97 protein-coding genes, 1 pseudogene and 2 riboswitches (1 of these 100 running past the window's edge) are annotated in these 115,343 nt (G+C 72.3%); of the genes and pseudogenes, 62 read left to right on the plus strand and 36 right to left on the minus strand.

Annotation, left to right across the window (positions count from 1 at the left end; genetic code table 11):
• Window positions 1–279, plus strand: a 279-nt coding sequence (locus tag AB4039_RS07320) for a hypothetical protein (protein ID WP_442270316.1), incomplete at its 5' end; no start/stop codon positions are given.
• Window positions 280–388: 109 nt separating this feature from the next.
• Window positions 389–3,025, plus strand: a complete 2,637-nt coding sequence (gene glgP / locus AB4039_RS07325) for an alpha-glucan family phosphorylase (protein ID WP_266842378.1) — start codon at window positions 389–391, stop codon at window positions 3,023–3,025.
• Between the two features lie 26 nt (window positions 3,026–3,051).
• On the opposite strand, the gene AB4039_RS07330 is transcribed toward glgP, so the two are convergent.
• On the minus strand, window positions 3,052–4,056 hold the full coding sequence (locus AB4039_RS07330) for an Lrp/AsnC family transcriptional regulator (protein ID WP_266842379.1): 1,005 nt from the start codon (window positions 4,054–4,056) through the stop codon (window positions 3,052–3,054).
• 142 nt (window positions 4,057–4,198) lie between these two features.
• Between AB4039_RS07330 and AB4039_RS07335 the strand changes: the two genes are divergently transcribed.
• Window positions 4,199–5,716, plus strand: coding sequence for an MFS transporter (locus tag AB4039_RS07335; RefSeq protein ID WP_442270317.1), 1,518 nt, complete (start codon window positions 4,199–4,201; stop codon window positions 5,714–5,716).
• A gap of 165 nt (window positions 5,717–5,881) precedes the next feature.
• On the plus strand, window positions 5,882–6,376 hold the full coding sequence (locus AB4039_RS07340; RefSeq protein WP_266842381.1) for a hypothetical protein: 495 nt from the start codon (window positions 5,882–5,884) through the stop codon (window positions 6,374–6,376).
• Window positions 6,377–6,636: 260 nt separating this feature from the next.
• Here the strand turns inward: AB4039_RS07340 and AB4039_RS07345 are convergent, their stop codons facing one another.
• Window positions 6,637–8,910, minus strand: a complete 2,274-nt coding sequence (locus tag AB4039_RS07345; protein ID WP_442270318.1) for a M4 family metallopeptidase — start codon at window positions 8,908–8,910, stop codon at window positions 6,637–6,639.
• A 381-nt stretch (window positions 8,911–9,291) separates the two neighbouring features.
• On the opposite strand from AB4039_RS07345, the gene AB4039_RS07350 reads away from it, so the two are divergent.
• Window positions 9,292–10,779: a sugar transferase gene (locus AB4039_RS07350; protein ID WP_442270319.1), complete on the plus strand. Its 1,488-nt coding sequence runs from the start codon at window positions 9,292–9,294 to the stop codon at window positions 10,777–10,779.
• Between the two features lie 13 nt (window positions 10,780–10,792).
• On the opposite strand, the gene AB4039_RS07355 is transcribed toward AB4039_RS07350, so the two are convergent.
• Entirely contained in the window at window positions 10,793–11,743 is a 951-nt protein-coding gene (locus tag AB4039_RS07355) for a GDP-L-fucose synthase family protein (protein ID WP_442270320.1), read from the minus strand.
• A 331-nt stretch (window positions 11,744–12,074) separates the two neighbouring features.
• Here AB4039_RS07355 and gmd point away from each other — a divergent pair, with 331 nt between their 5' ends.
• The 4 genes from gmd (at window position 12,075) to AB4039_RS07375 (ending at window position 17,206) form a co-directional block, all read left to right on the plus strand.
• Window positions 12,075–13,088 carry a GDP-mannose 4,6-dehydratase gene (gene gmd / locus AB4039_RS07360; protein ID WP_442270345.1) on the plus strand — a complete coding sequence of 338 codons (1,014 nt, stop codon included), beginning with the start codon at window positions 12,075–12,077 and terminating at the stop codon, window positions 13,086–13,088.
• Between the two features lie 246 nt (window positions 13,089–13,334).
• On the plus strand, window positions 13,335–16,109 hold the full coding sequence (locus AB4039_RS07365; protein ID WP_442270321.1) for a CBM96 family carbohydrate-binding protein: 2,775 nt from the start codon (window positions 13,335–13,337) through the stop codon (window positions 16,107–16,109).
• Window positions 16,110–16,187: 78 nt separating this feature from the next.
• Window positions 16,188–16,877: a hypothetical protein gene (locus AB4039_RS07370; protein ID WP_266842387.1), complete on the plus strand. Its 690-nt coding sequence runs from the start codon at window positions 16,188–16,190 to the stop codon at window positions 16,875–16,877.
• Between the two features lie 113 nt (window positions 16,878–16,990).
• Entirely contained in the window at window positions 16,991–17,206 is a 216-nt protein-coding gene (locus AB4039_RS07375) for a hypothetical protein (RefSeq protein ID WP_266842388.1), read from the plus strand.
• A 22-nt stretch (window positions 17,207–17,228) separates the two neighbouring features.
• Here AB4039_RS07375 and AB4039_RS07380 read toward each other — a convergent pair whose 3' ends face one another.
• Together AB4039_RS07380 and AB4039_RS07385 are read right to left on the minus strand one after the other, a co-directional pair.
• A complete protein-coding gene (locus AB4039_RS07380; RefSeq protein WP_266842389.1) occupies window positions 17,229–18,353 on the minus strand; it encodes a glycosyltransferase in 1,125 nt (374 codons plus the stop codon).
• On the minus strand, window positions 18,350–18,889 hold the full coding sequence (locus tag AB4039_RS07385; RefSeq protein ID WP_266842390.1) for a WcaF family extracellular polysaccharide biosynthesis acetyltransferase: 540 nt from the start codon (window positions 18,887–18,889) through the stop codon (window positions 18,350–18,352). Before AB4039_RS07385 ends, AB4039_RS07380 begins: the two co-directional genes overlap by 4 nt.
• A 95-nt stretch (window positions 18,890–18,984) precedes the next feature.
• Between AB4039_RS07385 and AB4039_RS07390 the strand changes: the two genes are divergently transcribed.
• The gene (locus tag AB4039_RS07390; protein WP_442270322.1) at window positions 18,985–20,499 is read left to right on the plus strand and encodes a hypothetical protein; all 1,515 of its coding nucleotides are present in this window, start codon (window positions 18,985–18,987) and stop codon (window positions 20,497–20,499) included.
• A gap of 118 nt (window positions 20,500–20,617) precedes the next feature.
• Here AB4039_RS07390 and AB4039_RS07395 read toward each other — a convergent pair whose 3' ends face one another.
• From AB4039_RS07395 to AB4039_RS07405, 3 genes are read right to left on the minus strand one after another with little or no spacing between them, the layout of a single operon-like run.
• A complete protein-coding gene (locus AB4039_RS07395; protein ID WP_442270323.1) occupies window positions 20,618–21,856 on the minus strand; it encodes a hypothetical protein in 1,239 nt (412 codons plus the stop codon).
• Window positions 21,853–23,589, minus strand: coding sequence for a lipopolysaccharide biosynthesis protein (locus AB4039_RS07400; protein WP_442270324.1), 1,737 nt, complete (start codon window positions 23,587–23,589; stop codon window positions 21,853–21,855). Before AB4039_RS07400 ends, AB4039_RS07395 begins: the two co-directional genes overlap by 4 nt.
• Entirely contained in the window at window positions 23,586–24,791 is a 1,206-nt protein-coding gene (locus AB4039_RS07405; RefSeq protein WP_266844046.1) for a glycosyltransferase family 4 protein, read from the minus strand. Before AB4039_RS07405 ends, AB4039_RS07400 begins: the two co-directional genes overlap by 4 nt.
• Before the next feature lie 157 nt (window positions 24,792–24,948).
• On the opposite strand from AB4039_RS07405, the gene AB4039_RS07410 reads away from it, so the two are divergent.
• Window positions 24,949–25,446, plus strand: coding sequence for an adenylyltransferase/cytidyltransferase family protein (locus tag AB4039_RS07410; RefSeq protein ID WP_266842394.1), 498 nt, complete (start codon window positions 24,949–24,951; stop codon window positions 25,444–25,446).
• On the opposite strand, the gene AB4039_RS07415 is transcribed toward AB4039_RS07410, so the two are convergent.
• Together AB4039_RS07415 and glgX are read right to left on the minus strand one after the other, a co-directional pair.
• Window positions 25,427–26,149: a CDP-alcohol phosphatidyltransferase family protein gene (locus AB4039_RS07415; protein ID WP_266842395.1), complete on the minus strand. Its 723-nt coding sequence runs from the start codon at window positions 26,147–26,149 to the stop codon at window positions 25,427–25,429. The two genes, AB4039_RS07410 and AB4039_RS07415, sit on opposite strands and share 20 nt — an antisense overlap.
• Before the next feature lie 97 nt (window positions 26,150–26,246).
• A complete protein-coding gene (gene glgX / locus AB4039_RS07420) occupies window positions 26,247–28,529 on the minus strand; it encodes a glycogen debranching protein GlgX (protein ID WP_442270325.1) in 2,283 nt (760 codons plus the stop codon).
• Between the two features lie 196 nt (window positions 28,530–28,725).
• Between glgX and AB4039_RS07425 the strand changes: the two genes are divergently transcribed.
• From AB4039_RS07425 to AB4039_RS07460, 8 genes are all read left to right on the plus strand, one after another.
• The gene (locus AB4039_RS07425; protein WP_266842396.1) at window positions 28,726–29,922 is read left to right on the plus strand and encodes a L,D-transpeptidase family protein; all 1,197 of its coding nucleotides are present in this window, start codon (window positions 28,726–28,728) and stop codon (window positions 29,920–29,922) included.
• Window positions 29,923–30,075: 153 nt separating this feature from the next.
• Entirely contained in the window at window positions 30,076–32,268 is a 2,193-nt protein-coding gene (locus tag AB4039_RS07430; RefSeq protein ID WP_442270326.1) for a choice-of-anchor A family protein, read from the plus strand.
• A gap of 142 nt (window positions 32,269–32,410) precedes the next feature.
• On the plus strand, window positions 32,411–33,109 hold the full coding sequence (locus AB4039_RS07435) for a L,D-transpeptidase family protein (protein ID WP_266842398.1): 699 nt from the start codon (window positions 32,411–32,413) through the stop codon (window positions 33,107–33,109).
• A gap of 112 nt (window positions 33,110–33,221) precedes the next feature.
• Window positions 33,222–34,472 (plus strand): L,D-transpeptidase, encoded by a 1,251-nt coding sequence (locus AB4039_RS07440; RefSeq protein WP_442270327.1) that lies wholly within the window; start codon window positions 33,222–33,224, stop codon window positions 34,470–34,472.
• Between the two features lie 87 nt (window positions 34,473–34,559).
• The gene (locus AB4039_RS07445) at window positions 34,560–35,327 is read left to right on the plus strand and encodes an enoyl-CoA hydratase-related protein (RefSeq protein ID WP_266842399.1); all 768 of its coding nucleotides are present in this window, start codon (window positions 34,560–34,562) and stop codon (window positions 35,325–35,327) included.
• A 150-nt stretch (window positions 35,328–35,477) separates the two neighbouring features.
• On the plus strand, window positions 35,478–36,086 hold the full coding sequence (locus tag AB4039_RS07450; RefSeq protein ID WP_442270346.1) for an ATP-binding protein: 609 nt from the start codon (window positions 35,478–35,480) through the stop codon (window positions 36,084–36,086).
• A 382-nt stretch (window positions 36,087–36,468) separates the two neighbouring features.
• Window positions 36,469–37,248 (plus strand): polysaccharide deacetylase family protein, encoded by a 780-nt coding sequence (locus tag AB4039_RS07455; protein WP_266842401.1) that lies wholly within the window; start codon window positions 36,469–36,471, stop codon window positions 37,246–37,248.
• Window positions 37,245–38,432, plus strand: coding sequence for a YncE family protein (locus AB4039_RS07460; protein ID WP_266842402.1), 1,188 nt, complete (start codon window positions 37,245–37,247; stop codon window positions 38,430–38,432). Before AB4039_RS07455 ends, AB4039_RS07460 begins: the two co-directional genes overlap by 4 nt.
• A 62-nt stretch (window positions 38,433–38,494) precedes the next feature.
• On the opposite strand, the gene AB4039_RS07465 is transcribed toward AB4039_RS07460, so the two are convergent.
• Window positions 38,495–39,733: a cytochrome P450 gene (locus AB4039_RS07465; RefSeq protein ID WP_266842403.1), complete on the minus strand. Its 1,239-nt coding sequence runs from the start codon at window positions 39,731–39,733 to the stop codon at window positions 38,495–38,497.
• The gene (locus tag AB4039_RS07470) at window positions 39,714–40,526 is read right to left on the minus strand and encodes a tRNA-dependent cyclodipeptide synthase (RefSeq protein WP_266842404.1); all 813 of its coding nucleotides are present in this window, start codon (window positions 40,524–40,526) and stop codon (window positions 39,714–39,716) included. Before AB4039_RS07470 ends, AB4039_RS07465 begins: the two co-directional genes overlap by 20 nt.
• A gap of 254 nt (window positions 40,527–40,780) precedes the next feature.
• Between AB4039_RS07470 and AB4039_RS07475 the strand changes: the two genes are divergently transcribed.
• Window positions 40,781–40,993 carry an EF-hand domain-containing protein gene (locus AB4039_RS07475; RefSeq protein WP_266844050.1) on the plus strand — a complete coding sequence of 71 codons (213 nt, stop codon included), beginning with the start codon at window positions 40,781–40,783 and terminating at the stop codon, window positions 40,991–40,993.
• Between the two features lie 68 nt (window positions 40,994–41,061).
• On the opposite strand, the gene AB4039_RS07480 is transcribed toward AB4039_RS07475, so the two are convergent.
• The 5 genes from AB4039_RS07480 to AB4039_RS07500 are packed head-to-tail and all read right to left on the minus strand — an operon-like array spanning window position 41,062 to window position 44,299.
• Entirely contained in the window at window positions 41,062–41,613 is a 552-nt protein-coding gene (locus AB4039_RS07480) for a PadR family transcriptional regulator (RefSeq protein ID WP_266842405.1), read from the minus strand.
• A 30-nt stretch (window positions 41,614–41,643) separates the two neighbouring features.
• Window positions 41,644–42,468: an ATP-binding cassette domain-containing protein gene (locus AB4039_RS07485; protein ID WP_266842406.1), complete on the minus strand. Its 825-nt coding sequence runs from the start codon at window positions 42,466–42,468 to the stop codon at window positions 41,644–41,646.
• The gene (gene cbiQ / locus AB4039_RS07490) at window positions 42,465–43,214 is read right to left on the minus strand and encodes a cobalt ECF transporter T component CbiQ (RefSeq protein ID WP_266842407.1); all 750 of its coding nucleotides are present in this window, start codon (window positions 43,212–43,214) and stop codon (window positions 42,465–42,467) included. Before cbiQ ends, AB4039_RS07485 begins: the two co-directional genes overlap by 4 nt.
• A gap of 3 nt (window positions 43,215–43,217) precedes the next feature.
• Window positions 43,218–43,601 carry an energy-coupling factor ABC transporter substrate-binding protein gene (locus AB4039_RS07495; RefSeq protein WP_442270328.1) on the minus strand — a complete coding sequence of 128 codons (384 nt, stop codon included), beginning with the start codon at window positions 43,599–43,601 and terminating at the stop codon, window positions 43,218–43,220.
• Window positions 43,598–44,299 carry an energy-coupling factor ABC transporter permease gene (locus tag AB4039_RS07500; RefSeq protein ID WP_266842409.1) on the minus strand — a complete coding sequence of 234 codons (702 nt, stop codon included), beginning with the start codon at window positions 44,297–44,299 and terminating at the stop codon, window positions 43,598–43,600. Before AB4039_RS07500 ends, AB4039_RS07495 begins: the two co-directional genes overlap by 4 nt.
• Window positions 44,300–44,328: 29 nt before the next feature.
• A riboswitch (cobalamin riboswitch) is annotated at window positions 44,329–44,546 on the minus strand.
• 114 nt (window positions 44,547–44,660) lie between these two features.
• On the opposite strand from AB4039_RS07500, the gene AB4039_RS07505 reads away from it, so the two are divergent.
• Window positions 44,661–45,383: a flavodoxin family protein gene (locus AB4039_RS07505; protein WP_266842411.1), complete on the plus strand. Its 723-nt coding sequence runs from the start codon at window positions 44,661–44,663 to the stop codon at window positions 45,381–45,383.
• A 31-nt stretch (window positions 45,384–45,414) separates the two neighbouring features.
• Here AB4039_RS07505 and AB4039_RS07510 read toward each other — a convergent pair whose 3' ends face one another.
• From AB4039_RS07510 to gcvT, 7 genes are all read right to left on the minus strand, one after another.
• Window positions 45,415–45,948, minus strand: coding sequence for an AMIN-like domain-containing (lipo)protein (locus AB4039_RS07510; protein WP_442270329.1), 534 nt, complete (start codon window positions 45,946–45,948; stop codon window positions 45,415–45,417).
• Window positions 45,949–46,023: 75 nt separating this feature from the next.
• Window positions 46,024–46,431, minus strand: a complete 408-nt coding sequence (locus AB4039_RS07515) for an SsgA family sporulation/cell division regulator (protein WP_266842414.1) — start codon at window positions 46,429–46,431, stop codon at window positions 46,024–46,026.
• A gap of 428 nt (window positions 46,432–46,859) precedes the next feature.
• Complete coding sequence (locus tag AB4039_RS07520; protein ID WP_266842415.1) at window positions 46,860–48,242, minus strand: L-serine ammonia-lyase; 1,383 nt, start codon at window positions 48,240–48,242, stop codon at window positions 46,860–46,862.
• Between the two features lie 148 nt (window positions 48,243–48,390).
• Window positions 48,391–50,046 carry an APC family permease gene (locus tag AB4039_RS07525; protein ID WP_442270330.1) on the minus strand — a complete coding sequence of 552 codons (1,656 nt, stop codon included), beginning with the start codon at window positions 50,044–50,046 and terminating at the stop codon, window positions 48,391–48,393.
• 152 nt (window positions 50,047–50,198) lie between these two features.
• Window positions 50,199–51,455, minus strand: coding sequence for a serine hydroxymethyltransferase (gene glyA / locus AB4039_RS07530; RefSeq protein ID WP_266842418.1), 1,257 nt, complete (start codon window positions 51,453–51,455; stop codon window positions 50,199–50,201).
• A gap of 17 nt (window positions 51,456–51,472) precedes the next feature.
• A complete protein-coding gene (gcvH, locus tag AB4039_RS07535) occupies window positions 51,473–51,856 on the minus strand; it encodes a glycine cleavage system protein GcvH (RefSeq protein WP_030236063.1) in 384 nt (127 codons plus the stop codon).
• A 112-nt stretch (window positions 51,857–51,968) separates the two neighbouring features.
• A complete protein-coding gene (gene gcvT / locus AB4039_RS07540) occupies window positions 51,969–53,084 on the minus strand; it encodes a glycine cleavage system aminomethyltransferase GcvT (protein WP_266842420.1) in 1,116 nt (371 codons plus the stop codon).
• A gap of 181 nt (window positions 53,085–53,265) precedes the next feature.
• Window positions 53,266–53,369, minus strand: a riboswitch (glycine riboswitch).
• Window positions 53,370–53,540: 171 nt separating this feature from the next.
• Here gcvT and AB4039_RS07545 point away from each other — a divergent pair.
• The 11 genes from AB4039_RS07545 (at window position 53,541) to AB4039_RS07595 (ending at window position 66,259) form a co-directional block, all read left to right on the plus strand.
• The gene (locus AB4039_RS07545) at window positions 53,541–54,197 is read left to right on the plus strand and encodes an AAA family ATPase (protein ID WP_442270347.1); all 657 of its coding nucleotides are present in this window, start codon (window positions 53,541–53,543) and stop codon (window positions 54,195–54,197) included.
• A 276-nt stretch (window positions 54,198–54,473) separates the two neighbouring features.
• Window positions 54,474–55,208, plus strand: coding sequence for an enhanced serine sensitivity protein SseB (locus AB4039_RS07550; protein WP_266842422.1), 735 nt, complete (start codon window positions 54,474–54,476; stop codon window positions 55,206–55,208).
• Between the two features lie 56 nt (window positions 55,209–55,264).
• A complete protein-coding gene (locus AB4039_RS07555; RefSeq protein WP_266842423.1) occupies window positions 55,265–56,005 on the plus strand; it encodes an enhanced serine sensitivity protein SseB C-terminal domain-containing protein in 741 nt (246 codons plus the stop codon).
• 658 nt (window positions 56,006–56,663) lie between these two features.
• Entirely contained in the window at window positions 56,664–57,656 is a 993-nt protein-coding gene (locus tag AB4039_RS07560; RefSeq protein WP_266842425.1) for an ABC transporter permease, read from the plus strand.
• Between the two features lie 41 nt (window positions 57,657–57,697).
• Window positions 57,698–59,455, plus strand: a complete 1,758-nt coding sequence (locus AB4039_RS07565; RefSeq protein WP_266842427.1) for an ABC transporter substrate-binding protein — start codon at window positions 57,698–57,700, stop codon at window positions 59,453–59,455.
• A gap of 185 nt (window positions 59,456–59,640) precedes the next feature.
• Window positions 59,641–60,642: an ABC transporter permease gene (locus tag AB4039_RS07570; protein ID WP_266842429.1), complete on the plus strand. Its 1,002-nt coding sequence runs from the start codon at window positions 59,641–59,643 to the stop codon at window positions 60,640–60,642.
• Between the two features lie 83 nt (window positions 60,643–60,725).
• Entirely contained in the window at window positions 60,726–61,733 is a 1,008-nt protein-coding gene (locus AB4039_RS07575) for an ABC transporter ATP-binding protein (protein ID WP_266844052.1), read from the plus strand.
• Complete coding sequence (locus AB4039_RS07580; protein WP_266842431.1) at window positions 61,730–62,830, plus strand: dipeptide ABC transporter ATP-binding protein; 1,101 nt, start codon at window positions 61,730–61,732, stop codon at window positions 62,828–62,830. Before AB4039_RS07575 ends, AB4039_RS07580 begins: the two co-directional genes overlap by 4 nt.
• Window positions 62,831–63,381: 551 nt before the next feature.
• The gene (locus AB4039_RS07585) at window positions 63,382–64,038 is read left to right on the plus strand and encodes a trimeric intracellular cation channel family protein (protein WP_266842433.1); all 657 of its coding nucleotides are present in this window, start codon (window positions 63,382–63,384) and stop codon (window positions 64,036–64,038) included.
• A 56-nt stretch (window positions 64,039–64,094) separates the two neighbouring features.
• Window positions 64,095–64,949, plus strand: a complete 855-nt coding sequence (locus AB4039_RS07590; protein WP_266842435.1) for a thioesterase family protein — start codon at window positions 64,095–64,097, stop codon at window positions 64,947–64,949.
• 146 nt (window positions 64,950–65,095) lie between these two features.
• Window positions 65,096–66,259 carry a cysteine desulfurase family protein gene (locus tag AB4039_RS07595; protein ID WP_266842437.1) on the plus strand — a complete coding sequence of 388 codons (1,164 nt, stop codon included), beginning with the start codon at window positions 65,096–65,098 and terminating at the stop codon, window positions 66,257–66,259.
• Here AB4039_RS07595 and AB4039_RS07600 read toward each other — a convergent pair.
• The gene (locus tag AB4039_RS07600) at window positions 66,256–66,960 is read right to left on the minus strand and encodes a peptidoglycan recognition protein family protein (RefSeq protein WP_266842439.1); all 705 of its coding nucleotides are present in this window, start codon (window positions 66,958–66,960) and stop codon (window positions 66,256–66,258) included. The genes AB4039_RS07595 and AB4039_RS07600 overlap by 4 nt on opposite strands.
• Before the next feature lie 68 nt (window positions 66,961–67,028).
• Here AB4039_RS07600 and mnmA point away from each other — a divergent pair, with 68 nt between their 5' ends.
• On the plus strand, window positions 67,029–68,162 hold the full coding sequence (gene mnmA / locus AB4039_RS07605; protein WP_266842441.1) for a tRNA 2-thiouridine(34) synthase MnmA: 1,134 nt from the start codon (window positions 67,029–67,031) through the stop codon (window positions 68,160–68,162).
• Between the two features lie 109 nt (window positions 68,163–68,271).
• On the opposite strand, the gene AB4039_RS07610 is transcribed toward mnmA, so the two are convergent.
• Complete coding sequence (locus AB4039_RS07610; RefSeq protein ID WP_266842443.1) at window positions 68,272–69,195, minus strand: NADP-dependent oxidoreductase; 924 nt, start codon at window positions 69,193–69,195, stop codon at window positions 68,272–68,274.
• Between the two features lie 115 nt (window positions 69,196–69,310).
• Here AB4039_RS07610 and AB4039_RS07615 point away from each other — a divergent pair, with 115 nt between their 5' ends.
• From AB4039_RS07615 to AB4039_RS07665, 11 genes are all read left to right on the plus strand, one after another.
• Window positions 69,311–70,276: a GlxA family transcriptional regulator gene (locus tag AB4039_RS07615; protein ID WP_442270331.1), complete on the plus strand. Its 966-nt coding sequence runs from the start codon at window positions 69,311–69,313 to the stop codon at window positions 70,274–70,276.
• Window positions 70,277–70,365: 89 nt separating this feature from the next.
• Entirely contained in the window at window positions 70,366–70,710 is a 345-nt protein-coding gene (locus AB4039_RS07620; protein ID WP_442270332.1) for a DUF1330 domain-containing protein, read from the plus strand.
• Window positions 70,711–70,789: 79 nt separating this feature from the next.
• Window positions 70,790–71,479 (plus strand): SDR family oxidoreductase, encoded by a 690-nt coding sequence (locus AB4039_RS07625; RefSeq protein ID WP_266842449.1) that lies wholly within the window; start codon window positions 70,790–70,792, stop codon window positions 71,477–71,479.
• The gene (locus tag AB4039_RS07630; RefSeq protein WP_266842451.1) at window positions 71,476–72,459 is read left to right on the plus strand and encodes a methionine synthase; all 984 of its coding nucleotides are present in this window, start codon (window positions 71,476–71,478) and stop codon (window positions 72,457–72,459) included. Before AB4039_RS07625 ends, AB4039_RS07630 begins: the two co-directional genes overlap by 4 nt.
• 30 nt (window positions 72,460–72,489) lie before the next feature.
• Window positions 72,490–74,694 carry an NAD-dependent DNA ligase LigA gene (ligA, locus tag AB4039_RS07635; RefSeq protein ID WP_442270333.1) on the plus strand — a complete coding sequence of 735 codons (2,205 nt, stop codon included), beginning with the start codon at window positions 72,490–72,492 and terminating at the stop codon, window positions 74,692–74,694.
• Between the two features lie 385 nt (window positions 74,695–75,079).
• A complete protein-coding gene (locus tag AB4039_RS07640; protein ID WP_442270334.1) occupies window positions 75,080–77,287 on the plus strand; it encodes a putative bifunctional diguanylate cyclase/phosphodiesterase in 2,208 nt (735 codons plus the stop codon).
• A gap of 137 nt (window positions 77,288–77,424) precedes the next feature.
• A complete protein-coding gene (gatC, locus tag AB4039_RS07645) occupies window positions 77,425–77,721 on the plus strand; it encodes an Asp-tRNA(Asn)/Glu-tRNA(Gln) amidotransferase subunit GatC (RefSeq protein WP_266842456.1) in 297 nt (98 codons plus the stop codon).
• Window positions 77,722–77,726: 5 nt separating this feature from the next.
• Complete coding sequence (gatA, locus tag AB4039_RS07650) at window positions 77,727–79,220, plus strand: Asp-tRNA(Asn)/Glu-tRNA(Gln) amidotransferase subunit GatA (RefSeq protein ID WP_266842458.1); 1,494 nt, start codon at window positions 77,727–77,729, stop codon at window positions 79,218–79,220.
• Window positions 79,217–79,462, plus strand: a complete 246-nt coding sequence (locus tag AB4039_RS07655) for a hypothetical protein (RefSeq protein ID WP_266842460.1) — start codon at window positions 79,217–79,219, stop codon at window positions 79,460–79,462. The genes gatA and AB4039_RS07655 overlap by 4 nt, the downstream gene beginning before the upstream one ends.
• Window positions 79,463–79,477: 15 nt before the next feature.
• Window positions 79,478–80,992 carry an Asp-tRNA(Asn)/Glu-tRNA(Gln) amidotransferase subunit GatB gene (gene gatB, locus AB4039_RS07660; RefSeq protein ID WP_266842461.1) on the plus strand — a complete coding sequence of 505 codons (1,515 nt, stop codon included), beginning with the start codon at window positions 79,478–79,480 and terminating at the stop codon, window positions 80,990–80,992.
• Window positions 80,993–81,091: 99 nt separating this feature from the next.
• On the plus strand, window positions 81,092–81,766 hold the full coding sequence (locus AB4039_RS07665) for a hypothetical protein (RefSeq protein WP_442270335.1): 675 nt from the start codon (window positions 81,092–81,094) through the stop codon (window positions 81,764–81,766).
• A gap of 163 nt (window positions 81,767–81,929) precedes the next feature.
• On the opposite strand, the gene AB4039_RS07670 is transcribed toward AB4039_RS07665, so the two are convergent.
• Together AB4039_RS07670 and AB4039_RS07675 are read right to left on the minus strand one after the other, a co-directional pair.
• Window positions 81,930–82,526, minus strand: a complete 597-nt coding sequence (locus AB4039_RS07670) for a GNAT family N-acetyltransferase (protein ID WP_266842465.1) — start codon at window positions 82,524–82,526, stop codon at window positions 81,930–81,932.
• Window positions 82,523–84,655: a penicillin acylase family protein gene (locus AB4039_RS07675; RefSeq protein WP_442270336.1), complete on the minus strand. Its 2,133-nt coding sequence runs from the start codon at window positions 84,653–84,655 to the stop codon at window positions 82,523–82,525. The genes AB4039_RS07670 and AB4039_RS07675 overlap by 4 nt, the downstream gene beginning before the upstream one ends.
• A gap of 344 nt (window positions 84,656–84,999) precedes the next feature.
• Between AB4039_RS07675 and AB4039_RS07680 the strand changes: the two genes are divergently transcribed.
• On the plus strand, window positions 85,000–85,440 hold the full coding sequence (locus AB4039_RS07680) for an SIP domain-containing protein (RefSeq protein WP_442270337.1): 441 nt from the start codon (window positions 85,000–85,002) through the stop codon (window positions 85,438–85,440).
• 34 nt (window positions 85,441–85,474) lie between these two features.
• On the opposite strand, the gene AB4039_RS07685 is transcribed toward AB4039_RS07680, so the two are convergent.
• Together AB4039_RS07685 and AB4039_RS07690 are read right to left on the minus strand one after the other, a co-directional pair.
• Entirely contained in the window at window positions 85,475–85,975 is a 501-nt protein-coding gene (locus tag AB4039_RS07685) for a DinB family protein (RefSeq protein WP_266842466.1), read from the minus strand.
• 127 nt (window positions 85,976–86,102) lie between these two features.
• Window positions 86,103–86,906 (minus strand): GNAT family N-acetyltransferase, encoded by an 804-nt coding sequence (locus AB4039_RS07690; protein WP_442270348.1) that lies wholly within the window; start codon window positions 86,904–86,906, stop codon window positions 86,103–86,105.
• 60 nt (window positions 86,907–86,966) lie between these two features.
• Between AB4039_RS07690 and AB4039_RS07695 the strand changes: the two genes are divergently transcribed.
• The 6 genes from AB4039_RS07695 to AB4039_RS07720 all read left to right on the plus strand — a co-directional run bounded on the left by AB4039_RS07695 (window position 86,967) and on the right by AB4039_RS07720 (window position 94,617).
• Window positions 86,967–87,359: a signal peptidase I gene (locus AB4039_RS07695; protein WP_442270338.1), complete on the plus strand. Its 393-nt coding sequence runs from the start codon at window positions 86,967–86,969 to the stop codon at window positions 87,357–87,359.
• A 196-nt stretch (window positions 87,360–87,555) separates the two neighbouring features.
• Window positions 87,556–89,787 (plus strand): MMPL family transporter, encoded by a 2,232-nt coding sequence (locus AB4039_RS07700; RefSeq protein ID WP_442270339.1) that lies wholly within the window; start codon window positions 87,556–87,558, stop codon window positions 89,785–89,787.
• Between the two features lie 27 nt (window positions 89,788–89,814).
• Entirely contained in the window at window positions 89,815–90,369 is a 555-nt protein-coding gene (locus AB4039_RS07705) for a GNAT family N-acetyltransferase (RefSeq protein WP_266842472.1), read from the plus strand.
• Between the two features lie 103 nt (window positions 90,370–90,472).
• Complete coding sequence (locus tag AB4039_RS07710) at window positions 90,473–91,120, plus strand: hypothetical protein (RefSeq protein ID WP_266842474.1); 648 nt, start codon at window positions 90,473–90,475, stop codon at window positions 91,118–91,120.
• A gap of 189 nt (window positions 91,121–91,309) precedes the next feature.
• A complete protein-coding gene (locus AB4039_RS07715) occupies window positions 91,310–91,474 on the plus strand; it encodes a hypothetical protein (RefSeq protein ID WP_266842475.1) in 165 nt (54 codons plus the stop codon).
• Window positions 91,475–91,506: 32 nt separating this feature from the next.
• Window positions 91,507–94,617, plus strand: a complete 3,111-nt coding sequence (locus AB4039_RS07720; RefSeq protein WP_442270340.1) for a helix-turn-helix transcriptional regulator — start codon at window positions 91,507–91,509, stop codon at window positions 94,615–94,617.
• On the opposite strand, the gene AB4039_RS07725 is transcribed toward AB4039_RS07720, so the two are convergent.
• The 3 genes from AB4039_RS07725 to AB4039_RS07735 all read right to left on the minus strand — a co-directional run bounded on the left by AB4039_RS07725 (window position 94,614) and on the right by AB4039_RS07735 (window position 97,328).
• Entirely contained in the window at window positions 94,614–94,805 is a 192-nt protein-coding gene (locus tag AB4039_RS07725) for a DUF6191 domain-containing protein (protein ID WP_266844059.1), read from the minus strand. The genes AB4039_RS07720 and AB4039_RS07725 overlap by 4 nt on opposite strands.
• A gap of 42 nt (window positions 94,806–94,847) precedes the next feature.
• Entirely contained in the window at window positions 94,848–96,176 is a 1,329-nt protein-coding gene (locus AB4039_RS07730) for a PQQ-dependent sugar dehydrogenase (RefSeq protein WP_442270341.1), read from the minus strand.
• A gap of 144 nt (window positions 96,177–96,320) precedes the next feature.
• Window positions 96,321–97,328, minus strand: a complete 1,008-nt coding sequence (locus tag AB4039_RS07735) for an aldo/keto reductase (protein ID WP_266842477.1) — start codon at window positions 97,326–97,328, stop codon at window positions 96,321–96,323.
• A 73-nt stretch (window positions 97,329–97,401) separates the two neighbouring features.
• On the opposite strand from AB4039_RS07735, the gene AB4039_RS07740 reads away from it, so the two are divergent.
• The 6 genes from AB4039_RS07740 to serA all read left to right on the plus strand — a co-directional run bounded on the left by AB4039_RS07740 (window position 97,402) and on the right by serA (window position 107,197).
• On the plus strand, window positions 97,402–98,349 hold the full coding sequence (locus AB4039_RS07740; protein ID WP_266842478.1) for a 2-hydroxyacid dehydrogenase: 948 nt from the start codon (window positions 97,402–97,404) through the stop codon (window positions 98,347–98,349).
• A 237-nt stretch (window positions 98,350–98,586) separates the two neighbouring features.
• The gene (locus AB4039_RS07745; RefSeq protein ID WP_442270342.1) at window positions 98,587–101,493 is read left to right on the plus strand and encodes a putative bifunctional diguanylate cyclase/phosphodiesterase; all 2,907 of its coding nucleotides are present in this window, start codon (window positions 98,587–98,589) and stop codon (window positions 101,491–101,493) included.
• 227 nt (window positions 101,494–101,720) lie between these two features.
• Window positions 101,721–103,607 (plus strand): acetolactate synthase large subunit, encoded by a 1,887-nt coding sequence (locus tag AB4039_RS07750; protein WP_266842482.1) that lies wholly within the window; start codon window positions 101,721–101,723, stop codon window positions 103,605–103,607.
• Between the two features lie 32 nt (window positions 103,608–103,639).
• Entirely contained in the window at window positions 103,640–104,164 is a 525-nt protein-coding gene (gene ilvN / locus AB4039_RS07755; protein WP_266842484.1) for an acetolactate synthase small subunit, read from the plus strand.
• A 156-nt stretch (window positions 104,165–104,320) separates the two neighbouring features.
• Window positions 104,321–105,322: a ketol-acid reductoisomerase gene (gene ilvC, locus AB4039_RS07760; RefSeq protein WP_266842486.1), complete on the plus strand. Its 1,002-nt coding sequence runs from the start codon at window positions 104,321–104,323 to the stop codon at window positions 105,320–105,322.
• 285 nt (window positions 105,323–105,607) lie between these two features.
• Complete coding sequence (gene serA / locus AB4039_RS07765; protein WP_266842488.1) at window positions 105,608–107,197, plus strand: phosphoglycerate dehydrogenase; 1,590 nt, start codon at window positions 105,608–105,610, stop codon at window positions 107,195–107,197.
• A 74-nt stretch (window positions 107,198–107,271) separates the two neighbouring features.
• Here the strand turns inward: serA and AB4039_RS07770 are convergent, their stop codons facing one another.
• Window positions 107,272–108,813, minus strand: a complete 1,542-nt coding sequence (locus AB4039_RS07770) for an MFS transporter (RefSeq protein ID WP_266842490.1) — start codon at window positions 108,811–108,813, stop codon at window positions 107,272–107,274.
• Window positions 108,814–108,902: 89 nt separating this feature from the next.
• On the opposite strand from AB4039_RS07770, the gene AB4039_RS07775 reads away from it, so the two are divergent.
• Window positions 108,903–109,493: a TetR/AcrR family transcriptional regulator gene (locus AB4039_RS07775; RefSeq protein WP_266842491.1), complete on the plus strand. Its 591-nt coding sequence runs from the start codon at window positions 108,903–108,905 to the stop codon at window positions 109,491–109,493.
• Between the two features lie 121 nt (window positions 109,494–109,614).
• On the opposite strand, the gene AB4039_RS07780 is transcribed toward AB4039_RS07775, so the two are convergent.
• Window positions 109,615–110,835, minus strand: a complete 1,221-nt coding sequence (locus AB4039_RS07780) for a PucR family transcriptional regulator (RefSeq protein WP_442270343.1) — start codon at window positions 110,833–110,835, stop codon at window positions 109,615–109,617.
• A gap of 199 nt (window positions 110,836–111,034) precedes the next feature.
• Here AB4039_RS07780 and AB4039_RS07785 point away from each other — a divergent pair, with 199 nt between their 5' ends.
• Together AB4039_RS07785 and pruA are read left to right on the plus strand one after the other, a co-directional pair.
• Window positions 111,035–111,961, plus strand: a complete 927-nt coding sequence (locus AB4039_RS07785) for a proline dehydrogenase family protein (protein ID WP_266842495.1) — start codon at window positions 111,035–111,037, stop codon at window positions 111,959–111,961.
• Between the two features lie 32 nt (window positions 111,962–111,993).
• On the plus strand, window positions 111,994–113,625 hold the full coding sequence (pruA, locus tag AB4039_RS07790; RefSeq protein WP_266842497.1) for an L-glutamate gamma-semialdehyde dehydrogenase: 1,632 nt from the start codon (window positions 111,994–111,996) through the stop codon (window positions 113,623–113,625).
• 98 nt (window positions 113,626–113,723) lie between these two features.
• On the opposite strand, the gene AB4039_RS07795 is transcribed toward pruA, so the two are convergent.
• A complete protein-coding gene (locus tag AB4039_RS07795; protein WP_266842499.1) occupies window positions 113,724–114,425 on the minus strand; it encodes a nitroreductase family protein in 702 nt (233 codons plus the stop codon).
• 81 nt (window positions 114,426–114,506) lie between these two features.
• Here AB4039_RS07795 and AB4039_RS07800 point away from each other — a divergent pair, with 81 nt between their 5' ends.
• Window positions 114,507–115,223 carry a tyrosine-protein phosphatase gene (locus AB4039_RS07800; RefSeq protein ID WP_442270344.1) on the plus strand — a complete coding sequence of 239 codons (717 nt, stop codon included), beginning with the start codon at window positions 114,507–114,509 and terminating at the stop codon, window positions 115,221–115,223.
• 12 nt (window positions 115,224–115,235) lie between these two features.
• Window positions 115,236–115,343 (plus strand): annotated as a pseudogene (locus AB4039_RS07805) (SMI1/KNR4 family protein) (its annotated part continues 225 nt past the right edge of the window); the annotation flags it as partial.

Below are 115,343 nucleotides of genomic sequence, written 5' to 3' on the forward strand. Positions count from 1 at the left end.
GCCGCGGGCCCGGGAGGAGCCGCGGGAACCRGCGGGGCGGGCGCCCCGGCCGCCGCGGACCCGGAGACGGGCCGGATGCTCTGCGCCGCCCTCGCCCGCGCCGCCGCCACCGAGCCCGACCCGGCCGCCCTGGAGGCCGAGCTCGCGGCCCTCCTGGGCCTGTCCCCCTTCCTCGGCCCCCCGGCCCTCGCGCTCCTCCACGCCCTGGACACCGTCACCCTCCCCGCCGGGCCCCGCACTTGCCTGGACGCGCTGCTGGGTCCGCACCGCACGGGCTGAGGCGGGATGGCCCGCGGCCGGAGCCGACGCTAGCCTTCCGGGGGCGTTGCGCGGGTGCACAGCGTGGTGCGGCCGCTCCTATCCGTCATCCCCTGCGAAGGTGGTACACGTGAAGGCCATCCGTCGATTCACCGTGCGCCCCGTCCTCCCGGAACCCCTGATGCCGCTCGCCGAACTCGCGCGCAACCTGCGCTGGTCGTGGCATACGGAAACCCGCGAACTCTTTCAATCCGTCGATCCCGAGGGCTGGCAGGCCGCCGGCGGTGACCCCGTCCGGCTGCTCGGGTCCGTGCCCGCCGCCCGGCTGGAGGAACTCGCCGCCGACCGGCGGTTCCTGCGGCGGCTCGCCGTCGCCGCGGCCGACCTCGACGACTACGTCCACGGCGGGAGGTGGTACCAGAGCCAGGAGAACACCGCCGAGCTCCCCGCCGCCATCGCCTACTTCTCCCCCGAGTTCGGGATCACCGCCGCGCTGCCGCAGTACTCGGGCGGCCTCGGGATCCTGGCCGGCGACCACCTGAAGGCCGCCAGCGACCTCGGCGTCCCCGTCATCGGTGTCGGGCTGCTGTACCGGCACGGCTACTTCCGCCAGTCCCTCTCGCGCGACGGCTGGCAGCAGGAGCACTACCCCGTCCTCGACCCCCACGAGCTGCCCCTGACCCTGTTGCGCCAGGAGGACACGACCCCCGCCCGGGTGTCGCTCACCCTCCCGGGCGGGCGGTCGTTGCACGCGCACATCTGGCAGGCCCGCGTCGGGCGGGTGCCGCTGCTGTTGCTCGACTCCGACGTCGAGGACAACGACGCCGCCGCCCGCGAGGTGACCGACCGGCTCTACGGCGGCGGCAGCGACCACCGCCTGCTCCAGGAGATGCTGCTCGGCATCGGCGGCGTCCGCGCCGTGCGCGCCTACTGCGGGATCACCGGGCACGCCGCCCCGGAGGTCTTCCACACCAACGAGGGCCACGCCGGCTTCCTGGGCCTGGAGCGCATAAGGGAACTGGAAGGGGAGCAGGGGCTCGGCTTCGACGCCGCCGTCGAGGCGGTGCGCGCCGGGACCGTGTTCACCACGCACACCCCCGTGCCCGCGGGCATCGACCGCTTCGAGCGCTCCCTGCTCGCCCGGCACTTCGGCGAGGGCGGCGAGCTGCCCTCCGTACCGGTCGACCGGATCCTGGAGCTCGGGGCCGAGACCTTCCCGGGCGGTGACCCCGGGGTGTTCAACATGGCCGTCATGGGGCTGCGCCTGGCCCAGCGCGCCAACGGGGTCTCCACCCTTCACGGGGCGGTCAGCCGCGGCATGTTCGCCGGGCTCTGGCCGGGCTTCGACGCGGCCGACGTGCCCATCGCGTCCGTCACGAACGGGGTCCACGCCCCGACCTGGGTCGCCCCCGAGGTGATGCGGCTCGGTGCCCGCCAGATCGGGCCCGGGCGCACCGAGGACGCCCTCGCGGTCGGCGGTTCGCCGCGCTGGGACGCGGTCGCGCAGATCGCGGACCAGGACGTGTGGGACGTACGCCGGGCCCTGCGCGAGCAACTGGTGCAGGAGGTGCGGGACCGGCTGCGGGCCTCGTGGAAACAGCGCGGGGCCGCCGACGCCGAACTGGGCTGGGTGGACTCCGTCCTCGACCCGGACGTGCTGACCATCGGGTTCGCCCGCCGGGTGCCCTCGTACAAACGGCTCACGCTGATGCTCCGCGACCCCGAGCGGCTGCGCCGGCTGCTCCTGGACCCCGACCGGCCCGTGCAGATCGTCGTCGCGGGCAAGGCGCACCCGGCCGACGACGGCGGGAAGCGGCTGGTGCAGGAGCTGGTGCGCTTCTCCGACGACCCGCGGGTGCGCCACCGGATCGTGTTCCTGCCCGACTACGGCATGGCCATGGCCCAGAAGCTCTACCCGGGCTGCGACGTCTGGCTGAACAACCCGCTGCGGCCGCTGGAGGCCTGTGGCACCAGCGGGATGAAGGCGGCCCTCAACGGGTGCCTCAACCTCTCCGTCCTCGACGGCTGGTGGGACGAGTGGTTCGAGCCCGACTTCGGCTGGGCGATCCCCACCGCCGACGGCCTCGGCACCGACGAGGACCGGCGCGACGACCTGGAGGCGGGTGCCCTCTACGAGTTGATCGAGAGCCGCGTCGCACCCCGGTTCTACGACCGGACCGGGCGGACCGGCCTGCCCGTGCGGTGGATCGAGATGGTCCGGCGCACCCTGGTGTCCCTGGGGCCGAAGGTGCTCGCGGGGCGGATGGTGCGGGAGTACGTGGAGCGGCTCTACGCCCCCGCCGCCCTCTCCCACCGGGCCCTGGACCCCGCCGCCGCGCGGGACCTCGCCTGGTGGAAGGGGCGCGTCCGGGCGGCCTGGCCGCGGGTGGCGGTCGAGCACGTGGAGGCCGTCGCGGCGGCGCCCGTCGGGGGCACCGCCGAGCTGGGCGCCACCCTCACCCTGCGGGTCCGGGTGGCGCTGGACTCGCTGGCACCCGATGACGTGGAGGTGCAGGCCGTGGCGGGCCGGGTCGACGCGCAGGACGTGATCCGGGACGCGCGGACCTTCCCGCTCAAGCCCGCCGCCGGCCCGGACCTGGAGGGCCGTTGGGTCTACGAGGGCCCGCTCGCCCTCGACCGCACGGGGCCCTTCGGCTACACCGTGCGGGTCCTGCCGAGCCACCCGCTGCTGGCGACGGCGGCCGAACTGGGACTGGTCGCCGCCCCGGTGGACGCCGAACCGATGGGCGGTGTGGTGCTGCGCTGACGCGCTGCCGCGCCGGCGCGGTGACGTCAGGGGGCGGGCGGCGGGTCCACCAGCCGCTGCCCGTCCTCCACCAGCATCCCGGCCCGCTTCACGCTGCGCAGGGTCGGGATCACCTCCACCTGGCCGACGCCGTCCACGGCGCCGATCCGCTCGGTCAGGTACGTGTAGAGCGCGTCCGTGTCCCGGCACACCACCACGGCCATCAGGGAAGCCGCCCCCGTCACGGCCGCCGCGAACGCCACCTCCCGGTGGCTCGCCAGCGCGTCGCCCACCTCCGCCAGCCGGGCCGGGGGGACGGTCAGCACCAAGGTGGCCTCCGCCTCGTAGCCGAAGAGCGACGGGACGAACTCCACGTCGAAGAAGAGCGCCCCCAGATCGCGCAGCCGCTCCACCCGCCGCCGGGCGGTCGATTCCGACAGGCCGGTGGCGCGGGCCAGGTCCGGATAGCCGGCGCGGCCGTCCCGGCCCAGTACCGACAGCAGCGCCAGCTCCGTCTCGTCCAGGACGTACCGCTGCGGACCGGGCTCGACGGGGGGCCGTTCCAGCGCGGCGGTCTGGTCGGGCCGCAGCACGTCCGCCCCCGGCCACCCGTCGGGCCCGCCGAAGAACTTCCGCAGGATGGTGTGGGCGCTGATGCCGGTCACCCGGCGGGTGCGCGGCAGCTTCTCCAGCAGCAGGGCGTCCCGGTCCTTGCGGGTCCGGGCCCGGGTCATGCAGTGGATCTCCGTACCGCCCGAGTTCAGGGTCACCCACGCGATGTCCGGGCGGCGGGCGAGCGCCTCCGCCACCGGGAGCGCGGCGTCGGGGGCGCACTGCACCCGCAGCCAGGACTCGAACAGGCCGACACGGCTGCCCTGCGGCAGCCCGACGACCCGGACCAGGCCGTCGGTCCGCAGGCGCCGGTAGCGGCGTACGACCGTCTGGTCGGAGACCTCCAGCACCTCGGCGATCCGGCTGAAGGCGGCCCGGCCGTCGATCACGAGGGCCTGCACCAGGGACCGGTCGAGGGCGTCCAGCTCCACGTCTTTCATGGTTTCCATCATCACAGGCGCTCCCATGGGAGAAATCCGCCAGGGAGGGCGGACTGGGTGGGGGCGGGCGCGCGCCGCTGCGACCGTGGGGGCACCGGGATCCACACCTTTCCCGGGATCAGCGACCGAGGAGACCCCCCCCATGCGCAAATGGCTCCCCCTGACGGCCGTGTGCCTCGGGGCCTTCATGCTGCTGGTCGACGTCACGATCGTGACCGTCGCCCTGCCGGACATGGCCGAGGACATGAACACGGGCTTCGCCGGACTCCAGTGGGTGATGGACGTCTACGCCCTCGCCCTGGCCGCCCTGCTGCTCGGCGCGGGCTCGCTCGCCGACCGGATGGGACGCCGCCGCGTCTACCTCGGCGGGCTCGCGGTGTTCGCGGCCGCCTCCCTCGCCTGCGGCCTGGCGACCGGTCCGGGAGCCCTGATCGCCTTCCGCGCCGTCCAGGGACTCGGGGGCGCGGCGATGTTCGCCACCACCATGGCCCTGCTCAGCTCCGCCTACCAGGGCCGCGACCGCGGGATCGCCTTCGGTGTCTGGGGAGCCGTCAACGGCGCGGCCGCCGCTGCCGGGCCGATCGTCGGCGGGCTGCTGACCGAGCACTTCGGCTGGCGCTGGATCTTCTTCATCAACCTGCCCTTCTGCGCCCTGGCCGTCTACGTGACCGTCAAGGCGGTGGCCGAGTCCCGCAACCCGCGGGCCACGGGCCTGGACCTGCCGGGCATGGCCGCCTTCACGGCGGGCGCCGGGGCCCTGACCTACGCGCTGATCCGGGTCGGCGAGAACGGCTGGACCTCCGCCGCCACCCTCGGCCTGCTGGGGCTGGCCGCCGTCGCGTTCACCGCGTTCGTCCTCGTCGAACTGCGCAGCGCCAAGCCGATGCTGGACCTCTCGCTCTTCCGCAGCCCGAACTTCGTCGCCGTCATGACGGGCGGCATGCTGCTGTCCGGCGCCGCCTTCTCGTACCTGATGTACGTCTCCCTGTGGCTCCAGTCGGCCGAGGGCATGGGGCCGGTCCAGGCGGGTCTGGTGCTGGTGCCGATGAGCCTGGCCGCCTTCGTCGTCTCGGCGGTGGCCGGGCGGCTGCTGCACGCGGCGCCGCCGCGGCTGACCATCGCCGGAGGACTGCTGCTGATCGGTGCGGGGGCGCTGCTCCAGGCCTGGATGACGGACGCCGGCGATGGCTGGACGGCGCTGGTGCCGGGGCTGGCCCTGACCGGCATCGGCGTCGGGATGGCCACCCCGCAGCTGGCGGCCGTCGCGATGGCCTCGGTGGCGCCGGCCCGTGCCGGCATGGCGGGCGGCGCCCTGAACACGTCGCGGCAGCTGGGCAACGCCCTCGGGATCGCGGTGCTGGGCGCGGTGTTCCACGCCGGGCTGGTCTCCGGGCTCGGCGACCGGCCGCGCGCGACGGCCGACGTACTGGCCTCCGGCGGGGCGGGACGGCTGCTCGCCGAGGCCCCGGACGCTGCGCATTGGGTGGAGGCCGCCTTCGCGAGCGGGCTGCGGGAGACGTTCCTGGCCTCGGGGGTGATGGGTCTGGCGGGCGCCCTGGCGGTGGCGCTGCTGATCCGCCGCCCGGCCGCCGGGGCCCCGGTCCCGGCCCAGGCCTCCGCCCCGGCGGCGGCCGGCTCCGCCGACCGGGCCTCCGCCTGAGGGTGCGCCGTACGGGCGGCGGATGGCCCCAGGGACGCTCCGTGAGGGTGAACCTTCGAACGCGCTGCGCATGCCGAATCGTTTCGGCAACCCGGCCCGCTCCTACGCTGCCCGCGGATGCCCACTGGACCGGGCACCCGTGGAACCCGAGAAACGGACTCTTTCATGCGCCTTCGCACCACCGCCGCCGCCCTCCTCACCTCCCTCGCGCTGGTCGTCCCCACCGCCGGCCAGGCCCTGGCGACCGGTCACGACCGCGACCACGACAGCCTCGGCACCCTCCACTACCGGTTCACCGACGGGGACGACGAGGTCCGCAACGCCCAGATCCATCCCGCGGACAACGACACCTGCTACCGGCTGACCCACGCGCAGCGCCACCCGGCCTTCGCCGTGAAGAACGAGACGGAGTCGACGGCTCTGCTCTTCGAGGACGGCAGCTGCGGCGGTGAGCCCCAGGAGGTCCTGGAGCCGGGCGAGCGGGCGCACGACCTGCGGGTCCGCTCGGTCCTCTTCAAGCCGTCCGACGAGCACCACGGCCGCCACGAGGGCCGCGGCGACTCGGAGGAGCGCGAGGACGAGGACCGCAACGGCGGCCCGCGCCACGCCCAGCAGCGGGCCGGCGACCTCATGAACCGGGTCTTCCGCCCCGTCGGCTGATCCGCACACCGGAAGACCGGGCCCGGCACCCCGCGAAGGGTGCCGGGCCCGGTCGCTTCGTAGGGCCGACCGGTCTCCGCCATCCCTCCGCGACCGCCCGCCGCCGGGCGCCGAAGGTCCCGGTCCCGCGGCGAAGGTCCCGCGGCGAAGGTCCCGCGAGGGAGGGGCACATGGAACAGGGCCGCCCGGGGAGGTCTCTCTCCCGGGCGGCCCCGTGGTCTAGCGGTTCAGCTCTGGTTCACCGGTGCCCCTCGTGGGGGTCAGAAGGTGAGCTTCCAGCTGTCGATCTTGCCGGTGTCGAGGGAGGCGAGGTCCGCGACACGGAGCTTCCAGACACCCTGGGCGACCTCGGAGGAGGCGTTCACGGTGAAGCTCTGGATGATGTTGTCCGCGCTTCCGCCGGTGCGGTTGCGCAGGTTGTAGACGGTGCCGTCGGGGGCGACCAGGTCGACCCGCAGGTCACCGACGTAGGTGTGCTTGATGTCGACGTCCACCTTGAGGGTGCTCGGGGCATTGCCGGAGCGGGTCACGGTGATCGGGGACTCGACCGTCGCGTTGTCGTTGATCGCGTAGTCGTTGGTGTTCTCGAAGACGTTCTGCTGGGCGGTGCCGACCGTCCAGGTGAAGGACGCCGTACCGGTCTTGCTCGCCGAGTCGGTCACCGTGACGGTCACGTTGGACGTGCCCGCGGTGGTGGCCGTGCCCGAGATCAGGCCGGTGGAGGAGTTGATCGACAGGCCGGCCGGCAGGCCGGTCGCCGCGTAGCTCAGCGCACCCGCGTTGGTGCTGGTGGCCTGGACCTGCAGGCTCACAGCGGTGTTGATCTGGGTGGTCTGGTTGGCGATCGGGGTGACCGAGACGCCGGAGGGCGCCGGGCGGCTGCCGACGTTGATGCCGGCCCAGGCGTTGGCCACGTTGTTGTACGTGACCGAGTTGGCGCCGTACAGGTCGGCGGCGGCCTGGAGGGTCGCCGTACGGGCGGCCGCGTAGTTGGTGTTGGACTTGAAGTAGCCCACCGTCAGCGCACGGAACCAGATCTTCGCGGCGGCGTCACGGCCGATCGCGGTGACCGGGAGGCCGTCCGAGGTCGGGGAGTCGTAGCTGACGCCGTTGATGACCTTGGCGCCGGAGCCCTCGGACATCAGGTAGTAGACGTGGTTGGCCGGGCCCGACGAGTAGTGCACGTCGAGGCCGCCGAGGCCCGAATACCACGCGTCCTTGGACCCGCCGTCCTTGCTCGGCTTGTCCATGTAGCGCAGCGGCGTGCCGTCGCCGTTGATGTCGATCTTCTCGCCGACGAGGTAGTCACCGACGTCGTTGGGGTTGTTCGCGGCGAACTCGACGTTCGCCGCCATGATGTCGGAGGTCGCCTCGTTCAGGCCGCCGGGCTCACCGCTGTAGGTCATGTTGCCGGTGACCGAGGTGAGGCCGTGGGTCATCTCGTGCGCGGCCACGTCGATGGAGGTCAGCGGGTGGTTGTTGCCCGTGCCGTCACCGTAGGTCATGCAGAAGCAGCCGTCGTCCCAGAAGGCGTTGACGTACGCGTTGCCGTAGTGGACACGGCTGTACGGGGCGACGCCGTCGTTGCGCAGGCCGTTGCGGCCGTGCACGTTCTTGTAGTAGTCCCACGTCAGCTGCGCACCGTAGGCGGCGTCGGCGCCGGCGGTCTGACGGTTGGAGGGAAGACCGTTGCCCCAGGTGTCGGACGTGCTCGAGAAGAGCGTGCCGGTGCCGGAGCTGCCCCCGTTGAGGTCGTACGTCTTGTGTCCGCCGCGGCCCGCGTCGGTCAGCGTGTAGTTGCTGCCCGACTGCGAGGTGCCCAGGGTGACCTGGCCGCTGTACTCGGTGTTGCCGATGCCCTTTTCGATGGCCTGCCACTCGGTGATCTTCGCGCCGGTCTTGGCGTCGGTGATCACGTGCAGCTTGCTCGGGGTGACGCCGTCGCTCTGGAAGCCGCCGACGACGGTCTCGTAAGCGAGGACCGGGGCGCCTTCGGCGGCCCAGATCACCTTGCGGGCACCCTGCTCGGCCTTGGCGTCCTTGCCGCCGCTGGCCGACAGCGCGGCGAAGGCGGTGCCCTCGGCGGCCGACGGGGTCACGGTGGCGGAGGTGTCCGCGACCTTGATCTCGTGGTTGGTGGCCTTGGTGACGCTCTTGGTGACACCACCCTTGGCGTGGACCGTCAGGTCGCCGCCGAGGACGGGCAGGCCGTTGTAGGTCCGCTCGTAGGTGGTGTGCGTGGTGCCGTCCGCGTCCTTGACCACATCGCGGACGACGAGCTTCTCGCCGCTGCCGAGACCGAGGGCCTTGGCGGCCTGCGCACTGGTCGAGTTGGCGTCTGCCAGGAGCGTCGCACGCTCCGAAGCGCTGAGTACGAGATTGGCCGCGCCCGGATTGGGCTGGGCGACCTTGGCGGCCTGCGACGCGGTGGCGTCGGCGGTGGCGGTACCGGCCTGTATACCTACGGCGAGCAGGGCTGCCGCGGCTACGAACGCTCCGGCCGCAGTGGCACGCCTCTGGGGGGTGGAACTCAACGCAGACTCCTTCTGCAAGGGGGGTTCCGGATGGCTGGGTGGGCCTCCGGGCAGATCAGGGCTGTGCGATGAACGGATCGAAGAGTGCCATCAGTTGGTTGCGATGTCAGGGCCGCGTCAAAAGGTTGGCCGGAAACAGTCCGTTGTCCGTAGAGACGTATCCGGTATCCGAACCATTCACCTTCGTGTGGGAAGGGGGGCTCCAGAATCCGGAATAGTTGATACCGGTATTTAACGCTTGGGCAACGAGAGGTCTCGTTCACCCGAACGGCATTAAACGTACGGGTGTTTGTCGTACTGTTTCCCGGTGCGACAGACGCCCGTTGCCAGGGGAAGCCGCGGGCAGGCACCACCGACATAGACCACGTGCCAGGGGGGCCCATGAGGCATGTCCGTTTTCCTGCGCAAAGTGTGGCCGGTACGGCCGCGGGTGCGGAGGGGACGACAACGGCCCCTGTGCGGCGCCTCGGTGACAAGGCCCGCTGGTACCTGCCGGCCGCGGTGACGGCCGACTTCGTCGGGGCCGCGATGCCCGTCGGCCTGGTCTTCGACGCCGCCCAGCAGGCCAGGCCGGTCTCCTGCGCGCTCGCCGCCGCCCTCGCGTGGACCGGCGTGCAGGGCCTGCGACGACGTTACTCCTCCCGAGCGCTCGGAGAATCCCGGGGAGTACTGCCCGTCGTGCACGACTGGCTGATTCTGATCGGAATCCTGGCCGTCGCCCGGGTGATGACGGGGGAGAGCACCCCCCGGCTGGCCGCCCTCGGGGCGCTGTTGCCGGCCCTGCTCGTCACGGTCGCCTGCCACAAGCTCACCTACCGGCACCTGTCGGCCGCCCGCCGCGAGGCCCAGGCCGTCAGCCGGGTCCTGGTCATCGGCGAGCCCGAGGCCGCCGAGCACGTCATCGCGCACCTCGCCGCGCGCACCGACCACCCCTACGTCGTCGTCGGCGTGGTCGCCGTCGGCGACGGCTCCCTGACCAGCGGCGTCCCGGTCGCGGCCCGGTTGGACCGCGGGATGCCCGAGGCCCCGAACGGCGACTGGGCCCCGGTGCTGGGCGCCGTCCGCAGTCACCACGCCGACCTGGTGCTGGTGGCGCCGGGCGCCCGGATCTCGGGGGAGCGGCTGCGCCGGGTGGCCTGGGTCCTGCACGACGAGGGCCTCGAACTCGCCGTGTTCCCCGGGCTCGTGGAGATATCCGTCAAGCGCCTGGAAACCCGCTCCGCCGGCGGACTCGCCGTGCTGCGGGTCGCGCCGCCCGTGCGCCGCGGGGTGCAGACCCTGCTCAAGTCGGTGCTGGACCGCCTCGGCGCCGGCGTCGGACTGCTCCTGCTGTCGCCGCTGTTCCTGGCCGTCGTGCTGGCCATCCGGCTCGGCTCGCGCGGCCCGGCCTTCTACAGCCAGCGCCGGATCGGCCGCGACGGGGAGCCCTTCGTCATGTGGAAGTTCCGCACGATGGTGGTCGACGCCGACCTGCTGAAGGCCGAGCTGACGGGGGCCAACGAGAACGACGGCCTGATGTTCAAGATGCGCCGCGACCCCCGGGTGACCCGGGTGGGCCGCCTCCTGCGCCGCACCTCGCTGGACGAACTCCCCCAGCTGGTCAACGTGCTGACCGGCAGCATGTCCCTGGTCGGGCCGCGCCCGCCGCTGCCGGAGGAGGTGGCGGAGTACGACGAGGTCGAGCTGCGCCGGCTCACCGTACGGCCCGGGATGACCGGCCTGTGGCAGATCAGCGGGCGGTCGGACCTCTCTTGGGACGAAACGATTCAGCTCGATCTCCAGTACGTCGACAACTGGTCGTTCACCAGCGACGTCGACGTGATGGGCCGGACGCTCCGCGCCGTCGTCGACGGTCGCGGAGCGTACTGAGGCCGTGGTGGAGTCAGCCCTGCCGGCCCTGGTCGAGCCACCAGCGGTAGGTGGCGGCGATGCCGTCCCGCAGCGGGATGCCCGGCTTCCAGCCCAGCGCGGTCAGGCGCGAGACGTCGAGCAGCTTGCGCGGGGTCCCGTCCGGCTTGGACGTGTCCCAGGCGAGCCGGCCCTCGAAGCCGGTCACCTCGGCGACCGTCTCCGCCAGCGCCTTGATGGTCAGGTCGTCGCCGCAGCCGATGTTGACGGGCTCGTCCCCGTCGTAGCGCTCCAGCAGCACCGCGCACGCGGCCGCCAGGTCGTCGACGTGGAGGAACTCCCGGCGCGGGGTGCCGCTGCCCCACAGCGTGACCTCGTCACGGCCCTCGGCGGCGGCCTCGTGGAAGCGGCGGATGAGGGCGGGCAGGACGTGCGAGGACTCCAGGTCGAAGTTGTCGCCCGGACCGTAGAGGTTCGTGGGCATGGCCGAGATGTACGAGGCCCCGTACTGCTTGCGGTAGGACTGGACCTGCACGATGCCGGCGATCTTCGCGAGGGCGTACGCCTCGTTGGTGGGCTCCAGCGGGCCCGTCAGCAGGGCGTCCTCGTGGATCGGCTGCGGGGCGAGCTTCGGGTAGATGCAGGAGGACCCGAGGAAGAGCAGGCGGCCCACGCCGGCGGCGTGCGAGCCGGCGATGACGCTGAGCTGGATCCTGAGGTTGTCCTCCAGGAACTGCACCGGGTACGTGCTGTTGGCCATGATCCCGCCGACCTTGGCGGCGGCCAGCACGACCGCGTCCGGGCGCATGTCGCGCAGGTGCGCCTCCGTCGCGGCGGCGTCGCGCAGGTCGAGGTCGGCCCGGCCGCGGGTGAGCACCTCGTGGCCGTCGGCGGTGAGCCGGCGGGCCACCGCGGACCCCACGAGGCCACGGTGTCCGGCGACGAAGACGCGGGCGTGCGGGGGCAGGAGCGGCGAACTTGTCATACCGCCGATGATGCCAGTCCGCCGCCGCGGTGTTCCCCGGAGCCCACCCTCCGGGCCCCGGGCCCGCTGCCGGGCCCGGTTCCCGCTCGCCCGCACGGTCCTGATGGTTCGTCAGTCCGCAGTATGGCCGGCCTTCCGGCCTCCGCCCGCAGCTCGCCCGGGGCTCCTGGGCCGAAGGGGCGCGAGCGCCCCGGGGGCGAAGGGCCCCAACGGGGCAGTACGGTACGCATCCRGCCTCGGCCCGAGGGTGCGTTCCCGCACCTCACACCTGGCCGGCCAGGCCAGACACAGCCTGAACACGAACGACAGCAACGACAACCTGGGGGACCCCATGGGCAAGACCGCACTGATCACCGGCGTCACCGGACAGGACGGCTCGTACCTCGCCGAGCTCCTGCTCTCCAAGGGCTACACGGTGCACGGGCTCGTGCGGCGGTCCTCCAGCTTCAACACGGAGCGGATCGACCACGTCTACCAGGACCCGCAGACCGCGAACCGTTCCTTCGTCCTGCACCACGCCGACCTCTCCGACGGCGTGGCCCTGGTGAACCTGCTCCGTGACATACGCCCCGACGAGGTCTACAACCTGGGCGCCCAGTCCCATGTCCGGGTCTCCTTCGACGCCCCCCTCTACACGGGCGACGTGACCGGCCTCGGCGCGCTGCGGCTACTGGAGGCCATCCGGGCCAGCGGTGTGGACACCCGGATCTACCAGGCCTCGTCCTCGGAGATGTACGGAGCGACCCCGCCCCCGCAGAACGAGGGTACCCCCTTCCACCCGCGCAGCCCGTACGGCGCCGCGAAGGTGTTCGCGTACTGGACCACGGTCAACTACCGCGAGGCGTACGACATGTTCGCGGTCAACGGGATCCTCTTCAACCACGAGTCCCCGCGCCGCGGCGAGACGTTCGTGACCCGCAAGATCACCCGGGCGGTCGCCCGCATCAAGGCCGGCCTCCAGGACCACCTCTACCTCGGCAACCTCGACGCCGTCCGCGACTGGGGCTACGCCCCCGAGTACGTCGAGGCGATGTGGCGGATGCTCCAGCAGGACGAGCCGACCGACTACGTGGTGGCCACCGGAGTCGCGGCGACCGTCCGCGAGTTCGTCGAGTCCTCCTTCACGCACGCGGGCCTCGACTGGAACGCGCACGTGCGCTACGACCCCAAGTACGAGCGCCCGAGCGAGGTCGACGCGCTCATCGGCGACGCCTCCAAGGCGCAGGAGCTCCTTGGCTGGAAGCCGTCGGTCCTGGTGCCGGAACTGGCGCGCATCATGGTGGACGCCGACATCCGGCAGGTCGAGGACCAACTGGCGGGCGCGAGCGTCCGTATCGACCGCTGAGGCCTGGCGCTTCGCCTACGATTTGCCGTGTCCCGGTCATCGCCGCGACCTTCCGCGGTCTTGGCCGGGACAAACCTGCCGTATGTCCGAAGTGTGTCCTCCGCGTTGAACCCTGTTGGTTCCAATTTGGTATGCAAGGGGTCAACTGAGGTGACCAGGGCGGCGCGTGCGCCCTAGTCTGCGCCAGTACATATGGCTGTTCGGATAGTTCCAGCCATCAAGCCGGGCGATTGCCCTGGGGGGCTCATGCGTAGATCCAGAGGGCTGACTGCTGCCCTCGCCCTGTCACTGGCCGGCGCCGGTACCGGAATAGGCCTGGTGTTGATGCCCGAGGCGTCCGCCATCACGCCGCCCGTGGCGTTCACCGCCGACGAACTGCCCACGTGGCAGCCGAACGGCGTCGTCTTCGCCATGGAGCAGGCGAACGGCACCGTCTTCGCCGGGGGCACCTTCTCCGCGGTCCGCCCGCCCGACGCCGCGGCCGGCACGGAGCAGGAAGCCGTGAACTTCGTGGCGCTCGACGCCGCCACCGGCAACCCCACCTCCTGCAAGCTGGCCTTCACCGTCGGCGACGGCACCGCGACGGTGCGGGCGCTGGCCGTGTCGAAGGACAAGAAGACCCTCTACGCGGGCGGCTACTTCGGCGCCGTCAACGGAACCCCGGTCTCCAGCCTCGCGGCGATCGACATCGAGACCTGCGCCCCCAAGGCCTCGTTCCACCCGGGCGTCCCCGCCACCGTCCGGGCGCTCGCCGTCACCGACGACACCCTGTACATCGGCGGCGACTTCGCCGCGGTCGAGGGGCAGACCCGCGAACGGTTCGCCGCGCTCGACGCCGGCTCCGGCGCGCTCAAGCCCTTCACCGCCAACGCGGACGAGCCGGGGCGCGCGATCCAGGTCAGCAACGACGGCAAGAACGTCCTGCTCGGCGGCGACTTCTTCTCGGTCAACGGCTCCAACACGCACGCGCTGGCGGTCGTCGACGCCACCACCGGCGCGGTCGCCAAGACCTACTCCACCATCCCCTCCAACTCGGTGGTCAAGCACATCGCGGCCGACGCGACGGGCTACTACACCGGCAACGAGGGTTCGGGCGGCGGCGTCTTCGACGGCCGCATCGGCCTCGACACCAACTTCAACGAGAAGTGGCGCGACCGCTGCCTGGGCGCCACCCAGTACGTGCTGCCGTACGACGGGGTGCTCTACAGCTCCTCGCACGCGCACGACTGCTCGCTGGAGGGCCAGTTCCCCGACGGCAAACGCAACTTCCTGCTGGCCCAGCAGACCGACCACAAGGGTGCCGCCCCCGCGCCCGTGGACGGTTTCGTGCAGAGCCCGCCGAAGCTCGGATGGCACCCCACCGCGAACGACGGCATCGGCGAGGGCATCGGCCCGCGCGTCATGTCGATCGCCGAGAAGGACGACGTCAAGTACATGTGGGTCGGCGGTGAGTTCACCCTCATCAACGGCCGCGCGCAGCAGGGCCTGACCCGCTTCGCCTCCACCGGTGACGTCGGTGCCCCGACCACCCCGATCGCCAGCGCCGGCAGCGTCAAGCCCGGTGAGGCCCAGGTCCGCTGGCGCACCAGCTACGACCAGGACGACAGCAAGCTGACGTACCGGATCTACCGCAACGGCTCGGGCACCCCGATCGCCACGGTCTCGGCCGATTCCCTGGAGTGGGAGCGCCAGCAGGCCTCCTGGACCGACACCACCGTCAAGGCGGGCCAGGCCTACGGCTACCGGGTGACCGCCACCGACGGCGCGGGCAACACCAGCGCCCTGTCGGCGAACGTCTCCGTGACCGTCCCGACCTCGGTCCAGGCCTACCCGGACAAGGTCCGCGCGGACGGCGCCAACCTCTACTGGCGCTACGACGACACCGTCAGCCCGTACGTGGCCGACTCCTCGGCCTCCGGCAACACCGGCGGCGTCCAGGTCGGCGCCCCGGCCCTGGGCCAGAGCCCCGGCGCCATCACCGGTACCAGCACGGCGATGGGCTTCAACGGCACCAGCCAGCAGGTGTACAGCGACCACCGCCAGACGGTCGGCGCCGCGTACTCCATCGAGACCTGGTTCAAGACCGGCACCACGCGCGGCGGCAAGCTGATCGGCTTCGGCAACAACACGGTCAACAGCAGCGGCTCGTACGACAAGCAGATCTACATGACCAACGCCGGCCGTCTGGTCTTCGGCGTCTACAACGGCTCCGCCCGCACCATCTCCACCGGCCTGTTCGAGACGTACAACGACAACAAGTGGCACCACGTCGTCGCCACGCAGGGCCCCGGCGGCATGACGCTGTACGTCGACGGCCAGAGCAAGGGCACGAACAGCGCCACGAGCTCCACGTCGTACGCGGGCTTCTGGCACGTGGGCGGCGACAACCTCAGTAGCTGGYCGAACCGTCCGACCAGCAACTTCTTCGCCGGTACCCTCGACGAGACGGCCGTCTACCCGTCGGCGCTGACCCAGGCGCAGGTCAAGTCCCACTTCGACCTGGCCAAGGCCGCCGTCGACACGGTCTCCAAGGTCGTCGCGACCGAGGACACCTACATCAACCAGGGCGCCCCGAGCACCGCCTACGGCACCTCCACCCAGCTCGCGGTGCGCGGTACCTCGGCGTACGAGTCGTACCTGCGCTTCACCCTCCCGGCGGCTCCGTCCGGGCAGGTCCTCAAGAGCGCCTCCCTCCAGTTCAAGACCTCCACGCAGGCCGGGGCCGGCACCGCCGACACCGTCTCCGTGGTCCCGGTCACCGGTACCTGGAGCGGCACGGGCACGACGTTCAACACCAAGCCCACGCTCGGCACCGCCCCGCTCGGTTCCATCTCGGGCGTGCCGGACGGTTCGGCCGTGCAGAACGTCGAGCTGGACACCACCGCCGTCTCCGCCGTGCTGGGCAGCAGCTACAGCCTCGGCCTGACGAGCACGGGCACCGACGCGATGTGGCTGTGGTCCGCGGAGTCGACGGCCGCGGACGCCGCTCCGCAGCTGATCCTCACCTTCGGCCCGAAGTAACCGCCTGACGGCGTACGGGGCCCGGCCGGCACACGGCGGGCCCCGTACGCCTTTCCGACCCCGTAGGGGAGCCACCTGATGTACCGACGCTCCGCCGCGGCCGCCGTCCTCCTGGCGGCCGCCCTGACGCTGACCGCCTGCAGTTCCGACGGCGACGGCAAGGCCTCCGCCGACGCGGCGGGCAAGCCGAAGCCGCCGGCCTCCAGCCCGGTCCCGGACCCGGCGGACGCCTCCACGGCGCCCACCACGGCCGCGTCGCCCGACGCGAAGCCGACGGGGCCGGTCCTGCCGGACGCGAAGCTGACCCCGAAGACGGGCAGCTTCAAGGAGAACGAGAAGCAGTACCTCAGCGGACGCGTCCCGGAGAAGATGGATCCGGCGGCCGTCCTGCAGACCGGTCAGGAGACCTGCCAGCGGGTGGAGCGCACCGCGAAGCGGGACAAGGACGCGGCGGCCGCGGCCATCATCTCCGGTGACGTCACCGGGGCGAAGGACGCCATCACCCTCCTGTGCCCGGAGCAGAAGCCGGTGCTGGCGGTGGCGGAGAAGGGCTTCGGGGACTCCCCCCGGACCACCCCGGCCCCCGGTACCTACCGGGCGCTGACCCAGAGCACCACCTGCACCTGGGAGGCGAAGGGCAAGGACGGCGCGATCCTGGCCTCGGGACCCGAGACCCCGCCCAAGGCCGGTGACCGGATCACGGCCACCGTCCCGTCCGGCACGGCCGAGTTCCGTTCGACGGGCTGCTACGCCTGGGTGCCCGCGTAGCACACCGATCCGGCACGAGGACGCCGCCGCCCGGTTCCGGGGCGGCGGCGTTTCCGCGTCCCGCGGCCGGGTAACCGCGTGGCCACACGCCGAACACTCTGGAGGCGAACGGTATGCGCGGCATAGGCGGTTGTATCGCCCTGATCGTGGTGGGGGCCATCCTCACCTTCGCGAGCGACTGGCAGATGGAGAGCGTCAACCTCGACGTGGTGGGCGTGATCATGATGATCGCGGGGGCGGTGGGCCTCGGCGTCTACGCGAGCGTGCTCAAGCGCCGCCGCGCGATGGGCGCCGTCCCGGTGGTGGAGGAACGGCGCGACGTCCTGTGACCCCCGCGCCCACCCGGCCGGCTCAGCGGGCGATGTCCCGGTAGACCGGGAGCAGGGTGTCCAGGACGGCGTCCATAGAGAAGGACGTCGCGGCCAGTTTCCGGGCCGCGGCCGAGGCCGCCGCGTTGGCGGCCGGGTCCAGGAGGGCGAGGACGGCCTGCGCGACGGCTGCCGCTCCGGGGTCCACGGCGCGCCCGGCGCCGGCGGCCGCGATGTCGCGGGCCAGGCCGTTGGAGTGGGTCACCACCGGGGGGACGCCCACCGCGAGGGCCTCCAGGACCGACATCGGGAACGGCTCGTCCACCGAGGGCAGGACGTAGACGTGCGCCCGGCGCAGCTGGGCGAGGACCTCGGCGCCGGAGAGGGCCCCCGGCACCGTGAAGCGGTCCGACAGGCCCAGGGCCGTGATCCGGGCGCGGACCGCCGCCAGTTCCCCCTCGTCCGGGCCCGCCACCACGAAGTGGGCGTCCGGGTGCGCGGCCAGCACGGCCGGGGCGGCGTCCACGAAGTCCACCGGCCGTTTGCGGGCCTGGAGCCGGGCCGAGTACAGGATCCGCGGCGGCCCGGACGGGGCGGGGCGCTCCTCCTGCGCCGGGGTGCCGTTGACCAGGCGGACGGCCCGGGGCAGCGGCCCGCGCACCACCGCCTCCAGCCCCGCCCGCTCGTGCGGGGTCAGGTACAGCACGGCGTCGGCGCCGCGCAGCAGGCGGCGTACCGCCACCGCGTCGAGCACCTTGGCCAGGGCCTTCGCGCTCGGGTCCACCATCCCGTGGGTCTGCAGCACCAGCGGCTTGCCGGCGCGCAGCGCGGCGAGCGCCACGGGCAGGGTCACCAGGTCCCGGGCGAGGTGGACGTGGACCAGGTCGGCCTCCCGCACCAGCCGGCCCGCCGACGCCAGCAGGGCCGGCGAGGTCATCCCGCTGAAGCCGAGCGGCAGGATCCGCCGGGCGGGGAACAGCTTGGCGGGCACGCCCTCCACGGAGTCCGGCCAGGGGTCGAAGTCCTCGCCCAGCGCGAGGAGCCGGGCCTCGTGGCCGCGCGCACGCAGCCCCTTGGCCAGGTTGAGCGCCACCCGCACGGGCCCGCCGAAGGCGTGGGAGGGGGAGTGCAGGGTGACGGCGTGCAGGACCTTCGGGGCGGCACTCATTTGGGCTCCTCCACCGGGCGGCGACGCCCGTCCTGGGTCTGCAGGGTCAGCTCCGGCAGGTCCTTGTGGACCACCGATCCGGCGCCCGCCACCGCGCACCGCCCGACGGTCACGCCCGCCAGCACCGTCGCCCGTACGGCCACCCACGCGCCGTCCTCGACCACGATCGGGGCGTTTCGGTAGCGGAAGTCGGCGGCGCGGTGGTCGTGCGAGCCGGTGCACAGCATCGACTCCTGCGAGAGGCAGACGTTCGCGCCTATGGTCACCGGCTCCAGGTTCAGCAGCCAGGTGCCCTCGCCGATCCAGGTGTGGTCCCCGACGGTCAGCTTCCACGGCCACAGCACGCGCACCCGGTGGCGGATCAGCACGCCTTCGCCGATCCGCGCCCCGAACGCCCGCAGCAGCGCGACGCGCAGCCGGGCGGGGCAGAACCACGCCATGAACAGCGTGTTCATCACCGCGAACCACAGGGCCTGGGTCAGCAGGCCGCGCCCCTTGTCGTAGCCGGCCAGCGTGAAGGCAGGAAGATCACGCACCAGTCGCCCCTCGTCGTCCACCCCGACGCGCCTCCCCGGGCGCGGAACGCTCAGACTAGACTGCGCGCGGATCACGCACAGGGGTGGGGGCAGCAGTGGTGACGGACGTTCGGAAGCCCTCGGCCGCCCCCCAACGGCCGTCCGTGCCCGGCGAGTCGCAGTGGGGCCGGGTGACCACCCCGCGCACCCTGCTCTCCCGTGCGCTCTCGGTCCCCCTCGCCCTCGGGTTCACCGTCTTCCTGCCGTTCTTCGTCGCCGCCCAGTCCGGCGACGGCCAGCACGACGCCGCCTTCTGGCTGCAACTGCTGCTGGCCATGTACGCGGGCGCGCGGCTCTCGGCCATGGTGCTGACCAGCCGCCGCAAGCTGCTGCAGGGCTCCTTCTGGCTCTTCGTCTACATGGCCATGGGCGTGGCCCCCCTCGCCCAGGCCGTCCTCGGCCGGGTCCCCACGCCCGTCGTCGGCCCCCGCTCCGACCTCACCGTCGCCATCGGCCTGGTGCTGCTGGGCTGCACGGCCTTCGACGTCGGCGTACTGCTGGCCCGTCACCGGCCGGCGGCACGCCGCACGGGCGGCTCCCGGAAGGAGCCGAGACCGGTGATGGTCCACCGGCGGCGCCTCCAACTGCTCACCCTGGTCGCCTTCCTGTGCAGCGCGGCCTTCATCGTGAAGCTGGGGGGACCGGCGGTCTTCTTCTCCAGCCGCCAGGAGATCATCGCGGGCATCCAGGAGGCGGGGGTCTCCAACGGTGACGGCCAGGCCGGCCAGGCGCTGCTGCGCGGCTTCGGCACCGTGCCGGCCCTGCTCGCCCTGCTCCTGTACACGCGCTGGCTGATCACCTCGGAGTACGCCCGCCGCAAGGTCTCGGTCATCGCCGCGACGGCCGCCCTCGCCGTCTTGAACCTGGTCGTCAACAACCCCGTCTCGAACCCGCGCTACTGGTTCCTCACCGTCCTGTTCGCGCTGCTCTTCACGGTCTTCCCGGTGAGCGCCGCGATGTACCGGGTGGCCCTGTCGATGGCCGTGGTCATCGCCCTGCTCGTCTTCCCCTTCGCGGACCGCTTCCGCTACGACGAGAAGAACTACAAGCCCGTCGAGACGACCTCGTTCCTGGAGCCGATGGCGCTCAAGGACTACGACCAGATCGGCATGTTCGCCAACACCATCACCTTCTCCAACTCCGGCCCCGGCCACTTCTACGGACGCCAGCTCGCCGGATCCGTCTTCTTCGCGGTGCCCCGCTCGGTGTGGCCGGGCAAGCCGCGCGACACCGGCGTGATGGTCGGCCAGTGGATGGGCACGGTCAACACCAACCTCTCCTCCCCGATCTGGGCGGAGCTGTGGCTCGACTTCGGGCCGCTGGGCATGGGCGGCGGGCTCCTCGCCCTCGGGTACGCCGCCGCCCGCGTCGACCGCCGGTACGCCAAGCGCGCCACGCGCCGCTCACCGCCGGGCAGCCTGATCTCCACCGTGGTCCCGCTGGTCGCCGGGTACTCCTTCATCCTGCTGCGCGGCCCGCTCCTCCAGGCGTCCGGACGCGTGGCCATCGCGGGGATGTGCCTCGCGCTCGTGGCGACGTACCGCCACGACAAGGGCACGACCCTGCGCTGAGCGGCGCCCCGCGGGCGGCGGCCGCAGGGCTCCGCGATGGCCGCGCGCTCGTACGTCCGCATCGCCAGGGCGGTCCCGCCCGAGGCGACCCCTTCCGCCCGGCGCGGAGCCGGGTGGCTCAGGCGGCGGCGACCTGGGGGGCGGGGGCTTCCAGCCGGGCCACCCGCAGCCAGCCCGCGCCCGCCTTGGCCGCCGAACCCAGGGCCAGGCCCCAGGCGGCTCCCGCCACGCCCCAGGCGGCGTACCCGCCCAGCAGCAGGGCCACCGACAGCAGGGAGAAGACGATCTGGAGGGAGAGGGTGGCCCTGGGGTTCAGCACCCGCAGCGTCAGCAGGGCGCACGTCCCCAGTCCCATCACCGCGTACTGCGCGCCCGTCGCCGGGAGCAGCGCGGCGGCCGCCGCCCAGGTGTCGCCGAGCAGGTGACGGCCCAGCCGGTCGGGCAGCGCGTACAGGACGGCCGCCCAGCCGGCGCCGAGCACGGCGAGGGCGGCGCCCATCAGGGCGGTCAGCCGGACCACGCCCCGCTTGCCGGAGGCCCGGCCGACCACCGGCGGCCCGAAGGCGTTCGCCGAGTTGAACAGCACGTTCAGCGGACCGAAGAGGGTGGTCGCACCGCGCAGCGCGCCGACGGCCAGCGGGGTCGCGAACGCCCCGAGCCCGAGCACCGCCAGCTGGCTGGAGCCGTTGCCGACGGCGAACTCGACCACGAACCGCTGCCCCAGGTGCCCGCGCCGCAGGTACGGGCGCAGCTCGGCCCGCGCCCCCCGCACGTGGGGCCGCAGCAGCCACAGGCCCAGCCCCAGCGCGGGCAGGGCCGACAGCCCCCACACCAGCACCAGCCGGCCGGCCGACGCCCCGGCGGGCTGCGCCGCCAGCGCCACGACCACGCACAGCAGCCGCAGCGAGTCCGCGGCCAGCGCCCGCTGGGGCACCCGCAGCGCGGAGAAGCAGTAGCGCAGTCCGTCCTGGACGAGGACCAGCGGCAGGACCAGGCCCAGGGCGAGGAAGGCCCGCCCGGCGGCCCCGGCCAGGACCAGGCCGGCCACGGCCAGCACCGCGGCGGCCACCGCCGACGCGGCCGCGGTGAACAGCACGGAGGAGCGGCACACCGTCGCGAGCCTGCCCCGGACCTCGTCCGGGGGGAGCCCCTCGCCCTTCTCCAGGACCACGGTCTGGCCGACGTAGGCCATGTTCAGGCCGAGGAGCACGCTGAAGGCCACGTACACCATCGAGAAGTCCGCGAAGCCGGAGGCCGAGGACAGCCGGGCCGCCAGCACCAGCACCAGGATGTTCGTGGCGCTGGAGGCGGCCTGGTCGAGGACGGAGGCGACGGCGCCGAGGCCCCGACGGCTCACCGCCGGCCCGTACGGACCGTGCGCAGGGCGACGGTGTCGCCGCCGTCGCCCGTGATCTGCGGCCCGGGTCCGGCGGGCTGCCGCGTCAACGGCTGCGGGTCCGGCGCCGGACCCGGGCCGGTGGCCGGACCGGCGGTCTCGCCGGCCTTCTTCGACGTGCCGCGCCCGCCGCGCTTCTCGGTGACCACGGGCGTGTGCAGGACGGCACCGAGCACGGTGCCGCCGGCGCCGCCGATGAGTTCGCGGATCCGGGACAGGTCGCTGCGGTGCACCGCGCGCGGGTCGCAGACGACCAGGACGCCGTCGACGCGGTCGACGAGGGCGAGGGCGTCGGCGTAGGAGAGCACCGGCGGAGCGAGCACCACGACGGTGGAGTTGGGGGAGTCGGCCTCGGAGATCAGCCGGGTGGCGCGCGGGGAGGTCAGCGCGCGGGGGACGTTGCGCACCCGTTCGCCGGGGATCAGGTCGAAGGAGCCCGACTCGCCGGCGTCCACGACGAGCTGCCGGCCGTCGGGCCAGTCCGCCTCCCCGCCCGTTCCGGCGCCGCCCGGCTGGCTCCAGCGGGGCCGCCCGCCCGCGTCGGTGGGCAGCTGGCTGGCCAGCACGGGGGTGCGCAGGTCGGCCTCGATGAGCAGGACGTCCTTGCCGGTCTCGGCGAAGGAGGCGGCGAGGTTCACGGCCACGGCGGCGGCGGTCTCGCTGCTGCCGCGCGGGGCGACCACCAGCAGGCGGCGCCGGTCGGCGAAGCGGGAGTCGTAGGCGAGGCGGAAGGCCACCGAACGGTACTCCTCGGCGAGCCGGGGATCGGCCTCGCCGGCTGCGAGCAGCGGCCCGCCGCCGGTCTTGTCCCGGGGCAGCGAGCCCAGGACGGGGGCGCGCAGCGCCCTGGCCACGTCGCCCTCGGAACGCGGGGCCGGGTCGAAGACGAGCCGCACCCAGGCGGCGAGCAGACCGAGCGCCAGGCCCACGGCCGCGCCGAGCGCGAGCGACATGGGGATGCCCGGCCCGTCGGGCGCGGCGGGCGGGGTCGCGGGGCTGGTGACCCGGCCCGGGGTCATGTCCAGGGCCGCGAGCTTGGCGATGTTGCCGTTGAGGGCGTTGACCTTGCTCTGCAGGTCGGTCTTGGAGGACAGCGCCGCGTCGCGGGCCGTCCCGGCGGGCAGGTTGTTGGCCTGCCGGGCCGTGTCGTCGAGCTGCTTGGCGACGGGATCGCGCTGGTCCTCGTAGCCCTTGACCATCTTGTCGCGCGTGGCGTCGAGGGCCTCCTGCCGCTTCAGCAGGTAGGCGGCGGTCATCGCGTTCGCGCGCTTGGCGGCCTCCTTGGGGGAGGCCGAGGTGTAGGTGAAGCGGAGCACCATCGTCTGCGGCGGGTTGGTCACCTGCAGGCCGCCGCGCAGCGCGGCGAAGTCCTTGTCGGCGATGCCCAGTTGCTTCGCCGCCTGCCCGGCCGTGGAGCTGGAGAGCGCGACCTGGCGTTCCGAGCCGATGTTGATGGCCTTGTCGGGGGCCAGGCTCGGGTTGAACGGGTCGTCGGTGGGGGCGCGCAGCACGACGTCGGCGGTCGCGACATAGGTGTCCGCGGTGGAGATGCCGAGGTAGACGCCGCCCAGCAGACCGATGCCCACGCCCGCGCCGATGAGCCGCCGGTAGCGCAGGAGCTGCTTGAACTGGTCCCGCAGGAGGTCCGGCTCGTCGTCGGCCGGGGCCGCTGCCGGGCGGTTCGTCTCGGTCACGGCTGGAGACCCCCAAGTGCTTCGTCGATCAGTGCGTCGATGCGGGCCAGGCCCGCCTCACGGCTCAGGTGGGCCGCCACGTGGACGGGCCCGGCGGCGCCCAGCGCGTCCGCGCCCTCGGGGTCCTCGGCCAGGGCCCGTACGGCCTTCAGCAGGGCCGCGGGGTCCTCCGGGGGTACGAGCACCCCCGCGCCGGAACGTTCCACCTCCTGGGCGGTCCCGCCCTCGGCCGCGACGGACGCGACGACGGGCCGGCCGGCCTGGAAGTAGGAGGTCAGCTTGGACGGGACGCTCATGTCGAGCACGGCCGCGTGCTGGGTGACCGCGAGGACGTCCGCCGCCGCGAGGATATCGGGGAACTCGCCGTCGGCGGCAGGGGGGATGATGTCCAGGTTCGGCACGTCGGCGGAGAGCTCGGCGAGGGCCGCGCGCTGGCTGCCGTCGCCCATGAGGACGAAACGGACCTGCGGGTCGAGCCGGGCCGCGCCGACGAGGACGTCGAGGCCCTGCTTGAGGCCCATGTTCCCGGAGTGCAGCACCACGGTCTGGCCGGGTGCCCAGCCGAGGTGACGGCGGGTCTCCCCGCGGGGCTTGGTGGGCTGCGGCACGTGGGACCAGTTGGGGACCAGCCGGATCCGCTTCGGGTCCACGCCCATGCCCACGACCCGGTCCACGAAGGTCTCGTGGATGACGCCGACCAGGGTGGCGCGCCCCAGGGCGTACGCCTCCGCCCGCCCGGCGAACGCGGCGGCCTTGTCGCCGCCGCTGATCCCGCTCTGCGCGGCCGCGGCCCCCATCAGGTCCTGGACGACCGGGACGTAGGGGACCTTCCACTTCGCCGCGAGCCGGGCGGCGAGCACCCCGCCGGCCAGGCTGGGCATCTGGGCCAGGATCGCGTCTGGCTTCGGCATCCGGGGCGGGGCCACCGCGCCGTGCAGCAGAATCGATCCTTCGAAAAGGGCGCGCCTGACGGCGGTCTGCCGCGGCGGCACCGTGTGCGCACGCCGGTGCACGGTGACCCCCGCGCGCTGCTCCGTGCGCCGCAGCGCCCCCTTGTACTCCGGCTCGACGGACCAGGCCGGATAGTGCGGCATCCCCGCCAACACGTGCGTCTCGTGGCCGATTTCGGCCCAGTGCTCCGCGATCTGGGTGGCGTACGGGCCTATGCCCGCATGCTCGGGGGCGTAGTTGGTGGAAACCAGCAGCAGGCGCCGGTGACCGGATGTGGACACTGAACGTCCCCTTCTCCCCTGGATGATGCGCACGTCACCCTATTCGTTCACCCGCAGGGTGCGGAACGTGCGCGCTATTGTCTGCTAATCCGCCGCACCGGGGGGTGCGGCCGCTGGGGGGTAACTGATGACGGAGTACGACATGTCCGAGCGCGGTGCGGAGGCGCGCCGGCCGTACCGGGTGGGCTATGCGCCCGGAGCCTACGACCTCTTCCACATCGGACACCTCAACATCCTTCGCCACGCCCGCAGCCGGTGCGACTACCTCGTCGCCGGCGTGGTCTCGGACGAGATGGCCGAACTGGCCAAGGGCCGCCGCCCGATGATCCCGCTCGTCGAACGGCTGGAGATCGTCCGCAGCGTCAAGTACGTCGACGCCGCCTTCGTCGAGACGGTCCCCGACAAGGTCGAGACCTGGAAGCAGGTCCGCTTCGACGTGATCTTCAAGGGCGACGACTGGCGGGGCACCCCCAAGGGGGACCGGCTGGAGCGGGACTTCGCCGCCCACGGGGTCGACGTCGTCTACTTCCCCTACACCGTGCACACGTCCAGCACCCAGCTGCGCCGGGCCCTGGACGCGCTCGCGCAGCCCCAGGCGGAACCCTTCACCGCCGAACGGCGCTGAGCTCCCTGAACCACTTCGCCAGGAACGCCAGCAGGAACACCGCGGCGACGGCACCCAGGCCCGCGTACGCCCAGCGGAACAGCGCCCCGCCGCCGAGCAGCAGGAACACCAGGCAGAACACCCCGTAGTCCACGGGCAGCAGGGCCACGGCGCGCAGGGTCGACGGCACGGCGGCGGGGCTGCCCGGAGCCGGCTTCGGCTTGAGCTTCTCGGTCAGCAGACCGCCGAAGAAGGTGACGACCGCGGCGAACTGGAAGCCCAGCGGTACCAGCAGCCAGCCCTCGGAGCCGGTCCCGTACTCCTCGGGGAAGCGGTGGAAGGCGATCAGCACGCACGCGTGCAAGGCGGTCAGCTTGGCGGCGTCCACGACGTGGTCGAGCCACTCGCCCGCCGCGCTGCCGCCCCCGCGCAGCCGGGCCAACTGCCCGTCGGCGGAGTCGAAGGCGAAGCCGACCGCGAGCGCGGCCCACACGGCGACGCCCAGCCCCCAGGAGGGAGCGGCCAGCGCGACGGCCGCCACGGCGGCGAAGCTGAAGGCGGCGCTGACCAGCGTCACCTGGTTCGGCGTGAGCCCGAGCGCGTACGATCCGGCGGCCAGGTACCGCCCGGCGGGCCGATTGACGAACCGCGAGTAGAGCGACACCCCCTTGGCCGACTTCTGCGCCCCGCGCAGTTCCAGCAGCGCGGTCCCGACTCTCGCCATGCGTTCCCCTGATCCCCGGCGATGGCACCCGTGCACAAGTGCACGGGTGTTCGTATGAAGGGCACATCATCGCAGGGCGGCCGGGCGCGCGGCGGCCCTACGACACCACCCGCAGCAGCAGCACCGACCGCGCCGGGACCGTCAGCCGCTCCCCGCCCCGGTGCCGGCCCGCCGGCGCCTCGGCCTGCGCCTCCCGGGAGGTGTCCAGGACGAGTTCGTACGTCCCCGCCCACGGCGGGCCCGGCAGGATCCACTCCACCGGCCGGTCCCCGGCGTGCAGCAGCGCCAGGAAGCTGTCGTCCGTCACCTGCAGACCCCGCTCGTCCCGGCCCGGGATGTCCCGCCCCGACAGGTACAGCCCCAGCGCGGCGGCCGGCGCGTACCAGTCCCGCTCCGTCATCTCCGTGCCCGCCGGGGTGAACCAGGCCAGGTCCCGCAGCCCGTCCGCGCCCTGCGCCCGGCCCGAGAAGAACGCCCGCCGCCGCAGCACCGGATGCGCCTGGCGCAGTGCGATCAGCCGCCGGGTCAGCGCGAACAGCTCCTTCCAGGAGGGGTCCTCCAGCAGCGACCAGTCCACCCATCCCGTCTCGTTGTCCTGGCAGTACGCGTTGTTGTTGCCGCCCTGGGTGCGCCCGAACTCGTCGCCCGCCACCAGCATCGGCACCCCGGTCGACAGCAGCAGGGTGGTCAGCAGGTTGCGCAGCTGGCGCCGGCGCAGCGCCCCGATCCCCGGGTCCGTGCTCTCGCCCTCCGCCCCGCAGTTCCACGACCGGTTGTCGTTCGTCCCGTCGCGGCCCTCCTCGCCGTTGGCCTCGTTGTGCTTGCGCTCGTAGGTCACCAGGTCCCGCAGGGTGAAGCCGTCGTGAGCCGTCACGAAGTTCACCGAGGCGTACGGCCGCCGCCCGCCCCACGCGTACAGGTCGCTGGAGCCCGACAGCCGGTAGCCGAGGTCCCGTACGTCGGGCAGCGCGCCCCGCCAGAAGTCGCGCACGGCATCGCGGTAGCGGTCGTTCCACTCCGTCCACAGCGGCGGGAACGCCCCCACCTGGTAGCCGCCCGACCCCACGTCCCAGGGCTCCGCGATCAGCTTGACCCGGCGCAGCACCGGGTCCTGGGCGATCACCGCGAGGAACGGCGACAGCATGTCCACGTCGTGCATCGAGCGGGCCAGCGCCGCCGCCAGGTCGAACCGGAAGCCGTCCACCCCCATCTCCGTCACCCAGTAGCGCAGGGAGTCGGTGATCAGGCGCAGCACGTGCGGCCGCCCCGCGTGCAGGGTGTTCCCGCAGCCCGTGTAGTCGGCGTAGCGGCGCTGGTCGGACTGGAGCCGGTAGTAGCCCCGGTTGTCGACCCCGCGCAGCGACAGCGTCGGTCCCAGCTCGCCGGCCTCCGCCGTGTGGTTGTAGACCACGTCGAGGATGACCTCGATCCCGGCCGCGTGCAGGGCCTTCACCATCCGCTTGAACTCGCCGACCTGCTGCCCGGCGGTCCCGCTGGCGCTGTACCCGGCGTGCGGGGCGAAGTAGCCGACCGAGTTGTAGCCCCAGTAGTTGCGCAGGCCCCTGCGCAGCAGGTGGTCCTCGTGCGCGAACTGGTGCACCGGCAGCAGCTCCACCGCCGTCACGCCGAGGCTCGTCAGGTGCTCGACCGCCGCCGGGTGGGCCAGCCCCGCGTAGGTGCCGCGCAGTTCCTCGGGAACACCCGGATGGCCCATCGTGAAGCCGCGCACGTGCAGTTCGTAGATCACCGAATCGGCCCAGGGGGTCTTCGGCCGGACGTCGTCCGCCCAGTCGTCGTCATCGTGGACGACCACCCCCTTCGGGACGAACGGGGCCGAGTCCCGGTCGTCGCGCACGGTGTCGGCGATGTACTGCTGGGGCCAGTCCCGGACGTGCCCGTAGACCTCCGGGGGCAGGGCGAAGTCCCCGTCCAYGGCGCGCGCGTACGGGTCCAGGAGCAGCTTCGCCGGGTTGTACCGGGCGCCCGTCCAGGGGTCCCAGCGGCCGTGCACCCGGAAGCCGTACCGCTGTCCGGGGCGGACCCCCGGTACGAAGCCGTGCCAGATCTCGTGCGTGAGCTCGGTCAGGGTGCAGCGGGTCTCGACCCCGTCCCCGTCGAAGAGGCACAGCTCCACGGCCTCCGCGCCCTGGGCCCAGAGCGCGAAATTGGTGCCCGCGACCCCGCCGGGGCCCGGGTGGAAGCGGGCCCCCAGGGGGTGCGCGGACCCGGGCCACACGGGTGGCGCAGGGTGCGCGGCGGCCCGTAACACCTGCGCCTGGACCCGCTCGCGCACGGAGTCCATGGCGTCCCTGGCCTCGGGGCCGCCCACGGCATTGCTGGCGGCGGCATCCACCGCCTCTTGCTCGGCTGCGCTCGACACTGCCCGCCTCCACGGCTCCTGGTACCGGCGGGGGAGTGCGGCCCGGCGTCCCGGCCTGGCCCGCCCCCGTCTGGTCCTTCCCACTGTTCTGCCCGAACAGTTCTGCCCGGAACGTGCCCGGCCCTCACGTTTCCCCCGGAGGGGGCCGGTCGTTGGACGGTGCGTGACTCTTCTGACGAGGCGGGCAGGGGCGGGCTTGGCCGCCGTGGCGGCATGGGCGGGCCTGCTGGGCGGGCTGACCGGCTGCACCAAGGACGGCGGATCCCCGGTGGAGATCGCCCTGCCCGGCAAACCCCGCCTGCCGGACGAGGCCATCCGGATCACCCCGGCGGACAACGCCAAGGGGGTCCCCGCCGATGGGCCGCTGCGGGTGAACGTGCCCGAGGGCCGGCTGGAACGGGTCGTCGTCACCAAGGTGGAGGACGCCCAGGAGGAGCAGGTCCCCGGGTCCATCGCCCCCGACGGGCTCAGCTGGAGCCCGGCACGGTCGGCCGGGCGGCTCTCGCTCGCCGCCAAGTACACCGTCGACGCCGTCGCCCGAGACGGGCACAATCGCCGCCAGGCCCGGCACACCACCTTCACCACCTACGTCCCCGAGGAGAGGTTCATCGGCTACTTCAAGCCCGAGAACCGCTCCACCGTCGGCACCGGCATGATCGTCTCCTTCAAGTTCAGCCGCGCCATCAAGCAGCGGGCCGACGTGGAACGGGCCATCACCGTCACCTCGGACCCGGCCGTGCCGGTCGTCGGCCACTGGTTCGGCGAGGAGCGCCTCGACTTCCGGCCCAAGGAGTACTGGAAGCCCGGTACCCAGGTCACCGTCAAGATGGACCTGCGCGACGTCGAGGGCGCGCCCGGTGCGTACGGGATCCAGGACAAGACCGTCCGCTTCACCGTCGGCCGCTCCCAGGTCTCCCTCGTCGACGCCGCCGCGCACACCATGGAGGTCCGCCGGGACGGGCAGCTGCTGTCGACGATCCCGATCAGCGCCGGAGCGCCCAAGAACACCACCTACAACGGGAAGATGGTGGTGATGGAGATGTTCGACGTCACCCGGATGAACGGCCAGACCGTCGGCTTCGGCGGCGAGTACGACATCCCCGACGTGCCCCACGCCATGCGGCTCACCAACTCCGGGACCTTCCTGCACGGCAACTACTGGGCCAGCCCCGACACCTTCGGCTCCAGCAACACCAGCCACGGCTGCGTGGGCCTGCGCGACGACAAGGGCGGCGGCTCGGACACCCCGGCGGGCTGGTTCTTCGACCGGACGCTGGTCGGGGACGTGGTGGAGGTCGTGAACTCGCAGGACCGCGTCGTGGCCCCCAACAACGGACTGGGCGGCTGGAACATGTCCTGGGCCGACTGGGTCGCCGGATCCGCCGTCAGCTGACCCCGCAATCGAGTGATTGTCGGACCGCAATGCCGTGGCGCGAGAGTGTCCTCCGTCCGCCGCGCCGACGCCCTGCCCTAGAACTGGGGGCGCCCGGAACTGGGGCGCCCCAGAGCCTGGCAGGGCGATCAGCGCGGATACGGACGGAGCGTCATGTCAGCAAGGAACTGGACCCTGGGACTCGCGATCGGGGCCCTACTGGCCGCCGGGTCCCCCACGGCCCTGGCGGCGGCTCCCGCCCCCGGCCCCCCGCCCGCCCGCGCCCTGCGGGCACCGCTGCCCGGCGGACTCGGCCCCTGCGTGCCGGGCGCCTGCCCCCGTCCCTTCCCGCCGATCGGCAGCGACGGCAGCATCAAGGGGCGCGACAACGCCGTCAACATCTTCGCCGGCGGTCGGTTCCGGGTCCGGGGGCGTGCCTCCGAGGCCGAGGGCCGGCTGGTCGTCCTCGGCAGCTTCGACCAGGACAAGGTGGCCGGCGGGGACTCCCGCTACAACGTCGGCATCGTCGGCGCCGGCTCGCTGGTCCCGCCCCCCGACGGCGCGGACTTCCTCACCACCGGCGCCGACGTCACCGTCGCCACCGGCGAGACCCTGATCGCCGACCGGGGCGTGGTCCGCTACGGCGGCACCCTCAGCGGCACCGTGACCGGCACCCGCACCCCCGACGCGAACGCCGTCGCCCCGTACGCGGGCCTGCGCGGCCGGCTCAGCGCGGCCAGCCAGTGCTACGCCAAGGTCGACGGCAGCCCGCGCCCCCCGACCGGCACCGTCGTCAACAGCGGCTTCGAGACCCTCTTCACCGGCAACAACCGCGACCTGCTCCAGGTCTTCAACGTGAACGCGGACCTGGTCAACCCCACCGGCGGCGGCGCGCAGGGCATCCGCTTCGCACAGATCCCGCCCACGGCGACCATCCTCGTCAACGTCCTGGGCACCGGCACCCGCACCCTCAACACCTACAGCGGCACGCTCGCCGACCAGGGCGGCGACCCGCTCAACGCGTACCGCGAGCGGCTGCTGTGGAACTTCCCGGACGCCTCGGCGGTCAACCTGACCGGCAGCGGCCAGTTCCAGGGCAGCTTCCTGATCGGCAACCGGGCCTCCGAGACCCTGGTCACCCTGCCCGGGATCAACGGCCGCTTCTTCACCACGGGCTCCGTCACCCACGGCAGCGAGACCATCGGGGGCGGCGGCCAGGAGTTCCACGCCTACCCCTTCACCGGCGACCTCCCCGACTGCGGTCCCACCCCCGCCCCGACCGGCACGGTGGCCGTGGCCAAGGTGGACGGTGCGGGACACCCCCTGGGCGGCGCCCGCTTCGAGCTGTGGCACGAGACGAACGGGGTGCCGGGTCTCCAGACGGACACCGCGTCCCCCGACACCAAGGTGGCCGACTGCACCACCCCGGCCACCGGCCGCTGCGCGCACACCGGCGCCGCGCCCGGTACCTACTACTGGCGCGAGACCGCGCCGCCGGCGGGCCACGACCTGCCCGCGAACCCGGTCTTCGAGCTGACGCTGACCCGCGAGAACGCCGCGGCCGGGGTCGAGGCGCGGGCCGTGAACACCCGCAGCGAGACCCCGGGCGCCAGGGTCGTGCTGCGCAAGACCGACCGGGACACCGGGGCCGGACTGCCCGGCGCCCGCTTCGAGTTGTGGCGCGAGACCAACGACCGGACCGGCCTCCAGACCACCGGCGACGATGCCGACGAGCGGCTGGACGGGGTCTGCGTGACCGACGCCCAGGGCACCTGCACGGTCGAGCTGCCGGTCGACGAGACGTACTACTGGCGGGAGACCGGTTTCCCGGCCGGCTACGAGAGGCCCGCCGACCCCGTCACCCCGTTCGACCTGACGCGGGGCGACCTCGTCCAGGGCCTCGTCGTCACCGTCGCGAACCGCAAGGAGCACGCGGAGCACCCCGGCTCCCTGCACCTGGTGAAGAAGGACGCCAAGACGAAGCGGCCGCTGCACGGCGCGGTGTTCGAGCTCTGGAAGGAGACCAACCACACCGCCGGCCTCCAGACCCGCGGCGTCAACGCCGACCAGAGGGTCAAGGACGGCTGCGCGACCGACCGCAACGGCGTCTGCGACTTCGACGGGCTCTCCGAAGGCCTGTACTACCTGGTCGAGACGGACGTCCCCGAGGGGTACGTGCTGCCGCGAGACCGGGTGACCGGCCCGGTGCGCGTCACGGCGGCGGGCCCCGGCAGCCACGTCGTGGTCACGCTCCGGAACAAGCGGGACGAGCACGGCAAGGACCCGGGCGAGGAACACGGCAAGGACCCCGCACAGCACCACGGCAAGGAGCACGGCAAGGAGCACGGCAGGCGCTCCGGCGCCTGAGCGCTCCGCGCACGGCCGTCCGGCCTCCCGTTGCGCCGGTGGAGTGGACCCCTCACTCCACCGGCGCACCCGCGCGGGCGGCCCTCCGCCCGCGCGGGTTGGCTGGGTCGCGGGGTCCGGCGGGCGGACCAGAGGAGGACCGATGACCGTACGTCAGGCGACGGGATCCACGGCTGTCCTGGCCGCCTTCCTCGCCGTCCTCGCCCTGCCGGGCCCGGCGCTCGCCGCCGCCCCCGACCCCGAGACGGCCTGCACCGCCGGGACCGGCCCCTACCAGCGGGAGCTGGAGGCGTACCTGCACCGGAAGGTCGACGGGGTCCAGTCGCCGGGAGACTGCACCGCCGTCCGCGCCTTCCAGCGCGCGAACCGCATCGCCCCCGCCGACGGCTACGCCGGCCTCGCCACGTTCCGCACGATGACGGCCGTCGCCGCCCGCGCGAACCCCAACGCCGCGGGCCGCTGCCCCGTCGACGAGGACCGCGTGACGTGCGTGGACCTGGACCGCCAGCTCCTGTGGGTCCAGGAGGGCCGCCGCGTGGTCTTCGCGCCGGTGCCCGTCCGCACCGGCCGGGACGACCAGGAGACCCGTACCGGCCGCCACGAGATCTACTGGCGGCACAAGGACCACGTCTCCACGCTCTACCCCGACTCCCCGATGCCGTACGCCCAGTTCTTCGACGGCGGCCAGGCCCTGCACGGCCGCGGCGGCGACCTGTACGCGCACGGCGGATCGGCCGGCTGCGTCAACCTCTCGCTGGCGAACGCCGAACGTCTGTGGGACCTGCTGACGGAAGGGGACGTGGTCTACGTCTGGGGTACCAAGCCCGGGACGGAAGGCTGACGCACCGCCGTACGTCCCACTTGGGACGGAACGGTGACATGACCGTGCCTTTTCGTGGTCCACCCGTGTGATTTCCTGTCGACATGCGCGCGACTGCCCGCGCGCGGGGGACATGGGGAGAACACGAGTGAACCTGCAGCCGATACGCGGCCGCGCCCGCACCGGCCTGCCGGCCCTTCTGCTGGGAGCGGCCCTGCTGCTCACCAGCGCCTGCAGCGGCGGCGGAGGAAGCAACAGCGGGGGCAGCGGCGGGAGCGACGCCAAGGGGACGGCCGCCGGTGCCAAGACCGGTACCGAGGCGTCCAAGGCCGCGGTGAGCGTCAAGCCGGACGACGGGGCCAAGGAGGTCGCGACGAGCGGCATCCTGAAGATCTCCAGCACCGGCGGCAAGCTGACCACGGTGACGGTCGCCGACACCAAGGGCAACGCGGTGGAGGGCAAGCTGGCCGGTGACGGTGCGAGCTGGGAGCCCGCCCGCAACCTGGCCGCCGCCACCGAGTACAAGGTGCACGCGGTCGCGAAGGACGAGGCCGGCCGGGAGTCCGCCAAGGACACCACCTTCACCACCCTCACCCCGCAGAACACCTTCGTCGGCCACTACACGCCGGAGGACGGTTCGACCGTCGGCGTGGGCATGCCGGTCTCCATCAACTTCACGCGCGGCATCACCAACACGGAGGCCGTCGAGAAGGCCATCACCGTGACGGCGGAGCCGTCCGTGAAGGTCGAGGGCCACTGGTTCGGCAACGACCGGCTCGACTTCCGTCCCGAGAAGTACTGGGCCGCGGGCACCAAGGTCACCGTGAAGCTCGCCCTCGACGGCGTCGAGGGCCGCCCCGGGGTCTACGGCAAGCAGACCCGTACGGTCACCTTCACCGTCGGCCGCTCGCAGGTCACCACCGTCGACGCGAGCGCGCACACGATGCAGGTCGTCCGCGACAACAAGGTCCTCAAGGACATCCCGATCACCGCGGGCGCCCCGGCGACGACCACCTACAACGGGCAGATGGTCATCAGCGAGAAGTACAAGGTGACCCGGATGAACGGCGCCACCGTCGGCTTCGGTGGCGAGTACGACATCTCCGACGTCCCGCACGCGATGCGGCTGTCGAACTCCGGCACCTTCGTCCACGGCAACTACTGGGCCCCCTCCAGCACCTTCGGCTCGGAGAACGTCAGCCACGGCTGCGTCGGCCTGGAGGACGAGCGCGGAGCCGGCGACGACAGCACCCCCGCGGCCTGGTTCTACAACGAGTCCCTGATCGGCGACGTGGTCGTCGTGAAGAACTCCAAGGACAAGCAGATCGCCCCGGACAACGGCCTCAACGGCTGGAACATGGACTGGGCGGAGTGGACCAAGTAGTCCCCCTCCCCAGGTAGTCGAGGTGGCCCGGTGCTGTGACCCACAGCACCGGGCCACCTGCCGTTAACCGGCGCTAACCTTCCCCGTATGACCATCTCTCTCGAAGTCTCCGAAGGCGTCGGCACCATCCTGCTGGACCGCCCGCCCATGAACGCCCTGGACATCGCCACCCAGGACCGGCTGCGCGAGCTCGCGGTGGAGGCCACCGACCGCGCCGACGTGCGCGCGGTGATCCTCTACGGCGGGGAGAAGGTGTTCGCGGCCGGCGCGGACATCAAGGAGATGCAGACGATGGACCACGCGGCGATGGTCGCCCGGTCCCGCGCCCTCCAGGACGCCTTCACGGCCGTCGCCCGGATCCCCAAGCCCGTCGTCGCCGCGATCACCGGCTACGCGCTGGGCGGCGGCTGCGAGCTCGCGCTCTGCGCCGACTACCGGATCGCCGCCGACAACGCCAAGCTCGGCCAGCCCGAGATCCTGCTGGGCCTGATCCCGGGCGCGGGCGGTACCCAGCGTCTGTCCCGGCTGGTCGGCCCGTCCAAGGCCAAGGACCTCATCTTCACCGGCCGCATGGTCAAGGCCGACGAGGCCCTCGCGCTCGGTCTGGTGGACCGGATCGTGCCCGCCGCCGAGGTGTACGAGCAGGCGCGGGCGTGGGCCGCGAAGCTCGCCCAGGGCCCGGCGATCGCCCTGCGCGCCGCGAAGGAGTGCGTGGACGCGGGCCTGGAGGCCGACATCGACACCGGCCTGACCATCGAACGCAACTGGTTCGCGGGCCTGTTCGCCACCGAGGACCGTGAGCGCGGCATGCGCAGCTTCGTCGAAGAGGGCCCGGGCAAGGCCAAGTTCGTCTAGACGGCGCCCTTGAGGCGCGGTGGGGAAGAACTCCTGCGGGTGGATTAGCCAGGCCTTAAGGCAGCCTTAAGCAGAGCACTGGATCCACTGACGGTGATCGCGGCACAGCGCACCGTCATCGCAGGTCAAGTCGACCACACGGGCCTCCGATTGCCCGCCGCATATGCCGTGGCGACCCTCCGGGAGCGTTGGTCCCGGGGGGTGTTTTCCCGTGGAACGGCCCGGACGGGCGCGTCGGCCGTCCATGATGGGTGCATGGCGGGCCTGGAGGGTGTGGAACAACCGCGGCAGCGCGTCGGCGCGTCGGCCGTGCGGCTCACGGCGGCGGTCGAGGAGGAACAGGGCCTCAAAGCGCTGGAGCGGTACGGGAATCCGGCCGAGGGCGAAGTGACGCTGCCGTCCATGCCGGAGTCGGCGAGCACGGCCCGTCGGCTCACGCAGAGCGTGGTGATCCGCTTCTGGGGTCTCTCGCCGCAGATCGCCGAGCACACCGTCCTGCTGGTCTCGGAGCTCGTCGGCAACGCCGTGCGCCACACCGGGGCGCGCAGCTTCGGCTTACGGATGCTGCGCCGGCGCGGCTGGATCCGCGTGGAGGTGCGCGACCCCTCGCGCGGGCTGCCCTGTCTGATGCCGGTCCACGAGCTGGACGTGACGGGCCGCGGGCTCTTCCTCGTCGACAAGCTGTCCGACCGCTGGGGCGCGGACCTGCTGCCGCGGGGCAAGATCACCTGGTTCGAGATGCGTGTCGCCGACCGCTAGGGACCCCGGAAACGCCAGAAACCCCCTGTCGCCGTGATGGGGCGCTGCGGGGGTTCCATGGGTGCGCCGAGGATCGGTGGGGTGTGTGATCCTCGGCGGAAGACTTCGCTCGGGTCAAAGGGAAGCCGTGGTTCCGACTATGGCAGACGAGGGCCCAAATGCCAAAAGCCCCTACTCGGACATAAGTGTGCATATCCTAAGAGTTTCCATCTAAATCCTAGGTGAGGTGGGCCACTCGCCTCGCATTCGATGAATAACTATCGAATGCTCTGCGTGAATCGTTGATCACATAGCGGGCGGTCGCACCCCGACACGCGGGCCGCATGGGTCCCGAATTGGGTCAATCGTTATCTTCTTGCCCATTCACCTCTTAAATGGGCAGGTGTTCTCACCTCCAGGCCGCCGCGCGGCCCTGCGCGCGGGCGCCGCCGTCCTGGCCGGCCTCACCGCCGGCTGCGCCGCGGACCGGCACGCCACGGGTCCCGCCCCATCCGCCGGCCCGGTCCGGGCCAAGCCCGCCCCGGCCGGCCCCGCCCCCGCGCCCCGCCGCTTCGCCGGCCAGCCCGTGGAGATCGGGCACGGCCCGCGCGACCGTCCGCAGGTCGCCCTGACCTTCCACGGCAACGGGGACCCCGCCATCGCCCGCGCCGTCCTCGCCGAGGCGGAGAAGGGTGGCGCGCGGGTCACGGTCCTGGCGATCGGCACCTGGCTCGACGCCCACCCCGACATGGCCCGCCGCGTCCTGGACGGCGGCCACGAACTGGGCAACCACACCCAGCGCCACCTCGCCGTCAACGACCTGCCCGAAGCGGAGGCCTACGCCGAGATCACCGGCTGCGCCGAGCGCCTCAAGCGGCTCACCGGCTCGATCGGCACCTGGTTCCGTCCCTCCCAGACCCAGTACGCCTCCCCGCTCGTCCAGAAGCTGGCCCAGCGGGCGGGGTACCCGCACGTCCTCTCGTACGACGTGGACTCGCTCGACTTCACCTCACCCGGTGCCGCGGCCGTCATCCGCAACGTCACCGGGGCGATCCACGGTGGATCGGTGGTGAGCCTGCACTTCGGCTACGCGGACACGGTCGACGCGATGCCGCCCCTCCTCGAAGAACTCGCGCGCCGCAAGCTGCGCGCGGTGACCACCACGGAGCTGCTGACCTCATGACGACGAACCGCCTTCCACGGAAGGCCACCGCGCTCCTCGCCGGACTGGTCCTCGCCGCCCTGGCGGGCTGCGGATCCGGCGGAAAGGGCGAGCCCGAGGCGCTCGGTTCCAAGGGGCCGGCCCAACCGGTCAAGGCCGTCCCGGCCGCCCCGGCCGGACTGCCCGGGATGCCTCCGCTGCTCGACCCCAACGACGTGTACGCGGCGGACCGGCCGAACCAGCTGTCCCCGGTGGTCAAGGACTTCCCGTCCCGCGTCTACGTCCCCAACACCAACTCCAACACGGTGTCCGTCATCGACCCGGCCACCTACAAGGTCATCGACACCATTCCGGTCGGCGTCCAGCCGCAGCACGTGGTGCCGTCCTGGGACATGAAGACCCTGTGGGTCAACAACAACCGCGGCCACACGCTCACCCCGATCAACCCGGCCACCGGCGAGGCCGGTGAACCCGTGGAGGTGCACGACCCGTACAACCTGTACTTCACCCCGAACGGAAAGTACGCCGTCGTGATGGCGTCGATGGACCGCGAACTGGTCTTCCGCGATCCGCACACCATGGACCGCGTGAAAACCGTCCCGGTGACCTGTTACGGCGTCAATCACGCCGACTTCTCCTCGGACGGCCGCTACTTCATCGTGAGCTGCGAGTTCTCCGGAGAACTCCTCAAGGTCGACACCGAGAAGATGGAGGTCGTCGGCCAGCAGAAACTCCCCTTCGAGGGAGCGATGCCGCAGGACGTGAAGATCTCCCCCGACGGAAAGACCTTCTACGTCGCGGACATGATGGCGCACGGCATGTGGGTGCTCAGCGGCGACAAGTTCGACGTGCCCAAGCTGCTGCCCACCGGCAAGGGCTGCCACGGGCTGTACGTCAGCCGCGACTCCAAGGAGATGTACGTCTCCAACCGGGGCGAGGGCACCATCTCCGTCTTCGACTTCAAGCAGAACAAGCTCACCAAGAAGTGGGAGCTGCCCGACGGCGGCAGCCCCGACATGGGCGGGGTCTCCGCGGACGGCAAGGTGCTCTGGCTGTCGGGCCGCTACAACTCCGAGGTCTACGCGATCGACACCGCCACCGGCAAGGAGCTCGCCAGGATCCCGGTCGGCGGCGGCCCGCACGGCCTCGCCGTCTACCCGCAGCCCGGCCGCTACTCCCTCGGCCACACCGGCATCTTCCGGTAGACCCGCACGCACGGAGGTGCCCCGGGAGCTCGCACAGCTCCCGGGGCGCCGGCTCCATGAGGTCACTGCCAGGCGACGGGCAGCCGCTCGGGCAGCCGCTTGATGAACCCGGTCCGCCAGACGAGGTTCTCCGCGGGTACGGCCAGGCGCAGTTCGGGCAGCCGCTCGACCAGCACCTCCAGGGCGATCTCCGCGTGCGTCCGGCCCAGCGCGGACGCCGGGCAGAAGTGCCGGCCGGCACCGAAGGCGAGGTGGGCGTTGGCGCTCTCCCGCTCCAGGTCCAGCTCGTCCGGGCGCTCGAAGGCCTCCGGGTCGAAGTTGGCCCCCTCCAGCAGGACGAGCACCAGCTCGCCCTCCTTCACCAGCACGTCCCCGACCTGGACGTCCGCCATCGCGAGGCGCGGCAGGCCGTCGCCCACGGACAGGTTCCAGCGCAGCAGTTCGTCCACGGCCCTGCCCATGCGCTCCGGGTGCTCGCGCAGGTACCCGATGAGCTCCGGCCGCTGGAGCAGCGCGAGGACCGCCAGGACCAGGAACGCGGACGTGGAGACCGCGCCCGCGCCGAAGAGCGAGACGGCGACGGTCGCGAACATCTCGTCCGTCAGGTGGGCCGACTCCGGGTCGGCCTCGCGCAGTCCGGCGAACCTTCCGAGGAGCCCCGTACGCTCCTCGGCGGGCCGCGCCAGCTGCGTCTTGAACGCGTCGGCGAAGTAGCCGACGTCCTTGTACCAGTTGAGCGCGGAGTCGGCGAAGGGCTCGCGAGCGGTCATGAACGCGACGTCGAGCCCCGACATCAGCCGCCGCCGGTCCTCGAAGGGCACGCCCAGCACCTGGCAGTGCAGGGCCGCCGAGAAGGGGTCGGCGAACCCCGCCCGGAGGTCGGCCGGCCCGCCCTCGGAGACCAGGGCGTCGATCAGCTCCCCGGCCGTGGCGCGCAGGAAGTCCTGGAGGCCCTTCTGGCGCGGGTTGAGCGCCTTCATGACCGCGTTGCGCAGCCCGGCGCTGTTGATGTTGCCCATGTTGTTGACGACCTCGGGCGGGATCGTCAGCGCGTACTGGCGGGGCGCCCCGGCGTTGGCGGTGTCCTTGAGGCTGAAGCGCTCGTCCTCCAGCACCTGCTTGGCCAGCGCGTAGCTGCTCACGAGCCAGGCCGGGTCCCCGGTGAGGGTCCGGACCCGGGCGACCGGGGCCTTCTCGCGCAGCCAGGAGCACTCCTCGGGGAGCACGTCACCGCGCCGGGAGAGGGGGAAGTCCAGGAGGGGCTCCCGCTCCTCCGTGCCCTCAGGCTGCTCGACGCTCATCGACGGTCCTCTCGGTCGGTGCGGTGCTGTGCGCGGGGGTGTCCCGCGCGGTGGTGTCGTGTGCGGTGGTGTCGTGCGGCGGTACGGGGGGCGCGGTCCCGGCGGCCTCGGGGCGCACGACGGCGTACGCCTGGTTGCGGGTCGCGCGCAGGCCCCCGCCCCGCGCGAAGAGGACATCGGTCATCGGCATCTTGACGTGGTAGGCCGCCACCGAGGACGGCACGTCGAGAATGCTCGGGGTGTCCACGAAGAAGGGCAGCTCCGCTGCCATGTAATCGAAACAGACCTGCAACTGTGCGTCGGTGATGGATTCACCTTCCGGCAACTTTGATCCGACAAAGTGAAGGGCCATCTCCTCGCAGCCCTTGCGGAATACGTCGTCGGTCTCCAAGAAATGCAGAACGCGCCGGTGCAGTAGTTGGTAAACGGGGTTCGGCTGGAACTCCGAAAGTGCCCTCACCCGGATCTCGGCATGTTGAGGTCCTGATTCCTCGACGCCTTTGAGAATCCTTCTCCGGACCGCCTTGATCTCCTTCGCCGAACGCTTCTCCGCATGCTCGCGGGTGTAGCCGAAAGCGGCGAACATCCGGTCTACGTGGAGGTCTGCGTAGACGAAGTCGACCTGCGCGAAGCGGGTCGTGGCCCATCTGGCGAGGCTCGATATGCGTTCGGAGCTGAAGTAGCTGTTGCCGGGACTCACTCCGATCAGCACATGGTCGCCGTCTTCCCAGATGTGGCGGCAGGTGCGGGTGAAGGGCAGAACTTCGAATGATGCGTCAACTGTGATCGTCACCTGTTTGGTCGCCCTTGTTGCCGCTTGTCCCTGGGAGCCCTGCGCTCCTGGTGTGGCGGCAATGTCGGTACGTTATGCCGTGATCCCGGAGCGTGACAAGTGCACGGCGGAATTGTTGGCTGGAATTATCGCTTCCGCATTGCGGAAGAGTAATTGAATTTCTTTCTGCCGGTTGAACGGGACCCGCGGCGGCGCTCCGTCCGGGGTGCCGCTACCCTGAGCCGGTCAACAAGCACCAAGAAGGGGTGGACCCAGTGGCGGACATCGAGAGCGCACGGGCGACGTTCAACAAGTTCGACGTGAACGGTGACGGCTTCGTCACGGCCGACGAGTACAGCGCGGCCATGAAGGCGATGGGCGACGCGTTCGTCACCGCCGCCGTCGCGGACGCCGTGATCGCCGCCAAGGACACCAACGGCGACGGCCTGATGAGCTTCGACGAGTTCTGGGCCGCCCTGAACAAGTAGGCCCCCGCGCCGCCCCCGTCCCCCTGCCGGGGCGGGGGCGCGGTCCGGCCCCGCGCCGTCCGCGCCCGTCAGGCCCCGGACGCGCCCTCGATGGCCTCGACCTCCGCGAGGGCCTCCCGCAGCCAGCTCAGCCAGAACCCCTCCAGGGCGATGCCGCCGTGCAGCACGAGCCGGCGCAACCGGTCCTCCACGGCGTCCCGGTCCGGCGGGAAGTCCTTGGCCTCGATCGCCTCGTACTTCGCCAGCTGCTCCCGGTGCAGCTCCAGATGGCGTCGCAGCTCCGGACCGAGCCCCTGCAGCCCCACCACTCCCGCCGCGCGCAGCCGCAACAGCAGCGCGTCACGCATCGGCTTGGGGTCCTGGCTCTCGTCCACCCAGCGGGCCAGCTCCGCGCTGCCGTCGGGCAGCACCTCGTACTCCTTCTTCTGCCCCCGCACCGGGACCTCGCTGGGCAGCTCCCGGATCAGGCCGGCCTCCTCCAGCCGCCCGAGCTCCCGGTAGATCTGCTGGTGGGTCGCCGACCAGAAGTACCCGATCGACTTGTCGAACCGCCGGGTCAGCTCCAGCCCCGACGAGGGCTTCTCCAGCAGGGCGGTGAGGATGGCGTGCGGCAGCGACATGGGGGGAGTTTACGGTCGGGGGCGCGCCCGTCAGGGACGGAAGCCGGCCAGGGCCTCCGGGGTGCGGGGGCCCGGAGCGTCCCCGGACAGGAGGCCGCGGGCGCGCAGGAAGGCCGTCACCGCGGGGGACCAGGCCTGGCGCAGTCCCGCCGAGGCCAGCAGCTCCGGATCGGACAGCAGCTCGGTCGCCGGGCCGGTCCGGATGCCCGACGGGGTCAGCACCGCCGCGTCGTCCGCCCAGCGGACCGCCAGGTCCACGTCGTGCGTGGCCATGACCACCGTGGTGCCGTCCGACCGCAGCCCCGCCAGCACGTCCAGGAGCCGCTCCTGACCGTCCGGGTCCAGCCCGGCCGTCGGCTCGTCCAGGATCAGCACCCGCGGCGCCATGGCCACCGCCCCCGCGATCGCCGCGCGCTTGCGCTGCCCGTACGAGAGCAGGTGGGTGGGGCGGTCCCGCAGCGCGGTGATGTCCAGGGCGGCCAGGGCGGCGTCGACCCGCGCGCGGACCTCCGGCTCCGCCAGCCCCAGGTTCATCGGACCGAAGGACACGTCCTGTTCCACGGAGGCCGCGAACAGCTGGTCGTCCGGGTCCTGGACCACCAGCTGCACCGAGGTCCGCAGGCGGGTCAGCCCCGCCCGGTCGTACGCCACCCGCGCGCCGTCCAGGCGCAGCTCGCCGGTACCGGGCCGCAGGCCCCCGCTCAGCAGCCGCATCAGCGTGGTCTTTCCGCTGCCGTTGCGGCCGAGCAGGACCAGCGCGCGGCCCTGCTCGATCCCGAAGTCCACGCCGGACAGCACGGCCGGGCCGTCCTCGTAGGCATGGCCCGCCCCGGCCAGCTCCACCACCACGGTCACAGGTACAGCTCCTTCAGTACGAGGGTCCCCGCGACCAGGCCGGCCAGCAGGGCGGCGGTGGCCGCGAGGAACCGCCAGGACAGCGCCGCCCGCGGGACGAGCACCCGCAGCGCGCCGTCGTAGCCGCGTCCGGCCAGCCCCTCCTGGAGCCGGCCCGCGCGGTCGAAGGCCCGGACGAAGGAGGTGGCCGCGAGCCCGGCCAGGGAACGCCACACCGCCGCCCGGCCCGTCTGCCCGAGCCGGGCCGCCTGCGCCCGGCGGACCTGTGCCATCGAATCCAGCAGCAGGAAGCCGATCCGGTACATCACGAGGGCCACGTCCACCACGGGGGCGGGCACCCCCGCCCGCACCAGGCGCGGCAGCACGTCCGAGACCGGGGTGGTGAAGGCGAACAGGAGCACGCCGAGCGAGGCCGCCGAGGTGCGCAGCAGCAGCTCCCCGGCGTGCCGGGGCCCGTCCGGCGCCAGGGAGACGAGACCGGCGGGCCCGCCCAGCGACACCAGCAGCGGCAACGCCCCGGTCACGCAGAAGCCGAGCGGCACCCGGAAGGCCCGCCACAGCCGGCGCCCCGCCACGCCGGCCGGGCCGAGCAGCACGGCCAGGGTCGCCGCGGTGACCAGCGGCCCGCCGGGCCAGGGTGGCAGGCACACGGCGGTGACGGTCAGGCCGAGTCCCAGCAGGGCCTTCTCCAGGGGGTGGCGGCGGCGCCAGCGGCTGGAGTGCGCCGCCACGTCGATCGGCAGCACCGCCTACGACTCCGCGGCGGTCGTGGCGGCGGACCCGGTGGCGGGCCCGGCGGCGGACCCGGCCGGGTCCGCGGAGGCCGCGGCCGCCTGGGCGAGGCCCTGCCGGCGACCCTTGCGCACGCCGAAGTAGTACGCCAGCACGCCCGCGCCGAGCGCCGCCTGGAGGGCGAACAGCGCCGACTCGATCTCCCCGGACGGGGGTTCGTACAGCGGCGAGAACCAGGGCTCGTAGTCGGGCTTCAGCTCGGTGATGGCCGACTCCGCCTGTGCGTCGGCGCCCGTGAACGGTTCCTCCTCGCCGTCGCCGAGCCCCAGGGCGAGCGGGAGCACGGCCAGCGCGGCCACCAGGAACAGCAGCAGGGTGTTGATCTTCGCGTTGCGGGTCATCGGGCCGTCGCCTCCTGCTGCGCGCCGGCCGTGCCGGTCAGCTTCGCGACCCCGAGCCGGACCAGGTCCGACCTGCTGGACTGCATCAGCAGGCGCATCACGAGCACCGTCAGCAGCCCCTCGCTCACCGCGAGCGGGATCTGCGTCAGGGCGAAGATCCCCGCGAACTTCTCCAGCGCGCCCGGGAAGCCGCTGCCCGGGTCCGGGAAGGCCAGCGCCAGCTGGACGGAGGTCACGCAGTAGGTGACGAGGTCGGCGAAGAAGGCGCCCAGGAAGACGGTCACCATCAGCGGCGCGCCGGACTTCCGCAGCAGCCGGTAGACGGCGTAGCCGGCCCAGGGCCCGGCGATGGCCATCGAGAAGACGTTGGCGCCGAGGGTGGTGAGCCCGCCGTGCGCCAGCAGCAGGGCCTGGAACAGCAGGGTGATCGTGCCGAGCACCGCCATCACGGGCGGCCGGAAGAGGATGGCGCCGAGCCCGGTACCGGTCGGGTGGGAGCAGCTGCCCGTCACCGAGGGGATCTTGAGCGCGGACAGGACGAAGGTGAACGCCCCCGAGGCCCCGAGCAGCAGGGTGCTCTCCGGATGGGCCTTCACCTCGCGGGTGAGGGCGCGGACTCCGTGGACGACGAACGGGGCGGACGCGGCGCCCCAGGCGACCGCGTGCAAGGGGGGCAGGAACCCCTCGGCTATATGCATGAGTAGAGAGACCTCTCCAGCACCTCGTGGATGGACGACGCGCCCCGGCCGGTCTCCTGGCTCACGGGTACTGATGCCCTGACTCCGCCTTCCCGGGGCCGTGCGGTCTCCCGCGCGGGCCCAGTGGCTTCCCGCAGGAGTGGAGCCGGACTTCCCGATCACAGTGGCGAGGGCCGCACCGGTTTTCCACCGGTTTCCCGAACACCAAGGCCAGCTGACCCTAGTCGCCAGGACGGACCGGTAACAACCCGCCCCAATTCGGCCGTTCGGGTGGCCGGATCCAGCGTGGGCGTCACCCGGCGCGGCCCGGACGGACGCGGCCCGCTGGCGGCCCCCGCCGACGGGCGCAAGGGTGGGGCGCATGGCTTCCGACACCCAGGGCTTCGACTACTCGGACCTCTCCGCCGTCTACGTCAACTGCACCCTCAAGCGCTCGCCCGAGACCAGCAACACCGAGGGGCTGATCGCGAAGAGCCGTGCCGTGATGGAGGCGGCCGGCGCCCGGACCTCACTGGTGCGGGCCGTCGACCACGACATCGCGACCGGAGTCTGGCCGGACATGACCGAGCACGGCTGGGAGAGCGACCAGTGGCCCGTGCTCTACAGCCAGATCATGGACGCGGACATCCTGGTGCTGTGCGGGCCCATCTGGCTCGGCGACAACAGCTCGGTCATGAAGCAGGTCATCGAGCGGCTCTACGCCTGCTCCTCCCTGCTCAACGACCGTGGCCAGTACGCCTACTACGGGCGGGTCGGCGGAGCGCTGATCACCGGCAACGAGGACGGCGTCAAACACTGCGCCATGAACATCCTCTACAGCCTCCAGCACCTGGGCTACGCCATCCCGCCCCAGGCCGACGCGGGCTGGATCGGCGAGGCCGGCCCCGGACCCTCTTACCTGGACCCCGGATCCGGCGGACCCGACAACGACTTCACCAACCGCAACACGGCCTTCATGTCCTGGAACCTCATGCACCTGGCCGCCCTCCTCAAGCGCGCGGGCGGCATCCCCGCGCACGGCAACCAGCGCTCCCTGTGGGACGCGGGCTGCCGCTTCGACTTCCCGAACCCGGAACACCGCTAGCGGCGCGGTGTCCCGGGCCGGGCCGCCGGTTTCAGCAGGTGTTCGGGTGCGCGACGTCCACCACGTACCGCTCGGGCGAGTGGAGGACCGAGGTGGTGAAGGCGGGCTGGGTGTCGAAGGCGGCGCCGAAGGTCACGTACCCCTCGTAGTCGCCGGTCAGGGCCAGGCCCTTGAGCTTGCTGAGGTAGATCTTCTGGAGTTTGGGGCCCTGGTAGACGTTCTGCCCCGCGTCGTCGTGACCGGCGGCGGGGTGCAGGCGGATCTCCAGGAAGTACTTCCCGGCCAGCGGGACGGGCTTGCCGGACCCGTCGTAGACCAGCTGGGAGACGGGTGTGACGGTGACCGGGGGCGCGGAGCCCTGGAGGTCGATGACGATCCGGTCGTACGTGCAGTGACCGCCCCAGCGGGCGTTGACGACGAGCGGGGTCAGGGTGCGTACGGACGGAGCGGCGGACGCGGCGGCCGAGGCCGGTGCGGCGAGCGCGAGCCCGGCGGTGAGCAGGGCACCCGTGGCCAGGGCCAGGGCCACGGTCCGGCGGCGGAGCGGGCGGTTCAGGTGACGCATGACGTCCCCCGATTCTCGTGAGACGGGGACTGGCTGTCACCGGGTAAGACACCCCTGCGGTGCCCCGCGGTTCCCTCAGTGCGCGAGCAGGGCGCTCAGCTCCGCGTCCAGGTCGTAGTGGCGCCGTTCCTGCCCCCGCGGGACCAGCTCGGTGAGCCGTCGGCACAGCTCGCGCACGTCCTTGGCGCGGGCGGAGACCACACAGCTCTGCGCGCCGTTGCTGAAGGCGAGGAACACGCGCGGCTCGGTGCCCCGCCGCAGCGGCCACACCTGTATGTCGCCCTCGCCGGTGGCGCAGGTCTGCCCGTCGAGCAGCAGCTCGCGCGAGAACACCCAGCGGGCGAGGTGGGTCCCGGCGCCGCGGAAGTCGACGGCCAGCTCGTACGGCCGGTCCGTGCGGTAGACGAAGGCGCCGACCAGGGGGACGGACAGCGGCGCGGCTTCCAGCCGGAGCGGCAGGACGCGGTGTTCGGTGGTGGCCATGCAGGCTCTGCCTCTCTTCGCACGGGTGGCGTTCGCGGACCCCCTCCGGGCACGCTAGCCGACGCTCGCGGTGCTCCCCGGGGCCGAAGGTCCCGAGCCGGACGGGCCGCAGGGCCCGTTTCCGGGACCCCCCGAGGCCGCCGCCGAGGCCGGAGCGAAGGGTCGCACCGCTCAAAGTCCCCTGTATCCAGTGCGGTTGGGACCATTCCTGCCGTGTTCATGACTTCCTCTTCGCGCCGGCGGGGCCGATCGTAGCCGGGACGCGCGCGAGCCCGCCCTCCGGGGGAGAGCGGGCTCGACGGGCCTGCGGCGACGCGACGTCGTGGGACGAGCCGCGGGGATCCCGCGGGTGCGCGTGCACGGAGGGGCCCGGCGCCTTCGCGCCGGGCCCCTCCGTGCCGTTCCCGTCCGTCAGGAAGCCGCTCCGGTCAGCATTCGATGACGTTGACCGCGAGGCCGCCGCGCGCGGTCTCCTTGTACTTGACCTTCATGTCGGCGCCGGTCTCCTTCATGGTCTTGATGACCTTGTCGAGGGAGACCTTGTGGCTGCCGTCGCCGCGCATCGCCATCTTGGCGGCGGTGACCGCCTTCACGGCGGCCATGCCGTTGCGCTCGATGCAGGGGATCTGGACGAGGCCGCCGACCGGGTCGCAGGTCAGGCCCAGGTTGTGCTCCATGCCGATCTCGGCCGCGTTCTCGACCTGCTCCGGGGTGCCGCCCAGGACCTCGGCGAGGGCGCCGGCCGCCATCGAGCAGGCCGAGCCGACCTCGCCCTGGCAGCCGACCTCGGCGCCGGAGATGGAGGCGTTCTCCTTGAAGAGCATGCCGATCGCGCCCGCGGCGAGGAGGAAGCGGACCACGCCGTCCTCGTCGGCGCCGGGCACGAAGTTCATGTAGTAGTGCAGGACCGCCGGCAGGACGCCCGCGGCGCCGTTCGTGGGTGCGGTGACGACCCGGCCGCCCGCCGCGTTCTCCTCGTTGACCGCCATCGCGTAGATCGTCGTCCACTCGCTGCGGTGCATCATCGGGTCGCCCTCGGTCCGCAGCTGGCGCGCCGTGGAGGCGGCGCGGCGCTTGACGCGCAGCCCGCCGGGCAGGATGCCCTCGCGGGACATGCCGCGCGAGACGCAGGCCTGCATGACGCGCCAGATCTCCAGGAGGCCCTCGCGGATCTCCTCCTCGGTGCGCCAGGCCTTCTCGTTCTCCAGCATCAGGGAGGAGATCGACAGGCCCGTCTCGTTGGCGAGCCGCAGCATCTCGTCACCCGAGCGGAAGGGGTACTTCAGCACGGTGTCGTCGAGCTTGATCCGGTCCTCGCCGACCGCGTCCTCGTCCACGACGAAGCCGCCGCCGACCGAGTAGTACGTCTTCTCCAGCAGGGGCGCGCCGGACTCGTCGTAGGCGAAGAGGGTCATGCCGTTCGCGTGGTACGGCAGCGAGCGGCGGCGGTGCAGGATCAGCTGGTTCGGCTCGTCGAAGGCGATCTCGTGTCCGTCGCCTATCTCCGCGCCCAGCAGCCGCAGCCGGCCGCTCTGGCGGATGCGCTCCACCTCGGCGTCGGCGCTCTCGACGTCCACCGTGCGGGGGGAGTGCCCTTCCAGGCCGAGCAGGACCGCCTTGGGCGTGCCGTGGCCGTGGCCGGTCGCGCCGAGGGAGCCGAAGAGCTCCGCGCGCACGGACGCGGTCTGGGCGAGGACGCCGTCCTTCTTCAGCCGCGTCGCGAACATGCGCGCCGCGCGCATCGGGCCGACCGTGTGGGACGAGGACGGGCCGATACCGATGGAGAAGAGGTCGAAGACGGAGATGGCCACTGGCGGACTCCCTTGTCTGCTCGTGGGTGGGGAGGGGGGGCAGGAAAGGTGGATCTGGGGGGTGGATCAGAGGGGTGGATCCGCGGATTTTGTCCGGCAGTCGAGCGTATCGCGTGGAGATGAACGGTTCGGCTCCCGGACGGGTCCGTCAGACGTGAGACAGCTCGCGCTCCGGTGTCGTGGAGCCCCCGGCGGGGCCTTCGGCGCGGTCCTGCAGCGGGTCCGGGCCGATCAGGCCCGCCCGGTGGGCCCGGACGCCCGCCCGGACGGCCCAGAAGTACGTGACGAGCGCCATGGCGGCCACCAGGGCGATGTCGACGCCGCCGGGCAGGACGCCGCGGCCGCCGAAGTCGGTGGAGCCGAGGTGGGACAGGAGGGACAGGGCGCCCAGGAAGAAGACGATCCACCAGGCCGGGGCGAACTGGCGCAGGAGGTCCCGTTCGCCCTTGCGGGACAAGACCAGGGCGGCGATCGGGGCGGCCAGCAGGGTCAGGGCGGTGACGATGCCGGTGTTGGGCCACTGCGACCAGTAGAGGGCGCAGGCGGCGAAGACGAAGGTCAGCGGGCACAGGACCTTCGCGGCGGGGAGCCGGAAGGGGCGGGGCAGGCCGGGCCTGGTGCGGCGCAGGACGCCGACCGCGACCGGCCCGATCAGGTACGAGATCACCATCGCGGCCGAGATGACCGGGGCCAGGGTCTTCCAGCTGTGGCCGACGCTCAGCAGCAGGAGGACGGAGAAGCCCAGGTTCGTCCACATCGCCGGGCGGGCGGTGCCGTAGACCGGGTGGGTCTCCTTGAGCCGCTTGGGGAAGAAGCCCGTCTCGGAGAGGTTCTGCACCATGTACGCGGCGGAGGCCACGTTGGCGATGTTGGAGCCGGCGGGGGAGATGAAGGCGCCGAACTGGAGCATCACCACCACCCAGTGGATCATCAGCAGCTTGGCGAGCTCGGCGAAGGGGCTGTTGAAGTTCACGCCCGCCCAGCCGCCGGCCTGGGTCAGGTGCTCCGGCGGTACGGATCCCAGGAAGGCCGTCTGCAGGGCCAGGTAGATCACCAGGCCCAGGGAGAGCGCTCCGACCAGGGCGATCGGGATGGCCCGCCCGGGGTTCTCGGCGGCCCCGCCGAGGTTGACCACGGCCTGGAAGCCGTTGAAGGCGAAGACGACGCCCGAGGTGGTGACGGCGGTCAGGACGGCCGTCCAGCCGTTCGGGGCGAAGCCGCCGTGGGCGCCGAAGTTCTCGGTGTGGAAGCCCGAGGCGACCAGGGCGATCACGGCGAGGACCGGGATGGCGAACTTGACCAGGGTCAGCCCGGTGTTGATCTTCGCGAGGAGCTGGACCGACCAGTAGCAGGACAGCCACAGCAGCACGGTCAGCGCGAGCGCCACCGCCATGCCGAAGGCGGTCAGCTCGTGGGACCCGGCGTCCACCAGGTCCCCGGCCCAGCCGAAGCTCCACGAGGACATGTACTGCGTCGCGGCGATCGACTCGATGGGGATCAGCGAGGCGACCGCGATCCACACCGCCCAGCCGGTGATGAAGCCGAGCACCGGGCCGTGCGAGAGGGCGCCGTAGCGGGCCATGCCGCCCGGGATCGGGTAGGCCGCGCCCACCTCGGCGTAGGTCATGGCGATCATGCCGATGAACACCGCGCCGATGACCCAGGCGACGAGCGCCGCCGGGCCCGCGACCTGGGCGGCCGTGCCGGCGCCGAAGAGCCAGCCGGAGCCGAAGATCGAGCCGACGCCGATCATGATCAGCGAGAAGAGGCTGAGCCCCTTCCGGTTCGCCGCGCTCATGTCCATGGAGGGTGTCCGTCCTGAGGGGGATGCCTTTTTTGCGACCCTATGTGCCGTTTTTTAAAGGTTTCAGAGGCGATAGGTGGCATCCACCAGGGACTTTGGTCACGAAAGGGGCCCGACCCCGCGGAAACGCGGCCGGGCCCCACCGCGGCTGGTTAGAGCGACGGGTACAGCGGGAACTTCGCGGCGAGCGCGGAGACGCGCGCCTTGAGGTCCTCGGCGTCGTACGACGGCTTCAGCGCCTGCGCGATGATCTCGGCGACCTCGGTGAAGGCCTCGGCGTCGAAACCGCGGGTGGCCAGCGCCGGCGTGCCGATCCGCAGACCCGAGGTGACCATCGGAGGCCGCGGGTCGTTCGGGATCGCGTTGCGGTTGACCGTGATGCCGACCTCGTGGAGGCGGTCCTCGGCCTGCTGTCCGTCCAGCTCGGAGTTGCGCAGGTCGACCAGGACCAGGTGCACGTCGGTGCCGCCGGTGAGGACGTCCACGCCCACGGCCTTGACGTCGTCCTGGACCAGGCGGGCGGCGAGGATCTTCGCGCCCTCCAGGGTGCGCTCCTGGCGCTCCTTGAACTCGGGCGAGGCCGCGACCTTGAAGGAGACCGCCTTGGCCGCGATCACGTGCTCCAGCGGGCCGCCCTGCTGGCCCGGGAAGACCGCGGAGTTGATCTTCTTGGCCAGCTCCTGCGTCGACAGGATGACACCACCGCGCGGACCGCCGAGGGTCTTGTGCGTGGTGGTGGTGACCACGTGGGCGTGCGGCACCGGGTTCGGGTGCAGACCCGCGGCGACCAGGCCGGCGAAGTGCGCCATGTCGACCATCAGGTACGCGCCGACCTCGTCCGCGATGCGGCGGAAGGCGGCGAAGTCCAGCTGGCGCGGGTAGGCGGACCAGCCGGCGATGATCAGCTGCGGCTTGGACTCCTTGGCGAGGCGCTCGACCTCGGCCATGTCGACCTGGCCCGACTCGTCGACGTGGTACGGGACCACGTTGTAGAGCTTGCCGGAGAAGTTGATCTTCATGCCGTGGGTCAGGTGACCGCCGTGGGCCAGGTTCAGGCCCATGATCGTGTCGCCCGGCTTCAGCAGCGCGAACATCGCGGCGGCGTTGGCCTGCGCACCGGAGTGCGGCTGGACGTTCGCGGCCTCGGCGCCGAACAGCGCCTTGATGCGGTCGATCGCGATCTGCTCGACCACGTCGACGTGCTCGCAGCCGCCGTAGTAGCGGCGGCCGGGGTAGCCCTCGGCGTACTTGTTGGTCAGGACCGAGCCCTGGGCCTCCATGACGGCGACCGGAGCGAAGTTCTCCGACGCGATCATTTCCAGGGTCGACTGCTGGCGCGCGAGCTCCGCGTCGACGGCGGCGGCGACGTCCGGGTCGAGCTCGTGGAGGGGGGTGTTCAGAACGGACATCAGGATCCCCTGGGGTCTCAGTTGTCGGAGTGGGTGAGCGCGGCGTACTCGTCGGCGGAGAGCACGTCCTTCGGCTCCTCCGAGAGGCGCACCTTGAACAGCCAGCCACCCTCGAACGGGGCGGTGTTGACGAGCGCCGGGTCGTCCACGACGTCCTGGTTGGCCTCGACGACCTCACCGGAGACGGGGGAGTACAGGTCGCTGACCGACTTGGTCGACTCCAGCTCGCCACAGGTCTCGCCCTCGGTGACGGTGTCGCCGACCGCGGGGAGCTGGGCGTAGACGACGTCACCGAGCGCGTTGGCCGCGAACTCCGTGATGCCGACCGTCGCGACGCCGTCCACGGCGTCCGACAGCCACTCGTGCTCCTTGGTGTAACGCAGCTGCTGGGGGTTGCTCATGACCTGATTCTCCTGGATGCGGGGGAGTGGATGTGAACAGTGGTCTCGCGGACCGAGACGGGCGCCGGGGCGCCGGAACACCGCCGCACGGCCGGCCGTACGGCGGTGGTGACTACTTCTGCCGCTTGTAGAACGGCAGAGCCACGACCTCGTACGCCTCATGCGTACCGCGAATGTCCACGCCTACGCCGGAGGTGCCGGGCGCGGCGTGCGCCGCGTCGACGTAGGCCATCGCGATCGGCTTGCCCAGCGTCGGGGACGGGGCGCCGGAGGTGACCTCGCCGATGACCTGTCCGTCGGCGACGACCGGGAATCCGGCGCGCGGGACGCGGCGGCCCTCGGCGATCAGGCCGACCAGCTTGCGCGGCGGGTTGGTGGCGGCGCGCTCGGCGGCGGCTTCCAGCGCGGCGCGGCCGACGAAGTCCCCCTCCTTCTCGAACTTCACGACCCGGCCCAGCCCCGCGTCGAAGGGGGTGAGGGAGGTGGTCAGCTCGTGCCCGTACAGGGGCATGCCCGCCTCCAGGCGCAGCGTGTCGCGGCAGGACAGCCCGGCCGGCACCAGGCCGACGCCCTCGCCCGCCTTGGTCAGCGCCTGCCACAGCGCCACGGCGTGCTCCGGGGAGACGAACAGCTCGAAGCCGTCCTCGCCCGTGTAGCCCGTACGCGCGATCAGCGCGGGCACGCCCGCGACGGTGCCCGGCAGGCCCGCGTAGTACTTCAGGCCGTCCAGGTCGGCGTCGGTCAGCGACTTGAGGATGCCGGGGGACTCCGGACCCTGGACGGCGATCAGCGCGTAGGCGTCGCGGTCGTCGCGGACCTCGGCGTCGAAGCCGGCGGCACGCTCGGTGAGGGCGTCCAGGACGACCTGGGCGTTGGAGGCGTTGGCGACGACCATGAACTCGGTCTCGCCCAGGCGGTAGACGATCAGGTCGTCCAGGATCCCGCCGTCCTCCTGGCAGATGTGCGTGTAGCGGGCGCGGCCGACGCCGACGGTGGAGATGTTGCCCACCAGCGCGTAGTCCAGGACCTTGACGGCCTCGGGGCCGGTCAGGGTGATCTCGCCCATGTGGGACAGGTCGAACAGGCCGGCCTTGGTCCGCACGGCGTTGTGCTCGTCGCGCTCACTCGCATAGCGCAGCGGCATGTCCCAGCCCGCGAAGTCGGTCATGGTCGCACCGAGCGAGCGGTGCAGCGCGTCGAGCGCGGTCAGGCGGGGGGCAGTGCTCATGGGTGTGGCTCCCGGGTCCCAGGGCATGACATGACGAGGACGATCCTCCCCATCTGTCATCGGAACCTGAGAGGTTCGCCGAGAGTTCCCGCGACACGGCGGGACGCCCTGGCTTGCACCTTGGGTGGAGCGCGGCGGCCGTCGGGGGACGGACACGTCGTCGCTCGCTTTTCAGATCTGCCTCATCCACGCGGTACGGGGCCTGAGAGATTCAAGGGAGGTACTTGCTCCTTCGGCGCCCGGGCACGGCCTCACGGCGTGCCGGGACTCTCCCGCGCGGATTCAAGCGGCCGGTATGCAGTTGGTGTCCAGATGGCGCACATCATTGCACGGGACGCTCGGGAGCGGGCAGTGGGGCCCTGGAAGAACGGGCGGACCGGAACCGAGGCCACCGGATTACCGTCTCTTTACACTCAGTGGGCACGGGGTCCAGGCGACCCGATTCGGGGGGAGACGATCACTGTGCGGAGATTCGGAGTGCTGGCGGCGACGGGAACGGTGGACGGGGTCCCGGCCCAGCGCAGTACGCGGCCGCGGCCGGCCGCCCGGGTCCGCGACCTGCGCGGCGCGGCGGTGGCCGGGCCGCGGCGGCTCGGATTCCCCGCCGGGGACATCGTGGTGGTGTCCGGCCTGCCCGGCGGCGGCAAGAGCACCCTGATCAAGCGGGCGGCCGAGGACGGCGGCGTCGACTCCCAGGACGTCCGCGAGCGCTGGGAGCGCCGGATGCCGGGGGCGCTGCCGTACGCCGCGTACCGGCCACTGGTGCGGGCCGCGCACTACTGGGGGCTGTGGCGGCGGCTGCGCACCGGGGACTCCGTCGTGGTCCACGACTGCGGCACCCAGGTGTGGGTACGGGGGATGCTCGCCGCCGCCGCCCGGCGGCGGGGCCGGTCGCTGCACCTGCTCCTGCTGGACACCACGGCCGAGGAGGCCCGCTCCGGGCAGGCGGCGCGGGGGCGCCGGGTCTCGGCGTACGCCTTCGCGCGGCACCGGGGTGCGGTGGGGCGGCTGCTGCGGGACGCCGAGGCCGGGCGCCTGCCGGCGGGATGCGACTCCGCGGTCATCCTGGACCGCCGCGCGGCGGCGGCGGTGGCGCGGATCTCGTTCTTCTGAGGACGGCTCCTTCTTCTGAGGACTGCTCCTTCCTTTGAGGGCCTTTGAGGGCGGCCTCGACTCCGGGGCGCCGATGCCGTGCTCCCGGCGTCCACGTGCTCAGAACGCCCGTTCCTCACGTTCTTCCGCGCGAGGACCCCGGGAGCGCGGCGCGCCCCTTCGGCTCGGCAGCCCTGTGCGGACTGCGCCAGGGGGTGGGGACGCGCGAAGGGCGGTCGGGGTGGGGCGGTAGCCTCGGGGCGACATCGGGGCGCAACCGTACGGAGGCAGGGGTACATGCAGGGCAGCGGCTGGCCGGCGAACGAGTTGGAACAGGTCCTCGGGGCGGCGCTCGGCCGGCCGGACGCCGGACCGCAGATCCTGGAGGCCCTCGGCCGCAGCCGGCTCTGGGTGCCCCTGCCCCACGGCGGCAGTCCCGACCACGCCGCCCTCGACCTCCCGACGATGCTGATCGGCGGGGAGGCGTACGTCCCCGTCTACAGCTCGGAGGCCCAGTTCCGTCACGGCGCCGGCCCCGCCATGGACTTCGCGATCGCCCCCGCCGTCGAGTTCGCCCGCGGCCTGCCGCCGCAGCTCGGCATCGCCGTGAACCCCGAGGGCGCCGTCGGGGTGCCGCTGCCCCCCGCCGCCGTCGCCGAGCTGTGCCGCGCCGGCCGGACCCCGCTCGACGGCCCCGCCACCGGCGGCCGCGTCCGGCTCTTCGAGCCCGACTGGCAGGAGGACCCCGTCGACTTCCTGGCCGCCGCCGCCGAGGAGTTCCGCGCCACGGGCGTGGTCACCGCCGCGCACCGCTGCCTCGCCAGCGTCGAGGCCGGCCCCCCGCAGCTCTACATCGGCGTCCAGCTGGTGGGATGGGATCCCGAGACGCGGAACGCCCCGCTGGAGGCCCTCGGCCGCGCCCTGGCCCGCGTACCCGCGCCCTGGCCCGTGCAGTTGATCCTCCTGGAGGCGGCCGAGGACCCGGTCACGGACTGGATTCGTGAGCGCGTACGCCCCTTCTACCTTCCCTAGCGCCGCTTAAGCTGGTTGGTACGGGTGGACGACGGGCGGACGAAGAGGGGTACCGGGTGAGTGCGTCAGGCACGGCCGCGGCCGGGCAGGTCGAGCACATGCTGCGCCAGGTGACTCCCGGGCGCTATGAGAGTTATGAGTCATTCCTGCACGCCCTCGCCGAGGGCAGGCTGTGGATGCTGCTGTGGCAGGGGCAACCGGGCTCGCCGGACGCCCAGTACGGCGGCATGGAGGTCGAGGGCCTCGGGTACGCGCCCTGCGTGACCTCGCCGCAGGAGCTGGCCGCCAGCGGCTGGAACCGTGGCTACGAGGTCGTCACCGGCCGGGACATCGCCCGCGCCCTCTACCCCGACCGCTGGGGGCTGTGGGTCAACCCGCACGCCCCGGGCGGCGGCCTCGGCGTGCCGTGGGCCGACCTGCGCCGCGTCGCCACCGGCCTGGACCGCATGCCCGCGGGCCCGCTGCGGCTCTCCGAGCCCGCCCTGGAGCTCCCGCAGTTCTACGGGCTGCTGACCCAGTACGCGCACCGCACGCCGGCCGTCAGGTCGCTGCGCCGCGCGTGGGTCCAGCCCGCGCTCGGGACGGCCTACCTCGCGGTGGGGCTCGATCTGTACGACGCCTCCGCGCCCGCGCTGGAATCCGTACGCGAGATGATGCGCCAGTCGGTCGGGGCGGTCCCCGAGGGCGTGCCGGTGTGCACGGTCGCGCTGGCGGACGAGCACGACCCGGTGGCGATGTGGCTGCGGGCGCAGACCAGGCCGTTCTACGACCGCGAGGGCCAGGCCGCGGCGTACTGACCCGCGCGGAAAACCACTTGACCCGGTCCTCCGCGCCGGATCGCGGCCCCGTGCCGACCCGTCTACAGGGAGTCGCGGGGGTGTGCCCGGACCCTGGGACGGGCACCTTCGACGGACCTTCGGCCGTCGGGAACCACGGTTCCCGGCGGCTTTCTCCTTGTCCGGATATCACCCCTGTTGGGCGTCCAATTGACGCACTCCTCCTGCCTGTTGGGCGTGATGTCCGTTTGCGTACCGAACGGACGGTCTTGCTCCGCTGAGCCGTGAGCGGAGTCCGGATAACGGGAACCGGGGCGTCAGATCACGGTTGCGCATCCATTCATCTGCGGGTCTGGCGGCTGGTCGAGCGCCCGATGAAGACTCCCCACCCAAGAGCCGGTCAGTCCTCCAGGGCGCGGCTCGGCACGTGGATTTGGCTTGTTGTTTCACACGGCACCTCCCGCACTTCTCGCACCTCTGCTGCACCGCACTCGCTCCGCACAGCAATTCGCACAGCAGTTCGCATGACCCGCAGTCCGCAGTCCGCAGTTCGCACCTCCCACCGCACTTCGCACGCGTTCCACGTGTCCCGAGCACTCCGAGCGCCACTCCGCACCAACGCCGCCACAGCGGCGGGCATGGGCCGGCCATCCGTCGGCCGAGAGGGGTCCCCACCACGATGACGGCACCACTGCACGACACGAGCGCGGAAACGCCCGCACCCGTGTCCGTAGCCGACGTCCCTGCCAAGGCCATCGAAGGCCGCTCGCCCGGCCGCATCGCCTGGATGCGGCTCAAGCGCGACAAGGTCGCGCTGACCGGCGGCGTGGTCGTGATCCTCCTGATCCTGGTGGCGGTCTTCGCGCCGCTGATCGTGGGCCTGCTGGGCCACGATCCCAACGAGTTCCACGAGGACATGATCGACCCGGACCTGGGCACGCCGCTCGGCTCCTTCGGCGGCATCAGCTCCGACTTCCTGCTGGGCGTCGAACCGACCAACGGTCGCGACGTGTTCAGCCGGATCGTCTACGGCGCCCGCATCTCCCTGGTCGTCGCCTTCCTGGCGGCCTTCGTCTCGGTCGTCCTGGGCAGCCTGCTCGGCGCCCTGGCCGGCTTCCTGGGCGGCTGGGTCGACGCCGTCATCAGCCGCGTGATGGACCTGCTGCTGGCCTTCCCGCAGCTGCTGTTCACCATCGCCCTGGTCTCCGTGGTCCCCAACTCCCTCTGGGGATTCGAGGGTTCGGGCGTCCGGATGGGCGTGCTGATCGTCGTCATCGGCTTCTTCGGCTGGCCGTACATCGGCCGCATCGTCCGGGGCCAGACGATCTCCCTGCGTGAACGCGAGTACGTCGAGGCCGCACGCAGCCTCGGCGCGGGCCGCGGCTACATCCTGATCAAGGAGCTGCTGCCCAACCTGATCGCGCCGATCCTCGTCTACTCGACGCTGATCATTCCGACCAACATCCTGACGGAAGCGGCCCTCAGCTTCCTGGGCGCCGGCGTCAAGCCGCCCACGGCCTCGTGGGGAAAGATGCTCTCCGACGCCGTCCCCATCTACCAGGACGACCCCATGTACATGGTGGTCCCGGGTATCACGATCTTCATCACCGTCCTGGCGTTCAACCTCTTCGGGGACGGGCTGCGCGACGCACTCGACCCCAAGGGCAGCTGAACCGCTTCTTCGATTCACCCACCTATGGAGGTTGGACAACCGTGATCCGCAGAAAGCAGGCACTCGCGATCACCGCCGTGATCGCCGCCCTGTCGCTGACCGCCGCGTGCGGTGGCAACGACAAGAAGGCCGACAGCGATGACAAGGGAGACAAGGGCTACAGCGGCGCCACCGCCGCCGTGGTCAACGCCTCCGACGCCAAGGGCGGCGAGCTGAAGCTCTGGTCCCCGCAGGACGTCGACTTCCTCGACCCGGCGCGCGCCTACTACGGCTTCGTGTGGAACCTGCAGCGCCTCTACATCCGCCAGCTGTACGCGTACGACAGCAAGCCCGGCGCGGCCGGCACCAAGCTGGTCCCGGACCTCGCCGCGGGCGAGCCCGTCCTGAGCAACGACGGCAAGACGTACACCGTCAAGATCAAGGACGGCGTGAAGTTCGACGACGGTTCGCCGATCACCGCCAAGGACTTCAAGTACGGCATCGAGCGCGTCTTCGCGCAGGACGTGCTGTCCGGCGGTCCGACGTACCTGATCGACCTGCTCGACCAGGGCCAGAAGTACCCGGGTCCCTACAAGGACACCGACCCGAACAAGATGGGCCTGAAGTCCGTCGAGACGCCGGACGACCACACGATCGTCTTCAACCTGGCGAGCGCCAACTCCGACTTCAAGTACCTGCTGGCCATGCCGTCCTCCTCGCCGGTCCCGGCGGGCAAGGACGAGGGCGCCTCTTACACCAACAAGCCGGTCTCCACCGGTCCTTACAAGGTGGAGTCCTTCGCCTCCGGCAAGGGCGCGACCTTCGTCCGCAACGAGAACTGGGACCCGGCCACCGACACGATCCGCAAGGGTCTGCCGGACAAGGTCACCTTCACGGTCACCACCAACCCGGACGACATGGACCAGCGCCTGCTCTCCGGCGACATCGATCTCGCCGTCGACGGCACCGGTGTCCAGCAGGCCGCGAAGAACAAGATCCTCAAGGACACGAACCTCAAGAAGAACGCGGACAACCCCTACACGGGCTACATCCGTTACTTCGCCTTCCCGCAGACGGTCGCGCCCTTCGACAACATCGAGTGCCGCAAGGCCGTCATCTACGCGGCCGACCCGAAGTCGCTGCAGAACGCCCGCGGTGGCCCGACCAGCGGTGACCTCGGCGCGAACATGCTGCCGCCCGGCATCCCCGGCTCGGACAAGAAGTACGACCCGTTCAACCTGACGGCCGGCAAGCCGCAGACGGACAAGGCCAAGGCCGCGCTCAAGGCCTGTGGCAAGCCCGACGGCTTCGAGACCACCATCGCGGTCCGCAACAACCGCGCCCCCGAGGTCAAGAGCGCCGAGTCCCTCCAGGCCGCGCTCGCCAAGATCGGCGTCAAGGCGACGATCGACCAGTACGACGGCAAGCTCTCCTCCTCCACGATCGGTTCGCCCGAGAACGTGAAGAAGAAGAACTACGGCATCATCGTCATGGGCTGGGGCGCCGACTACAACTCCGGCTCGGGCTTCCTGCAGCCGCTGGTCGACGGATCGTTCATCCTGCCGAACGGCAACAACAACTACACCGAGGTCAACGACCCGGAGATCAACGGCCTGTTCAAGACCGCCGCTGCCGCCGCCACCCCCGAGGCCGCCGCCCCGTTCTACGGCCAGATCAACAAGAAGGTCATGGAGAAGGCGCTCTACCTGCCGATCAACTTCGACAAGGCGCTGATCTACCACAACCCGCGTCTGACCAACGTCTACTTCAACGACTCGATGGGCCGCATCGACCTCGCGGTCCTGGGCGTCGGCAAGTAGTCGGGCAGACGGTCCGGCAAGCAGTACCGGCCCGCGAGGGCCCGTAAGACAGCAGCAACTACGCAAGTACGCAAGTAAGTGCCTTCACCGCACGTGCGCTAGTCCGAAGGGCAGGTGAAGGCCGCAGGCGGCGGCTGCCGTCCCCACGAGGGACGGCGGCCGCCCGCCCCGGGCGGCCGACTGCAGTGCTCGTCTACCTCATACGGCGGCTTTTCAACGTCGCCGCCACGCTGCTGGTGGTCTCCGCGGTCACCTTCGGCATCTTCTTCGCGGTCCCCAAGCTGACCGGCAGCGACCCCGCGCTCATGTACGCCGGCCGAGAGACCAGCGAGACCGCCCTGCAGGGCATCCGGGTCAAGATGGGCTTCGACAAGCCGATCTCCGAGCAGTACTGGGTGTTCCTCAAGGGGATCTTCGTCGGCCGCGACTACGACGGGGGCACCGAGGTCACGCACTGCGCCGCGCCGTGCTTCGGCTACTCCTTCAAGAGCGAGGCCCCCGTCTGGCAGACCATGCTCGACCGCATGCCGGTCACCCTCTCGCTCGCCCTCGGCGCGGCGGTCATCTGGGTGCTGGCCGGTGTGGCGACCGGAGTGGTCTCGGCGCTCAAACGCCGGACCGCCATCGACCGCACCGTCATGGTCGGCGCCCTCGCGGGCGTCTCCCTGCCGATCTTCTTCACCGGCATGGTGGCCCCGGCGGTCTTCGTCTACAGCCTCGGCTGGCTCGACGTCTCCAACTACAAACCCCTGACCGAGGATCCGCTGGCCTGGCTCAACAGCATGATCCTGCCCTGGGTCACCCTGGCCTTCCTCTTCGCCGCCACCTACGCCCGCATCACCCGGGCGACGATGCTGGAAGTCCTCGGCGAGGACTACATCCGCACGGCGCGCGCCAAGGGACTCAAGGAGGGCGTGGTCATCCGCAAACACGCCCTGCGCTCCACCCTCACCCCGATCGTCACGATGTTCGGCCTCGACCTCGGCGGACTCCTCGGCGGCGCGGTGCTCACCGAGACGACCTTCAACTTCCAGGGTCTGGGGACGGCGGCCGTCGCCGCCATCGGCCAGGGCGACCTTCCCGTGATCATGGGAGTCACCCTGCTCGCCGCGCTGTTCGTGGTGCTGGCCAACCTGATCGTGGACCTGCTGTACGCCGTCATCGACCCGCGCGTGAGGCTGACGTGACCAAGACCGTTCCCGACGAGCCCGCCTTCGTCCCGGAGCAGGGCGGACCGCGCGACGCGGCCCCCTTCCTCTCCGTACGCGACCTGCGCGTGCACTTCCCGACCGACGACGGCCTGGTGAAGTCCGTCGACGGACTCTCCTTCGACCTGGAGCGCGGCAAGACCCTCGGCATCGTGGGCGAGTCCGGCTCCGGGAAGTCGGTGACCTCGCTGGCCATCATGGGTCTGCACCGCACCGGCAACGCACGCAGCCGCCCCCACATCTCGGGCGAGGTCGTGCTCGACGGCGAGGACCTGGTCGCCGCCGACGCCGACCGGGTGCGGCGCCTGCGCGGCCGCAAGATGGCGATGGTCTTCCAGGACCCGCTGTCCGCGATGCACCCGTACTACTCGGTCGGCAAGCAGATCGTCGAGGCCTACCGGACCCACCACGACGTCGACAAGAAGAAGGCCCGCACCCGCGCCGTCGAGATGCTCGACCGCGTCGGCATCCCGGAGCCCCACCGGCGCGTGGACGCGTACCCGCACGAGTTCTCCGGCGGCATGCGCCAGCGCGCGATGATCGCGATGGCGCTGGTCAACAACCCCGAGCTGCTCATCGCGGACGAGCCGACCACCGCCCTGGACGTCACCGTCCAGGCGCAGATCCTCGACCTGATCCGCGACCTCCAGAAGGAGTTCGGCTCCGCGGTCATCATGATCACGCACGACCTCGGCGTGGTCGCCGAGATGGCCGACGAGATCCTCGTGATGTACGGCGGCCGCTGCGTCGAGCGCGGCACCGCCGAGAAGGTCTTCTACGGCCCCCGGCACCCCTACACCTGGGGCCTGCTCGGCTCCATGCCGCGCATCGACCGCGACCAGACCGAGCGCTTGATCCCGGTCAAGGGCTCGCCGCCCAGCCTCATCAACATCCCGAGCGGCTGCGCCTTCAACCCCCGGTGCCCCTACGCCGACGTGCCCAAGGGCGGCATCACCCGCACCCAGCGCCCCGAGCTGACCGAGGACGACAGCCGGCACTGGTCCGCCTGCCACATGTCGCAGGAGGAGCGGACCCGGATCTGGACCGAAGAGATTGCGCCGAAGCTGTGACCGAAAAGCCTGAAAGCCCCGAGGCGCCCCAGGCGCCCGAAACGAACACCGCGGACGCGCTCCTGAAGGTGACCGGGCTGGTCAAGCACTTCCCCATCAACAAGGGGCTGCTGCGCCGGCAGGCCGGGGCCGTCAAGGCCGTGGACGGCATCGACTTCGAGGTCCGGCGGGGTGAGACCCTCGGCATCGTCGGCGAGTCCGGCTGCGGCAAGTCCACCATGGGGCGTCTGATCACCCGGCTGCTCGAACCGACCGACGGCCGGATCGAGTTCGAGGGCAAGGACATCACGCACCTGAGCGTGGCGGGCATGCGCCCGCTGCGCCGCGACGTGCAGATGATCTTCCAGGACCCGTACGGCTCGCTGAACCCGCGCCACACGGTCGGCACGATCGTCGGCGCTCCCTTCCGGCTCCAGAAGGTCACCCCCGAGGGCGGCCTGAAGGCGGAGGTCCAGCGGCTGCTGTCACTGGTCGGCCTGAACCCCGAGCACTTCAACCGCTACCCGCACGAGTTCTCGGGCGGCCAGCGCCAGCGGATCGGCATCGCCCGCGCCCTGGCCCTCAAGCCGAAGCTCGTCGTCGCGGACGAGCCGGTCTCCGCGCTGGACGTGTCGATCCAGGCCCAGGTGGTGAACCTGCTGGACGACCTCCAGGAGGAGCTCGGCCTGACCTACGTGATCATCGCGCACGACCTGTCCGTCATCCGGCACGTCTCGGACCGCATCGCGGTGATGTACCTCGGCAAGATCGTGGAGCTGGCCGACCGGAAGTCGCTGTACGAGGCTCCGATGCACCCGTACACGACGGCGCTGATGTCGGCGGTGCCGGTCCCGGACCCGCGGCGGCGCGGGGCGAAGAGCGGGCGCATCCTGCTCAAGGGCGACGTGCCCTCGCCGATCTCCCCGCCGGCCGGCTGCCGCTTCCACACGCGGTGCTGGAAGGCGACGGAGATGTGCACCAAGGTGGACCCGCCGCTGGTCGCCCTGAAGACCGGGCACCAGGTGGCGTGCCACCACCCGGAGAACGCCCCCGACCAGGCGCCGGGCGACCCGGCCCTGCCGGGCGCGACCGAGGCGGTGGCGGTGGTCTCCGAGTAGCCCCTGCCCTGGCCGGGCGGTGACCCGGGCAGGACGGTCGTGGGGGGGGGCGGGTCCGGAGTAGCGGACGGACCCACCACCCCCGGGCGGGGCCCCGGGTCACACCCGGGGCCCCGCCGATCCCTTCCGGTCGGCAACGCCCGGCGAAAACCGGCCCCGCCGGCCTCCCGGCGCCGCAGCCCCCGGGAACACCGGCCCACCCGCGGCGCATCCCCGCGGCGTGCCGCCTTCCCGCCGCACCGTGTCCCCGACTCCGCCGCACGCGCCACCATCTCCGCCGCCCCGTGCGACCGGCGGAGCCCCCGCGCGTACCGGGCCCGGCTGGCGGGGGTGGTCGTCATGTGCGGGAAGGGCCCCACGTTCCCCGTCTCCCACGTCCCCCGTCTCCGCCCTGCCGGGCGTGCCACCCGCGCGTACCCGGCCCCCGCCGGGCGGGGTGGTCGTCACCTGGGGGAGGGGGCGCAGCCCCCGCGAGCCCCACCGGTGCCGACCGGCGGAGCCACTGGTGCCGACCGGCGGAGCCACCGCTCGCGGCGGGCGACAATGGCGGGGTGCTCCACGATCTCTTCCCGCCCGACGTCCAGCACGCCCTGGACCTCGCGGGCATCTTCGTCTTCGCCCTGGCGGGCGCCCTGCTCGCCGTCCGCAAGAACTTCGACGTCTTCGGCATCGCCGTCCTCGCCCTCGTGACCGCCCTCGGCGGAGGCCTCTTCCGCGACCTCGTCATCGGCGCCGTGCCGCCCGCCGCCTTCGGCCAGCTCAGCTTCTTCGTCACGCCCCTGATCGCCTCCGCGATCGTCTTCTTCCTGCACCCCGAGGTGCAGCGGATCAACCGGGCCATCAACGTCTGCGACGCCGCCGGCCTCGCCCTCTTCTGCGTCACCGGCACGACCAAGGCCTACGAGTACGGCCTGGGCCTGACCGCGTCCGCCGCGCTCGGCCTGGCCACGGCCGTCGGCGGCGGCGTGCTGCGCGACGTCCTCGTCAACGAGGTGCCCTCGCTGCTGCGCGACCGCGAGATGTACGCCGTTCCGGCCATGGTCGGGGCCTCGATGGTGGCCGTCTTCATCGGCCTGGAGGTCCTCAACGCCCTGACGACCGCAGTCGCCATCGTCACCACCTTCGTCCTGCGGCTGCTCGCGATGCGCTACCACTGGCGGGCCCCGCTGGCGTGGAACCGCCGCTCCGGCGTGGCCGAAGAGCCCTAGGTCCCACCCGCCAAAGAAAGCTACCGCTTAGTAGCTTGCAGGTGTACCTTCGAGCCATGTCACACACAGCCGCCCAGGCCACCATCGGCGACAGCGAGTTCGACCGCGACACCACCATCGCCCCGCGCGCGGGCGAGCCCGGGGTGTACGACGCGGAACTCTCCGCCGGTTGGACGATCATCACCGCCGTCAACGGCGGCTACCTGCTGGCCCTGGTGGGCCGGGCCCTGGCCGCGGCGCTGCCGCACCCGGACCCCTTCACCGTCTCGGCCCACTACCTGACCTCCTCGGTGCCCGGCCCCGCCGTGATCCGCACCCAGGTCGTCCGGGCCGGCCGGAACCTCTCCACGGGCCAGGCCTCCCTCTTCCAGTTCGACGAGAACGGCGCCGAGGTCGAGCGCATCCGCGTGCTCGCCTCCTACGGTGACCTCGACGCCCTCCCCGACGCCGTGCACACGGTGGCGCGGCCGCCCGTCATCCCGCCCTACGAGGACTGCCTCGGCGCCGAGGCGGGCCCGGCGCCGATCCCCGGCAGCTCCGCCATCGTGGACCGGCTCCGGCTGCGACTGGACCCGGCGACCGCCGGCTGGGCGGTCGGCGCGCCGTCCGGGAAGGGTGAGATGCGGGCCTGGTTCGAGCTGGCCGACGGCCGCGACGCCGACCCGCTGTCGCTGCTGCTCGCGGTGGACGCGCTCCCGCCGACCGCCTTCGACCTCGGCCTGCTGGGCTGGGCCCCGACCGTCGAGCTGACCACCCACATCCGCTGCCGCCCGGCCCCCGGTCCGCTGCGGGTGGGCATCGTCACCCGCAACCTGGCCGGCGGTTTCCTGGAGGAGGACGCCGAGGTCTGGGACTCCGCCGACCGTCTGGTGGCCCAGTCCCGCCAGCTGGCCCGCGCCCCGCGCCCGTAGCCCCGGCGTGACCCGCGGCGTGCCCCCCGGCGCGACCCGTGGCCCGGATCGTGGCCCGGGTCGCGCCCGGCTCGCGGGCCCCGCCCGTCCCGGTACCGCGTACCCCGGGGAACCCGGCGCCCGGGGACTCGTAGAATCGGGGGATCATGGCCTACCTCGACCACGCCGCGACCACGCCGATGCTCCCGGAAGCCGCTGCGGCGATGACCGCGCAGTTCGCCGCCACGGGTAACGCGTCCTCCCTGCACGCCGCCGGCCGGCGGGCCCGCCGCACCGTCGAGGAGGCCCGCGAGTCCCTCGCCGAGGCACTCGGCGCGCGCCCGAGCGAGGTGGTCTTCACCGCGGGCGGCACCGAGGCGGACAACCTCGCCGTCAAGGGCCTCTACTGGGCCCGCCGCGACGCCGACCCCGCCCGCACCCGCATCCTCGCCAGCCCCGTCGAGCACCACGCCGTCCTCGACGCCGTGCACTGGCTGGGCGAGCACGAGGGCGCGCGGGTCGAGTACCTGCCCGTCGACCGGTACGGGCGGGTCCACCCCGAGGCCTTCCGCGAAGCCGTCGAGCGGGCTCCCGAGGACGTGGCCCTGGCCACCGTGATGTGGGCCAACAACGAGATCGGCACCGTCATGCCGGTCCGTGAACTGGCCTCCATCGCCGACGAGTTCGCGATCCCGTTGCACTCCGACGCCGTCCAGGCCTTCGGACAGCTCGACGTCCGCTTCGGCGACAGCGGGCTCGCCGCCATGACGGTCAGCGGCCACAAGATCGGCGGACCCTACGGCATCGGCGCGCTGCTCCTCGGCCGCGACCAGAGCCCCGTCCCCGTCCTGCACGGCGGCGGCCAGGAGCGGCACGTCCGCTCCGGCACCCTCGACGTGCCGGCCGTCGCCGCCTTCGCCGTCGCGGCCGTACTCGCCGCCGAGCGGCGCGAACGCTTCGCCGCCGAGGTCGGCGCCCTGCGCGACGAGCTCATCGGCGCCGTCCTGGCGGCCGTCCCCGACGCCGTCCTGGGCGGCGACCCCGAGGACCGCCTCCCCGCCAACGCCCACTTCAGCTTCCCCGGCTGCGAGGGCGACTCCCTGCTGCTGCTCCTGGACGCCCAGGGCATCGAGTGCTCCACCGGCTCGGCCTGCACCGCGGGCGTCGCCCAGCCCAGCCACGTCCTGCTGGCGACCGGCACGGACCCGCAGCTGGCCCGAGGCACCCTGCGGTTCTCCCTCGGCCACACCTCCACCCGCGACGACGTCGCCGCGGTGGCCGCCGCCATCGGCCCGGCCGTCGAACGCGCCCGTACGGCGGGCCTCAGCTAGCGGGGCGAAGCGGCGGCCGGCGTGGCGGCCGGCGTGAGCTCGGCGCGGACCAGCCCGAGGTAGCGGTCCCAGTCCCAGTGGGGGCCCGGGTCCGTGTGGTCGGCGCCCGGGACCTCGGAGTGCCCCAGGAAGTGGGTGCGGTCCACCGGTATGCCGTACCTCCGGCAGACATCGGCGGCCAGTCTGGCCGATGCCGCGTACAGCGCATCGGTGAAGTCCTGCGGCCGGTCCACGAAGCCCTCGTGCTCGATGCCCACGCTGCGCTCGTTCATCGAGCGGTTCCCGGAGTGGAAGGCCACGTCCAGCTCGCGCACCATCTGCTCCACGTGGCCGTCCTGGCGGACGATGTAGTGCGCGGAGGCCTTGTGGAACGGATTCTTGAAGGCGTCCACCGAGGACGCGAAACTGCCCTGGGTGACGTGCACGACGATCCGGTCCACCCGGTAGTCGTCGGGCCGGTCCGCCATCCGCCAGTTCGCCGGGGAGGCCGCGGTCCAGCTCGCCCCCGCGTGGTCCAGCTCACCCTCCTTGCGCGGCTTGCGCACGCCCGGCAGCAGCCACCAGGCCCGCCCGATCTCCTCCCGGCCCACGAGCGCCGCCGCCCCGAGCAGCCCCAGCCCGCCGAAGAGCACCGCCCTGCGGGTCCGGCCCGCCCGGCGTCCGCCCGGCTTCCCCGGACCCTTCGTCCCCTGTTCCGACATGTGATCCACCCCCCAGAGCCGATAACGCGCTGTGACCCCGCGCGGTTCCCCGTACTCTGGACGGTGCTATGACTGAGAACCTGCCGCGCACCGCCCGCCCCCTTCGCGTCCTGGCCGCCATGTCCGGCGGCGTGGACTCCGCCGTCGCCGCCGCCCGCGCGGCCGAAGCCGGGCACGACGTCACCGGCGTCCACCTGGCGCTCTCCGCGAACCCGCAGTCCTTCCGGACCGGCGCCCGTGGCTGTTGCACCATCGAGGACTCCCGCGACGCCCGCCGCGCCGCCGACGTCATCGGCATCCCCTTCTACGTCTGGGACCTCGCCGAGCGCTTCCGCGAGGACGTCGTCGAGGACTTCGTCTCGGAGTACGAGGCCGGCCGCACCCCGAACCCGTGCCTGCGCTGCAACGAGAAGATCAAGTTCGCGGCCCTGCTCGACAAGGCCCTGGCCCTCGGCTTCGACGCCGTCTGCACCGGCCACTACGCCACCGTCGTCCTGAACGAGGACGGCACCCGCGAGCTGCACCGGGCCTCCGACATGGCCAAGGACCAGTCGTACGTCCTCGGCGTCCTCGACGAGAAGCAGCTCGCCCACGCGCTCTTCCCGCTCGGCGACACCCTCACCACCAAGGACGAGATCCGCGCCGAGGCCGAGGAGCGCGGTCTGGCCGTCGCGAAGAAGCCCGACAGCCACGACATCTGCTTCATCGCCGACGGCGACACCCAGGGCTTCCTCGCGAACCGCCTGGGCCGGGCCGAGGGCGACATCGTCGACGAGAGCGGCGAGAAGGTCGGCACCCACGAGGGCGCCTTCGGCTTCACCATCGGCCAGCGCAAGGGCCTGCGGATCGGCCACCCCGCCCCCGACGGCAAGCCCCGCTACGTCCTCGACATCTCCCCGGTGAACAACACGGTCACCGTCGGCCCCGTCGAGGCCCTCGACGTCAGCGCCCTCACCGCGATCCGCCCCCGCTGGTGCGGCTCCACCCCCGCCGCCCCCGGCACCTACACCGCGCAGCTGCGCGCCCACGGGGGCGAGACCGAGGTCTTCGCCGAGATGGTCGACGGCGAGCTGCGCGTCACCTTCACCGAGCCGGTCCGCGGCGTGGCCCCCGGGCAGGCGATCGTGCTCTACGACGGCACCCGCGTGGTCGGCTCCGCCACCATCGCCACCACCACCAGGGCCGCGGCCGCCGCGGTCTGACCCGGGCGTACCGCCCCGCCCCGCCCCGCCCCGCCCCGTCCAGGGCGGGGGCGGGGGCGGAGGCGGGGCGACCCCTCTCCCGACCGCCGCCGGGCCGGGCCGGCCGCCCTCAGGCGACGGTCAGGACGATCTTGCCGGTGGTGCGGCCCCGCTCGCCGATCTCGTGGGCCTTGGCGGCCTCCTCCAGCGGCAGCACCGTGTCGATCAGCGGCTTGAGCAGACCCCGCTCGACCAGGGCCGCGATCTCCTCCAGCCCCTTCAGGTCCGGCTCCACCAGGACCCAGGAGGCGTGCACGCCCCGCGGGTCGGCCGGGACCCCGTCCGGGCCGGGCAGGGTCACCAGGTGCCCGCCGGGCTTGAGCACCTTCAGCGAGCGCTCCCCGTGGTCCCCGCCGATGGCGTCGATGACGACGTCCACGTCCGCGACCGCGTCCTCGAAGTCGGTGGTGCGGTAATCGATCACCTCGTCGGCGCCGAGTCCGCGCAGCAGCTCGTGCTTGCCGGCGCTCGCGGTGCCGATCACGTACGCGCCCCGGGCCTTCGCGATCTGCACGGCGAGGTGACCGACCCCGCCGGCCGCGGCGTGCACCAGGACGCGCTGCCCGGCCGAAACCCGTGCGGTGTCCACCAGCGCCTGCCAGGCGGTCAGCGCGGCCAGCGGCAGGGCCGCCGCCTCCACGTGGCTCAGCGAGGCCGGCTTGCGGGCGAGGTGCCGGGCGGGGGCGGTCACGTACTCGGCGTACGCGCCGGCCTGCTGCGGGAAGCGGGGCATCCCGTACACCTCGTCGCCCACCCGGTACAGGGTCACGCCCGGTCCGACGGCCTCCACGGTGCCCGACACGTCCCAGCCGACCGCCGGAACCGGGCCCCAGGGGATCAGGCCGCCGCTCTCGCGGGTCTTCCAGTCCACCGGGTTCACCCCCGCCGCGCGGACCCGGACGAGCACCTCGCCCATGCCGGGCTCGGGACGCTCGGCCTCGGTCTCGACGAGGACCTCGGGTCCGCCCCACTTGCTCACGACGACGGCGCGCATGAAATGTCTCCTTGCTGGGTTTCCGTGCCGGTATCACCGGCTGACGGGTCCACTCTGGCCGCTCCCCCGACCGCACGGTATTGGCCGTCCGGCCACCATGTGACAGGATCTGGCCATGCATCGTGTCGCCGTACTCGCCCTCGAAGGCGTCCCCCCGTTCGAGCTCGGCATCCCCTCCCGGGTCTTCGGCAACGCCCGCRACGAGGCCGGGAACCCGCTCTACGAGCTCACCGTCTGCACCGCCGACGGACAGCCCGTGACCAGCGACGCGGGCTTCACCATCGGCGTCTCGGCGGGCCCCGAGGCCCTCGCCGCGGCGGACACCGTGATCGTCCCGCCCACCCACGCCATGGACGAGCTCGCACACGGCGCGCCCCTGTCGCAGGCGCTCGTCGACGCCCTCGCCGCGATCCGGCCCGGCACCCGGCTGGTCTCCCTCTGCACCGGCTCCTACGTCCTCGCCGCCGCCGGTCTGCTCGACGGCCGGCCCGCCACCACGCACTGGCTGCACGCCCCCGAGTTCCAGCGGGGCTTCCCGCGCGTCCGGCTCGACGAGGAGGTCCTCTTCGTCGACGACGGCGACATCCTCACCTCGGCGGGCGTGGCCGCGGGCGTCGACCTCTGCCTCTACATGATCCGCCAGGATCACGGCACGGCCGTGGCCAACCGCGCCGCCCGGCTGTGCGTCGTACCGCCCTGGCGCGACGGCGGCCAGGCCCAGTACATCGACCGGCCCGTCCCCGAACCCACCGTCGCCACCACCACCGCCACCCGCGCCTGGGCCCTGGAACGCCTCGCCGAGCCGGTCACCCTCGCCGAGCTGGCCGCCCACGCCCGGATGAGCCTGCGCACCTTCACCCGGCGGTTCCGCGACGAGGTCGGCATGACCCCGGTCCAGTGGCTCACCGCCCAGCGCCTGGAAGCGGCCCGCCACCTGCTGGAGTCCAGCGACCTGCCCGTCGACCTGGTCGCCCACCGCTCCGGCTTCGGCTCCGCCAACTCCCTGCGCCAGCACATGAGGGCCGCCCTCGGCGTCTCCCCGATCGCCTACCGGCGCACCTTCCAGCCCGCCTCGGCATGACCCCGGAGGTAATCGCCGCAGCGCCCGCCCCCTGACACGATCGGTGCAACGGCCCGGAACCCACCGGCCGTACGACAGGGGAGACCGACATGACCGCCTATGCCATCGGCCACATCCGCCCCGGGACCATGAACCAGGACGTCCTCCGCTACATCGAGGGGATCCAGGCCACCATGGACCCCTTCGGAGGCCGCTTCCTCGTCCACGGCCGGGAGGTCGAAGTGAAGGAGGGCCCCTGGCCCGGCACGGTCGTCGTCATCGCCTTCCCCGACATCGAGCGGGCCCGCGCCTGGTACGACTCGCCCGCCTACCGGGCCATCCTCCCGCTGCGCACCACCCACATCGAGGGCGAGGTCATCCTCGTCGAGGGCGTCCCCGCCGGCTACGACGCCTCCAGGACGGCCGCCTCCCTGCGCGCGACCGCCGGACCCTGACCGCTCCCGGGACGGCGTCGGCGACCGGGGCGGCGCACCGGGCGGACCCCGGCCCCCAAGGGGTGCGAGCATGGTCCGTATGGCTACTCACCTGATCACCGGTGCCGGATCCGGCATCGGCGCCGCCGTCGCCGCCCGCCTGCACGCCCGCGGCGACGACCTCGTCCTGCTCGCCCGCGACGCCGCCCGCGCCCGGCAGCTCGTCGAGCGCTACCCCGGCGCGCGGACCCTGGTGGGCGACCTCGCCGATCCCGACCGGCTGTCCTGGGCCTTCTCCAAGCAGCCGGTCCCCGAGCGGATCGACTCCCTCCTGCACATCGCCGGCATCGTCGACCTCGGACCCGTCGCGGAGCTGCGCCCCAAGACCTGGCACCAGCAGCTCAACGTCAACCTGATCGCCCCCGCCGAGGTGACCCGGCTGCTGCTGCCCACCCTGCGGGCCTCCAAGGCCACCGTCGTCTTCGTGAACTCAGGCGCCGGCCTCACCGCCCACGCGGACTGGAGCGCCTACGCCGCCTCCAAGCACGGCCTCAAGGCCCTCGCCGACTCCCTGCGCGCCGAGGAGAAGCCGAACGGCATCCGCGTCACCTCCGTCTACCCGGGCCGCACGGCCAGCCCGATGCAGGCCAAGGTGCACTCCCAGGAGGGCAAGGAGTACGACCCCGCGCACTGGATCGACCCCGAGTCGGTGGCGACCACCGTCGTCATGGCCGTGGACCTCCCGCGCGACGCCGAGGTCAACGACCTGAGCGTCAGGCCCGGCCGATGACCGCGAACGCCACCGGCGTCGGCTCGCTGCCCGGCGGCGACGCCCGCGAGGCCGCCAAGACCGTCACCGGGTCCTTCGAGGAGTTCCCCTACCTCGCCGAACTGCCCGCACGCGGACCCGGCGCGGACATGATCGGCCGCTCCCTCGGCCTCCTCGTCGACCTGTACGCCCACGTCGAGCCGAGCGGCTGGCGGATCAGCGACCGGCCGGGCCGCGACACCCGGCGCGCCCGTTCCTGGCTCGGCGAGGACCTCGACGCCCTGGAGGAGTTCACCCAGGGCTACACCGGGCGGCTCAAGGTCCAGGCCGTCGGCCCGTGGACGCTGGCCGCCGCCCTGGAACTGCACGGCGGCGAGGCCATGCTCCAGGACCCCGGAGCCTGCCGGGACCTCGCCGGATCCCTCGCCGAGGGCCTGCGCGACCACCTGGCCGACGTGCGCAAGCGGATCCCGGGCGCCGAGATCGTCCTCCAGTACGACGAGCCCTCGCTCACCGCCGTCCTGCTCGGCCGGGTCCGTTCCGCCAGCGGCTACCGCACCTACCGGGCCGTCGACCGGCAGGTCGTCGAATCCGCCCTGCGGGACCTGTTCGCCGTCCACGACGGGGAGGTGATCGTGCACTCCTGCGCCCCCGAGGTCCCCTTCGGCCTGCTGCGGCGGGCGGGCGCCACGGGCGTGTCGTTCGATTTCTCGTTGCTCACCGAGCGCGAGGACGACGCCATCGGGGAGGCCGTCGAAGGCGGTGTGAAACTCTTCGCCGGAGTGGTGCCGGGCACCGACGGCCCGTTGTCGGACCCGGGCGGTAGCGTCATGGGTGTCAGGAAGCTTTGGCGCAGGCTGGGGCTGGCCCCGGGGACTCTCGCCGAGTCCGTCGTGGTCACCCCCTCGTGCGGTCTGGCGGGCGCTTCGCCCGCGTACGCCCGCGCGGTGCAGGCCCATTGCGTCAGGGCGGCGAGGTCGCTCGCCGACAACCCTGAGTGACGGTCGAGACGGGCCACGGGAGGACACGGCATGGCAGCCGAACAGCAGGACACGGCGGTACCGACGGCGGTGCGTGAACAGCACGCGCTGCTCGCCGAGCAGGTCGAGGAGCACCGCTTCCGGTACTACGTCAACGACCAGCCGGTCGTCAGCGACGCCGAGTTCGACCGGCTGCTGCGCGCGCTGGAGGCCCTGGAGGAGCAGTACCCCGAGCTGCGCACCCCCGACTCGCCCACCCAGAAGGTGGCCGGGGCGTACGAGACGGACTTCGCCTCCGTCGAGCACCGCCAGCGGATGCTCTCCCTCGACAACGCCTTCGACGACGAGGAACTGGCCGCCTGGGCCGAGCGCGTGGCCCGCGACGTCAACACCCCGGACTTCCACTACCTGTGCGAGCTCAAGGTGGACGGCCTCGCCGTCAACCTCACCTACGAGAACGGCCGCCTGACCCGGGCCGCCACCCGCGGCGACGGCCGCACCGGTGAGGACATCACGCCCAACGTCCGCACCATCGCCGAGATCCCGGACCGGCTGAAGGGCGACCGGATCCCGGCCCTCGTCGAGATCCGCGGTGAGGTCTTCTTCCCGATGGAGAAGTTCGAGGAGCTCAACGCCCGGCTCGTGGAGGCCGAGGGCAAGCCCTTCGCCAACCCGCGCAACGCGGCCGCCGGTTCGCTGCGCCAGAAGGACCCGAAGGTCACCGCGAGCCGCCCGCTGCACATGGTGGTGCACGGCATCGGCGCCCGCGAGGGCTTCGGGATCGAGCGCCAGTCCCAGGCGTACGAGCTGCTCCACGCATGGGGCCTGCCCACCGCCCGGCACAACAAGGTCGTCTCCTCGCTCGCCGAAGTCCGCGATTTCATCGCGCACTTCGGCGAGAACCGGCACTCGGTGGAACACGAGATCGACGGAGTGGTCGTCAAGCTCGACGAGATCGCCCTCCAGGGCCGGCTCGGCTCCACCGCCCGCGCACCGCGCTGGGCGATCGCCTGGAAGTACGCCCCCGAAGAGGTCAACACCAAGCTGATCGACATCAAGGTCGGGGTCGGCCGCACCGGGCGCGTGACCCCGTACGCGCAGGTGGAGCCGGTCACGGTGGCGGGCTCCGAGGTGGAGTTCGCGACCCTGCACAACCAGGAGGTCGTCAAGGCCAAGGGCGTGCTCATCGGGGACACCGTCGTGCTCCGCAAGGCGGGCGACGTCATCCCCGAGATCCTGGGCCCGGTGGTGGACCTGCGCGACGGCAGCGAGCGGGAGTTCGTGATGCCCGCGCAGTGCCCCGAGTGCGGGACGGCGCTGCGGCCGATGAAGGAGGGGGACATCGACGTCCGCTGCCCCAACGGGCAGTCGTGCCCCGCGCAGTTGCGCGAGCGGCTCTACTACCTCGCCGGCAGACAGAGCCTGGACATCGAGAACTTCGGGATCGTCGCGGCGGCCGCGCTCACCGGCCCGCTGGAGCCCGCAGAGCCGCCGCTGCGCGACGAGGGCGACCTCTTCGGCCTCACCATCGAGCAGCTGCTGCCCATCAAGGCGTACGTCCTCGACCAGGACAGCGGGCTGCCCAAGCGGGATCCGAAGACGGGCGAGGAGAAGATCGTCACGGTCTTCGCCAACCAGAAGGGCGAGCCGAAGAAGAACGCCCTGGCCATGCTGGAGAACATCGCGGCGGCCAAGCAGCGCCCGCTCGCCCGCATCATCAACGGCCTGTCGATCCGGCACGTCGGCCCGGTCGCGGCGGAGGCCCTGGCCCGGGAGTTCCGGTCGATCGAGCGCATCGAGCAGGCCACCGAGGAGGAGCTGACCGCCACCGAGGGCGTCGGGGCGATCATCGCCGCCTCCCTCAAGGAGTGGTTCGCCGTCGAGTGGCACCAGGAGATCCTGCGCAAGTGGCGGGAGGCCGGTGTCCGCATGGAAGAGGAAGGTTCCGCCGAGGAGGAGGGCCCGCGTCCGCTGGAGGGGCTGACCGTGGTCGTCACCGGCACTTTGCAGAGCCACACCCGGGACGGCGCCAAGGAGGCCCTGCAGAGCCGGGGCGCCAAGGTGACCGGATCGGTGTCGAAGAAGACCTCCTTCGTCGTGGTCGGGGACAACCCCGGCTCCAAGTACGACAAGGCGATGCAGCTCAAGCTGCCCGTCCTGGACGACGCCGGCTTCGCCGTCCTGCTGGAGCGGGGACCGGACGCGGCCCGCGAGGCGGCGCTGCCGATCGAGGGCGAGGGCGCGGCGGGGGAGTAGCCCGAACGGGAATCACCCGCAGGGAGTGGCGAAGGCGAACGGATGCGTGGCGTGCGGCCGTACGGGCGGGCGCACGCCCGGCGCGGAGTCCGGTGGTAAACGGCCGGTACAGGGCTGGTCCTGGGGCGGTGAGCTGTCGGATCATCGGATGGGTGAGCCGGGGGTCCTGGTCCAAACTCACCTGTTCGGCGGATACCGTACTGATGAGGATGGCCGGGTCGCATTCGGGCAACCACCGCCGACAGCTGCCCCTGGGAGCCTCTCGCGTCCTACTGTTGTGGGGTGCGCCTGTCGTGCACGGCTGCCTGATGCGCTTCCGGCCGTGATGGCATGACATCGGGGCCATCGCGTGACATCGGCATCGCCGGCTGTGAGAGGGACGGGCATGAAACCCACCGAAAGCGCCGACCCGTCACCTGAATTCGGCGGGGACATCCCGCCCATGCGGGCGGGCCGGCTCGGTGTCCTGGGGGCCAGGACACCGGAGACCCGTGCCCTCGACAACGGACCGGGCGGCGGGACGGGGCAGGGGCGGCGGCGCACCGTGCTGCCCCTCGTCGTCGTGGGCCTGTCCGCCGTCGTGCTCCTCGGCGGCATCGCCCTGGCGCTGACCGACCGTCAGGCGCTGTTCCCCGGAGGCACGGTCGGCTGGGCGCTGGCCCTGCTCACGGGCATCATCGTCGGCCACCTCGTGGCACTGGGCCGGGACCGCTGGTGGGGCGGCACCGGGTCGGGCGCGGCCCTGACCCTGGGCGTGCTCATCCTCTACGGGTGGATCCCGGCCGGACTCGTCTCGCTCGCGGTGGTCTCCCTGGTCGGCGCCGCCCGCCGGCACCGCTGGCGCCAGGGCCTGCTGCACGGCTCCGTCGACATCCTCGGCATCGGCGCGGGAGCCCTCGTCCTGGCCTCCTTCGGCGACGCTCCGACGGTCGGGGAGCCCTGGTCGCCCACCACCTGGGACCTCGCGGCCGTCCCCGAGGTGGTCCTGGTCGCCGTCTCCTACCTGCTCGTCACCCGGGTCCTGCTGTGGTTCGCGCTGACCCCGCGCGGCGGCGGGCTGCCCACCGTGGCCCGGACCGCCCTGATCCGGCAGGCGCTCGTCGCCGCGGCCCTGCTCGGCATCGCCCCGCTGATCTGCGTGGTCGCCAGTACCCAGCCGGTGCTGCTGCCGCTGTTCGCGGTACCGCTCATCGCCCTCGACTCCACCCTGTGGATCGCCCGGGCCCGCGCCGAGGAACAGCTGCGCGACCCGCTGACCGGGCTGCCGAACCGGCAGTGGCTGCTGGAGCGGGCCTGGTCCGCGCTGGACGAGGCCGAACGGCTGGGCACCCGGTCGGCCCTGGTGCTGATCGACCTGGACCGCTTCCGCGCCGTCAACGACACCCTCGGCCATCTGGCGGGGGACCGGCTGCTGCTCCAGATCGCCGACCGGCTGCGCCAGGCCCTCCCGCCCGACGCGGAGGCGGCCCGGCTCGGCGGCGACGAGTTCGCCGTCCTGCTGCCCTTCGCGGACTCCACCACCAGCGCCCAGCGGGTCGCCYGCCATCTGGTCGCCGAGCTCAGCTCCCCCCTCGACCTGGACGGCCTCACCCTCGTCCTGGAGGCCAGCGCCGGTCTCGCCGTCTTCCCCGACCACGCGCTGGACGCGGAGGGGCTGCTGCGGCGGGCCGACGTGGCCATGTACCAGGCCAAGCGCGACCGCACCGGGGTGGAGGTCTACGAGTCCAAGCGCGACAGCAACACCCCCGACCGGCTCGGCCTCCTCGGCGACCTGCGGCGGGCCCTGGACGCCGGCGAGGTGGAACTCCACTACCAGCCGAAGGTCCGCTTCGACGGGCAGGTGGCCGGGCTGGAGGCCCTCGTCCGCTGGGTGCACCCGGAGCGGGGAAGGGTCTCGCCCGACGAGTTCATCGCGATCGCCGAGACCTCCGGACTGATGCCGCACCTGACGGAGTACGTCCTGGAGACCGCCCTCGCGCAGGTCGCGCGCTGGCGGGCGCAGGGCCTGAAGGTCCCGGTCGCCGTCAACGTCTCCCCGCGCGACGTCCACACCCCGGGCTTCGCCGGAGCGGTGGCGGCGCGCCTGGCCCGGCACGGGGTCCCGGCGAGCGGCCTCCAGCTGGAGATAACGGAGCACGTGCTGCTGGAGGACCCCCAGCGGGCGGCCGACACCATGGCCGGGCTGACCGGCCACGGGGTGAAGATGTCCCTGGACGACTTCGGCACCGGCTACTCCTCGCTCGTGCACCTGCGCCGGCTCCCGGTGAGCGAGCTGAAGATCGACCGGTCCTTCGTCGCCCGGCTGGCGGTGGACGCGCAGGACGCGGAGATCGTGCGGTGCACGGTGGACCTGGCGCACTCCCTGGGGCTGCTGGTCGTCGCCGAGGGCGTGGAGGACGACGAGACCTGGGAACGCCTGCGGGACCTGGGCTGCGACGCCGTCCAGGGCTGGCTGGTCGCCGCCGCCATGCCTCCCCAGGAGGCGACGGCCTGGCTGCTGGCGCGCGGCGAACGCGGCTGGCGCCGCCCGGCCGACATCACGGCGGAACTCGCCGCCGCGGCCGCCGCCGAAACCCCTACCAGCGCTCCCTGACGGAGTCCGCCCGGGCCCCCGGACCGTCGCCGGGCGGTCCGCGCCGACCCGGGGACGGGAATGTGATGCGATTCCGGGCGGTGGCGCCCTCTAGGATTGGGCGTACGCCCAGAACTCCAACCCCAGAGGATCGCTGCATGCCTGGCATCACGCGCGAGGAGGTCGTCCACCTCGCTCGGCTGGCACGTCTGGAGCTGTCCGGCGAAGAGCTCGACCACTTCGCAGGACAGCTCGACGACATCATCGGCGCGGTCGCCCGCGTTTCCGAGGTCGCCGACCAAGACGTCCCGCCGACCTCCCACCCGCTGCCGCTGACGAACGTCATGCGCGCGGACGAGGTCCGTCCGTCGCTCACCCCCGAGCAGGCGCTTTCCGGCGCTCCCGCCCAGGAGCAGCAGCGTTTCAAGGTGCCGCAGATCCTGGGGGAGGACTAACAGTCATGATCGACATCATCAAGCTCACGGCCGCGCAGACCGCCGAGAAGATCGCCTCCGGCGAGCTCACGGCCGTCGAGGTCACCGAGGCCCACCTGGCCCGGATCGAGGCGACCGACGAGAAGGTCCACGCCTTCCTGCACGTCGACCGCGAGGGCGCCCTCGCGCAGGCCCGCGCCGTCGACGCCAAGAAGGCCGCCGGCGAGGCGCTCGGCCCGCTGGCCGGCGTCCCGCTCGCGCTCAAGGACATCTTCACCACCGTCGGTGTCCCGACCACCGTCGGTTCGAAGATCCTCGAAGGCTGGATCCCGCCGTACGACGCCACCCTGACGCGCAAGCTGAAGGAAGCCGACGTCGTCATCCTCGGCAAGACCAACATGGACGAGTTCGCCATGGGGTCCTCCACGGAGAACAGCGCCTACGGCCCCACCGGCAACCCCTGGGACCTCACCCGGATCCCCGGCGGCTCCGGCGGCGGCAGCGCCGCGGCCCTCGCCGCGTTCCAGGCCCCGCTCGCCATCGGCACGGACACCGGCGGTTCCATCCGCCAGCCCGCCGCCGTCACCGGCACCGTCGGTGTCAAGCCCACCTACGGCGGCGTCTCCCGCTACGGCATGGTGGCCTTCTCCTCCTCCCTGGACCAGGGCGGGCCCTGCGCCCGTACGGTCCTGGACGCGGCGCTGCTCCACGAGGTCATCGCCGGCCACGACCCGCTCGACTCCACCTCCATCGACGCCCCGGTCCCGCCGGTCGTCGAGGCGGCCCGCAACGGCTCCGTCGCCGGCATGCGCGTCGGTGTGGTCAAGCAGTTCGCCGGTGAGGGCTACCAGGCCGGCGTCGTCCAGCGCTTCAACGAGTCGGTGGAGCTCCTCAAGGAGCTCGGCGCCGAGATCGTCGAGCTGGACTGCCCGTCGTTCGACCTCGCGATGGCCGCGTACTACCTGATCGCGCCGTCCGAGTGCTCCTCGAACCTCGCCCGCTTCGACGCCATGCGCTACGGCCTGCGCGTCGGCGACGACGGCACCAGGTCCGCCGAGGACGTCACCGCCCTGACCCGCGAGGCCGGCTTCGGCGACGAGGTCAAGCGCCGCGTCATCCTCGGCACGTACGCGCTCAGCTCCGGCTACTACGACGCGTACTACGGCTCCGCCCAGAAGGTCCGCACGCTCATCACGAAGGACTTCGAGAAGTCCTTCGAGCAGGTCGACGTGATCGTCTCCCCGACGACCCCGACCACCGCCTTCGCCATCGGTGAGCGCACCGACGACCCGCTGGCGATGTACCTCGCGGACCTGTGCACCATCCCGACCAACCTGGCCGGCAACTCCGCCATGTCGCTCCCCTGCGGCCTGGCACCGGAGGACGGTCTCCCGGTCGGACTGCAGATCATCGCCCCCGCGATGAAGGACGACCGGCTCTACAAGGTCGGTGCCGCCGTCGAGGCCGCCTTCGTCGAGCGCTGGGGGCACCCGCTGCTTGAGGAGGCACCGTCGCTGTGAGTTCAAGTGCGCTGTCCAAGGCCAAGGGCTTCAAGAAGTCCAAGTCCGGTACGTACCTGTCGATCGGCACCACCGCGTTCGGTGCCATCAGCGTGATCAAGCAGGCCAGGAAGGCCCGCTCCGAGCACGACACGCTGAAGCTGGTCGACGCCGTCGTGTCCGCCGCCGCCATCGTCACCGGTCTCGCGATCCTGTACCGCGAGCTGAAGCGCCTGGGCGACGACGACGTCCTGCTGGGCTGAGAGGGAAGTTTCACCGTGACCACCTTCACCGAACTGCTGTCGTACGAAGACGCCCTCGCGTCGTACGACCCCGTCATGGGCCTCGAAGTCCATGTCGAGCTCGGCACCAAGACCAAGATGTTCTGCGGCTGCTCGACCGAGCTGGGCGCCGAGCCCAACTCGCAGACCTGCCCCACCTGCCTCGGTCTGCCCGGCTCGCTCCCGGTCGTCAACGCGATCGGCGTCGAGTCGGCCATCAAGATCGGTCTCGCGCTGAACTGCGAGATCGCCGAGTGGTGCCGCTTCGCCCGGAAGAACTACTTCTACCCGGACATGCCGAAGAACTTCCAGACCTCCCAGTACGACGAGCCGATCGCCTTCAACGGCTTCCTCGACGTACAGCTGGAGGACGGCGAGATCTTCCGCGTGGAGATCGAGCGCGCCCACATGGAGGAGGACACCGGCAAGTCGCTGCACGTCGGTGGTGCCACCGGCCGCATCCACGGCGCGTCGCACTCCCTGCTGGACTACAACCGCGCCGGTATCCCGCTCATCGAGATCGTCACCAAGCCGATCGAGGGCGCGGGCGAGCGCGCCCCCGAGGTCGCCAAGGCGTACGTGGCCGAGCTGCGCGAGGTCATCAAGGCGCTCGGCGTCTCCGAGGCCCGCATGGACAAGGGCCAGATGCGCTGCGACGTGAACCTGTCGCTGCGCCCGACCCCCGAGTCCGAGTTCGGCACCCGCAGCGAGACGAAGAACGTCAACTCGCTGCGCTCCGTCGAGCGTGCGGCGCGCTTCGAGATCCAGCGCCACGCGGCCGTGCTGTCGTCCGGCGGCACCATCGTGCAGGAGACCCGGCACTTCCACGAGGAGGACGGCTCCACCACGGCCGGCCGCATCAAGGACAACGCCGAGGACTACCGGTACTTCCCGGAGCCCGACCTCGTCCCCGTCGCCCCGGCCCGTGACTGGGTCGAGGAGCTGCGCGGCGGCCTGCCCGAGATGCCGCGCGTGCGCCGCAACCGGCTCCGCGAGGAGTGGGGCGTCAGCGAGCACGACATGCAGTCCATCCTCAACGCGGGCGCGGTCGACTCCATCGTCGCCACCATCGAGGCGGGCGCCGACTCGGCCGCCGCGCGCAAGTGGTGGATGGGCGAGCTGGCCCGCAACGCCAACGAGCAGGGCGTCGTCGTCGACGAGCTGCCGATCACCCCGGCCCAGGTGGCCCGGGTCGCGGCCCTGGTCGCGGCCGGCGACCTGAACGACAAGCTGGCCCGTCAGGTCATCGAGGGCGTCCTCGCCGGCGAGGGCACCCCGGACGAGGTCGTCGAGAAGCGCGGCCTGAAGGTCGTCTCGGACGAGGGCGCGCTCGGCGCGGCCGTGGACGAGGCCATCGCGGGCAACGCGGCCATCGCCGACAAGATCCGTGGCGGCAAGATCGCAGCCGTCGGCGCCCTGGTCGGCGCGGTCATGAAGACCACCCGCGGCCAGGCCGACGCGGCCCGCGTCAAGGAGCTCATCCTGGAGCGCCTGGGCGTCTCCGAGGGCTGAGCCCCCGGATCGCTTCACGGGGCAGTGGCCCGCACCGGATTCCGGTGCGGGCCACTGCGCTTTTCCGCCGACGCACCGGGGCCGGCCGGGCTGCCCGCGGTGCACGCCGCAGTCCATCCGTCGCCGCGCGAGGCGGGCGTCCGTGGAGGCGGCTCGCGGTACGACGTCCGGATCGAGCACCATGACGTACGGGTCCTGCCGGTCTGGCGGTCGGCGGGCGGTGGGGCCGAGACGGCGTACGGGGGGATGCGGGTGGAGATCGGTGCGATGGTCATCGCGGTCGCGGGTGTGGCCGGGACCCTCGGCGGGGCGCTGCTCACGCAGCGGGGCTCGGAGCGGGCGAAGCGCCGGGAGATAGAACTCGTACGCGGGCACGAGGAGGTGCGCGAAAGTCTGACGCTGCGGCGCGGCTGTTACGCGACCCTCAACCGGGACGCCCGGCAGTTCACCACCGCCCTCAACCGCCACCTGCACGTGATGCGGGATCGCGGCGTCGAGGACGCGGACCGGGACGCGCTCGAAGCGGCGAAGTCCGCGCACCGGGACAGCTACTCCGAAGCGCAGATGATCGCCCCGGACGCGGTGCTGGAGCGCGCGTCCGCCGTCAACCGGGCCCTGAACGCCGTCTACGGGCAGGTCAAGCGCCTGGAGCGGGAGGCCCCGGAGGCGGGCGAGACGATGGCGACGGTCTCCCGGGCCCAACACGACCTCTGGGAGCTGACCCGCGAGATGCGCGCAGCCATGCGCGCCGACGTCGGGGTCTCCTCCGGCTGAAGGCCCCTGGGGGAGGCCGGCCGGTGGAGCCGGACTTCGGGGCGATCCCCTCCAGCGGGACCTGGCCGACGCCGTGCCGGGCGCGCGGTACGTGGGACCGCCCACCGGGCACCTCCCCTGCGCCGAGCGCCCGGCCCCATGGGCCTCGCCGGTCAAGGGGTTCCTAGCGAGCAGCCCGCGGGCTGAGGAAGGCGAGACGGGCGGGCTTGGCCGGCAGGTGGACCTCGGGGAGGTCGATCTCCGGGAGCTCCACCTCCGGACCGAGCACGAAGCCGGAGCGCTCCAGCAGGGAGATGGCCTTGGCGTTGCGGGCGTCCGGCTCGGCGACCACCCGGCGGGCGCCCGTGTCGGAGAACAGGTAGGCGATGAAGGTCGTGATCAGGGTTCCCGTGAAGCCGTGCCGGGCCGTGCCGCCGTTCGGCCCGATCAGCAGGTGCACGCCGACGTCCCCGGGCCGGACCTCGTAGCACTCGCTGACCCGGTCCTCGGCGCAGTCGTACGTCTGGAACAGCGCCACCGGCTCCCCGTCGAGGCCGACGATGAAGGCGTGGTGCGTGGTGCGGCGGTCGACGTCCTCGTAGATCTCCTGGACCAGCTCGCGGTCGGCCCCGCCCATGCCCCAGAAGCGGGCGCGCTCCTCTGTGACCCAGCTGTGGATCAGCGCGGAATCGGCGGCGGGGTCGACGGGGGTGATGGTGACCGTCCCGAAGCCCTCGACGGGGTGGGTGTGGACGGGGGTGCGGGTGGAAGCGGTGGTCATGCGGACTCTTCCTTGGTGAGCAGGGCCCAGTCGGTGACGACGGGGACGAGGGCGCAGTCGGCCCAGAGCGGGAGCTGGTCGCGGTGGTGGGGGGAGCCGGTGACGCCGTCCGCGCCCAGCGGGACTGCCCAGAGGCTGTTCCGGCGGTCGGCCAGGTCCCAGACGTAGCGGGCGGCCGAGGCGCGGGCGGTGCGGTCGGTGAACCCGGGGACGGAGGAGGTGGCGTTGACGCAGTCGTGGTCACCGCCGAGGCCGGGCCACTGTGCCTGCGGGTCGGGGACCGCCTGCCACGGGGCGAGGACGTGCACCCGGGACCAGGGGGCGTCGGGGAGGTCCGCGGCGGCCGTCTCCTCCAGGGCGGCCCGGACGTGCGCCGCCCGGTCCAGGGCGGGCAGGAGGGAGGTGGTGAGCAGGCCTTCCAGGGCGTAGCCGACGCGCGGGACCAGGTACAGCCACGGGTGGAACACGTCGGGGCCGGCCGGGGCCCCGGCCAGGCCCTCGAAGACCGGGTCCGCCGCGAGGCGGCGTACGGTCGCCGTGCGCAGGGCCGAGAAGACGGTGGCGTCGGTGCTGTCGGCCTCCATGTGCCGGTCCCACGCGAGCAGTCGGGCCCGGAGCTCGTCGGCGGCGGGGGAGAGGCCGTCGAGCGCGGGAAGCAGGTCGAGCAGGGGCGCCGCCGACGCGAGGTGCGTGTCCCCGTGTACGTCGGCCATGGCGCCGGGCGTCCAGTCCGCCGAGCCGCTGAGCAGCGCGCGGATGCGGTTGGCGCGGTGCGGGGGCGCGAACTCCACGCCGAGGGGGGAGGCGATGCCGCGCGCGTTCGCCATGACGGCGAAGCCCTGCACCGGCTCGGCGGGGGTGGGCGTCCAGCCCCGCCAGGCGTGCCGCGGCTCCCAGGCGGGCACCGGGCGGAGCCGGTTGGCGGGGTCGCGCAGCGGGACGGCACCCGCGACGCGGTGCAGGAGGCCGCCCTCCGTGTCGGCGGCGTGGACGACGTTGACGGGCTCGGCCCAGCCGTCGAGGGCACGGTCGACGTCGGCGACGGTGCGGGCGCGGAGCAGCGCGGGGAGGGCGGCGAAGCCGAGGTCCGCGCGGACGCGGGGCGGGTAGCGGAGGGAGAGGGTCTGGGGGGCGCCGGCGGTGTCCGGGGTGTCTGCGGCGTCGGCGGGGCCGGTGGTGTCGGCGGTGTCCGGGGCGTCCGGGCGGATGATCACCGGGCCGCGGCGGGTCTCCAGGACCTCGACCTCCACGTCCGGTCCCCCGGCCACGGTGACCGTCTCCGTGTGCCGGGCCACCGGCTCCCAGGTGCCGTCCGGGCCCAGGGCCTCCACCCCGACCCCGTCGGCCGCGGTCCTGAGCCGCTCGACGTAGAGGTCCTGGTAGTCGGCCATGGCGTTGGTGATCGCCCAGGCGACGCCGCCCGTGTGTCCGAAGTGGCCGAGCCCGGGGACGCCGGGGACCGCCAGGCCGAGGACGTCGTACTCGGGGCAGGCCAGGCGTATCTGCTGGTAGACGCCGGGGTCCTCGATGAACCGGTGCGGGTCGCCGGCGATGATCGCGGCGCCGGTGGCGGTCCGCCCGCCCGGGACCAGCCACCCGTTGCTGCCCGCGGTGCCCGGTCCGTCCGTCGCGAAGAGGGTGGTGGCCCCGTGGCCCAGGACGCGGGCCACGCGCTCGCGCCAGAGCTTGGTGGCGAAGCCCGCGAAGAGGATGTGGGTGCCGATCCAGATCGAGAGCGGGACCCAGGGCTCCCAGGGGGTGGGGGTGTGGCCGGTGCGCGCGAACCGGTCGTCGCGGGCGGCGCCTTCGGCGAGGCCGGCGTTGACCCCGTCGACGTAGGCGCGCACCCAGGCCGCGGTGTCGGGGTCGAGGGCCTCGTGGCAGCGTCGGGCGGTGTCGTCGAGGCGGGCCTGGCGGGCGAAGCGGTCCCAGGCGACGCACTCGGGCCCGAGGAACGCGGCGCTGGAGCCCTGGGCGCGGTGCCGCTCGACCTCCAGCTGCCAGGCCCGGTCCACGGCCGTGACGCGGCCCTGGGCGAAGGAGAGCCGGAGGGGGTCGGACGCGTGGAGGTGGGGGATGCCCCAGCTGTCGCGGTAGACCTCGTAGGCCTCGGTAGTCACACTGCTCACACTCTTCCCCAAGCGTCTTAGGTTAGGCTGCCCTAACTATAAGGGTGTGGGGGGGGAGGAGGACATGGCGGTCGGCAAGGGTTCGGGAGGGGTCATGGTCCTCAAGCACATGAGGGGCAGGACTTCACCTTCACAGTGACCGGGGCGGAGGAGGTCGCCGAGCACGTCCGCCGGGTCCACTTCACCGGCGGCCGTCGGGGGCTCCGCGCACCCCACGACGTGCGTCCGCGCCTGGTTCGGGGGCGGCGGCAGGCCGCACCAGCGGGCCTGAACCCTGGGCGACCCCGATCCGGCCGCCGGGAGCTCCGCCTTGAGTTCGCCCTGCACGACGGTCTCGCCGGCCGGTGGGCGCGCGGGACCCGGCCCGGTGGCACCCTCGAAGCCACCGTCCAGGCGCGGGCTTCGACGCACCGGTCCCCGCTCCGGAGCGGCTGCTCACGATCGGGGACCCGGCCTCCCGGCCGGCGGGCAACTCCCTGCTGGACGCGTACCCGCGGACCCCGGCCGCCGTCCGGTTCGAGACGCGGCACCCGTCGGACGCGGAGCCGCCCGTACGGGCCGGCGCGGCCCCACGGGACGTCCGGCGGGTGCCGCGCGCCGGCCCGGCCCGGGGCGGCCGGGTCCGGGCCGAGCTGCCGGAGTCGCTCGGTTCGGACCCGGCGCCGGTGTACGTCAGGCCGGCCTGCGGCACCACCACCATCCGCGCCCTGACGGCGTACCCGCGCAAGCACCTCGCCCTGCTGAAGCGCCGCGTGCAGGGACTGGGCTACTGGCGTCCGGCCTGAGCGCCCGCGCCCCGGGCGTTCACGTCCCCGGCGTTCACGCCCCGACGGTGCCGTCGATGGCTTCGCGGAGGAAGTCCGCGTGGCCGTTGTGGCGGGCGTACTCGTGGATCATGTGCAGCATCACCAGCCGGAGCGAGGCGTCCGCCTCCCACTTCGCGACGTGCACCGTCACGTCCAGGGACGCGGCGGCGGCCTCGACGGCGCGGGAGTGCTCGACCTCCGCCTCCCACGCGGCGAACGCCTCGGCGCGGGTCGAGCCGGAGGCGTCGTAGGCGGCCTGGAAGTCGTGCTCCTCGGACCACAGGTGCGGGACGACCGCCCCGCCGATCGTGCGGCGGAACCACTGCCGCTCCACCTCCGCCATGTGCCGGACGAGACCGAGCAGCGAAAGGGTGGACGGCGGGGAGGCCGGGCGGCGCAGCTCCTCGTCCGTGAGGCCCTCGCACTTCCAGGCGAGGGTGGCCCGGTGGAAGTCGAGGTACGCGCGCAGCGTCTCGCGTTCGTTGCCGGTCAGGGGAGGTCCTATGCGTTCCATGCGCCCGATCCTGCCCCCTCGGCCCCACCGGGGAAAGGGAGTTCCGGCCATGTGCGTCCGTCGTGGGCCCCGGCCGGGACGGTCCGGGACCTCCGCGACGCTTCCCCACCGTCACCCCGGTCCCCCGTCAGCGCCGCCGGATGTACGGGGTCGTCACGCCCAGGACCCCGAAGCCCAGCCGCTCCAGGATCGGGCGGCTGTCGTCCGAGGCGTCCACCTGGAGGTACGGGATGCCGCGGGCCGCCGCGACGCGGGCGCGGTGGGCCACCAACAGGCGGTAGATGCCCCGCCCGCGCCACTGCGGGTCGGTCCCGCCGCCCCACAGGCCGGCGAAGGAGCAGCCGGGCCGCATCTCCATGCGGGCCGCGCTGACCGGAACGTCGCCGGCCATCGCGAGGACGGCCTCGATCGTGTCCGGCTCGTCCCGCAGCAGACTCAGCATCTGCTCCCGGATCCGCGGCCGCTCCCTACCGAAGGCCCGCCGGTGGACCTCCATCATCAGGTCCACACCGGCCTCGTCCGTGACCACGCGCAGGGTGATCCCCTCCGGCGGATCCACCGACAGCGCGGCGAGCTCGGCGGACCGGCCCACCAGCAGGGTCTCCGGCGGTTCCGGCACGAACCCCGCCGCCCGCAGCCGCTCCCCCAGGTCGGCGGGCCGGTCGTGGGAGTAGAGCTTCCACTCGAACTCCTCGTCGCCCCCGGCGTCGGCGTGCGCCCCGAAGTGCGCCACCTGCGCCGCGATCTCCGCGTCCGCCGTGTCCGCGTCGAGGTCCGACCACAGCACGCCGTTCCAGCCGAGCCCCGGCACGGTCTGCCGGACGACCGCCCCCACCCGTTCCACCCGCGCGTTCGCGGCGTCGGGCACGGCGTCGCGCCGCATCTGCGCGTCGTACCGGTCGCGCACCTTCAGCAGTTCGTCACGATCCATCGTCATCGGGCCAGCTCACCAGCTGTCGGCCCGCTTCCACAACTGCAATAGCCTCGGCCCGTGAACGACGAATCCACGATCTACACCGGCAAGGCCGCGCCCGACGCCGCCGCCGACCGGGGCTGGCTCCTCGGTCACTTCAAGGAGCACGGCGACCCCCGCCACAGCGAGGACGTCGAGATCAAGTGGGGCGTCCACCCCGAGGGCGAGGAACGCGCCCGGTGGGTCACCGGTGAACACCGCACCGCGCTCCAGGTCCTCATCAGCGGCCGGTTCCGGCTGGAGTTCCCGGGCCGGACCGTGGTCCTCGCCGAGCAGGGGGACTACGTGCTCTGGGGGCGCGGGGTCGACCACTCCTGGTACGCCGAGGAGGACACGGTGGTCCTCACCGTGCGCTGGCCCTCCGTCCCCGGCTACCGCGCCGACCCGCCTTCCGTCCCGCCCACCCCCTGACCGAGGTCCCCGTCCTCGTGCGGGCCTGTGACGATGCACACGAACTGCGCCAACGATCACCGAACGCTGAGATCGTGGCGTTTTGAGGTGTAAAAGCCACCCCGCCTTTTCATAAATTCAGCAGTTCACGAGTTCAAGCGTTCTTTGCGTCGGGCCGCCTCCCGCTGAAGATCCGAACCACCAGGGAGCACGTCCGTTGGCAGCAATCGCACGGTGGTGCATGCGGCACCGACTGGTCACCGTCCTGATCTGGCTGCTCGCCCTCGGCGCCACCGCCGCCGCGGCCGGCGCGGCCGGAACCGCGTTCTCCAACGACTACGAGGTTCCCGGCACGGAGTCGGCGAAGGCCAACGCCCTCCTGCGGGAGGGTTTCCACGGCCAGGGCGGCGACACCGACACCATCGTGTGGCGGACCCCGGACCACCAGAACGCGCGGACCCCGGACGTCGAACGGCGCATGAACCGGGCCCTGGACGCCGTCGCCGCCCTGCCCGGCGTCGGATCGGTCGTCGGACCCTACGGGCCGGGCCCCGCCGGAGCCGCGCAGATCAGCCCCGACGGCCGCACCGCCTACGCCGTCGTCACCTTCGACCGGCCGGCCGACTCCGTACCCCGCTCCCAGGCCAAGGCGGTCGTGGACACGGTCCGCGACCCGGCCACCCGGGCCGACGGACTCCAGGTCGAACTCGGCGGCCGCGCGATAGGGCTGACCGAGGCGCCCGGCGCCCACCTCGCCGAGGCCATCGGCGTCGTCATCGCCGCCGTGGTCCTCTTCCTCGCCTTCGGCTCCCTGGCCGCGAGCCTGCTGCCCATCGCGACCGCCCTGGTGAGCGTCGGCAGCGCCTACTTCGGGATCACTCTCCTCGGGCACGCCATGCCCGTCGCCGACTTCGCGCCGATGCTGGGCACGCTCGTCGGCCTCGGCGTGGGCATCGACTACGCCCTGTTCATCGTCACGCGGCACCGCAAGGGGCTGGCCCGTGGGCTCACCGTCGCCGAGGCCGCCGAGAACGCCGTCGCCACCACGGGCCGCGCCGTCGTCTTCGCCGGGGCCACCGTCTGCATAGCTCTGCTCGGCATGCTGGTGCTGCGGCTGAACTTCCTCGACGGCGTCGCGCTGGCCGCCTCCCTCACCGTGGTCCTCACGGTGGCGGCCTCCGTCACCCTGCTGCCCGCCCTCCTCTCGTACATCGGCCCCCGGGCCCTCTCGCGCCGCGAACGCCGCAAGCTCGCCGCCGACGGCCCCCGCCCGGAGTCGCCCACCGGATTCGCCGCCCGCTGGTCCGCCTTCGTGGAGCGCCACCCCAAGCCGCTCGGCCTGCTCGCCACGCTGGTCATGCTGGTGCTGGCGCTGCCCACCCTCTCGCTCCACCTCGGCACCTCCGACCAGGGCAACAATCCGGCCGGATCCACCACCCGCAAGGCGTACGACCTGCTGGCCGAGGGGTTCGGGCCCGGCACGAACGGCCCGCTCGCGGTCGTCGCCCGCCTCGACGGGGCCGGCGACCACGTCGCCGTCGACCGGCTGACCGAGGCCCTGCGCGCCACCGGGAACGTCGCCTCCGCCGGTCCCGCCGTCTTCAACCGCAGCGGCGACACCGCCGTCCTGACGGTCGTACCTCGGTCCGCGCCGCAGTCCAGGGCCACGAGCGAGCTGGTCGACACCCTGCGCCGGGACGTCATCCCGCGCGCCGGGCAGGGCAGCACCATGGAGGCCCACGTCGGAGGGGTGACGGCCGGCTACGACGACTTCGCGGAGGTGATCGTCGGGAAGCTGCCCCTCTTCGTCGGGGTGGTCATCACCCTGGGCTGCCTGCTCCTGCTGCTGGCCTTCCGTTCCCTCGGCATCCCGCTCAAGGCGGCCGCCATGAACGTCGCGGCCGTCGCCTCCTCCTTCGGCGTGGTCGTCGTGATCTTCCAATGGGGCTGGGGGAGCGAGCTGCTGGGCCTCGGCAGCGCCGGCCCGATCGAGCCCTTCCTCCCGGTGATCATGGTGTCCGTGCTGTTCGGGCTCTCCATGGACTACCAGGTGTTCCTGGTCAGCCGGATGTACGAGGAATGGCTGGAGACCGGTGACAACCGACGGGCCGTCCGGGTGGGACTCGCCGAGACCAGCCGGGTGATCAACTCCGCGGCCGTCATCATGATCTCCGTCTTCCTGGCGTTCGTGCTCAGCGGCGACCGCCTCATCGCGATGTTCGGCATCGCCCTCGCCGCCGCCGTGGCGCTCGACGCCTTCGTCCTGCGCACCCTGCTCGTCCCCGCCCTCATGCACCTGCTCGGCGGGGCGAACTGGTGGATACCCCGCTGGCTGGACCGCCGGCTGCCCCGCATCAGCATCGAACCCCCGGAGTGCCGCCCCCGTGCGACACTTCCGACGCAGCGGCCGGACGCGGACCACGCGCCCTCGGCCCCCCTGTCCCGCTGACCGGTTACGAGCCGCAAGGAAGCACGCATGTTCGCGATAGACCTCGCCGACGACGCCCAGCTGTTCCCGCTGGAGATCTGGCATGCCGAGGAGTTCCTGGCCCACATCGACCGCGGCCGCGAGTTCATCGGCCGGTACGTCGGCTTCCCGGACCGCGCCACCGACCTCGAATCCGCCCGCCGCCTGCTCGGCTCGAACGCGGAGTCCGCGGCCGCCGAYGGACGCCGCCTGTACGGCATCCGCGTGGACGGCACCCTCGTCGGCGGGGTCCTCTTCCCGAACTTCGACGCCGCCTCCGGCAACTGCGAGGTCGGCTGCTGGATGGAGCCCGCCGGGGCCGGCCGCGGTCTGGTCACCAAGGCCTGCCGGGTCCTGATCGACTGGGCCGTGCGGGAGCGCGGCATGCACCGCGTGGAGTGGCACGTCGCCTCCGGCAACAAGAAGAGCATCGCGGTCGCCGAGCGCCTCGGCATGACCCGCGAGGGCGTCATGCGGCAGAGCCACCTCCACCGCGGGGTCCGGCAGGACATCGAGGTCTGGTCGCTCCTGGCCCACGAATGGACCGGTACCCCCGCGGTGTAGCCACCGGGGTTGCGGGCGTCTCACCGAGCCCGCGGCCCGCCGGCCGCCCCACCCCGTGAGCCCTCTCAGGAACCTCTCAGAAACGCCGCCTACGGTGCCCGCCATGGACACCACGAAGACCCTCGCCCCGACCGTCGCCGAGACGGACGCCGCCGAGGAGCAGGCGGCGCCGGACACCGCGGCCGCCACCACCGCGGCCGACGAGGCCGCCCCCGCCGACGCGACCACCGGGTCCGCCGCACGGGACGCCGCCGAGGGCGAAGCCGCGACCGCTGCCGAGGCCCCCGGGGACGCGGACGAGGAGTTCGACGAGGACGGGGCGGACCGGGAGGACGGGGAGGACTCCGGGCACGGCTCCGGAGTCGGCGCCGCGGCCTCCGCCATCGTCGCCGCCGGCCTCGGGCTCGTCGCCCTCAGCGGCAGCTGGGTGTCGCGCGTGATCGCCGAACGCCAGACGCTCATCGGCCAGATCGAGTCGGTCAACGCGACCACCGCCAAGGAGAAGATCGCCGCCCTGTACGGCGATGCCTGGCACATGACCGCCCTCGTCAACGGTGTCCTGTCCACCCTCGCCCTCCTCCTCGCCGCCTTCGTCCTCGCCCGCCCCGCCTTCGGCACCCCCGGCCGGGTGCTGCCGGTGTGGGTCCGCTCCGTCTCCTGGGCCGCCGTCGCCCTCGGCGTCCTCGGCGTCCTGGTCTTCGGCCTCATGTACTTCGACCTCCTCGTGGCCCTCCCGACGGCCGCCCAGTAGGCACCGCCTTACGCCCGCTCCACTCCCTCTCAGGCCGGACCTAAGTCCCTCCGGGGATCCTGGGTCCGGTACTAAGGCCCCCCGCACCGCAGAGATGCGGCATGAGCCCCATGCGGCGGACCCCTCTGGGAAGCGAATCTTGGATCACACCGAACGAGGTGCCGGAGAAACGCGACAAGGGAGTACGAGATGTTCGAGTACGAGATGGCCACCGCCCGCCGCGCCGACCTCATCCGCGAGGCCGACCGCTTCCGGATGGTCCAGCTGGCCAAGCAGGCCGACCGCGCCTCTCGCGGCCAGGAATCCGAAAGGTCGGCGAGGGTACACCGCAGCCTCTTCACCCGCGCCGCGTAAACAGCGTCGCGGAACAGGCGAGCTGACGCGTGATGAGAAGCGCAGCGATAAGCAGTGCCGCCGACCCGCACCTCTGTGCGATCCTCGGCGGTGTGGAAACCAGATCCGTCAGCCCGGTGTTCGTCGGCCGAGCCGACGAACTGGCCGCACTCGTAGACGCCCTGACCCGCGCCGCCGAACAGGAGCCGCAGGCCCTGCTCATCGGCGGAGAGGCCGGGGTCGGCAAGACCCGGCTGACCGAGGAGTTCCTCGGTGAGGCCGCCCGCCGCGGAGCCGTGGTGGCGGTCGGAGGCTGTGTGGAGATCGGGGCGGAGGGACTTCCCTTCGCCCCGTTTTCGACTGCCCTGCGCACCCTGCTCCGCCAGCTGCCCGACGAACTCGCCGCCGCGGCCGCCGGCCAGGAGGACGAACTCGCCCGGATCCTCCCCGAACTCGGCGAGACCCCCCGCGGCCCGCACGACGAGGAGAGCACCGCCCGGCTCTTCGAGCTGACGGCCAGGATGCTGGAACGCCTCGCCGCCCACCGCACCGTCGTCCTCGTCCTGGAAGACCTCCACTGGGCCGACACCTCCACCCGGCACCTGCTCGCCTACCTCCTGCGCACCCTCGGCAGCGGCCGCCTCGTCCTCGTCGCCACCTACCGGGCCGACGACATCCACCGCCGCCACCCGCTGCGCCCCCTCCTCGCCGAACTCGACCGGCTGCGCACCGTCCAGCGCATCGAACTGCGCCGCTTCAACCGGGCCGAGGTCCGCCGCCAGCTCGCCGGGATCCTCGCCACCCAGCCCGAAGAGAGCTTCGTGGACTCCGTCTTCGACCGCTCCGACGGCAACGCCTTCTTCGTCGAGGAACTCGTCGCCTCCCGCGAGAGCGGCTGCCGCACCGGGCTCACCGAATCCCTGCGCGACCTGCTGCTCGTCCGCGTCGAAGTCCTCCCCGACGCCGCCCAGCGCGTGGTGCGCGTCGTCGCCGAGGGCGGCTCCACCGTCGAGTACGCCCTGCTGCGCGCCGTGGTCCAGCTCGGCGAGGACGAACTGATCGAGGCCCTGCGGGCGGCCGTCGGCGCCAACATCCTCCTCGCCACCTCCGACGGCGACGGCTACCGCTTCCGCCACTCCCTCGTCCGCGAGGCCGTCAGCGACGACCTGCTCCCCGGTGAGCGCGCCCGCGTCAACCGGCGCTACGCCGAGGCCATGGAGGCCGATGAGAGCCTGGTGCGCGCCGAGGAGCGGGTCATCCGGCTGGCCAACTACTGGTACGCGGCGAACAGCCCGGCCAAGGCCCTGCCCGCCGTCCTCGCCGCCTCCGTCGCCGCCCGCCGCCGGCACGCCTACTCCGAGCAGCTCAGCCTGCTGGAGCGAGCCATGGAACTGTGGGAAAGCACCCCCGAAGAGGTCCGGGAGGAACTGCGCCCCGCGGACTACACCGACGTGTACCCGCCCTGCGGCTGCGACCCGGAGACCACCCCGCTCCAGCGCCTCGACCTGTTCGCCGAGGCCACCGTCGCCGCCCGGTTCGGCGGCGAACGCGAACGCGCCCTGAAACTCGTCAAGCTCGCCCTGCGGATCCTCGACGAGGACGGCTCCGACCCGCTGCGGGCCGCCTGGTTCTGGACCGAGCGCTCCCGGCTGGTGGCCAACCTCGCCCGGGGCGACGGCTGGGAGGAGATCGCCAGGGCGCAGGAACTGGTCAAGGGGCTGCCCCCGTCCCAGGTGCACGCCGACGTCCTGGTCCGCGCCGCCGGCTGGGGCATGCTCCACAACCCCGGCCCCGCCAACCTCGCCGCCGCCGAACGCGCCGTCGAGTACGCGCGGATGGTCGGGGCCGAGGAGACCGAGCTCAACGCACGGATCACCCACGGCAGCCTGCTCGCCGACTCCGGCGACCCGGACGCCGGACTCGCCGAGATCCACGAAGTCCTGCTCCGTGCCTCGGAACTCGGATTCACCCTGCTCGCAGGTCGTGCTCACATCAACCTCAGCTCTCAACTCGAAGGACTCGGCCGGTCCCGGGAAGCGGTGGAACTGGCCGAACAAGGGATCCGGCTCGTCGCCAAATCCCGGCTCCTGGACACCGAAGCCTGGCTCCGCGGCAACATGGCGGAGAGCCTGTACAGCCTCGGTCGCTGGGACGAGGCCGCCACGGAGGCCCGCCGCACCCTGCGCGACGGCCAGGGCGCACCCCCGCGCGGCACCGCCGCCGCACACCTGGTCCACCTGGCCCTGGCCCGCGGCGAACTGACCGAGGCCGCCCACCAGCTGGCCGCCGCCCACACCCACTTCGGCACCCACGACGCCCAGCCCCAGCACCGGCTGCCGCTCTACCGGCTGGCGATCGGCATCGCCGAGGGCGAAGGCCGGATCGCCGACGTCCGCGCCGAGACCGCCGAGGCCGTCGCCCTCGGGTTCGCGCTCGGCCAGCACCGCTACGCCTGGCCGCTGCTGCTGGCCTCCGCCTCCGCGGAGGCCGACGCCCGCGGCCTGCCCGCCGCCGACGAGGGCCGTGAGGCGGCCCTGACGACGCTCCGCGCCGGAGCCAAGGGCCTGCCCACGCCGGCACCCGTGTGGGCCGCCCACGCGGAGTACCTGCGGGCCGAACTGCTCCGCGCCGAGGACCGCGACACCCTCGCCGACTGGACCGCGGTCGAGGCCGCCGTCCGCCCGCTCCAGCGCCCCTACCTGCTGGCCCGGGCCCGCCACCGCCTCGCCGAGGCGATGCTGGCCTGCGGCACCGACCGGGAGGAGGCCGCCGACCTGCTGCGCGACGCCCACGCTGCCGCCGACCGGCTCGGCGCCCGCCGCCTCCGCGAGGAGCTGGCCCTGCTCGCCCAGCGTGCCCGGCTCCCGCTGACCACCGACGACACCGGCCCGCACCGGCCCGACCGCGACACCGCCGACCCCCTGGAGGCGCTGGGCCTGACCAGCCGCGAGCGCGACGTCCTGCGCCTGGTCGCCACGGGGAGCACCAACCGGCAGATCGCCGAGGAACTCTTCATCTCCCCGAAGACGGCCAGCGTGCACGTCTCGAACATCCTGGCCAAGCTGGGCGTCGCCGGCCGGGGCGAGGCCGCCGCACTCGCCCACAGGCTGCGCCTGTTCACCTCCGTGGAGCCGGTGCCCGCCACCTCGGCGGGCCGCGGCTAGGGCGCGTCCGCGTCCACCTCCGGCCCGTCCTCCCGCGGACGTATGAGCACCCGGCCGGAGTCGAGGTCTATCGGGCCCCGTCCCGGATCGCCGTCACCGACGTCGGTCCGGGACAGCTCCAGTCGTTCACGCTCCTCCTGCGCATGCCGAGAACCCGGGTTGAAGAGCTCCTGGATCGCGTTGAACACCGTGCCCACCGTGCCTTTCCGCCCCCTTCCGGGGGCACTGGGTCACCGCACCGTCAGGGTCAGGATCCTGTCGTCGCCCGCTTCCGGCGACCCGCGCCCGTCCGTCTCGCTCGTGACCAGCAGCAAGCGGTCTCCGCCGAGGGACACCACCGTCCGCAGCCGCCCGTACTTCCCCTGGAGGAAGGCCTCCGGCTCCGCCACGGGCACGGCACCCTTCAGGGGGATCCGCCACAGCCGCTCGCCCTTCAGCGCGGCCATCCACACCGAGCCCTGCGCCCAGGCGATCCCGCTCGGCGAAGCCTCGTCCGGCTTCCACACCGCCACCGGATCCCGGAACCCCGCCCGGCCCGCCTTCCCCTCCACCTCCGGCCAGCCGTAGTTGCCGCCCGGCTCGATCAGGTTCAGCTCGTCCCAGTTGTTCTGGCCGAACTCGGCCGCCCAGAGCCGTTTGTCCTTGTCCCAGGCGAGGCCCTGCACATTGCGGTGCCCGTAGGAGTACACGACGGAATCGGCCTCCGGATTGCCGTGCACCGGCTGTCCGTCCGGGGTCATCCGCAGGATCTTGCCGCCCAGCGACTTCCTGTCCTGGGCCAGCGCCGTGTCCCCGGTCTCGCCGGTCCCCGCGTAGAGCATCCGGTCCGGCCCGAAGGCGATCCGGCCGCCGTTGTGGACGACGCCCCTGGGGATGCCCCGCAGCACCGTGTCGGGTGCGCCCAGCTGCTGCCCCGCCTGCCTCTGCTCGTCGTACCGCATCCGGGCGATGCGGTTGTCGGACTCGGTCGTGAAGTACGCGTACACCAGCCGGTCCGAGGCGAACGTGGGGGACAGGGCCAGGCCCAGCAGCCCACCCTCCCCGCCCGGCGCGACCCCGGGCACCCTCCCGATCTGCGTCACCGCCCCCGTGTCCGTCCGGACCCGGCTGATGGTGCCCTTGTCACGGGAGGCGACCAGCAGGTCCCCGCCCGGCAGCGGGGCCACGCCCCAGGGGGACTCCAGGCCCTTGGCCACCTCCCCCGACACCGTCACCGAGCCCCGGGCGGGAGGTGCCCCCGGGTCCTGAGCCGTCCCCGAAGGCCCCGGCGAGGCCGTCCCCGGCGGCGACCCGGGTGGGGAGCCGCCCGCCCCCGTCGGCACACCGCCGGAGGAGGAGCAGCCGGCCGTCAGCAGGACCCCGCACCCCGCCAGCGCGAGCGCCACCGGCACGCCCCGCCGGCGCGGTCCCGATCCGGCGCGGCGCCCCGCACCGGCGCCCCGCGCCCAACCGGCCCCCGACCCCCCGATCCCGCCGTCCGAGGTTCCGTACGCCGAGGTCCCGTACGCCCCGCTCCCGTACGCCCCGCTCCCGTCCCGCCGGTTCCGTCCGTATCGCATGGTCCCGCTCCCTTCCGGTGCGCCGATCCCGCCTTCCATCCCTCTCAACAGGTCCGGCGCATCCGGAAGTTCCACCGCTCGTACACCCGATCGAGTGGTTGTGCGGGATCAGGCCGGGCCGTCCGATCGGCCCGCGCCCCCGCCTCACTCCCAGGCACCCACCGCCGCCGGCAGCGCAGCGATCTCGGCCAGTTCCCCGGCCGTCAGCCGCACCTCCGCCGCCCGGGCGTTCTCCGCGGCCCAGCGCGCCCGCTCCGCCCCCGGCACCGGCACCACGTGCGGCCCCTGCGCCAGCACCCACGCCAGCGCCACCTGCGCCGGCGTGACCTCCGGCCCGTGCCGCAGCGCCACCCGCCGCAGCGCCGCCACCAGCACCTGGTTCGAGGCCATGGCGTGCGCCGTGAACCGGGGATGCCGCGCCCGCACGTCCGCGTCCTCGAACCCCTGCCCGGGCGTCAGCGTCCCCGTCAGGAACCCGCTCCCCAGCGGCATCGCCGCCAGCATCCCCACGCCCCGCGCCGCGCACCACGGCAACAGCTGCCACGCGGCCTCCGGCGACCACACCGACAGCTCCGCCTGCACCGCGGTCACCGGGAACACCTGCTGGACCCGCTCCAACTGCCGCACCGTCGACCGGTAGCCCCGGTCCCCGCGCCGGCCGGCCCCCGGCCCGGCCCCCGCGCCCAGCGCGCAGAACCCGAGCGCCCGCACCTTCCCCGCGCCGACCAGCTCCGCCATGGCGCCCCAGGTCTCCTCCACCGGCACGTCCGGATCCACCCGGTGCAACTGGTACAGGTCTATGACGTCGGTCCGCAGCCGCCGCAGCGAGGCGTCGCACGCCCGGCGCACGTACCCCGGCCGCCCGTCGGCCACCACGTGCTGCTCACCGGCGCGCAGCCCCACCTTGGCGGACACGAAGGCCTCGGCCCGCCGCTCCCGCAGCACCCGTCCCACCACCAGCTCATTGGTGAACGGCCCGTACAGGTCAGCCGTGTCCAGGAGGTTGGCCCCCAGGTCCAGCGCCGTGTGCACCGTCCGCAGCGACTCCTCGCCCCGGCGTCGTGAAGGCGCGTAGGCCCAGCTCATCGGCATGCACCCGAGCCCGATGGCTCCGACCGTCAGCGGCCCGGCCCCGATCGCCCTGCGCTCCACCCCTGCGTCCCCCTCCCGGTACGGACCTCAAAGTAACGGCTTGATCCAGTTCCCTTCGCATAGCCTCGTGATCATGACTGCTGCGACCGGGGACGTCTGGCTCCCCTTCCCCGCCGAGGAGATCGAGGGTCTCCCCACCTCCTTCCGCTACCGACGGTGGGACGGTGAGGAATCGTTCCCGGCCGACCCCGCCGACTGTGTCTTCTACGTCACGCCGTACATGAAGTCCCAAGCCGTCACCCTGCGCCCACTCGCCGGAATGTCCGCCCTGAGGGTCGTCCAGACGCTCACCGCGGGCATCGACCACCTCGCCGGCGGCCTCGACGGCCTGCCCTCCGGAGTCCGGGTCTGCAACGCCCGCGGCGTCCACGAGGCGAGCACCGCGGAGCTCGCCCTCACCCTGACCCTCGCTTCCCTGCGCGGCATCCCCGGCATGGTGCGCGGCCAGGACCGCGAGGAATGGCACGGCGGCTTCTACGGGGCCCTCGCCGACAAGGCCGTCCTGATCGTCGGCTACGGGTCGATCGGCGCGGCCGTCGAGGACCGGCTGATCCCCTTCGAATGCGGGTCCGTCACCCGTGTGGCCCGCTCCGCCCGCGACGCTCCGCACGGCCCGGTACACGCCCTCGCCGACCTGCCCCGCCTGCTGCCGGACGCGGACGTGGTGATCCTCTGCACCCCGCTGACCGAGGACACCCGGGGCCTGGCCGGCGCGGGCTTCCTCGCCCGGATGAAGGACGGGGCCCTGCTCGTGAACGTCGCGCGCGGCCCCGTCGTCGACACCGAGGCCCTCCTGGCGGAACTGCGACCCGGCCGGCTGCGCGCCGCGCTCGACGTCACGGACCCCGAACCGCTGCCGCCGGGCCACCCGCTCTGGCACGCCCCGAACGTCCTGATCACCCCGCACGTGGGCGGCAGCAGCTCGGCGTTCGAACCCAGGGCGAAGCGGCTGGTCGCCCGCCAGCTCACCCGCTTCGCCGCCGGGGAGCCCGTGGACAACACCGTCCTGGTCACGGACTAGATCACGCCGCACACGGTCCGGAACCACCCGTATGCGCGGGGTGTCCACAACGCTCCTGGTGGTGACGGAGAGTAGAGAGCCTATGTCGCTGAGTGACGAAAGTGGTGTATCGTCCGGAACCAGGGGCTGCGCCACGTACGTCTGGCGCTGGGGAGTGATCGGACACTTTGGGGGGCGACGGGCGATGCACGGCCAATGGGCGAAGGATCCGATGCGGCAGAGCCGCCGGAGGCGACGATGGGGCGCGCCGGAACCAGCCGGCGAGGGGGACCGGTGAACCCCCCGGGGGCGGCGCTGCTGACCCGGCCGCCCGTGGCGGGCGGCGGCGGGGGCCTGGCGGCGCAGCTCCTCCTCGCGGTGGTCAGTGGCGGGTACGCCGTGGGAGCCGCCCTCGGCTGGGGGTCCGAAGAACTCGCCAAGGTCATGGGCGACTTCGGCCTCAGTACCGCCGGGTTACTGGCCGCCGTCTCCTGCTACCACTACGCCAGGACGATCGACCGGCGTGAGCGCCCTGCCTGGCTGATGTTCGCGTTCTCCTCGCTCATGGGGGCCCTCGGGAACGCCGTCTGGGGCTGGTACGAGGTCATCCTCGGCCAGAAGGTCCCCGAGCCCTCGCTCGCCGACTTCGCCTTCCTCTGCTTCGCCCCGCCGGCCATCGTGGGCCTGCTCGTCCTCGCCAAACGCCCCGTCACCCGGGCCGGCTGGGTCTGCCTCGGACTCGACTCCTGGCTCATCGGCGGCTCGCTCCTGACCCTCTCGTGGAGCCTGGCCCTCGCCAACGCCGCGCGCACCGTCCAGTCCGGAGCGCCCGGCAGCGTCCCGCGCGCCGCGCTCTCGCTCGCGTACCCGCTCCTGGACATCGCGCTCGTCTCGATGGTCCTGGTCCTGCACTTCCGCCGCTCCGCGAACAACCGCTCCGCCGTCAACACGGCCATCGCGGCGCTCGCCCTGACCGTCCTGAGCGACGCGCTGTTCACCTCGCCGCTGCTGAACACCACCTACCGCTCCGGCGAGATCCTCGACGCCGGCTGGTTCGCCGGCTCCCTGCTGCTCGCCTACGCGCCCTGGGGCGCCCGTCGGCCCGACGGCGTCGACCGGCCCGTGCCCCAGCGCGCCGAACGGCCCCACAGCCGTCCCATCACCGGCTCGCTGCCCGCCCTGACCCCGTACCTCGCCGCCGCCGTCTGCACCCTCGGGATCCTCTACAACGTCGTCGACGGCCGGAAGGTCGACCGGATGGTCGTCTTCACCGGCTGCACCGTGGTCCTCGCCCTCGTCATCCGCCAGGGCATCATGCTCCTCGACAACATCGCGCTCACGCAGGAGCTGGCCCAGAAGGAGAACCACTTCCGCTCCCTGGTCCAGGGCTCCAGCGACGTCATCATGATCGCCGCGCCCACCGGGACCCTGCGCTACGTCAGCCCCGCCGCGGCCGGGGTCTACGGCCGCGAGGCGGAGGAGCTGATCGGCAGCGAGCTGGCCAGCCTGATCCATCCCGACGACCTCGGACGCGTGGTCCACGAGGTGCGCCGCTTCCTGGCCGCACCGCCCGCCGAGGAGCCCACGACCCGCATCGAGTGCCGGTTCGAATCGGGCAGCGGCGAATGGCTCAACGTGGAGTCCACCGTCAACCGGCACCAGGGCGGGCTCATCCTCAACAGCCGGGACGTCACCGAGAGGGTCCGCCTCCAGGCCCAGCTCCAGCACAGCGCCGAACACGACCCCCTGACCGACCTGCCCAACCGGGCCCTGTTCACCCGCCGGGTCCGCCAGGCGCTCACCGGCCGCCGCGCCGGGGACCACAGCACCGCCGTGCTCTTCATCGACCTCGACGGCTTCAAGGCGGTCAACGACACCATCGGCCACCAGGCCGGCGACGAGCTGCTCGTCGAGGCCGCCCACCGCCTCCAGGACGCCGTCCGGGCGGGGGACACCGCAGCCCGGCTCGGCGGGGACGAGTTCGCCGCCCTGATCCTCGGCGACGGCAGCCGCGACCGCAGCGCCCGCGAGTACCAGGTGCACGAGATCGCCGAGCGGCTGCGCAGCACCCTCTCCCAGCCCTACCGCATCGCGGGCAGCGAGGTCAGGGTCGCCGCCAGCATCGGCGTGGCCTTCGCCGACCCCGGCATCACCCCTTCGGACCTGATGCGCAACGCAGATCTGGCGATGTACCGGGCCAAGGCCGGCGGCAAGGACCGCGTCGAGCTGTACGCCCCCCAGATGCAGGCCGAGGTCGTCCGCAAGGCCGAGCTGGCGGGCCGGCTGCGCACCGCGCTCCACGAGGGCGAGTTCGCCCTGTTGCACCAGCCCGTGGTCTCGCTGGCCACCGGTGAGGTCACTGCGGTGGCCGCCCAGGCCCGCTGGCGGTCCTCTCAGGGGATCCTCTTCACGCCGGCCGAATTCCTCCGGGCGGCCGAGCACGGTGAGGCGGGGGCCGCCGGGCAGGACGCCGCGCGCACCGCCGAACTGGGCCGCTGGCTGCTGGAAGAGGCCGTCGAGCGGGCCGCCGAGCGCCACCGGGCGGGACAGGACGTACCAGTGGCGGTACGGATGACCGCGCAACGGCTGCTCGACCGGGCCCTGCCCCGCGGTTCCGTGGAGGCGCTGCTGGCCCGGCACGGCCTGCCCTCGGGGGCGTTGGTGCTGGAACTGGCCGCCTCCGACCCCAGAGTGCCCTTCGACGAGCTGGAGCGCCGCCTGACGGCCCTGCACCGGCTCGGCGTCCGGATCGCCCTCGACGGCTTCGGCAGCGGCTATGCGGCCATCAGCGCCCTCCGCAGGCTTCCCGTGGACCTCCTCAAGCTGGACCGGGGACTGGTCGAGGGGGTGGTCGAGTCCGCCCGGCTGCACAAGATCACCGCAGGATTGTTGCGTATCGCAAATGACCTGGGCATGCAGTCCGTGGCGGACGGGCTGGACCTGCCCGAGCAGGTGCTGGCCCTGCGGGCCATGGGGTGCACCCACGGCCAGGGAGCGGCCTTCTCCGGACCACTCGACGAATACAGGCTGCGGCGCGCGCTCGTGAGGGGTACGTTCCCAGTACCGGGCGGTACGGCCCAGCCGGCCTTGGCCGGTGGCTCGTCCGGTGGTTCGATGGTCATCCGTAGAGGCTCAAATAATGAGACGCCCGTCCCACCCGCTTGACATCGACCTCCCGCCGGAGGGAGGGTCAGTGCCATGCGCACCCGAATTCTCGTACTTGGAAAGCGCGTCGGCTGAAGCTGGGACCACCATGTCCCCGCTCAACGCTACCGACGCGCTCCCCTCGCTTGCCACCAGGCACGAGGGGTTTTTTGTTGCACTGGCACACGCCCCCGGTCCTGATCCGGGGGATCCCCGCCCCTCGTAAAACCCTCAGCTTCGAGAAGAGAATGCCGATGACCGAGCAGGCCACCGGGGCCCACCATCCGCAGCCGCGGCCCCGTACGGGTGGACACCAGCCCACCGCAGTTGAGCACGTCACGGGCGCCCAGTCCCTCATCCGCTCTCTCGAAGAGGTGGGGTGCGACACCGTCTTCGGCATCCCGGGGGGCGCCATCCTCCCCGCGTACGACCCGATGATGGACAGCAAGAAGGTCCGTCACATCCTGGTCCGCCACGAGCAGGGCGCCGGGCACGCCGCCACCGGCTACGCGCAGGCCACCGGCAAGGTCGGCGTCTGCATGGCCACCTCGGGCCCGGGTGCCACCAACCTGGTCACCCCGATCGCCGACGCGCACATGGACTCCGTCCCGCTCGTCGCCATCACCGGCCAGGTCTCCTCCAAGGCGATCGGCACGGACGCCTTCCAGGAGGCGGACATCGTCGGCATCACGATGCCGATCACCAAGCACAACTTCCTGGTCACCAAGGCCGAGGACATCCCGCGGACGATCGCCGAGGCGTTCCACATCGCCGCCAGCGGCCGTCCGGGCCCGGTCCTGGTGGACATCGCCAAGGACGCCCTCCAGGCGAAGACCACCTTCTCCTGGCCGCCGTCCATGGACCTGCCCGGCTACCGGCCGGTCACCAAGCCGCACGCCAAGCAGATCCGCGAGGCCGCCAAGCTCATCTGTCAGGCCAAGCGCCCGGTCCTGTACGTCGGCGGCGGCGTCATGAAGTCCGGCGCCACGGCCGAACTGAAGGTCCTCGCCGAGCTGACCGGGGTCCCGGTCTGCACCACCCTGATGGCGCTCGGCTCCTTCCCCGACAGCCACCCGCTGCACGTCGGCATGCCAGGCATGCACGGCAGCGTCACCGGCGTCACCGCGCTCCAGAAGTCGGACCTGCTGATCGCGCTCGGCACCCGCTTCGACGACCGCGTCACCGGCAAGCTGGACAGCTTCGCGCCGTTCGCCAAGGTCATCCACGCGGACATCGACCCCGCGGAGATCGGCAAGAACCGCGAGGTCGACGTCCCGATCGTCGGCGACGCCCGCGAGGTCATCGCCGACCTGATCCAGGCCGTCCAGGCCGAGCACACCGAGGGCAACGCGGGCGACTACACCGCCTGGTGGAAGGACCTCAACCGCTGGCGGGACACCTACCCGCTGGGCTACGACCTGCCCGAGGACGGCATGCTGTCCCCCCAGCAGGTCATCGAGCGGATCGGCGCGCTCGCGCCGAAGAGCACGATCTTCGCGGCGGGCGTCGGCCAGCACCAGATGTGGGCCTCGCACTTCGTCAAGTACGAGGAGCCGCGCACCTGGCTGAACTCCGGCGGCGCCGGAACCATGGGCTACGCGGTCCCGGCCGCGATGGGCGCGAAGGTCGGCATGCCGGAGCGCACCGTCTGGGCGATCGACGGCGACGGCTGCTTCCAGATGACCAATCAGGAACTGGTCACCTGCGCGCTGAACAACATCCCGATCAAGGTCGCGATCATCAACAACGGTGCGCTGGGCATGGTCCGCCAGTGGCAGACCCTGTTCTACAACCAGCGGTACTCCAACACCGTGCTGCACGCGGACGAGACCGGCCACGACACCGTCGGCTCCCAGCTCGGCGAGTCCATCGCACCCCGCAAGGGCACCCGCGTCCCGGACTTCGTCAAGCTGTCCGAGGCCATGGGCTGCGTCGCCCTGCGCTGCGAGGACCCGGCGGACCTGGACAAGGTCATCGCCGAGGCCAACGCGATCAACGACCGTACGGTCGTGATCGACTTCATCGTCCACGAGGACGCCATGGTGTGGCCGATGGTCGCCGCCGGCACCTCCAACGACGAGGTCATGGCAGCCCGGGGCGTCCGCCCCGACTTCGGCGACAACGAAGACGACTGAGCCGAGAGAGCCTGAGAGAGAGAACGCCTCACATGTCCAAGCACACGCTCTCCGTCCTGGTCGAGAACACGCCCGGCATCCTCGCCCGGATCGCCGCGCTGTTCTCCCGCCGCGGGTTCAACATCGACTCCCTCGCGGTCGGCGTCACCGAGCACCCCGACATCTCCCGCATCACCATCGTCGTGAACGTGGAGGACCTCCCGCTGGAGCAGGTGACCAAGCAGCTCAACAAGCTGGTCAACGTGCTCAAGATCGTCGAGCTGGAGCCGCACAACGCCATCGAGCGCGAACTCGTCCTGGTGAAGGTCCGCGCCGACAACGAGACGCGCTCGCAGATCGTCGAGATCGTCCAGCTGTTCCGCGCCAAGACGGTCGACGTCTCCCCGGAGGCCGTCACCATCGAGGCCACCGGCGGCACCGACAAGCTGGGCGCCATGCTCAAGATGCTGGAGCCCTTCGGCATCAAGGAGCTCGTGCAGTCCGGCACCATCGCCATAGGGCGTGGCGGCCGGTCCATCACGGACCGCAGCCTGCGCTCGATCGACCGCAGTGCCTGACCGCAGCGCCTGACGTCAGAGCCCGGCCGCGGCCGCCCGCCGGCCGCGGCGCTCCGGGGCGCGAATGCCCCGGTTCGAATGGCGAGACCGACAAACTCAGATTCCGTTCCCCGCCGTACGGTGGGAGCAACACCAGCGCACCAAGGAGATATCCCAGTGGCCGAGCTGTTCTACGAGAACGACGCCGACCTGTCCATCATCCAGGGCCGCAAGGTCGCGGTCATCGGTTACGGCAGCCAGGGCCACGCCCACGCGCTGTCGCTCCGTGACTCCGGCGTCGACGTCGTCGTCGGCCTCAAGGAGGGCTCGAAGTCCAAGGCCAAGGCCGAGGAGCAGGGTCTGAAGGTCGTCTCCGTGTCGGAGGCCGCCGAGTGGGCGAACGTCATCATGATCCTGACCCCGGACCCGCTCCAGGCCGAGATCTACGAGGAGTCCATCAAGGACCACCTCAAGGAGGGCGACGCGCTCTTCTTCGGCCACGGCTTCAACGTCCGGTACGGCTTCATCAAGCCCCCCGCCAACGTCGACGTCGCCCTGGTCGCCCCGAAGGGCCCGGGCCACCTGGTCCGCCGTCAGTACGAGGAGGGCCGCGGCGTTCCGTGCATCGCCGCCGTCGAGCAGGACGCCACCGGCAAGGCCTTCGACCTGGCGCTGTCCTACGCGGCCGGCATCGGCGGCACCCGCGCCGGCGTCATCAAGACGACCTTCACCGAGGAGACCGAGACCGACCTGTTCGGTGAGCAGGCCGTCCTCTGCGGTGGCGCCTCCGCTCTGGTCAAGGCCGGTTTCGAGGTCCTGACCGAGGCCGGCTACCAGCCGGAGATCGCGTACTTCGAGTGCCTGCACGAGCTGAAGCTCATCGTGGACCTCATGTACGAGGGCGGCCTGGAGAAGATGCGCTGGTCGGTCTCCGAGACCGCCGAGTGGGGCGACTACATCACCGGCCCGCGCGTCATCACCGACGCCACCAAGGCCGAGATGAAGAAGGTCCTGGCCGAGATCCAGAGCGGCGAGTTCGCCAACACCTGGATGGCCGAGTACAAGGCGGGTCTGCCCAAGTACAACGAGTACAAGAAGGCCGACGAGGCCCACCTGCTGGAGACCACCGGCAAGAAGCTGCGCAAGCTGATGAGCTGGGTCGACAGCGACGAGAGCTGATCTCGTGCGCGGCGGGGCCGGGACGTGTCGTTCCGGCCCCGCCGCGCACCGCCCCCACCGGTGGAGATGGCCGGAATGTAGGCCTCGTGTAGCGCGGATTGTCCACCCCGGCCAATCTCGGACGGGTGATCCTTCCGTACAGGCGGAATTCCGGTTCGGATCCGCTACTACACTGCACAACACAACGCGTCAGGCCCACAGTGTCGTGCGTCTTCCACGCGGCTACCCCCTCCACCGCCTGCGGCCGTCGGGACGGCCGTCCGCACTGGACTTGTGAGGACCCACGTGAGCTCGAAACCTGTCGTACTCATCGCCGAAGAGCTGTCGCCCGCCACGGTGGACGCGCTCGGTCCGGACTTCGAGATCCGGCACGTCAACGGCGCCGACCGCGCCGAGCTGCTCCCCGCGATCGTCGACGTCGACGCGATCCTCGTCCGCTCCGCCACCAAGGTGGACGCCGAGGCGATCGCCGCCGCCAAGAAGCTGAAGGTCGTCGCGCGCGCCGGTGTCGGTCTCGACAACGTCGACGTCTCCGCCGCCACCAAGGCCGGCGTGATGGTCGTGAACGCCCCGACCTCCAACATCGTCACCGCCGCCGAGCTCGCCTGCGGCCTGCTCGTCGCCACCGCCCGCCACATCCCGCAGGCCAACACCGCCCTGAAGAACGGTGAGTGGAAGCGGAACAAGTACACGGGCGTCGAGCTCAGCGAGAAGACCCTCGGCGTCGTCGGCCTCGGCCGCATCGGCGTCCTGGTCGCCCAGCGCATGTCGGCCTTCGGCATGAAGATCGTGGCCTACGACCCCTACGTGCAGCCCGCGCGCGCCGCCCAGATGGGCGTCAAGATGCTGACGCTGGACGAGCTGCTGGAGGTCGCCGACTTCATCACCGTGCACCTGCCCAAGACCCCCGAGACCCTCGGTCTCATCGGGGACGAGGCCCTGCACAAGGTGAAGCCTTCCGTCCGCATCGTCAACGCCGCCCGCGGCGGGATCGTGGACGAGGCCGCGCTGTACTCGGCCATCAAGGAGGGCCGCGTCGCCGGCGCCGGTCTCGACGTGTACGCGAAGGAGCCCTGCACGGACTCCCCGCTCTTCGAGCTCGACCAGGTCGTCTGCACCCCGCACCTCGGCGCGTCCACGGACGAGGCCCAGGAGAAGGCCGGCATCTCGGTCGCCACGTCGGTGCGCCTCGCGCTCGCCGGTGAGCTCGTGCCGGACGCGGTCAACGTCCAGGGCGGCGTCATCGCCGAGGACGTCCGTCCCGGTCTGCCGCTCGCCGAGAAGCTCGGCCGCATCTTCACCGCCCTCGCGGGCGAGGTCGCGGTCCGCCTCGACGTCGAGGTCTGCGGCGAGATCACCCAGCACGACGTCAAGGTGCTCGAACTCTCCGCGCTCAAGGGTGTCTTCGAGGACGTCGTCGACGAGACGGTCTCCTACGTCAACGCCCCGCTGTTCGCGCAGGAGCGCGGCGTCGAGGTCCGCCTGACCACCAGTTCGGAGTCCCCGGACCACCGCAACGTGGTGACCGTGCGCGGCACCCTGTCGGACGGCCAGGAGGTCTCGGTCTCCGGCACCCTGGCCGGCCCCAAGCACCTCCAGAAGATCGTCGGCGTGGGCGAGTACGACGTGGACCTGGCCCTGGCCGACCACATGATCGTGCTGCGCTACACCGACCGCCCGGGTGTGGTCGGCAAGGTCGGGCAGCTGCTCGGCGAGGCCGGTCTGAACATCGCGGGCATGCAGGTCGCCCGCGCCGAGGAGGGTGGCGAGGCGCTCGTCGTCCTCACCGTCGACGCCGAGGTCCCGGTCGACGTCCTCGCGGCCATCTCCGCCGAGATCGGCGCCGCGTCGGCCCGCACGGTCAACCTCGGCTGACCGCCGCACCGCATCCGAAAGGGCCCGGGGTGTTCCCCGGGCCCTTTCGCGTCTCCTCCCGCCGCTACGGGGGCTCAGCCCATCGGCGCGGCGGCCGGGACGGCCCGCTCCGCCGCGGCCGGGGCGGCGGCCTTCCCGCTCCGGGCCAGGGCCAGGGCGCCGGCCGCCGCCACGAGGAGCAGGGCCGCACCGCCCCAGGCCGCGTACTGCATTCCGTGGACGAAGGCCTCACGGGCCAGGGCCAGCAGCTGTGCGCCGGCCGCTCCGCCGGTCTGCGCGGCGGTGGCCGCCGCGCCGCCCAGGGTCTCCCGGACGGCGGGCTCGGCGCCCGACAGGTCGGAGCGGTAGACGGCGGTGCCGAGGCTGCCGAGCAGCGCCATGCCGAGGGCGCCGCCGAACTCCTGGCCCGTCTCCAGCAGCGCGGCGGCCGACCCGGCCTTCTCGGCGGGGGCCGAGGCCAGTGCCATGTCGGAGACCAGCGACATCACCACCACGATGCCGGAGGCCAGCACCCCGGCGCCGGCCAGCAGCAGCCACAGGGAGTCGGTGCCCACCAGGGAGATCAGGCCGAACCCGGCGGCGGCCAGGACGAAGCCGCCGGCGATGACGCGGGCCCGGTCGGTCTTCTGGGCCAGGGCCGCTCCGACGGGGGCCGCGGCGCCGATGAAGAGGGAGGGCGCGAGGCTCCACAGGGCCGCCTCCAGGGTGCCCATGCCGAGCACCGACTGCAGGTACTGGGTGGTGAAGTAGGCCGAGCCCATCATGGCGAACGCGGCCACGGTGTTGAGGCCGATGCCCGCCCCGAAGCCGCGCCCCCGGAACAGCGCCCGGGAGACCATCGCGTCCTCGTTGCGGCGCTGGCGGCGGACGAAGGCGTAACCGAACGCCAGGCCGACGAGCAGGCAGCCGACGGAGAGGGGCTCGAAGCCCTCGGCGGCGATCTCCTTGAGCCCGTAGACCACCGGCAGGACGGCGGCCGTCGACAGCGGGATGCTCAGCAGGTCGAAGCGTCCGGGCGCCGGGTCCTTGAACTCCGGGACCAGCACCGGGACCAGGACCAGCAGGAGCAGCATCGCGGGCACGTTGATCAGGAAGACCGAGCCCCACCAGAAGTGGTTCAGCATCACGCCGCTGAGCACCGAGCCCAGGGCGATGCCGCCCGTCATGGCCCCGGACCAGATGGCGATGGCCTTGCCGCGCTGCTTGTCGTCGCGGAAGAGGTTGCGCACGAGGGCCAGGGTGGAGGGCATCAGGGTCGCGCCGCCGACGCCGAGGAGCACGCGGGCCGCGATCAGCATCCCGGCGCTGGTGGCGTAGGCGGCGGCGACGGAGGCGAGGCCGAAGGCGCCGGCTCCCATCAGCAGCAGCTTGCGGCGGCCGATCCGGTCGCCGAGCGAGCCCATCGTGATCAGCAGGCCGGCGAGGGCGAAGGCGTAGCTGTCGAAGATCCACAGCTGCTGGGTGGCGCTCGGGTCGAGCTCCCGGGTGATGGCCGGGATGGCGAAGTAGAGGACGGAGGTGTCCATCGAGACCAGGAGCAGGGGCAGCAACAGGACCGTGAACGCGGTCCATTCGCGGCGGCCGGCGAGGCGCGCCGTAGCGGCGGGGTTCGTCATGAGAAGGAATGTACATCCGTCATAAACGCTTGTCTATGACGGATGTATGGAACTTATGTCTGGGACGGTTGTCTTGCTACCGTGATGCCATGGGACATCGCGAAGATCTGCTCGAAGGCGCGAAGAAGTGCCTGGCCGAGAAGGGGTTCGTGCGGACGACGGCGCGCGACATCGTCAACGCCTCGGGCACCAACCTGGCGTCCATCGGCTACCACTACGGCTCCAAGGACGCCCTGCTCACCCAGGCCTTCATCGCCCTGATGGAGGAATGGGGCGAGGGCTTCGGGGGTGCACTGGGCGGTGCGGACGGCTCGATGGAGCGCCTGCACGGCCTGTGGGAGGGGGTCGTGGACCGGCAGGAGGAGGCCGCGCCCGTCTGGGCGGCCAGCCTGGAGATCGCGCTGAGCCGTGGTCAGCACGCCGAACTGCGGGCCATGCTCGGCGCCTCGCAGCGGGAGGGGCGCAGGGGCCTGATCTCGATGCTGACCGGGATCCCGGAGGACGAGGTGACCGACCGCGACGAGCGCACCCGCGGCGCCGTCTACCAGGCGCTGCTCAACGGCCTGATGATCCAGTGGCTGTTCGACCCGGCGAGCGCCGCCACGGCGGAGGAGTTCACCGAGGGGCTGCGGCGGGTGGCCGAGGGGCTCACGGTCCCGGCGGAGGGCGGCGAGGGCTGAGCGCGGGCTGAGCGGCGCCCGCCGCCGCACCGCCGGCCGGCTCCTCCCTGCGCGGCGGCCCGGCGGGGAGGGGCCGGCCGGGCCCGCACCCCGCTTCCGCTGTTTCCGACGTTTCCGCCGGTCAGCCGTGCAACCGGGAGGCCTTGAGGGCCATGTGGAGCAACAGGCGGTCCTCGCCCTCGTCCAGGTCGAGTCCCGTCAGCTGCTCCACCCGGCCCAGCCGGTAGTACAGGGTCTGGCGGTGGATGCCCAACGCGGCCGCCGCACGGCCCGCCTGGCCCGCGCAGTCGAGGAACACCTCGGCGGTACGGGCCAGTTCCCGGTGGGCCGGGCCGAGCAGGGCCCGGGTCGCCGGGTCGTCCGCCGGGCCCGCCGCCAGGGCGGCCAGCATCCGGTACGGGCCGATCTCCGACCACTGCGCCACCGGCCCCAGCAGGGGCCGGGCGGCGGCCGTCCGGGCCGCGGCGGTGGCCTGCGCCCAGGCGGCGGGCAGCTCCGCGAGCGTCCGGACCGGGTCGGACAGGCCCGCGGCGGGGCCCGGCGCGCCGTCCGACGCGGCCCCGGAGCCCGTGGGCCCGGGGCGGGGCAGCAGCCGTCCCACCGCGGTCAGGGCCGGGGCCAGCGCGTCCGTCGAGCGCAGCCGGAGCAGGACGGCGAGCGCCCCGCCCCCGGAGCCTGCGGGCCCCCCGCCGGACGCACCCGCCACGCCGTTCGCGCCGGCGGCGTCACCCGGTAYGACGCACACCGCCGCCGCCCCCGGCACCGACGCGGGAGCCTCCCCGGCCCACGGCGCCACGCACACGGCGGCGTGCAGTCCCTCGGCCCCGGGCCCCAGGGCCACCCGCAGCGCGGCCACCGCCATGTCCTGCTGCCAGCCCCGCCCGCCGGTGAGGACCGCGAGGAACTCCCGGGACAGGTCGGCTCCCGCCTTGGCCTCCTCTGCGAGCAGCACCCCGATCCGGTCGGCCACCTCCATCGCGGCGGCCAGTGCCCCGGCCGCGGGGCCCGGCTCCTGGTCGAGGAGCCACACGTAGCCCTGCACGATGCCCCGGTAGCGGACCGGCAGGCAGATCCGCCCACGGAAGACCCCCGCGTCCGGGGCTGCCGGGATGCGGACGGGGCCGGTCGCGCGGGTGATCCCGTAGGCCTCGAACCAGGACCGGACGGCCGCCGTGGACTGCCGGGTCAGGATCGAGCGGGTGCGGACGGGATCCATGACGAGGTCGTCGTCGCTGTCGTGGGCGCCGAAGGCGATGAGGCGGAAGTCCCGGTTCTCCAGGGTGGCCGGGGCGCCGAGCAGCGCCGAGATCTCGTCGACCAGGTCCTGGTAATCGCCCTTCACGCGCCCATTCTCCCATCTCGCACACGGCTCTTCAGACAGATGTATGACATCCGGACCACGGATGCGTGACAGCTGTCGATGGCAGAGGATCGTGGACATCCTTAGGTTTCACGGTGGTTTTACTCGCGTTTTCCCTACGGTCGCGGCCCACCCCGCACGGCGGCCGTCGTCCGCTTCTGCCACCCGTTGGAGGTGCCCCGTGCTGGGTCCCGTGATCCTCGCCGCTTCGCGCAGCGACAAGATGCGTCGAATCGTCTCCGCCGCCCCCGTGACCAAGCCCGTGGTGAACCGCTTCATCCCGGGTGAGACGGTCGACCAGGTCATCCCGATCGTCGAGGACCTCACGCAGCGCGGCCTGGAGATCACCCTCGATGTCGTCGGCGAGGACATCACCGCCGTGGAGCAGTCCCACGCGGCCCGCGACGCCTACCTGGAGCTCATCGAGCGCCTCGGCGCGCTGGGCCTGGGCGAGACGGTCGAGATGTCCGTCAAGCTGTCCATGTTCGGCCAGGCGCTGGAGGGCGGCCACGAGCTGGCCCTCGCCAACGTCCGCCCGGTCGTCGAGGCCGCCGCGGCCATCGGCACCACCGTGACCCTGGACGCCGAGGACCACACCACCCTCGACTCGATGTTCGCCATCCACGAGGAGCTGCGCCGGGACTTCCCGCGGACCGGCTGCGTGATCCAGGCCTACCTCTTCCGCACCGAGGCCGACGCCCGCCGCCTGGCCGCCGCCGGCAGCCGCGTCCGCATCGTGAAGGGCGCCTACAAGGAGCCAGCCGAGGTCGCGTACCAGGACAAGGCCGAGATCGACAAGGCGTACGTCCGGATCATGAAGATCCTGATGGAGGGCGACGGCTACCCGATGATCGGGTCCCACGACCCGCGTCTCATCGCCATCGGCCAGGAGCTGGCCCGCCAGGCAGGGCGCAAGCTGGACGAGTACGAGTTCCAGATGCTGTACGGCATCCGCAGCGAGGAGCACCTGCGGCTGGCCGCCGAGGGCCACCGGATGCGCGTCTACACGGCCTACGGCACCGACTGGTACGGCTACTTCATGCGCCGCCTCGCGGAGAAGCCGGCCAACCTGCTGTTCTTCCTCCGCTCGATGATCACCAAGAACTAGGCACCCCACTAGCTCAAGGAGTTACCAGCCCCATGGATGCTGTGACCCAGGTCCCCGCGCCGGTCAACGAGCCGGTCCACTCGTACGCCCCCGGCAGCCCGGAGCGTACGCGCCTCGAATTCCAGCTCAAGCAGCTGTCCGAGAACCCGATCGACCTCCCCATGACGATCGACGGCGTCAAGCGGATGGGCGGCGGCGAGCGCTTCGACGTCGTCCAGCCCCACGACCACAAGTCCGTCATCGGCACCTACGCCAACGCCACCGAGGCCGACGCCCAGGAGGCCGTCGACGCCGCCCTGGCCGCCGCCCCGGCCTGGCGCGCGATGTCCTTCGACGACCGCGCCGCGATCATCCTGCGCGCCGCCGAGCTGCTCGCCGGCCCGTGGCGCGAGAAGCTGGCCGCCTCCACCATGCTGGGCCAGTCCAAGACGGCGCAGCAGGCCGAGATCGACACCCCGTGCGAGCTCGTCGACTTCTGGCGCTTCAACGTCCACTTCGCCCGGCAGATCCTCGCCGAGCAGCCCGCCGCGAACAGCGCCGGCGTGTGGAACCGCAGCGACCACCGCCCGCTCGAAGGCTTCGTCTACGCGATCACGCCGTTCAACTTCACGGCCATCGCCGGCAACCTGCCGACCGCCCCGGCCCTGATGGGCAACGTGGTCGTCTGGAAGCCGTCCCCGACGCAGACCCACTCCGCGGTCCTCCTCATGGAGCTCCTGGAGGCGGCCGGCCTGCCCAAGGGCGTCATCAACCTGGTGACCGGCGACGGCATCGCCGTCTCCGAGGTGGCCCTGAACCACCCGGAGCTGGCCGGCATCCACTTCACCGGCTCGACCAAGACCTTCCAGTACCTGTGGAAGACGGTCGGCAACAACATCGAGAAGTACCGCTCCTACCCGCGCCTGGTCGGCGAGACCGGCGGCAAGGACTTCGTCGTCGCGCACCCGTCCGCGGACCGCGCGATCCTGAAGACCGCCCTGACCCGCGGCTCCTTCGAGTTCCAGGGCCAGAAGTGCTCCGCCTCCTCGCGCGCCTACGTTCCGGCCTCCATCTGGAACGACGGCTTCAAGGAGCAGTTCGCCGCCGAGGTCGACGGCATCACCATGGGTGACGTCCGCGACCTGACCAACTTCATCGGCGCGGTCATCGACGAGCGCTCCTTCGCGAAGAACAAGGCCGCGATCGACCGTGCGAAGGCCGACCCGACCTGCACGATCGTCGCCGGTGGCACGTACGACGACGCCGAGGGCTACTTCGTCCGCCCGACCGTCATCGAGTGCACCGACCCGGAGAACGAGGTCTTCACGACCGAGTACTTCGGCCCGATCCTCGCGATCCACGTCTACGAGGACGACAAGTACGACGAGATGCTCGCCCAGATGGAGAACGTCTCGGCGTACGCCCTGACCGGCGCCGTCATCGCGCAGGACCGCTATGCGGCCGCCGACACGATGGAGAAGCTCCGCTTCGCGGCGGGCAACTTCTACATCAACGACAAGTCGACCGGCGCCGTCGTCGGCCAGCAGCCCTTCGGCGGCGGCCGTGCCTCGGGCACCAACGACAAGGCGGGCGCGGCCTCGAACCTGCTGCGCTGGACCTCGACCCGCTCCATCAAGGAGACCCTGGTCCCGCCGACCGAGTACGGCTACCCCCACATGGGCTGACCCGCCCCTCGCTGAACCCCGCCCCCGCTCCGGTACCCCCAAGTCCGGAGCGGGGGCGGTCTCCATTTCCGGTCCGGAGCGGGTGGCGCGCGACGCGCTCAGACCTCCACCAGTACCTGGTCCAGGGACTTGCGGATCAGGTCCGGGACCTCGCAGTCCTGCGCCGGGTAGCCCACCGGGATGACCGCGAAGGCCTTCTCGTTCTCCGGGCGGTTCAGGACGTGGCTCAGGAAGCGCATCGGGCTCGGGGTGTGGATGAGGGCCGCCAGGCCCGAGAGGTGGAGGGCCGAGAGGAGCATGCCGACGGCGATGCCGACCGACTCGTCGACGTAGTAGTGCTTGCGCTTCGTGCCGTCGGGGCCGAGCCAGTACCGCTGCTGGAAGACCACGATCAGCGCCGGCGCGTCCGTGAGGTGGGTCTTCACCGCGTCGGTGCCGATGGGGCGCAGCGCCGCGAGCCATTCGTCGCCGAGCCTGCCGTCGTAGGAGATCTCCTCCTCCTGCTCGGCCGCGGCGCGGATCTGGCGGCGCACCGCCGGGTCCTTGACCAGGACGAAGGTCCACGGCTGCTGGTGCGCCCCGGAGGGAGCGGTGGCCGCGCAGGCGACGGCGTCGCGGACGACCCGGTCGGGGACCGGGTCCGGGGAGAAGTGGCGTACGGTGCGCCGCTCGTCCATCCGGGCCCGCAGCTCCGCCGCGCGCGCGAGGGATTCCTCGCTCGGCATGCGCGCGGGACGGTAGGCGACGGGCCGGTAGGGCTGGCCATGGGTCGGGGTCCACTGCTGGGTACGGGGCGACATGCGCAGATCTTCACGCGGGGGAACCCCTGAGGCCAGAGTCGCGTCCTTGCCGACTGTCCGATGTGTACTGACAGGGGGGCTATGACCGTGACGAACGTCGGTCGATTCGTGGACTGGGAAGGCTGCTTCAACGCCCGCGACCTCGGCGGCCTCGGGGCCCTGCCGTCCGGGGTCCTGGTACGGGCGGACAGCCTCGACGGGCTCACCGCACGGGGCTGGACCACCCTGGCCGCGCACGGCGTGCGGACCGTCATCGACCTGCGCAACCACGACGAGCGGGGCGTGGACCACGCACCCCGCCCGGCCGGGATCAACACGTCGGTGATCCCGCTCGACGGCATCGAGCACCGGGACTTCTGGGACGTGTGGTGGGGCACCGCGGGTTTCGCGACCCCCGCGTATTTCCGGCCTTTCCTGGACCGTTTCCCCGACCGGGTCGCCACCGTCGCGCGCGCCGTCGCCGACGCCCCGCCGGGCGCGGTGGTCTTCCACTGCGGGCTGGGCCGCGACCGCACCGGGATCGTCGCGCTCGTCCTGCTGCGGCTCGCGGGCGCGAGCGCCGAGGAGATCGCCGACGACCACGCGCTGAGCGAGCCGCGCGTCCGCGCCCGGTACGCGGCCGAGGGCCGGCCCTACGACGCCGCCGGGATCGAGGAGTACCTCACCGGACTCGGCACCACCGTCCAAGCCCTCGCCCGCGACGCCGCACGCCGGCTCGACGCGGAGGCCTACCTGCGCGCGGCGGGGCTGACCGGGGCCGAGCTGGGGCGGCTCCGCGACAGGCTCCGGGGGCGTTGATACCGTCCCCGGATGGAGATCTGGGACGCGCACGCCGTACGGGAGCGGCTGCGGGAGAAGGCCGCCCGGGACCCGGGGTACGCCCGGTACGGGGCGCAGACGCACCGGTACGCGCTGGCA

The sequence above is a fragment of the Streptomyces sp. M-16 genome, from assembly GCF_052114405.1.
Taxonomy (GTDB): domain Bacteria; phylum Actinomycetota; class Actinomycetes; order Streptomycetales; family Streptomycetaceae; genus Streptomyces.

Coding starts and splice junctions, on each gene's coding strand:
- AB4039_RS07330 (WP_266842379.1), bottom strand. CDS start 4,056: ATGAAAGACGTGGAGCTGGACGCCCTCGACCGGTCCCTGGTGCAGGCC.
- AB4039_RS07335 (WP_442270317.1), top strand. CDS start 4,199: ATGCGCAAATGGCTCCCCCTGACGGCCGTGTGCCTCGGGGCCTTCATG.
- AB4039_RS07340 (WP_266842381.1), top strand. CDS start 5,882: ATGCGCCTTCGCACCACCGCCGCCGCCCTCCTCACCTCCCTCGCGCTG.
- AB4039_RS07350 (WP_442270319.1), top strand. CDS start 9,292: ATGAGGCATGTCCGTTTTCCTGCGCAAAGTGTGGCCGGTACGGCCGCG.
- AB4039_RS07355 (WP_442270320.1), bottom strand. CDS start 11,743: ATGACAAGTTCGCCGCTCCTGCCCCCGCACGCCCGCGTCTTCGTCGCC.
- gmd (WP_442270345.1), top strand. CDS start 12,075: ATGGGCAAGACCGCACTGATCACCGGCGTCACCGGACAGGACGGCTCG.
- AB4039_RS07370 (WP_266842387.1), top strand. CDS start 16,188: ATGTACCGACGCTCCGCCGCGGCCGCCGTCCTCCTGGCGGCCGCCCTG.
- AB4039_RS07375 (WP_266842388.1), top strand. CDS start 16,991: ATGCGCGGCATAGGCGGTTGTATCGCCCTGATCGTGGTGGGGGCCATC.
- AB4039_RS07380 (WP_266842389.1), bottom strand. CDS start 18,353: ATGAGTGCCGCCCCGAAGGTCCTGCACGCCGTCACCCTGCACTCCCCC.
- AB4039_RS07410 (WP_266842394.1), top strand. CDS start 24,949: ATGACGGAGTACGACATGTCCGAGCGCGGTGCGGAGGCGCGCCGGCCG.
- AB4039_RS07415 (WP_266842395.1), bottom strand. CDS start 26,149: ATGGCGAGAGTCGGGACCGCGCTGCTGGAACTGCGCGGGGCGCAGAAG.
- AB4039_RS07430 (WP_442270326.1), top strand. CDS start 30,076: ATGTCAGCAAGGAACTGGACCCTGGGACTCGCGATCGGGGCCCTACTG.
- AB4039_RS07435 (WP_266842398.1), top strand. CDS start 32,411: ATGACCGTACGTCAGGCGACGGGATCCACGGCTGTCCTGGCCGCCTTC.
- AB4039_RS07440 (WP_442270327.1), top strand. CDS start 33,222: ATGGGGAGAACACGAGTGAACCTGCAGCCGATACGCGGCCGCGCCCGC.
- AB4039_RS07445 (WP_266842399.1), top strand. CDS start 34,560: ATGACCATCTCTCTCGAAGTCTCCGAAGGCGTCGGCACCATCCTGCTG.
- AB4039_RS07460 (WP_266842402.1), top strand. CDS start 37,245: ATGACGACGAACCGCCTTCCACGGAAGGCCACCGCGCTCCTCGCCGGA.
- AB4039_RS07465 (WP_266842403.1), bottom strand. CDS start 39,733: ATGAGCGTCGAGCAGCCTGAGGGCACGGAGGAGCGGGAGCCCCTCCTG.
- AB4039_RS07480 (WP_266842405.1), bottom strand. CDS start 41,613: ATGTCGCTGCCGCACGCCATCCTCACCGCCCTGCTGGAGAAGCCCTCG.
- AB4039_RS07495 (WP_442270328.1), bottom strand. CDS start 43,601: ATGACCCGCAACGCGAAGATCAACACCCTGCTGCTGTTCCTGGTGGCC.
- AB4039_RS07500 (WP_266842409.1), bottom strand. CDS start 44,299: ATGCATATAGCCGAGGGGTTCCTGCCCCCCTTGCACGCGGTCGCCTGG.
- AB4039_RS07505 (WP_266842411.1), top strand. CDS start 44,661: ATGGCTTCCGACACCCAGGGCTTCGACTACTCGGACCTCTCCGCCGTC.
- AB4039_RS07510 (WP_442270329.1), bottom strand. CDS start 45,948: ATGCGTCACCTGAACCGCCCGCTCCGCCGCCGGACCGTGGCCCTGGCC.
- AB4039_RS07515 (WP_266842414.1), bottom strand. CDS start 46,431: ATGGCCACCACCGAACACCGCGTCCTGCCGCTCCGGCTGGAAGCCGCG.
- AB4039_RS07525 (WP_442270330.1), bottom strand. CDS start 50,046: ATGGACATGAGCGCGGCGAACCGGAAGGGGCTCAGCCTCTTCTCGCTG.
- glyA (WP_266842418.1), bottom strand. CDS start 51,455: ATGTCCGTTCTGAACACCCCCCTCCACGAGCTCGACCCGGACGTCGCC.
- gcvH (WP_030236063.1), bottom strand. CDS start 51,856: ATGAGCAACCCCCAGCAGCTGCGTTACACCAAGGAGCACGAGTGGCTG.
- gcvT (WP_266842420.1), bottom strand. CDS start 53,084: ATGAGCACTGCCCCCCGCCTGACCGCGCTCGACGCGCTGCACCGCTCG.
- AB4039_RS07550 (WP_266842422.1), top strand. CDS start 54,474: ATGCAGGGCAGCGGCTGGCCGGCGAACGAGTTGGAACAGGTCCTCGGG.
- AB4039_RS07560 (WP_266842425.1), top strand. CDS start 56,664: ATGACGGCACCACTGCACGACACGAGCGCGGAAACGCCCGCACCCGTG.
- AB4039_RS07590 (WP_266842435.1), top strand. CDS start 64,095: ATGTCACACACAGCCGCCCAGGCCACCATCGGCGACAGCGAGTTCGAC.
- AB4039_RS07595 (WP_266842437.1), top strand. CDS start 65,096: ATGGCCTACCTCGACCACGCCGCGACCACGCCGATGCTCCCGGAAGCC.
- AB4039_RS07600 (WP_266842439.1), bottom strand. CDS start 66,960: ATGTCGGAACAGGGGACGAAGGGTCCGGGGAAGCCGGGCGGACGCCGG.
- mnmA (WP_266842441.1), top strand. CDS start 67,029: ATGACTGAGAACCTGCCGCGCACCGCCCGCCCCCTTCGCGTCCTGGCC.
- AB4039_RS07610 (WP_266842443.1), bottom strand. CDS start 69,195: ATGCGCGCCGTCGTCGTGAGCAAGTGGGGCGGACCCGAGGTCCTCGTC.
- AB4039_RS07620 (WP_442270332.1), top strand. CDS start 70,366: ATGACCGCCTATGCCATCGGCCACATCCGCCCCGGGACCATGAACCAG.
- AB4039_RS07625 (WP_266842449.1), top strand. CDS start 70,790: ATGGCTACTCACCTGATCACCGGTGCCGGATCCGGCATCGGCGCCGCC.
- AB4039_RS07630 (WP_266842451.1), top strand. CDS start 71,476: ATGACCGCGAACGCCACCGGCGTCGGCTCGCTGCCCGGCGGCGACGCC.
- ligA (WP_442270333.1), top strand. CDS start 72,490: ATGGCAGCCGAACAGCAGGACACGGCGGTACCGACGGCGGTGCGTGAA.
- gatC (WP_266842456.1), top strand. CDS start 77,425: ATGCCTGGCATCACGCGCGAGGAGGTCGTCCACCTCGCTCGGCTGGCA.
- gatA (WP_266842458.1), top strand. CDS start 77,727: ATGATCGACATCATCAAGCTCACGGCCGCGCAGACCGCCGAGAAGATC.
- AB4039_RS07670 (WP_266842465.1), bottom strand. CDS start 82,526: ATGACCACCGCTTCCACCCGCACCCCCGTCCACACCCACCCCGTCGAG.
- AB4039_RS07685 (WP_266842466.1), bottom strand. CDS start 85,975: ATGGAACGCATAGGACCTCCCCTGACCGGCAACGAACGCGAGACGCTG.
- AB4039_RS07690 (WP_442270348.1), bottom strand. CDS start 86,906: ATGGATCGTGACGAACTGCTGAAGGTGCGCGACCGGTACGACGCGCAG.
- AB4039_RS07710 (WP_266842474.1), top strand. CDS start 90,473: ATGGACACCACGAAGACCCTCGCCCCGACCGTCGCCGAGACGGACGCC.
- AB4039_RS07715 (WP_266842475.1), top strand. CDS start 91,310: ATGTTCGAGTACGAGATGGCCACCGCCCGCCGCGCCGACCTCATCCGC.
- AB4039_RS07720 (WP_442270340.1), top strand. CDS start 91,507: ATGAGAAGCGCAGCGATAAGCAGTGCCGCCGACCCGCACCTCTGTGCG.
- AB4039_RS07730 (WP_442270341.1), bottom strand. CDS start 96,176: ATGCGATACGGACGGAACCGGCGGGACGGGAGCGGGGCGTACGGGAGC.
- AB4039_RS07740 (WP_266842478.1), top strand. CDS start 97,402: ATGACTGCTGCGACCGGGGACGTCTGGCTCCCCTTCCCCGCCGAGGAG.
- AB4039_RS07745 (WP_442270342.1), top strand. CDS start 98,587: ATGGGGCGCGCCGGAACCAGCCGGCGAGGGGGACCGGTGAACCCCCCG.
- AB4039_RS07750 (WP_266842482.1), top strand. CDS start 101,721: ATGCCGATGACCGAGCAGGCCACCGGGGCCCACCATCCGCAGCCGCGG.
- ilvN (WP_266842484.1), top strand. CDS start 103,640: ATGTCCAAGCACACGCTCTCCGTCCTGGTCGAGAACACGCCCGGCATC.
- AB4039_RS07770 (WP_266842490.1), bottom strand. CDS start 108,813: ATGACGAACCCCGCCGCTACGGCGCGCCTCGCCGGCCGCCGCGAATGG.
- AB4039_RS07775 (WP_266842491.1), top strand. CDS start 108,903: ATGGGACATCGCGAAGATCTGCTCGAAGGCGCGAAGAAGTGCCTGGCC.
- pruA (WP_266842497.1), top strand. CDS start 111,994: ATGGATGCTGTGACCCAGGTCCCCGCGCCGGTCAACGAGCCGGTCCAC.
- AB4039_RS07795 (WP_266842499.1), bottom strand. CDS start 114,425: ATGTCGCCCCGTACCCAGCAGTGGACCCCGACCCATGGCCAGCCCTAC.
- AB4039_RS07800 (WP_442270344.1), top strand. CDS start 114,507: ATGACCGTGACGAACGTCGGTCGATTCGTGGACTGGGAAGGCTGCTTC.